Source organism: Herbiconiux ginsengi (assembly GCF_900107435.1).
Classification (GTDB): Bacteria; Actinomycetota; Actinomycetes; order Actinomycetales; family Microbacteriaceae; genus Herbiconiux; species Herbiconiux ginsengi.
Genome location: NZ_FNPZ01000003.1, coordinates 114,360 through 227,334, shown reverse-complemented (window position 1 = coordinate 227,334; position 112,975 = coordinate 114,360). Strand labels below are relative to the sequence as shown.

Below are 112,975 nucleotides of genomic sequence, written 5' to 3'. Positions count from 1 at the left end.
GTGCCCGAACATCACGATCGGCGCGCCCGCATCGATGCCCGCCTGGAACGGCGGCGCATCCTCGGCCTGCCATTGCGCGAACGGCAGGTCGGTGGCCGGCAGCGAGGTATGCGAGTCGCCCGACGCGGCACCGTGCCCCGGGAAGTGCTTGAGGGTGCTGTAGACCTTGCCGTTCTCGGCCTCGACGGCCGCGGCGACCCGTTCGCTCGCCGCGGCTGCATCCGTTCCGAGCACCCGCTCGTAGATGAACGACGACGGATCCGCGGTGACGTCGGCGATCACCCCGAAGTTCACCGTCATCCCGGTCGACTGCAGCAGGTCGGCACGCTGCGTGAAGGCATCCGTCGTCGCCTGCACGGGTTCGCTCTTCAGGGTGTCAGCCGCGGCGAAGGTGTCGGCGCCCAGACGCGCGACGATGCCGCCCTCCTCGTCGATGGCGATCAGGGTGCCGAGCCCGTCGCCGCTCTGCAGCGTGGCCGTGAGGGCGGCGGCCTCCTCCGCGCTGCCGGGCACGTTGTCGCCGAGCAGCAGCAGGCCGCCGGGCGCGTTGCCGGCGAGATAGGACTGCAGCGCCACCGGGTCGGCGCCCGCCACGTGCACCATGAACAACGACGCGATCTTCTGCTCGAGGGTCATCGACGCGAGCCGTTCTTCGGCGAACGAGCGGATGCGCTCCTCGCGCGTCGGGGCCGGGAACGTCGCGCGGTGTCGGGTGAACACGGGCGCAGGTGTGCCCGTGGCAGCGGGCGGCGGCGTGGTGCCGGTGCCGCTGTCGCTGGCGCCCGGCGACGGTGCCCCGGCGCCCGGCGCCGATCCAGCGCCCGACGGCGACTCGGTGGCCACGACGCCGGCGGCCGGCACCTCCGGCACGCATCCGGTGAGGGCGAACAGGCCGAACGCTATCGCGGCGACACGGAACCGGCGCCTCCACCGGACCGGCCCACGCGGTGCCACCGTCGTTTCGGGAGGACGAGACGCGAACCGAGGCCGAATACGGGCGCGCTCGGCTTCTCCTCCTCCCGAAATCGTGCGGCCCACCGATTCCGACGCAGAGACCATCACTCGGGGACGGGCCCGAGCAGCGCGTTGGCGACCGTGTTGTGCGCCGACTCCCCGTCGGAGGGATGGAAGATGCCGGCCACCACGTCACGGTAGAGCCTCCCCAACTCGGCAGAGGAGTAGATGGCCGATCCGCCCGCCACCCGCAGCGCCTGATCCACCACGAAACGCGCGCTCTCGGTGGCGCGCACTTTGAGGCCCACCAGCTTCGGGAACCAGGCCGCCCCGTGGTTCACGAGCCCGTCAACGTCGGCGGCGAGCGCCTCGATCTGCGGCGGGATGGCGTCGTGCGCGATCCCGGCCTCCGCCACCTTCCAGCGGATGTCGGGGTCGTGCGCATACGGCCGTCCGCCGGCCTTCAGCGAGGTGCGGCGGTGGGCGGACGCGACGGCGAGCTCGATCGCCCGTTGACTGATGCCCGTGTAGACCGCGGCGAGCAGGATCTCGAAGTTCGAGAAGATGCCGAAGATCAGCGGATCGGCGCTCGGCCCCTCGGGCAGCTTCCGGAACACGCGATCGGCGGATGCGACGGCACTGTCGAGAACGGTCGTGTTGCTCTGCGAGGCGCGCATCGCCAGAGTGTCCCAGTCCTCCAGGGTGGTGATCCCGGTGGTCGACCGGTCGACGAACGCGTGCACGAGCAGCGGCGCCGACGGATCGGTGGCGTCACGCCCGAAGACGCCGAGCCGTGTCCACACCGGCGAGAGCGAGGTGAAGATCTTGCGGCCGGTGAAACTGTAGGAGCCGTCGGGCAGCGGATGGGCCTCCGTCGTCGATCCGAACAGCACGAGGTCGTTGCCCGCCTCGCTGTTGCCGAACGCGAACACCTCGCCGGCCGCCGCGTCGCGCAGCACCCACTCGAGCGAGGCGTCGCCGCGGTCGAGCAGCACCTTCGCCACGCCGGTCCACACCAGGTGCATGTTGATCGCGAGCGCCGTGGCCGGGGCGGCGGTGGCGAGCCGGGTCTGCTCCCGGGCCACCCGGGCGAGGCCGAAGCCGAGCCCGCCGAGAGCGACCGGGGTGAACATCCGCAGATAGCCCACCTCGTGCAGCTCCCGCAGGTCGTCGTGCGGGAACGAGTTCTCGCGATCGTGCACGGCCGCACGCGAACGGATGCGGTCGAGCAGTTCGTCGTCGATCAGCGAGTCGGAGGGGGTCGTCGTTGCCACCCGCTCAGGGTACTCGCGCATCCTGAACCCGCGCGAGGAGCCGTGCTCCATCGAATCGCCAAAAAACGTCGGTATGGCGTGCGACGTTGCGGCGTGTTTTGGCGATTCGGCGCTCAGCCGATCACGGTCGCCACCGCGTGCCCGGCGCTCAGCCGCAGGTAGGTCTCCGCGTTGCGCCGGATGCGCGCCTGCTCCTCGCCGTCGAGCTCGCGGCGCACCTTGGCCGGCACCCCGGCCACGAGCGAACCGGGCGGCACGATCGTGCCCTCGAGCACCACGGCTCCGGCGGCCACGAGCGAACCGGCGCCGATCACGGCACCGTTCAGCACGGTGGCGTTCATGCCGATCAGGCAGTCGTCGTCGATGGTGCAGCCGTGCAGCACCGCGCCGTGCCCCACACTCACACCGGCGCCGATGGTGGTCGGGATGCCGGCATCCGCGTGCACCACCACGTTGTCCTGTAGGTTCGAGCCCTCGCCGAGCGAGATCGAATCGGTGTCGCCACGCAGCACGGCGCCGTAGAACACGCTCGAGCGGGCAGCCAGGCGGGTGCGGCCGATGATGGTCGCGGTCGGCGCGATCCAAGCGGTCTCGTCGATCTCGGGGGTGGTGCCGTCGAAGGTGATGATCATGGTTCTCCTGAGCTCGGGGCGGATGGAAGAGGATGGCCGGGGTGTCAGAGCCGATTGCCGAGACGAGACACGATCGCCGCCTCCTGGTAGTCGAGCTGCTCGAGGAACTCCCGGGCGGCCTCGTCGTCGAGCGTGTTCGCGTCGCGTTCGGCCACGACGGCCATGCGCTGCGCCTGCAGCACGCGGCGGTAGAGCGCGCCGAACGCCTTCCCGAACTCGCCCTCCGTCGGATCGGGCGCACGCTCGGCATCCTCCGACTGCCGCGCCACCATGGCCTGCACGCGCTCCAGCAGCTCGAGCGGCATGCCCTGCGGCGGCGCCGACACGAAGGCGGCGAACTCCTTCTTCGAGGCGTCCTCCGCAACTTTCCGGGCGAGCTCGGTCTGTTCCCGGTCGTAGGCGTCCTGCTTCGGATCGCTCAGCTTCAGAGCACGGATCAGCGCGGGCAGCGTGAGCCCTTGCACGAGCAGGGTGCCGACGGCCACGATGAAGGCGATGGCCTGGATCTCGGCGCGTCCGGGGAAGGGCTGTCCGTTCGCCAGCAGCATCGGCACACCGGCCGCGGCGGCGAGGGTGACCACTCCGCGCATCCCGGTCCACGACACGACGACGCTCTCCCGCCAATTCAGGAACACCGGATACTGCCGCGGTCGGCGACCGCGCGCGACCCGGACTTCGTTCTCCCGAGCGATCCGTTCGCGGATGCGCACGTCGCTCGCCATCTTGCGCCGCATGATCCGGTCGGTGAAGTAGTTGCGGCCGAAGGAGAGGAACACCCAGGCCGGGCGGATGAGCAGCACCACCAGCAGCACGAGGAGCCCTACCCCGAACACCGCCCAGACCGACTGCCCGGTATCGGTGAGATCCTGGATGACGAAGCGCAGTTGCAGGCCGATGTAGGCGAACACGAAGGCCTCGAGCAGCACATCGAGCGAGCTCCACACCTGGCGCTCCTGCAACCGGGTCTCGTAACCTGCACGGCTGGCATTGGTGCCCACCACGAACCCGGCAGCCACCACCGCGAGCACCCCCGAGGCTTCGAGTTGCTCGGCCAGCAGATAGGCGGCGAACGGCACGATCAGACCCAGCACCGTCTCGAGTGCGGCATCCTTCAGCAGGCGACGGATGAGCATCGACACCCAGGCGAGCGCGATGCCCACCACGATCCCCACCACGGCGCTGTAGAGGAAGAGCAGGATCGGGTTCTCGAAGATCGTGTGGGTGCCGGCAACCGCGGCGACTCCGATCGAGAAGAGGGTGAGCGCGGCGGCGTCGTTGACGAGGCTCTCGCCGGTGAGGATCGACATCACGCGCTTGGGCAGGCCGAGCTTTCGGCCGATCGCCACGGCGGCCACCGCATCCGGGGGCGAGACGATCGCGCCGAGGATGATGGCGGTGCCGAAGGTGAGCGCCGGCACCGCCCAGGCCGCGAACACGCCGACGACGAGCGTGGTCGCGACCACGAGCCCCACTCCGAGACCGATGATCGGGCGGAGGTTGCGCACGAATGAGAAGAACGAGAAGTTCAGCGCCGCCGAGTAGAGCAGCGGCGGGAGCACGAGACCCAGGATGATGTCGGAGTCGAGCTCGATGCCGGTGAAGCCCGGGATGAAGGATGCGGCGAAGCCGACCAGGGTGATGACGAGAGCCGGCTGGAGTCCCCGGCGTTGCGCGAGTCCGGTCAGCGCGATCGCCCCCACGATCACGAGAAGGAGCTGCACACCGTTCACGCTGCCACTCTAGCGGGGGGCTCCGGCTCGGCCCGGGGCTCCGCAGCGGCCCGGGATGCCGACGCGGCGAGCGGCTCCGGCCCAATAGGGTGTTGACCATGGAGGATGCGATCGACGCCGTGTCGTTGATCACGGAGCTGTTCAGCTGGATCGGCCTCGGTGCCGGCGTCGTGCTCCTGGTGATCGGACTCCTCCGCGGCGCCTACTTCCGCGGCTGGAGCGAGACGCTCGGCGTCGTGGTGATCGACACCGGCGGCGATCTCGCCTACCGCTGGCTCGGCGACGACGGCCTGCTCTACGAGGCTCCCTCGATCGACGACGACACCCAGGTGCTCGAACCCGGCGAAGACGTCACGGTCTACGTCAGCCCGCGCGACCCCTCGGTGGGCCGCATCGACGACCCCAAGCACGAGGGCCGGGCGCTGCGCACCACGGGCTGGATCCTGCTCGGCATCGGCGCACTGGCCGTGGTGCTGCAGTTCGTGCTGCTCTTCCTCTGAGCCGCAGGTCGCATCCGCCCCGTCGGCACCGCTCTAAGCTGGAGCGCATGTCGAAGGACGTGCACGCGCTCAGCGGTCTGATTCCAGTGGTGCGGATGCGCGCCCGCAGCATCGACGAACCGGGCCGCGTCTCCAGCCCGCTCGAGCTGCTGTTCGATCTCACCTTCGTGGTGGCCATCGCGTCGATCGTCACCCAGCTGGCCCATTCCGTGGCCGAGGACCACCTCGGCACCGCGTTGCCGAACTACCTGATGGTGTTCTTCGCCATCTGGTGGGCCTGGCTCAACTTCACCTGGTTCGCCTCGGCCTACGACACCGACGACGTGCCCTATCGGCTGCTCACCATGCTGCAGATGGGCGGTGTGCTCGTGTTGGCTGCGGGCGTGCCCACCGCTTTCTCCTCGGGCGACTACACGCTCGTCACGCTCGGCTATTTCATCATGCGCATCGCCCTCGTGGTGCAGTGGCTGCGGGCAGCGACCCAGGACGAGGCGGGGCGCCCCACCGCGCTGCGGTACGCGCTCGGCATCTCGATCGTGCAAGCGCTCTGGATCATCCGTCTGTTCGTCACCCAGGGCTTCTCGCTCGGTCTGCAGATCGCCGTGTTCGCGTTCCTGGCGGTCTGCGAGATGGCGGTGCCGATCTGGGCCGAGCGCCGCGGCATGACGACGTGGCATCCGCATCACGTGGCCGAGCGCTACAGCCTGTTCACCATCATCGTGCTCGGCGAATCGGTGCTCGCGTCGAGCGTCAGCGTGCAGAGCGTCGTGAGCGCCGGATCGTCGTCGGGCGAGTTCGTGCTGCTCGCGGCATCCGGTCTGGCGCTGCTGTTCGGGCTGTGGTGGGTCTACTTCCTCGAGCCGGCGCACGTGGGGCTCGAGCGCAACCGCGACTGGTCGTATTTCTGGGGCTACGGTCACTACTTCGTGTTCGCGTCGTTGGCGGCGCTCGGCGCCGGGCTCGAGGTGAGCGTGGAGGCGATCGGGCACCATCTCGAGGCGCCGGCCGTGGTGGTCGCGTACGCGATCGCGATCCCGGTGGCGGTGTTCCTGGTGGCGATGTGGGCGCTCTACCGCCCGCTCATCCGGCCGACCGTCATCCCACCCGCCCTCTCGCTCGGCGCGGCCGCGGTGGTGCTGCTCCTCCCCCTGCTCACGGGGGTGCTTCCGCTGGCGGGCGTGGTGCTGGCGATCACCATCGTCATCGCCCTGGTGATAGCCGGCACCATCCTCTACCGACGCCCTCCGCAATCGAAGGCTGCTGGGCCCTCCCAGACGACCCAGGGTGAGCGCGAGGCCGCGTGAGCGACCTCACGCGATCATGTCCCCTGCGCCGCAGAAGCGGCGGCGCAGCATCGATTCAGTCCAGCAACTCCCTGAGCTCGCGGCGGAGCACCTTGCCCACGTTCGACTTCGGCAGGTCGGCACGGAAGAGGATGCGTTTGGGCCGTTTGTAGCCGGCCAGTTCACCCTTGAGGTAGCTGCGCAGCTCGTCTTCGGTGAGCGAGTCGTCGGCCTTCACCACGAAGAGCACCACCGCTTCGCCGGAGTGCTCGTCGGGCACCCCGATCACACCGGCGTCTTTGACCTTCGGATACGCCATCGCGACCTCTTCGACCTCGCTCGGGTAGACGTTGAACCCGGAGACCACGATCAGGTCTTTCTTGCGGTCGACGATGGTGATGTAGCCGTCGTCGGACATCGAGGCGATGTCGCCGGTGAGCAGCCACTCCCCCTTCAGCACGTCGGCGGTGGCCTCGGGCTGGTTCCAGTACCCCGACATCACCTGCGGACCGCGCACGCACATCTCGCCGGCCTCGCCGAGCGGAACGACGTTGCCGTCGTCGTCGCGCATCTCGATGTCGGTCGAGGGCAGCGGCAGACCGATGGTGCCGACCCGGGGCGGCATCCAGGTGGGGTTCACGGCGACCACGGGCGAGGCCTCGGTGAGACCGTAGCCCTCGAGCACGTCGTTTCCGGTCGCGTCCTTCCACGCCGCGGCCGTCGACCCGCGCAGGGCCATTCCGCCCGCGACCGTCAGCTTCACGCCCGAGAAGTCGAGCGCCTTGAAGTCGTCGCGATCGAGGAGCGAGGCCGCGAGGGTGCTCACCAGGATGAGCACGCTCGGCTTGGTCGTGGCGATCGTCTTGGTGAGTCCCGCGGTGTCGCGCGGATTCGTGATCAGCACGTTGTGCGCGCCGAAGTTGAAGAAGGCCAGGCAGTTCACCGTGAGGCAGAAGATGTGGTACATCGGCAGGGCCGCGATCACGGTCTCGGCGCCCTCGTCGAGCCGCAGCCGCATCGGGGCGAGCATCTGCGCCTGGTTCGACATCAGGTTGAGGTGGGTCACGATGGCGGCCTTCGTGCCGCCGGTGGTGCCGCCGGTGTACTGCAGCAGCGCCGTGTCGCCCCGGGTCACCTCGGGGAGGGAGACGGAGGCGTGCTTCGCCCCCTTCTCGAGCGCCTCGCGGAACCCGATCGTGCCGGTGAGGCCGTGCTTCGGCACGATCTTCTGCACGTGCTTCACGACGAAGTTCGTGAGGATGCGCTTGGCCGGGGGCAGGAGGTCGCCGACATCCGTCAGCACGATGTGCTCGATCGACGTCTCGCCGAGGATCTTCTCGAGCTTGTCGGCGAAGTTCTGCAGCACGACGATCGCCACGGCGCCCGAGTCGACGAACACCTTCTTCATCTCGTGCGCCGTGTAGAGCGGGTTGGCGTTCACCACGACCAGGCCCGCCTTCAGAGCGCCGAAGACGGCTACCGGATACTGCAGCAGGTTCGGCATCTGCAGCACGATGCGATCGCCCTTGGCGAGCCCGAGTTCGCCGACGAGGAAGGCGGCGAAGCGGTCGGAGAGGGCGTCGATCTGCCGGAAGGAGAGCACCGTGCCGAGGTTCGAGAACGCCGGACGATCGGCGTACTTGTGGCAGACCTCGTGGATCAGTTCGCCGATGGAGCCGTACTCGACGGGATCGATGGTCGGGGAGAGCTCAGGGGAATAACTTTTCAGCCACGGTCGGCTCTCGTATGCGTTCATCGCCTTCTTCGGTGTCGACGGGCTGGGCCGATACTCACGCTACCCGGTATCGTCGTCACATGAGCAACGACGACGACGAGTACGACAACCGCCCGTCCGGCTTCATCGGCCGGCTCGGCCATGCGCGCATGCTCGCCTGGATCGTGATCGCCGGTCTCGTCGCCCTCAGCATCGGCGCCATCTCGGTCGTCATCGTGCTGCAGAACGCCTAGCGTGCCAGGACGCCGGCGCGCCGCCGGGGGCTGCTCGGGCTAGGCCGTCGCGGGAGCCGCGTCGTCGTCAGGGGTCGCGTCGTCGAGGAGCTCCTGGTCCCAGTCCTTCAGAGCCTGCTCGGCCTCGGCCCGTGTGTCGAACGGGCCGAGCGAGGGCGCACCCGGGAAGTCGTCGGGGTTGAGGTCGGTCGTGACGTAGTAGGTGACGGTGTCGTCTTGCTCGTGCTCGACGATGCGCAGGTCTGTCATAACGTCAGACTCTACCGACTCGGCGGCGCATCAGAAGTCGAAGCCGCCGCCGAAATCGCCCCCGCCGAAGTCTCCGCCGCCGAAGTCGCCCGATCCGCCCGACCAATCGCCGCCGCCGCTGTCGGCCGTGACTCCGCCGTCGGACGCCGCGCCGGCGTCGCCGCCGGCATCCGGGCCGCCGCTGTCTCCGGAGTCGTTGGAGCCGTCGCCGCTGCCGTCGGCGCCATCGTTTCCGGCGTCGCCCGCGGCCTGGTCGGCTCCCGGGTTCGGGAGGAAGGCGCTGACGAGCGCCGACCCGATGACGTAGCCGGCGACGGTGCCGAGCAAGGAGCTCGCCACCATGCTGCCGAAGCCCATGCCGCCGTTGCCGCCGCGGTTCGCGCCGTTGAACGAGCGCTCCAGGGTGCCGGGCTGCCGGATCTCGGATCGGGTCGCCGCCTGCGCGAGGGAGCGCGGGTCGTCGCCGCGCGGCTGCTCGCCGGCGGGGGCGTTCTCGCTGAGCTGGGTGAAGAGGATGCGCCGCTGCTCGGGCGTCAACTTGGTGAAGGCCTCCTCGTGCACCTGCTCGATGGTCTCGGGAGGCGCGGTGCGCAGGAGGTAGCGGTAGCGCTCGACGGCGATCTCGTCGTCGGTGCGGGCAGGTGCCGCAGCGGGCGCGGGCGGCGGGTAGCTCTGGCCGGCCGGCGCCTGCGGCGGATAGGGGGCGGACTGCTGCGGTTCTTCTCGGCCCAGGAGGCGGTCGAGGAATCCCATGGTGATCGCTCCGTTCTCAGCGGGCGCCGGATGCGCCGTCGCTGGTATTCAGTCTCCCGCGAGCGACTGAGGAATCACTGTGCTCCCACCACGACGTCGCTGATGGTCTCGGGCCGGAAGCCGCGCCCGATCAGGCGCGGGGCGATGGCCCGGATCGTGGGCACCACGATGTTGAGGGCCGCTCGCTGCGCCGGGGTCGGGGGGTTCGAGAGCAGAGGCTTCGACTGCGGCTTGCCGATGGCGCTGTGCAGACGCAACTGGAGGGCTTGCATGGCTCGCACCGGAGGCAGCCGACGGCGCTCGATGGCCGCCAGATCGCGCTCGCTCACGCCGTCGCCCAGCAGCGGTTCGGCCAGCCGGTTGGCGGTGGCGACCGCATCCTGGATCGCGTAGTTCACGCCCACGCCGAAGGCGGGCGACATGGCGTGCGCGGCGTCGCCGATGCAGAGGAGGCCGGGGCGGTGCCACGACTCGAGGCGGGCGACCTGCACGGTGAGGAGCTTCACCTGGTCCCAGTCGGTGAGGGTGTCGACCACGGGGCGCAGCGGCTTCGCCGTGCTCGCGAGCGACTCCCGGAAGGCCTCCAGCCCGCCGGCCTGCACCTCGACGAAGCGGCCCTTGGGGATGACCGAGCCGGCCTGGAGGTGGTCGCGGCGGTCGATCGTGAGCACCAGGGCGTTGCGGTCGACGTAGGCGAGGGTCGACGGAGGCGAGACGGGAGGCTTCGGCAGTTCGAACCAGAGCACGTCGATGCCCACGCCGAACTCGCGGGGTTCGAGCCCCGTGGCGGCCCGCACGGTCGAGCCACGTCCGTCGGCGGCGACGGTGAGCCGGGCGACCACTTCGAGCTCGCCCTCCGCATCCGTCGCCGTCACGCCGGTCACCGCGGAGCCGGCGCGTCGCACGCCCGTGGCGTTCGTGTTCATCAGCAGACGGAAGGAGGGGAACTCCTGGGCTTTGCCGGCGAGGAAGTTCAGGAAGTCCCACTGCGGCATGAAGGTGAGGAAGTCGTTCGGCGCGGGCAGCTTGCCGAAGTCGACGGCGTGGATGCGCACGCCGTTCACCACGAAGTCGAGCGTGTGCACCTCGCTGTGCGGCAGTTCGAGGAACTCCTCGCGGAGGCCGAGCTGCCCGAGCAGCCCGAGGGTGGAGGGGTGGATGGTGTCGCCCCGGAAGTCGCGGAAGAAGTCGGCGTGCTTCTCGAGCACCACGACGTCGACCCCGATGCGCCCCAGCAGGTAGCCGAGCATGATGCCGGCGGGTCCGCCGCCCACGATGCAGACGTCGGTCTCCACTACGCGATTCGCCATGCCCTCACTCTAAAGTCGCGCCTCGCTCGGCGACATCCCCCACTCCTGTCCTCCACACCCTGCTCCGCCGTTTCGGGAGGAGGAGAGCGCAACCTCCCCCGAAAACGGCGTCGGTCGCGCGCTCCTCCTCCCGAATCGTCGTCATACCGCGAAACGCGTGCGCCGCTGCCGTTCCGACCAGCGATGTTCCCCGCGCGAGACCTTCGCCCTGATCACGCCCAGAGCCTCCGACCAGCCAGAGGAAACCTGTGCGTGACTCAGACGCAGAACCTGATATTGAAGGCTATGGAGGGCCAGATCTTTGCGCCTGTCCCTCTCGAAGTCGACCTTGTCCGAGTGCCATTCCCACCCGTCCAGTTCGAGCACCAGCCGGTCGCCGATGAGGATGTCGACGCGCCCCGCCATCGGGATCTCGACTTGCGTTCGGTACGGGATGTTCACCGCCTTGAGGCTCAATCGCGCCTTGGTCTCGAGGCCGGACTCACAGGTCGGATCGATGAGATCGAGCAACCGTCGACTCGAGGCCGGCAGCGGGTCGAGAAGCTCGGCCACCTGCACGAACGAGAGGTACCCCCTATTCATCGCGGAATCGAGCGAGGCGACGGCGTCCATCCAGGGTTGGCACAGCACGGCATGTGCGAGCGCTACAGGGAGCGGATCGACGGCGCGATCGCCGAGTGGCTGACTCCGGAGAGAGCGGTGCACGACGATCGGCGTCTTCGATCGTCGACCGTCGGCGGCCGACGGGGAGTGCCCGGAGTGCCGGCCCACCCGCACGTGCGGCAACCGGTCGTTGACGCTCCAGATGCGGTGGGCGCGAAGCACGTCGAGGCAGGACACCCGCCCGCCGGCGCGGATCGCCCTGAGCGCGAGCGGCGGTGCCCCGTCGACGGCGACCCAGCCGCGCACCACACGGTGCAGGCTGCCGCGGCTGACGGTGCGCGACACATCGGGCGAGCTGAAACCTGCAGCATGAAGGTGACGGAGACTGACGACGCCGCCGTTGCGCGCCGTGAATTCGAGGATGTCCATGGGGCACCAGCGTGCCCGGTGCCGACGCCCGGTGGGACGACCTCGAGAGATCTGTGGAGAAACGTCTCGATTCGGGAGGACGTGGACGAAACCGAGGCCGAAAACGGGGGAGGTAACACCCAGCTCCTCCCGAAAAGGAGGACGGGACGGATCAGGGGGCGGCGGAGCGGAGGAACACGTCGGCCAGGAGGGCGCGGATGGCCGGGAGGAGGTCGGCGCGGAGCGCCTCCTCCGACACCCCGAGGAGCGAGGCGATCGCCCCGATGATCGCCCCGACCGAGAGATCGCCGTCGCACGCGCCCACGAACGCCGCGAGGCCCGTGTCGAGCGGCACCGAGCGCGCGAAGCCGCCGCCCTGGCGCAGGGTCATCACGACAGGATCGTCGTGCCCGGGCCAGTAGTGCCGTTCCTCGGTGACGTCGGATGCGTAGACGAGCGTCTCGCGCAGCAGCGCCGCGTCGTCGCGGCGCGCCGCCCAGTCGTGACCCGCCAGGCACGCCGCGAGGTGGTCGCCGAGCCCGATCGGGTTCGAGCCGACGGCCGAGTCGACCCGCTCGTAGCGCGCGAGAGTCGGCGCGCCCGTGAGCGCGGGCCGCCGCAGCAGCACGTAGCCGAACCCCACCTCACGCACCCCGCGCTCCTCGAAGTCGTCGAGCCACGCTCCGTACAGCGGGTCGAATCCGGGCGTGCCGGGGCGCGTGCCGCCGTCGCGGATCCAGGTCTCCGCGTAGGTCGGCGCATCCTGCCGCTCCCGCTCGATCACCCAGGCGTCGAGCTGCGGCCCGGCGTCACCCGACACCCACCTCCGCACGCGTTCGAGGCCGTCGAGCATCCCGGAAGCGTCCGGCCCCGCACGGTACTCCCAGTTGCCGAGCAGTTGCGCGATCCCGCCCGGGGTGAGGTGCTCCCCCGCCTGTCGCACCACCTGCTCCACGAGGGCGTCGCCCACCATCCCGCCGTCGCGGTATTCGTACTGCGGCACACCCTCCACCCGTGGAGTGATGACGAACGGCGGATTCGAGACGATCCGGTCGAAGCGTTCGCCCCGCACGGGTTCGAACAGGCTGCCGTGCCGGAACTCGATCGAGTCGATGCAGTTCAGCCGAGCGTTCATGGCCGCCAGCGAGAGGGCGCGCCGTGAGATGTCGGTGGCCACCACGCGCCGGGCGTGGCGGGCAGCGTGCATTGCCTGGATGCCGCATCCGGTGCCGAGGTCGAGCACCGAGTCGGCCGGCGTCGGGATCATCAGCCCGCTCAGCGTGTTCGAGGCGCCGCCGATGCCGAGCACGTGGTCTTCGTCGAGCGCCCGCCCGAGCACCGCCTCGCCGAGGTCGGAGACCACCCACCAGCTGCCCGCCCCGAGCGCGTCGACGAAGCTGTAGGGGCGCAGGTCGAGCAGCGCGCTCCACCCGGATTCACCGGATGCGCGCCCCAGCAACCCGAGTGCGCTCGCCCCCGCCACCCCGAGTCGCGGCAACGCCGCCGCCACCTCCTCGGCCGGCACGGTGTCGCCCAGCACGAACAGCGCCGCGAGCGTCGCGGCCGGCGGCAGCGGGTCGCCGGATGCGCGGAGCCGCTCGAGCGCCCGCTCCGCCGGCAACCGCCGCCCCCGGAACAGAGCGGATCCCGCCTGCTCGCCCCAGATAGCGTCGAGCACGTCGACCCGGTAGCGGGCGGCGGTGAGATCCTCGCGCAGGAGGTCGATCGATTCGTGGTCCACCCGACCATTCAACCCGCTCGGAGAGGCACCCCGGACGCCCGGATCGCTACAGTGGCCTCATGCCCGCACTGCCCGTCGACCTGGACGTCGACCCGCTCGTCGTCGCAACCGCATCCGGAGCCGTGCGCGGCACCCTCCGAGAAGGCCTCCGCAGCTGGCGCGGCATCCCGTATGCGGCACCGCCGGTCGGCTCCCTGCGCCTGCGCAGCCCTCGCCCGCCGGAGCCTTGGACGGGCGTGCGCGACACGATCGACTACGGCCACGCGGCGCCGCAGCACGAGAACAAGGCGATCTCGCTCCCGGAGGGCGTGACCCAGTCGGAGGACTGCCTCACCCTCAACGTGCTGGCCCCGGCCGTCACCGGCGAAGACGACGACGAATCGCTGAAGCCGGTCATGGTGTGGATCCACGGCGGCGCGTACTTCGCCGGCTCCAGCGCCCAGCCGCTCTTCGACGGCACCCACCTCGTGAGCCGTGGCGACGTCGTCTATGTGGGTGTGAACTACCGCCTCGGCGCCCTGGGCTTTCTCGACTTCTCGTCGCTCGGGAGCGCCGAGGTGCCCTTCGACACCAACCTCGGCCTCCGCGACATCCTGGCCGCCCTCCGCTGGGTGCAGCAGAACATCGCGGCCTTCGGCGGCGACCCCGGCAACGTCACCCTCTTCGGCGAGTCGGCGGGCGCCGGATGCGTCACCACACTGCTGACGTCACCCGCGGCCGAAGGTCTCGTGCACCGCGCGATCGCCGAGAGCTCGCCCGCCACCTCGGTCTATTCGGCGGAACGTGCCGCCCACGTCGCCCGGCGATTCCTCGCCCTGGCCGGAGTGCCGGAACACGAACCGGAGCGTCTGCTCGAGCTCCCCGTCGCCACGCTCAACCAGGCCGCGTTCGACCTGGTCGGCGCCGTCTCTGCCGAGACGCCCGGCACGCTCGCCCTCGCGCCGGTGGTCGACGGCGACGTCGTGCCGGTGCACCCGCTCGACGCCTACCGCGCCGGCGCCCAGCTCGCCGTGCCGCTCATCATCGGTACGAACCGCGACGAGGCGTCGCTGTTCAAGCTGATGAAGTCGCCGCTCATGCCGATCACCTCGGCGAGCGTGCAGGCGATGTTCGAGGAGATCGCGGCCGAACGCCCCGACCTCGCGGGCGCCGAGGCCCGCATCGAGAGCGCCTACCCGCACTTCCCGCGCCACCAGACCCCGGCCGATATCTCCCGCGACGCCGGGTTCCGGATGCCGTCGATCTGGCTGGCCGCCGCGCACAGCCGGGTGGCCCCCACCCGCATGTACCGCTTCGACCACTCGCCGCCGCTCCTGAAGCTGCTCGGCATCGGCGCGACGCACGGCGCGGAACTCGCCTACATCTTCGGCAACCTGAAGATCGCGAAGAAGGACTTCAGCTTCGACCTCGGCGGCCTGGCTGAGGCCCGCCGGGTGTCGGCCGCGCTGCAACGGCGCTGGATCGCGTTCGCCACCGCCGGAGATCCGGATGCCGCGGCGGGCACGCCCGAGCCGGATGACGCTCCCGCGTGGCTTCTCTACGACGAGACGACCCGGTCGACCCTCGTGGTCGATCACGGCGAGACGATCGTCGACGATCCGGATGCCGCGATCCGCGACGCCTGGGGCGACGAGGTCGTCGGCTTCGACTGAGCCGCCCGGCCGAACCCGTCCGGCCGAACCGATCCCGGGCCGCACCGATCGCGGGCCGCACCGATCCCGGGCCTCACCGATCTCGGGCCGCACCGATCCGCTGCCGCCCGAATCCCCCTACCGGCCCCCGGGCGACCCGATTCCCGCTCCCCGGCCCGGTCTGAGACAATCGGACGTGCGCCGCACCGTGGCGACTCATCCGTCGACGACGACACCCCCTCATCCACGAACCCTAGGAGACCTTCGCCGTGACGACCCCCGTGCGCCTCGTCGCATTCGACCTCGACGACACGCTCGCCCCTTCGAAGGCGCCGCTCGATCCTCGGATGGCCGACCTGCTCGTGCGGCTGCTCGAACGCGTGGAGGTCTGCGTGATCTCCGGCGGCCAGTTCGGCCAGTTCCAGTCGCAGCTGGTCGCGAACCTCCCGGCCGGGGCCGACGACAAGCTCGCCCGCCTGCATCTCATGCCCACCTGCGGCACGCAGTACTACCGGCACGAGATCGGCGAATGGAAGCAGATCTACGCGGAGAACCTCACCGACGAGCAGAAGACCCGGGCGATGAGCGCGCTGGAGGCCAGCGCCAAGGCACTCGGCCTCTGGGAGACCGAGACCTGGGGCCCCATCATGGAGGATCGCGGTTCGCAGATCACCTACTCGGCCCTCGGCCAGGCCGCGCCCATCGACGCGAAGGCCGCCTGGGACCCGACGGGCGAGAAGAAGGAACGGCTGCGAGCCGCCGTCGCCGCCCAGCTGCCCGACCTCGAGGTGCGCTCGGGCGGATCGACCTCGGTCGACATCACCCGCGAGGGCATCGACAAGGCCTACGGGATGACGAAGCTCGCCGAGCTCACCGGCATCCCGCTCGACGAGATGCTCTTCGTCGGCGACCGTCTCGACGAGGGCGGAAACGACTATCCGGTGAAAGCCCTCGGCGTGCCGACCCACGCTGTGGAGGGGTGGCACGACACCGCCGCCTTCGTCGAGGGGTTCCTGGCAGAGCACTGAGCATGCAGCTCCGAATGTGCAACTCCTTGTTTACAACCGTTGAATAGGGTATGAATTCGAATACCCACCAACACCCGCACCCACCCAGTGCGGCCGAGTAGACAGTGTCGTCATGACGAGTGCTATGCAGTTCGCGACCCGAGTCGCTGAGACAGATTGCGAGCGCACCCGAAGCGCTTGCCGGCGCCATGGTGTGGAACCGCCGGGCTGACCGTTCCGGACAGGGACGTTGATGGAGTTCATCGCACACCGGGATGAGCTCGAGTTCGTCACGCACATCGCCACAGCCCCTGCGGAGAGCGCCGTGGTCTTCGTCGGCGAGCCCGGCATCGGCAAATCGCACCTGCTCGATGCCGCCCGCCGGGAATCGAGCATCCAGGCCGTGCTGCTGCACGCGAATCCGGCCGAGGCGGCTTGGCCGCTCTCCGGGTTCTCCCGCGTCTTCGCCTCGATCGACGACTCCCGCGCCGTGGAGTTCGGCGGCCGCTTCACCCTCCGCTCCACCGAGCCGCAGTTCATGTTCGCCGCCGCCCGCGACCTGCTGTCGCTGCTGCGCGGCCTCACCCTGCCACCGCTGCTCGTGCTCATCGACGACATCGACAAGATGGATCTGGAGAGCCAGACGCTGCTCGGCTTCATGGCGGGGCGGCTCGCCGGCACGGGCCTGCGCTTCGTGGCGAGCGCTGAGCGGCTCGCCGAGGACAGCCCGTTGGCCGGGTTCCAGCAGCGCGAGGTGCACCGGTTGAGCGTCGACGAGTCGGTCCAGCTGGCCCTGGCCGACCTCGGCCCGGGCACCGATCCGGGAACCCTGCAGATCATCGCCCATCAGGCCGACGGCAATCCGCTCGTGATGATGGAGGCCGCCCACTCGCTCAGCCACGAGCAGACCCTGGGCCGCGAGCCGCTCGTGCTCCCCTGCCGGCCGAGCGAGACCATCAAGAGCACCGCGGCCTACCGCCTGGCCGGCATCGCGGAGCCGCAATGGCGCATGCTGGAGAACATCGCGCTCGCGCCGGTGAGCCACATCACGGCGCTCACCCGCACCAGCACCGACGACATCGACGCGTTGGAGGACATCCTCTACTCCGGCCTCGCCATCGCGCACGGGCAGTACGTGCACCTCGTCGAGCCACTGCTGCGTTCCTACCTCTACTGGAACATGAAGCCCCGCGAGCGCCGCGAGCAGCACGCCCGGCTGGCCGAACTGAACGACGGCATCGACGACCGGCTGCAGGTCTGGCACGCGAGCTTCGCGACACCGGATGCCGCGCTGACCGACGAACTGCTCGTGGCCGCGACGCGTTTCGCGAACGAGGGCGACATCAACTCCGCCGTCGAGCTCGCGGAGCGGGCCCTGCTCATCGCGATCGACCTCGAGGAGCACCACGCACTGCTCTTCCGCTTCGCCTCGGCACTGTCGAGCCACGCCGAACTCGACCTCGCCGAACGCTATCTGCTGCACGTGCGCTTCGACCCGAGTTCGGCCGCGCTCAACATGCGGCTGGCCGCCGATCGCATCGCGATCGAGTTCGAGAAGACGCAGATGGTGCCCACTGGCGACGTCGAGGCGGCAGTCAGCCTCTACGGCGACGACGACCCCTCCGGCGCTGTGCACCTGCTCTCGCTCACCTCCGTGCTGCACGCCGTGCGCTGGGAGGTCGACGAGGCCCGCCGCAGCGCCCTGCTGGCCGAGAAGTTCACCGCTCGCGCCAGCGAGACAGCCAGGCAGGCGCACAAAGAGGCGCTCGGCGTGGTCGACGCCACCGACAACGTGCCTGGCAACGAGCCGCCCACGGCGCGCATCAGTTCCGAATCGCTGCAGGCGCTCTCCCAGCAGTCGCTGGTGACCTTCGCCGCCACCCTGACCTACCGCGAGCGCTATGCACAGGCCCGCCGCGTCTACGCCGTGCTGTTCAGCAAGCCCGACGGCGATCCGCTCGCGATCGAATGGGCGCACACCCTGGCCTGCACGAACGAGCTCCGGGCGGGCGACTTCCACCGCGCTCGCCTGGCGGTCGAAGACTGGCTCACCATCTCCTTCCCTGTCACCAACCGCCGGTCGGTGCGTTCGCTGCTGCTGGCCTGGTATTCCTTCTCGAAGGAGCGCGTCGACGAGTCGAAGGCGTTCGCCGAGGAGTGCCTCGAGCTGGCCTCGGCCGAGCGCAACCCGGCCGTGCTGGCACGCCTGTTCACGCATCGCGGGCAGGTGGCCCTGCTCGAGAAGAACTACGACGAGGCGGTGCGGGTGCTGCTGCTGGCGGATGCGACCGCCGCGCACATCGAGAACCCCTCGCTGCTGCGCCACGTCGCCGACCTGGTCGAGGCCTGCGTGGCCACGGGCCGGATGCGGGAGGCCGAGGCGGTGCTCCGGCGCATGATCGAGCAGCAGAAGCTCCGGCCCACGAAGTGGCTCGACCTCGCGATCGCCCGCGCCCGCGCCCTGGTAGCTCCCGACGACGTGTCACCGACGCTCTTCCGCGAAGCGGCGGCGGCCTACGACGGCACGGTCTACAGCTACGACCACGGGCGCACCCTGCTCGCCCAGGCGGAGCGACTCGGCCGGCTCGGTCACGCCCAGGCCGCCGAGCACGCGGCCACGGCGGCCACGGCCGCGTTCGAGCAGGCGGGCGCCACCCTGTGGGCACGCCGCTTCGTCGCTCAGACCGAGACGCCGCCCGCCGTGCCCGCGAGCGCCGTGCTGGCCCTCCTGACGCCCGAGGAGCGCGAGGTGGCCGAGATGGTGCGCAAGGGATTCCGCAACCGCGAGATCGCCGCGGAGCTCTACATCTCGCTGCGCACCGTGGAGCTGCGGCTCACGCACATCTACCGCAAGGTGGGGGCGCGCTCGCGCTCGCACCTGGCGTCGCTGCTCAACTGAGCGCGGGCTGTTCCGTCTCGGTGCGGGCGGGTCGCCGCGAGGGGCTCTTCCAGCTGCCGGTGGAGCGGCTGAACACCGCTTCGAACAGCGCCACCATGCAGAGCAGGGCGTCGACGATCCGGAAGAACGGGAAGACGACGCCGTAGGCGAGGTACACCGGCCGCTTCGACACCACGGCGGCCAGCACGCTCAGCAGGTAGTCGGGGATCACCACGCCGAGCACGAGGGCGAGCGGCGGCAGGAGGCCGGCGACGTCGTCGGCGAAGCCCGATGGGTCGAGACCGAGCTCGTCGAGCGTCGAGGCACCGGTCGAGATGAGCACGCCCGGGATGAGCAGGATCAGCACGACGCTCGAGAGCACGAGCTCCGCGATGAACAGGGTCAACGCGAACCAGAAGGTGCGCATCCGGAAGCCGTGGCGGCCGACCGTCTGCCAGAACCCGAGGTTCCAGCGCTGCACCTGCTTCACGTAGTCGAACAGGGTGTCCGGGTCTTGGGTGAGCGCGATCGCCGCGTGCGGGTGGAAGGCGATCCGGCCGAGGCGTTTGGCGTGCACCTCGAAGGTCATGTTGTAGTCCTCGATCTTGAGGCCCTGCGCGGCGATGTCGATGTCGGCCAGGATGCGCGTGCGATACATGCTCGCGAAGCCCGGCACGATCGGCACCACGTTGGCGTAGCGCGCAGCCATGCCGAACTTGAAGAGGTATTGCATCGCGATGTAGACCCGCTCGCGGTAGGCCACGAGCAGGCGGCCCATGAGGGTGGGCGAGCGCGGCACGAAGAGCGTGGAGGCGCGGCCCGCCACGGCGACCACGGAGGGGTCGGCGAACTCGCCGAGACCGGTCTCGAAGTAGTCGGCGGTGAGGTGGGTGTCGGCGTCGAGCAGCAGCAGCACCTCGAAGCGCTCGGCGATGCCGAACTGCTTGATGGCCTCCACCAGCGCGCCGGCCTTTCCGCGGTTCGGGCTGAGCTCGAGCACCGTGGCGCCGTGCGCGCGGGCGATGACCGCGGTGTCGTCGGTCGATCCGTCGGAGACCACGAAGACGTTGATGTCGTGGCCGAACTCGGCGAGGGAGGCGATGGTGTTGCCGATCACCACTTCTTCGTTGTGCGCGGCGATCAGGATGGCCACCTCGTCGCGGCTCGGGCCGCCGGCTCGGAGACGCTCGGGCACGGCGTTCTTGCGGCGCATGCGGGCGGCGACGACGCGCATCCCGCCCACCGTGGTCCACAGGATCGTGTTGAGCCCGAGCACCAGCACGAGAACGATCAGGAACGAGAACATCGCAGCCTTCCCCCTTTGGTCACGAGGCCAACGCTAGTTCGTCGCGGCACACCCGTCCCCCGCATCCTCGTGCGGGAAACCGCACTTCACTGTCACCGACCGCACTCGGACGCGAACCCCGCGTTGAAAACCGCAGTCCTCCGAAAAGCCGTTGACTCCCCTGCGAGCCGACGGAGACAGTGTGTCCGGGGGCAAGAGGCCGAAAAACTCGAACTTCATCTCTCAACCCGACCCGATTGCGTCGCACGGCGACGAGATGGATGAGCCTCTCACCCGGAGGTACCCACTCATTCCTCTCGTCGTCGTAGACCGCCGTGATCCCACCGCTATTGACACGCGCCAGAAGATCAAGGGAGACCACCGTGACCACGTTCGACAGCATCACCCGCCCACAGCGAACCGAGGAAGCCGAGGGATGGAGCGTACCGGTTCAGCCGGCCGCCGCCGCCAGCGGATTCGAATTCGACGTCGCCATCGTCGGACTCGGCTACGTGGGTCTGCCGACCGCACTCGCCTATCACGGCTCCAACAGCCGGGTGCTCGCGCTCGACGTCTCCGAACGCCGGATCGACGTCATCCGCTCGCAGCAGGCCGACCTGCTGGAGGTCGACCAGGCCCGCCTGTCGATCGCCCTCGACCACCCCGGCTTCACGCTCAGCACGAACCCCGACGACCTCAGCCGGGCCGCCGCCGTCATCGTCTGCGTGCCGACCCCGGTCGACGAGCACCTCATCCCCGACCTCTCCATCCTGAAGGGCGCCACCGCCATGGTGGTCGACCACGCGGTCGCCGGCCAGGTGCTGATGCTCACCTCCACCTCCTACGTCGGCTGCACCGACGACCTGCTGGTGAAACCGCTGATGGAGCGGGGCTTCACCATCGGGTCCGACGTGTTCGTCGCGTTCAGCGCCGAACGGATCGACCCGGGCAACGCCTCCTTCGACCACGACGAGGTTCCCCGCGTGGTCGGCGGAGCCACCGCCGAGTGCGAGGAGGAGGCCACCAAGCTCCTGCTCCGCTACGTCACCAACGTGCACCGCGTGCGCTCGCTCGCGGCGGCGGAGATGACCAAGCTCTTGGAGAATACGTTTCGCGCTGTCAACATCGCCCTGGCCAACGAGTTCGCCGACATCTGCCGCTCCCTCGATCTGAATCCCGCCGACGTGGTCGACGCCGCCGCCACCAAGCCCTACGGGTTCATGCCGTTCCTGGCCGGGCCCGGTGTGGGCGGCCACTGCATCCCGTGCGACCCGCACTACCTGCTCTGGCAACTGCGCAAGCAGCGCGTCGCGGCGCCGATGATCACGCAGGCCATGGTGGAGATCGCCGCCCGGCCGAACCGCGTTGTCGACCGCGTGCAGGAGGTGCTCTCGGGCGCCGGCTCCGGCATGATGGGCACCCGCGTGCTCGTCATCGGCATCTCCTACAAGCCGGATGTCGCCGACCTCCGCGAATCGCCGGCTCTCGAGATCCTCGACGGCCTGATCGAGCGCGGCGCCACGGTCGCGTTCGTCGACGACCACTTCGACGACGTCACGCTGCCGAGCGGTGCTCACCTCACCGCCATCACCGACCCCGGCGCGTTCCAGGCCGAGCTGGTGCTGCTGCACACGCGGCACTCCTCGACCGACCTGACCTGGATCGAGCCGCACCAGCTCGTTCTGGACACCACCTACCGCGGGGTCGACGTGCCCCAGCGGGTGATCCTGTAACACCTCGACCCATCCGACCCGAACTCGAATAGGACAAGCAATGCGCACAGTAATCACCGGCGGAGCCGGCTTCATCGGCAGCCATCTGGTGGAATACCTCCTCGAACTGGGAGACGAGGTCGTCGTGCTCGACGACATGTCGACCGGGGCGCCCCGCAATCTGATCGACTCACTCGTCAACCCCCGACTCTCGATCGTGCACGGCTCCGTGCTCGACCGGGATGCAGTGATGGCGACAGTGCGCGGGGCCGACCGGGTCTTCCACCTGGCCGCCGCAGTGGGGGTGAAGCTCATCGTCGAACAGCCGCTGACCAGCCTCCGCACCAACATCCACGGGACCGAGAACGTGCTCGACGCCTGCGTGGAGCACGGGGCGACCCTGCTGCTCGTGTCGACCAGCGAGATCTACGGCAAGAACACGGCCGACAAGCTGCACGAGGACTCCGACCGCATCCTCGGCTCGCCGCTGAAGTCGCGCTGGACCTACGCGGCCGCCAAGGGCATCGACGAGGCATTCGCCCACGCCTACTGGACCGAGTACGGACTCGACGTCGCGATCGTGCGGCTGTTCAACACCGTGGGCCCCCGGCAGACCGGTCGCTACGGCATGGTGGTGCCGAACCTCGTGGGCCAGGCGCTGCGCGGCGAGCCGCTCACCGTCTACGGCGACGGCAACCAGACCCGCTGCTTCTCCTACGTCGGCGACATCGTGCCGGCGCTCGTCAGCCTCATCGAGGAGCCCACCGCCTATGGCAACGCGTTCAACCTGGGCGGCGCGGAAGAGGTCTCGATCATCGACCTGGCCCGTCGCATCATCGACGTCACCGGCTCGAAGAGCAGCGTCACCTTCGTGTCCTACAGCGACGCCTACGCTGCCGGTTTCGAGGACATGCGCCGCCGGGTGCCCGACAACAGCCGCGCCTACGGCCTCGTCGGCTTCGTGCCGTCGACACCGCTCGACGAGATCATCCGCCGCGTCGCCTCGGAGATGCTCACCTCGCGCTCGCTCGAGCACGAGGTCGCGAGCTCCCCACGCGTCGCCCTCGACACCTGGGGTGCCTGATGTGCGGCATCGTCGCCTGTCGGATGGACGAAGCCGCAGGCCCGTTCCTGATCGACGCGCTGAAGCTGCTGGAGTACCGCGGCTACGACTCCGCCGGGGTCGCCATCCGCACGCTCGACGGCACGATGGCCTCCTCCCGCACCACCAACCGGGTCGAGACGCTCGAACGCCAGCTCGACGAGTGGGCCGGCCCTGCGCTCTCGGGCACCGGCATCGGTCACACCCGCTGGGCGACGCACGGAGCGGTCACCGAGACGAACGCGCATCCGCACGCCGACTGCCGGCAGCGCGTCAGCATCGTGCACAACGGCATCATCGAGAACGCGGATGCCCTGCGCCGCCAGCTCGAGCAGACCGGTCATGTCTTCGCCTCCGAGGTCGACAGCGAGGTGGTCAGCCACCTCATCGAGGAGGAGCTGCTGATCACGGGCGATCTCCGCTCGGCGGTCACGGCGGCCACTCTGCGGCTGCACGGCTCCTGGGCGATCGTGGCCCTCGACGCCGAGACCGGCCGGATGGTCGCCGCCGCGCACCGCTCGCCCCTGCTCGTGGCGCACTCGGCCAAGGGCGTCTTCGCCGCCAGCGACATCAACGCGATCGCCGAGTTCGTCGACGAGTTCCAGGCGATGGGCGACGGAGACGTCGTCGAGCTCGCCGAGGAGTTCGTGTGGACCCGGAGCGGCGCGCACTCCGCGGCGCCCGCCTACGCGGCCTCGAACTGGTCGGGCGTGACGCACGGCCTCGCCGGGCACACCGACTACATGAGCAAGGAGATCGCCGAGCAGCCCGAGACCGCAGCCCGCATCATCGATCGCCTCGCGCCGATGATCGCCGACGGCTCGCTCTGGGCGGGTCTGAACCTCCCGCCCTTCGAACGGGTGGCCGTGCTCGGCTGCGGCACCTCGCTGAACGCCGGGCGGGTCATCGCCAACGCGTTCGGCGCCCTCGGCGATGTGCCGAACAGCTCGCTCATCGCGAGCGAGGCGTCGTCGGCGATCGTCGACCCGCGCACCCTCGTCATCGCTCTCAGCCAGTCCGGCGAGACCGCCGACGTGCTGCGGGCGATCGACGACCTCGACCTCGGCACCTCGTCGCTCATGGCGCTCACCAACAGCGAGCACTCCACGCTCGCGCGCCGCGCCGACTCCATGCTCAACTGCAACGCGGGCCCGGAGATCGGCGTCGCCGCCACCAAGACCTTCGTCGCCCAGGTGATCACCGGGGTGGCGATGGCGCTGTCGGCCCTCGCGGCGACACGGAGGATCGATCGGGACTACGCGCGGCGTCAGACCGACGACCTCCGGCGCATCCCGGACCTCCTCGCTCATGCGATCGCGGCGTCGCAGAAGGCGATCCCGCCGCTCATCGAGGAGATCCGGGATGCCCAGGGCTATCTCTTCCTCGGCCGCGGCGCGGGCGTCGTCTACGCCGCCGAGGGGGCGCTGAAGCTCAAGGAGCTGAGCTACCGCTGGGCCGAGCACTACCCGGCCGGCGAGCTGAAGCATGGCCCGCTGGCGCTGGTCGAAGCGGGCACGCCCGTCGTCGTGATCGACTCCGGCGATCGTCGGATCGAGAGCAACATCGCCGAGGTCGAGGCCCGTGGTGGTCGCGTCATCAGGATCGGCGGCGCCGGCAGCACCATTCCCGCGCTCGGCCTCAGCCTCGGCACCCCGATGCCCGGCGGCATCGACCGCTGGGGGCCGCTGGAGTCGGTCGTCCCCCTGCAGATCCTGGCTCGCGACCTGGCGCTCGCGCTGGGCCGCGACGTCGACAAGCCCCGCAATCTGGCCAAATCGGTCACCGTCGAATAAGGCCACTCGAAGAAACTAAGGAGCACATCGTGCAACGAGGCACCACCGAACCCACGAAAGCGCGTTGGCGCCCGTTCGCGACCCTGCTCGCCGTATCGGCACTGGTGGCCGCTGTCGCCCTGCCCAGCGCGGCAGCGGCGGCGGCCACCCCGTCGATCACCCTCCCGCTGGTGAAGCCGCAGACGGTGATCAGCCTCACCTTCGACGACGGCAACGCGAACCAGCTCGCCGCCGCGTCGGCGATGAACACGCTCAAGATGAAGGGCACCTTCTACATCGTGTCCGGATTCGTCGGCGCAGCCGGGTACTTCACCCGCGCGAACCTCGACTCCCTCAAGGCAGCGGGCCACGAGATCGGCGGCCACACGGTGAACCATCCCGACCTCGCGGTGCTCCCCGCCGACGAGGTGGCCCGGCAGATCTGCAACGACCGCAGCACGCTGATGAGCTGGGGCTACACGGTGAAGAGCTTCGCGTATCCGTTCGCCTCGAGCATCCCGGCCAACGAGACGGCCGCGAAGAACTGCGGCTACAACAGCGCGCGCATGCTCGGCGACCTGCAGAGCCGCTTCGGCTGCACCGGCTGCGGTTACACCGAGAAGATCCCGCCGGCCAACCCCTACTACCTCAAGGCGCTCGACCAGGTCGACAACACCTGGACCCTCGCCGACCTCAAGGCCTCCGTCACCAACGCCGAGAAGACCGGCGGCTGGGTGCCCTTCACCTTCCACAACATCTGCGCGAGCGGATGCGACCTCAACGTCACCCCGACGGTGTTCACGCAGTTCGTGCAGTGGCTCGCCCCGCGCGCGCTCACCAACAACACCGTCGTGAAGACGGTCGACCAGGTGATCGGCGGCACGCTGAAGCCGGCCAAGGCCGGACCCGTCGTGCCGGCGGCCGGCCCAGGCGTCAACGCCGTGGTGAACCCGAGCATGGAGACCATGGGCTCGTTCGGGCTGCCGAGCTGCTGGATGACCGGTGGCTACGGCAACAACACCCCCACCATCACCTGGACCTCGCCGGCCCGCACCGGAACGGTGGCCGGCTACGTGTCGGTGGCCAACTACGTCGACGGCGATGCGAAACTGCTGCCCACCTTCGACCTCGGCGCCTGCAGTCCGACGGTCGTGCCCGGCCATACCTATTCGATGAGGGCGTTCTACCATTCGACCACGGTCACCCAGTTCGCCATCTACCTGCGCACCACCTCGGGCATCTGGCAGTACTGGACCTCGAGCCCCTGGTTCGCGTCGAGCCTCACCTTCACCGAGGCGGTCTTCACGACCCCCGCGGTGCCGACCGGGTTCACCGGCATCAGTTTCGGACTCAACGTCTTCAGCAACGGCACCCTGGTGACCGACGACTACGCGCTCTACGACAGCGTCGGGGCACCGACGCCGTCGATCGCCCCGGCGCCCGCCCCCACGGCGGCGCCGAAGGTCGAAGGCCCGGTCGAGGTGCACATGAACCCGGCCCCCGACCCGGCCGCGACGGCGACGCCGCCCGCCGAGACGCCGCCGGCCACGACGGCACCGCCGGCGAGCCCCGCACCGGGCACGCCACCCGCCACGACTCCGGCCAGCCCAGCGCCCAGCAGCCCTGCACCGACGACGCCCCCGTCGACCGGTGCGAGCGGTGGAAGCCGATGACCCGGTCCGGCCGGAACGGAGCCCCCGTGACGATGCGCCTCGTGCGTGTCGCCGCGGGGGTTCTGCTCGTCGGCCTGGCCGGGGCGTCCCTCACCGGCTGTTCCTTGTTCAGGTCGTGCCTCGGCTTGGCCGGATGCGGAGGAACCGTGGAGACACCCACCTCGACGGCCGCGCCGGGCGGCGGGAACTACCCCCTGCACACCGGCATCGTGGGAACCACCTTCTGGGTGGGTGAGATCTTCGACCCGAATGCCGCCGACGGCAGTCAGGTGCTCTCCACCTACGACAGCAACTGGCTCGCGAGCTACGGCGGCTGCGACGGCACGACGGCCGGCGGCAGTTGCGAGACCGAGGCCCGCACGGCCGCGAACGACTTCTTCCCCACCCAGCTGACCCCGAAGGAGAACCCGTTCTACCTCGACCTCCCCTTCGACGACGTAAACGACCCCGCAGCCTTCGCCCGGCGCGACCAGGTGGTGCCCTGGGCGGGGCAGGAGCCTTACGCCTCGCACTCCGGCGACTCGAACTTCAGCTACATGAAGAACCGCTGGGTGGCCCTCAGCTACAACGGCGCCACCTGCTACGCCCAGATCGAAGACGCCGGCCCCGGTGAGTACAACGACGCCGAGTACGTCTTCGGCACCGACGACGCCCGGCCGCTGAACGCCCGCTACGGCGGTGCGGGCATGGATGTCTCGCCCGCGGTCGTCGGCTGCCTCGCCTTCGACGAGCTCAACGGCGAGCAGGGCGGCATCTCCTGGCGGTTCGTCGACGACGCCGCCGTGCCGCCCGGGCCGTGGACGAAGGTGGTGACTACCAGCCAGGTGCAGTGACGCGCGGCGCCGGGCTCGGCGACCACCCGCAAAGGTAGGATCACTGCATGGCCGTGACCGACGAGGCGATCCTCAAGATCAAAGACATGATCCTGCGCGGCGAGCTCGCCCCCGGCGATCGCCTGCCGCCCGAGAAGGAGCTCAGCGAGCGCCTCGGCCTCTCCCGCAGCTCCCTGCGCGAGGCCGTCAAGGCCCTCGAGGTCATCCGGGTGCTGGATGTGCGCCGCGGCGACGGCACCTACGTCACGAGCCTCGAACCCCGGCTGCTGCTGGAGGCCATGAGCTTCGTGGTCGACCTGCACGACGACGACTCGATCCTCGAGCTCTTCGCCGTGCGGCGCATCCTGGAACCCGCGGCAGCCGCCATCGCCGCCGCCCACATCGACGCCGAGCGGATCTCGCTGCTGCGCGACCAGATCGCCGAGGTCGACGAGTCGAGGCCGGTCGAGGAGCTGGTGGCGCACGACATCGAGTTCCACGCCACCATCGTCGAGGCGGCGGGCAACTCCTACCTCACGACGCTGATCGAATCGCTCTCGGGCCACACCATCCGCGCCCGGGTCTGGCGGGGGCTGACGCAGGAGAACGCGACCGCGCGCACGCTCTCCGAGCACTCGGCCATCGTCGACGCCCTGGAGGCCGGTGACGGCAAGCTCGCCGAGGCCTTGATGATCGCGCACATCTCGGGCATCGAGCACTGGCTCCGGCGCTGGAGCACCTCGGGGCCGCAGGCGGGTCATCCAGACGTCTGATCTCTAGGCCACTGGCCCTTCGGTCGCGAGGCCGTACACCCGCACGGCCGTGCCGCCCAGCACGGCGTCGCGCTCGGCCGGAGCGAGTTCGTGCATCAACTCCGCCAGCACCGCATAGGTCGGCTGGTAGCCTCCGTCGGGCACGGTGATCGGCCAGTCGCTCCCCCAGAGCAGGCGGTCGGGCCCGAACGCGGTGAGCGCGACATCCCACACCTCGCGCAGGGCGTCGACCGAGTATTCGGTGCCCGGCATCCGGAGGCCGGAGACCTTGCCGACGGTGTTCGGATGCGTGGCCGATCGCTCGATCTCGGCACGCCAGTCGGCGAAGTCGGCGGCTCCGCGCGGCGGCTTGGCCAGGTGGTCGATCACGATGGTGAGTTCGGGCAGCGCTCCGGCGAGCGCCGTCACCTGGGCGAGGTGGCGGGGCCAGGCGTTCGGCACGTCGTAGGCGAGGCCGTGGCCGGCGAGCAGGCGGAGGGAGCGCCGCACCGACGGCAGCTCGAGGAACTCGTCGCGCGGGTCGCCGTGCACGAGGTGGCGCACGCCGCAGAAGGCCGGATGCGCCACCCGGCGTTCGAGTTGCGCCGCCGCCCGCTCGAGGTCGTCGAGCTGCACCCAGCCGACCACGCCGGAGACCCAGGCGTGGGTGTCGGCGACCTGCAGCATCGCATCCGTGTCGGCGTCGGTGTCGTCGGCCTGCACCAGCACGGCACGGTCGACGCCCGCCGCCGCGAGTTCGGCGCCGGCCTGATCGGCTTCGAAGTCGGCGTAGAGTTCGCCGGCCGCCGGCGTCAGCCAGGGGTAGGCGCCGTCGCCGAGCGTCCAGAGATGCAGGTGGCCGTCGACGATCATCGGCGCACCAGCTCCTCGGCGAGCAGCTGCTCCCAGAATGCCTCGGGGATCGGGGCACGCATCCGTTCGACGTTCTCCCGCAGCTGCGCCGGCTTGCTGCTGCCCACCACCACGGTGCGCACGAGCGGGTCGCGCAGCGTGTACTGCAGCGCCGCCGCCGGTAGCTCGACGCCGTGCTCGCGGGCGACGGCGGCGATGGCCCGCACCCGGGCGAGGGTGTCTGCCGGCACACCGCCGTATTCGTAGCGGGAGTCGACCCCGGGCTCGTTCGTGGCCAGCAGGCCGGAGTTGAAGACGGAGGCGTTCGCGATGCCTACGCCGTTCTCGGTGCAGGCATCGAGCACCTCGGGGACCACGGGCTGCTCGGCCAGGGTGTAGCGGCCGGCCACCATGAGCAGGTCGATGGCTCCGGTGCGCGCGCTGCCGAGCAGCGCCTCCGTCGACATCGAGCCCACACCCACGGCGCTCACGAGGCCCTCGTCGCGGAGCGCGGCCAGTGCCGGCACGGCTTCGTTCAGGCCGCTCGCCAGATCGTTGCGCTCGGGGTCGTGCAGGAAGAGCACGTCGACGCGGTCGAGGCCGAGGCGTTCGAGCGATTCGTCGAGGCTGCGGCGGATGCCGTCGGCCGTGAAGTCCCAGACCCGTTTCTGGTCGGCGGGCACGGCGAAGTCGGCGTCGAGGTCGAGCGTGCCGGCGCCCTCCGGATTCGGGCGGATGAGCCGTCCCACCTTGGTGGAGAGCACGTATTCGTCGCGCGGCTTCGTGCGGAGGAAGGCGCCGAGCCGACGCTCGGAGAGGCCGAGACCGTAGTGCGGAGCGGTGTCGAAGTAGCGGATGCCCGACTCCCACGAGGTCTCCAGGATCTCCTGGGCCAGCTCGTCGGAGAGTTCACGATAGAGGTTGCCGAGGTTCGCTGCGCCGTAGCCGAGAGAACCGAATTCGATGTGCGGCATCCGTGTGCAGCCCTCCTCTGTGAGTGTCGGAGTCGAGCATAAAGATCGGATGTCTATACTGTCAAACACGACGAAGTTGCAGTTTCGGGCTGAATTCCACCGGAATCCACCGCTATAGTTCTGATGTTAGCGACCCACAGGAGAAGAGGAAAGCAGCTCCATGAAATTCCTGCGACTCGGAGAACTCGGCCAGGAGCGACCCGTGCTCCTCGACGGCGGCACCTACCTCGACCTCTCCGCGATCACGGCCGACATCGACGGCGGGTTCCTCGCGGGCGGCGGCGTCGACCGGGCGCGGGCGGCCCTGGACGCCGGTGAGCTGCCGGTGCTGCCCGACGCCGCCGAGCTGCGGATCGGGGCGCCGATCGCCCGCCCCTCCGCCGTCGTCTGCGTGGGCATGAATTACGCCGCGCACGCCGCCGAGTCGGGTTCCGCCCCTCCCGAGGTGCCGATCATCTTCCTGAAGACGCCGAACACCGTCGTCGGACCGAACGACGTCGCCCGCATCCCGCGCGGCAGCACCAAGACCGACTGGGAGGTCGAGCTCGGTGTCGTCATCGGGCAGCACACCTCCTACCTCGACTCCCCCGCCGACAGCCTCGCGCACATCGCCGGCTTCGTGGTGGCGAACGACCTCTCCGAGCGCGAGTGGCAGCTCGAGATCTCGGGTGGCCAGTGGTCGAAGGGCAAGAGCGCCCCCGGCTTCAGCCCCGTCGGCCCCTGGCTCGTCACCCCCGACGAGGTCGACCACACGAACCTGCGGCTGCGCTCCTTCGTGAACGGCGAACCGCGGCAGGATTCGAGCACGGCCGACCTGATCTTCAGCGTCGAGCAGATCGTCTACCAGCTCAGCCAGTACCTGGCCTTCGAACCGGGCGACCTCATCCTCACCGGCACGCCGCAAGGCGTGGCACTCTCGGGCCGCTTCCCCTACCTGAAGGCCGGCGACGTCATCGACATCGAGATCGAGGGCCTCGGCAACCAGCGGCAAGGGTTCATCGACGCCTGACCCGCCGCGCGCCCGCACGCCCGCACGCCCGCACGTTCGAAGGAGAACATCATGACCGAATTCAACGGTCTCGTCGCCGTCGTCACCGGCGGCGCCTCGGGCATCGGCGCCGCCATCGCCGACCGCCTGCGCGAGCGCGGCGCCCAGGTCGCCGTGCTCGACATCGACCCTGCCGGGGCGAACCCGGAGCACTTCGCGGTCACCGCGAACGTCGCCGACGACGCCTCGGTGCGCGCTGCGATCGCGGTGGTCGCGGCCGAGTTCGGTCGCATCGACATCGTGGTCAACAACGCCGGTATCGGCGCCGTCGGCACGGTCGCCGACAACGACGACGAGGAATGGCACCGCGTCTTCGACATCAACGTGGTCGGCATGGCGCGCGTCGCTCGTGCAGCCCTCCCCTACCTCCGCGAATCCCCTGCCGCCGCGATCGTGAACACCTCCTCGATCGCTGCGACGGCCGGTCTGCCTCAGCGCGCGCTCTACTCGGCGACGAAAGGCGCGGTGCTCTCGCTCACCCGCGCCATGGCCGCGGACCACCTGCGTGAGGGCATCCGGGTCAATTGCGTCAACCCCGGCACGGCCGATACCCCCTGGGTGGCCCGCTTGCTCGACCAGGCCGACGACCCGGTCGCGGAGCGCGCGGCACTCAACGCCCGCCAGCCCCACGGGCGGCTGGTCGCGGCATCCGAAGTCGCCGACGCCGTGGCCTACCTGGCCAGCCCGCGCTCCGGCTCCACCACCGGCACGTCGATCGCGGTCGACGGTGGCATGCAGAACCTGCGCCTGCGCCCCGAGTAGCGTTCGGCCCGCACTTCTCCGAACGAGACGGCGGCTCCGCGCGCAGGCGAGCCCGGTCGCTGCGACGTCGGGAGAAGTCCGCGCTCAGTCGCTCTTCTTCGGCCGGCCGATGTTGAGCTCGGTCTCCTCGACGTCGATCTTGGCGAGCACCGACTTGATCGCCCGCTCCTGGTAGCGGCCCTCCGAGCGGGCATCGAGCACGGCCTGCCGCTCGGCCGCGATCATGATCCTCCGCAGCCGGTTGTAGGCCTTGGCAGGTGGCTCGACGCCTTCTGCCGCCGGGTTCTCGAGGGCGTCGGTGAGGAAGGTGGCATTCAGGCGCAGGCGCTGCAGCACCCGCTCCTCGTCGGTGTCGCTCACCTCCTCTTCCAGCCGGGCGAGTCCCACGCCCTGGGCTTCGGCCATCAGCATGTGCGCCTCGGTCTGCTCCTGTGAGTAGTCGGGGGGCGGGAGCCGTAGCGCGCGGATGATGAGAGGGAGGGTCAGCCCTTCGACAAGCGTGCCCACCACCACCACGAAGGCCAGGAACTGCAGGAACGCCCGCCCGGGCGTCTCCTCCGGCAAGAGGAACACCGCGGCGAGCGTCACGACGCCCCGGATGCCCGCGAACGACACCGCGATCCCGTTGCGCCAACTCCAGCCCCTCGAGCGCAGACGCCGAGGGCCATAACGGTAGAGCGTGGTGGTGAACACCATCCACACCAGCCGCGAGAGGAAGAGCACGAGGAGCAGGATCACCGAGATGAGCACCGTCTCCCAGAAACCGGGCCCGGAGACCACTGCCGCCTGGAAGATCGAGAACAGGCTCAGCCCGATGAACAGGAACACCGCGTTCTCGAGCAGGAACTGGATGGTGCGCCAGTTGAGCGACTCGGCGATGCGCGCTTCGGCGGTCTGGATGACCGGCGCCCGGTAGCCGAGGTAGAGGCCGGCCACCACGACGGCCAGCACGCCCGACCCGTGGATGAACTGGGCGGGGATGAAGGCGATGTAGGGCGTGATCAGCGACAGACTGGTGTCGAGCACGGGCGACTTCAGCTGCTTGCGGATGAACGCCATCACGAAGCCGATGGCGAGCCCGACGCCCACCCCGCCGATCACGGCGAGGCCGAACTCGAGCACCACCGTGCCCGGGTTCAAGGTGGCCACGATCGCGGCGACGGCGGCGTTCAACGCCACCAGCGCGGTGGCGTCGTTGAGCAGGCTCTCGCCTTCGAGCACCGTCACGAGCCGGCGGGGAAGGTTGAGGCGGCCGGCGACGGCGGTCACGGCCACCGCATCCGTCGGGGCGACGACGGCGCCGAACGCGAAGGCGGCGGCGAGGGTGATGGCGGGGATGACGAGCCAGGCGGTGAGTCCGACGGTCACCACCGTGAAGGTGACGAGACCCACCGAGAGCAGCAGGATGCTGTCGCGCCGGGCCCGCACGTCGGCGAAGGAGGTGCGGATGGCCGCCGCGAACAGCAGCGGCGGCAGCAGGCCGTAGAGGATGAGGTCGGGCTCGACCTCGATGTTCGGCACGCCCGGGATGAACGACACCACGGCGCCCACGAGCACCAGCACGACGGGCGCCGACCACCCCACGCGGCGGGAGAGCCCGGTGACCGCGACGGTCACCACGACGAACGACACGACCCACACGATCGTCCCCACGGTTTCGCCGTCCATAGAACGCAATTATGGCTGATTTGCTGCCGTGGGCGCCGTGCTTCGCGCGGCGTCCACGGGTCGTCTCGGAGCGGCCCGTCGCGTTCGTTGCCGTTGGAAGCACCCCGGCCGGGCCTGTTCGAAAACGCAAACGTGGCGGCAACCCGCCCTGTATAGGGCGCGGTCACCGCCACGTTTGCGTTTCTGAACGCCCGGGCTACGCCGCGACGGCCTCGCGGGCTGGCGTCACGTCGACCAGGTAGTGCGCGTAGGCCGGAATCGTGAGGAAGGTCGGGAAGTCCTCCTCCAGGGCCACCTGCCGCAGGATGTTCTCGGCGTCGTCGTAGCGGTCGGCGAGCGAGCGGTCGAGCCCCCGGATCACGTCGTGCAGCACGGTCTCGACGGAGGCCCGGGTGATCCGCGTGCCCTCCTCGGTCACGATGCCCTGGTGGATCCACTGCCACAGCTGCGAGCGCGAGATCTCGGCGGTGGCGGCATCCTCCATCAGGTTGTCGATCGCCGCGGCGCCGATCCCCCGCAGCCAGCTCTCGATGTAGCGGAGGGCGACCGACACGTTCGACCGCACGCCCGCATCCGTCACCCGCGGTTCGAGCGCGCTCAGATCGACGAGCTCGGCGGCCGTGACGTGCACCTCGGGGCGCTGCCGGTCGACCTGGTTGGGCGCTTCGCCGAGCACGGCGTCGAACTCGGCCCGTGCGGTGGCGATGAGATCCGGATGCGCCACCCAGGTGCCGTCGAACCCGTCGCCGGCCTCGCGCCGCTTGTCGTCGGCGACCTTCGCGAGTGCTCGCTCGGTGACCTCGGGATCGCGGCGGTTCGGGATGAAGGCACTCATGCCGCCGATGGCATGTGCTCCCCGCTTGTGGCAGGTCTGCACGAGCAGCTCGGTGTAGGCGCGCATGAACGGCACGGTCATGGTGATCTGGTCGCGGTCGGGGAAGACGTAGCTGCGGCCGCGGTCGCGGAAGGTCTTGATCATCGAGAAGATGTAGTCCCAGCGACCGGCGTTGAGGCCCGCGCAGTGGTCGCGCAGCTCGTAGAGGATCTCGTCCATCTCGTAGGCCGCCGTGATGGTCTCGATGAGCACCGTCGCGCGGATGGTGCCGCGTGCGATGCCGAGGGCATTCTCGGAGAAGGTGAAGATGTCGTCCCACAACCGGGCCTCGAGGTGGTTCTCGAGCTTCGGCAGGTAGAAGTACGGGCCGCGGCCGGCGGCGATCAGGGCCTTCGCGTTGTGGAAGAAGTACAGCCCGAAGTCCACGAGAGAGGCCGCCGCCGGCCGGGTGTGCCCGGCACGGTCGCGGTAGCCGAGGTGCTTCTCCACCAGGTGCCAGCCCCGGGGGCGCAGGATGATCGTGGGCGTCTGCGCCCCGACGCGGTACTCCTTGCCCTCGTCGCTCGTGAAGTCGACCTGCCCACGGATCGCGTCGAACAGGTTGACCTGGCCGCCGATCACGTTGTCCCAGGTGGGGCTCGTGGCGTCTTCGAGGTCGGCGAGCCAGGCCTTGGCGCCGGAGTTGAGGGCGTTGACGGTCATCTTGCGATCGGTGGGTCCGGTGATCTCGACCCGGCGGTCTTCGAGACCCGGCCCAGCGCCGGCGACACGCCACTCGGTGTTCTCGCGGATGGCGGATGTCTCGGGCAGGAAGCGCAGGTTGCGGCCGTTCTCGATGGCCTTGCGCTGGAGCATCCGGTCGTTCAGGCGCTCCTGGCGGCGACCCGCGAACTGGTCGTGCAGCCGGGCGACGAAGGCGAGCGCCTCGGGCGTGAGGATCTCGTCGAAGCGGTCGCCGTGCTCGGCGTGCACCGTGATGGTGGTCTGTGCAGACATGAGGATGTCCCTTTCGGTCGATTTAGTGGAACTGCTCGGATTCGGTCGACCCCACGAGCGCGAGCGTTGCGCTGTCGGGGTTCAGGGCCGTGGCGATTCGATCGAAATAGCCGGTGCCGACTTCGCGCTGGTGGCGCGTCGCCGTGTAGCCGTCGGCCTCGGAGGCGAATTCGGCCTCCTGCAGCTCGACGTAGGCGCTCATGTGCCGCTCGCCATAGCCGCGGGCGAGCGTGTACATGGAGTGGTTGAGGGCGTGGAAGCCCGCGAGGGTGATGAACTGGAACGCGTAGCCCATCGCCGCGAGCTCGCGCTGGAAGCTCGCGATCTGCTCGTCGTCGAGCTTCGACTTCCAGTTGAAGGAGGGCGAGCAGTTGTAGGCGAGGAGCTTGCCGGGGAACTGTTCGTGGATGACCTCCGCGAAGCGGCGGGCCAACTCGATGTCGGGCTCGGACGACTCGACCCAGAGCAGGTCGGCGTACGGCGCGTAGGCGAGTCCGCGGGCCAGCACCGTCTCGATGCCGGGCGTCGTGCCGTAGAAGCCCTCGGGGGTGCGGGTTCCGTCGAGGAAGGGACGGTCGCGCTCGTCGACGTCACTCGTGATGAGGTTGGCGGCGAGCGAATCGGTGCGGGCGATGATGACGGTGGGCACCCCGGCGACGTCGGCGGCGAGGCGGGCGGCGTTGAGCGTGCGGATGTGCTGCGACGTCGGGATGAGCACCTTGCCTCCCATGTGCCCGCACTTCTTCTCGCTGGCCAGCTGGTCTTCCCAGTGCACGCCCGCGGCGCCGGCCTGGATCATCGACTTCATGAGCTCGTAGGCGTTGAGGGGTCCGCCGAAGCCGGCCTCTGCATCCGCGACGATGGGGGCGAGCCAGTCGATGTCGCTCTCGGCGTCGCCCGTCTCGGCGAACTCGATCTGGTCGGCGCGCAACAGCGCGTTGTTGATGCGGCGTACGACGGCCGGCACGGAGTTGGCCGGGTAGAGGCTCTGGTCGGGGTAGGTCTGTCCGCTCAGGTTGGCGTCGGCGGCGACCTGCCAGCCCGAGAGGTAGATGGCCTTGAGGCCGGCGCGCACCTGCTGAACGGCCTGGTTGCCGGTGAGCGCGCCGAGGGCGGCGACCCAGCTGTCTTCTTGGTGGATGAGGTTCCACAGGTTCTCGGCCCCGCGGGCGGCGAGGGTGTTGTCTTCGGCCACTCGTCCGCGCAGGGCCACGACGTCTTCGGCGCTGTAGTCGCGCTGAATGCCGTTCCAGCGGGCGTCGGTCTTCCACGACGTCTCGAGCTCGGCGGCGGTCTGGATCTGGTCTCCGGGGCGGGTGGTCATCTCTCGACTCCAATGTCTTCGACTGCGGTCGCAGCGGGAAAAGCTGCTTGGGTTCGACTCTGCGGCCTCCACAACCTTTCCGTTCGGGATTCGTCGCCAGAATTAGGCGCGTTCTTCTGCTTTCTCGAAGAAGTGGGGGTCGGTGTGGTGAGAGGACCCCTGCGCACCCCTGTACGGTGAGCGGGCGGGAGCAACGACAGACGTCGGCGCTACGCGGATCTACGGGGGTAGTCCATGCGCGCACGCACCGGAACACGATCAGCGGCGTCGATCGCCGCATTCGCGCTGCTCGGGGGCGGCGCGCTGCTGGTCGCCGCGCCGGCGCACGCGGCCGAGCCGGGAGACGCGGCCTCGATCGGCGGTGTGGCCTCCGCCCAGATCGCCCTCGGGCCGTTCCAGCTCGTGACGGATGACATCATCGGCGAGTTGGCCCAGAAGGAGCCCGGGTCGAACTCTGCGACGTTCGTCGACCAGACGCTGCTCACCTCGGGTCAGAACCCCGACTTCGCCGAGATCGTGATCGGCACGGTCGACACCGCCGTGAACAGCGACGAGAGCGGCTCCGACGCCTCCGCGATCATCGGCGACTCGACCTTCTCCCTCTTCGGCGTCACCATGGTGAGCGTCGAGATCGCGAGCGCCGCCGTGTCCTGCCCGGTTGACGGAGCTCCCGAGTTGTTCGCCGAGACCGACGATCTGACCGTGCTCGGCAGCCCCGTCACGCTCTCCGATGGGGCGCCCACCGCTACGCGCTCCGTGCAACTCCCCTCCGACGTTCCCACGCCCGATCCCACCGACGGGGACGCCACGGTGGATCTGAGTACTCTCGCGGCGACCGTCGTGATCGGTCAGGTGAAGGAGGTGGACGGCCAGGCGATCTCCGTCGCGCTCTCTGCCGCGGTGCTCATCGATGGAACCTACGGCAGCCAGGTGTTCGACCGCCAGAACATCGCCAGCTTGACGCTCGCCGAGACCGGTTGCCGGGAGCCCGCTGCGGCACTGTCGATCGCCGGGGTCTCGCCCGCCAGCGGCAGCACTGTCGGCGGTGAGACCGCCACGATCACCGGCAGCGGCTTCGTCGAGGGCACGACGGTGAGCTTCGGCAGCAACGCCGCCACCGGCGTCGTGATCGACCCGAGCGGCGACTCGCTCACCGCGATCGTTCCCGCCGGCACCGCCGGCGTAGCGAGCATCACGGTGACGAACCCGGATGGCGCGACCGCGACGCTCGCCTCGGCCTATGACTACGCGGCCCCCGCCATATCGATGCCGGCCGCGGTCGAGCCCGGCTCGCCCACGCTTGCCGACACCGGTTCGGATGTCACGCCGCTCGTGACGGGCGCCGCGGGAGCACTGCTGCTGGGCGCGCTGCTCGCCACACTCGCACGGGCTCGCCGCCGCCGCGCGTGATCGCCCACCCTGTGGGTCGCCCGAATTGCCACCTGAATTCGGCTTTTCAGCGGCATTCCTCCCCCTTCACACCAGATCGCGGCGAAAATTCACAGCTTCTTCTGTTTTTCTGAAGAACTGGGGGTGAGAAGCTGTCTCCATGTCCCCACAGCTCCCCGAGCGCGTCGATGATGATGACATGCTCGATTCGCTCACCATCGGCCGCCGCATCCGCCAACTCCGCTCCGATCGCGGACTCACGCTCGACGATCTCGGCGCCGCTATCGGCCGCGCCCCCTCACAGGTCTCGGTGATCGAGAACGGCAAGCGCGAGCTGAAGCTCGGTGAACTGCAGCGCTTCGCGCGGATCTTCGACATCAGCGTCGACCAGCTGCTCTCGGCGGAGCCGCCATCGCGGCGGGCGGCGCTGGAGATCGCGCTGGAGCGGGCGCAGCGCGGTCCGTTGTTCGCATCGCTGAACCTGCCGGCGCTGCCGGTGCGCAAATCGCTCAGCGACGATGCGATCGAGACGATCCTGGGCCTGCACCGCGAGCTGGAGCGGGTGCACAACGAGCGCGCGGCCACGCCCGAGGAGGCGCGGCGGGCGAACACGTCGCTGCGCAAAGCGATGCGCCAGCGCCACAACTACTTCGCCGAACTCGAGCAGACGGCGGCGTCGCTCCACGCGGCGGTCGGGCACGCGGGTGGGCCGTTGTCGCAGCGCCTGGTCTCCGACCTGGCATCCCACCTCGGCTTCACCCTGCACTACGTGGGCGACCTCCCCGGCTCCACCCGGTCGGTGACCGATCTGCGCAACGGCCGCATCTACGTGCCGCTCGGCCAGTCAGCCGACGCCGATCCGCGCTCCGTGGTGCTGCAGGCCCTGTCGTCGCACGTGCTGAAGCACGGCGAGCCGGCCGACTACGCCGAGTTCCTCGAGCAGCGCGTCGAGACCAACTACCTCGCGGCAGCCCTGCTCGTGCCCGAGAAGGGTGCGGTCGACATCCTGTTGCAGGCGAAGGAGGCACGGGAGCTCTCGGTAGAAGACCTACGCGACGCCTTCGGCGTGAGCTACGAGACGGCAGCGCACCGCTTCACGAACCTGGCCACGCACCACCTCGACATCCCCGTGCACTTCCTGAAGGTGCACGAGAACGGCACCCTGTCGAAGGCGTACGAGAACGACAACGTCGCCTTCCCGACGGATGCGTTGGGCTCGGTCGAGGGGCAGACGGTGTGCCGTTTCTGGAGCGCCCGTCGCGTGTTCGACGTGGAGGACCGTTTCAGCCCGTACCACCAGTACACCGACAAGCCGACGGGCACCTACTGGTGCACCTCGCGCATCCAGCCGGGTGCGACCGGCCAGTTCTCGGTGTCGGTGGGAACGGCCTTCGCCCACGCGAAGTGGTTCCGCGGTCGCGACACCGCGAACCGCTTCACCTCCACCTGCCCCGACGAGTCCTGCTGCCGGCGACCGCCCGCAGCGCTCACCGCCGCCTGGGCCGGCCAGTCGCATCCGTCGGCGCGCCTGAACTCATCCCTGCTCGCCGCGATGCCCACGACCGGATTCACCGGCGTCGACACCACGGAGGTCTTCGAGTTCCTCGAGCGCCACGCGCCGGCGGAGTCGTAGTCCGGCAGACGATCCGAGCAGCAACGCAGCTCGAGCCGCTTTACGCCGGCCGCCGACTCACTGGGCAGGTTGGGCGAGGCGGAGCTCGAGCCCGAGATCGTTGAGCGACGCGCGCGCATCGAGGCGCAGGTCTGCATCGGTGACGACGCTGTCGAGGGCGTCGAGAGGCGCCACCTTGAACCGTTCGAAGGTGCCGAACTTCGTGCTGTCCGCGAGGAGCACACACGACGACGCCGCCGCCATGGCCGCCTTCTTCAGCACCACCTTGTCGGTGGCCGGAGTGGTGACGCCGTGCGCCAGATCCCACGTGCCGGTGCTCAGGAAGGCGAGGTCGAGGCTGATGGATCCGAGCGTGGCCGCAGCGAGGCTGCCGCTCGACGATCCGCTCGAGACGTCGACGACGCCTCCCGTGTGGATCGTCTCGATGCTGGGGTAGTCGAGCAGAGTGGTGACCACGAAGAAGTCGTTGGTCACCACGGTGAGGCCGCGGCGGGTGGCCAGAAAGGGCACGACCGCCTCGCAGGTGGTGCCGGCATCCAGGAAGACGACCATGTCATCCTGCACGAGTGTGGCGGCGAGTTCGGCGATCGCCCGTTTGCGAGGGAGTTCCAGCCCGGCCCGGGAGGCGCGCTCCCGTGGTGGCTCGGAGCCCTTCCATTCGCTGAGCCGCACGCCGCCTTGAACGGAGACCACCTGACCGCCCTCCTCGAGCGCGGCGATGTCGCGTCGCACGGTCATGTGCGAGACACCGAGGAGGTCGACGATGTGCCGGATGCTCAGCACGCCCGCGCTCCGGAGCAACCGCAGGATCTCCTGGTGGCGCTGCTCGGGGATGAGAGGCGGGGCGGTACTCACGAGCTAGAGCCTAACGCCCGGCGAGACCAATTCGGGAGAATGTGTGAATGTTTGTGAATCCATGAGCTATTGTGATCCTCAATGTTAAGCAAATTCGACGTGCTGCGCACGATCCACGACACCGGTGCCGTCCTGATCATCCGTCTCGACAGCGCCGACGAAGCCCTCCACGTCGCGAGGGCCGCCATTGCGGGCGGCTTCCGCGCGCTCGAGATCACCCTCTCGGTGCCGGATGCGCTGGGCGTCATCCGCACGCTCTCCACCGAATACGCCGACCAGGGTGTCGCCATCGGTGCGGGCACGGTGCTCGATGCCGAAGCCGCGTTCGCCTGCGTACAAGCCGGAGCGCGCATCCTCGTGAGCCCGAATCTCGACCCGGGCATGATCCGCACGGCGGCGCGCTACCAGGCCGTGTCGATCAGCGGCGCGTTCACGCCCACCGAGATCGTCGACACCCTGTCGGCGGGCGCTGACATCGTGAAGCTCTTCCCCACCGAGATCGTCGGGCCCGAGTACCTCAAGACGGTCAGAGCCCCCCTCGCACAGGCTCCGATCCTGCCTGCCGGCGGAGCGACGCCGGAGAACGTGGGCGCCTGGTTCGCCGCCGGGGCCGTGGCCGTCGGCGTCGGCAGCGCCGTCACGAAGGCCGCCCGACCCGACGGCGACTACTCGAAGGTCACGCGCGCCGCCGAGGCCTTCCTCGCAGCCATCGCGGCCGCCCGAGCCTGACCGAACATCCCGACCCACCACGAACCACACACAAAGGAGTGAATGGCATGAGCCAGACGACCACGGAGGCACCCGTCCTCAGCAAGGCCGAGAAGAAGACCGTCAGGATCCGTTGGTTCCTCGTCGGCTTCCTCATCCTGGGCGGGGTGGTGAACTACCTCGATCGCTCGACGCTCAGCGTGGCGAACACGACGATCGCCCAGGAGTTCCATCTCGATGCCCTCCAGATGGGACTCCTGCTCTCGGCGTTCTCCTGGCCGTACGCGATCGCCAACCTGCCCGCCGGTTACCTCGTCGACAAGTTCGGGCCCAAGAAGATGTTCGCGTTCGCCGCGGGCGCGTGGTCGCTCGTGTCGATCGTCACCGCTGCCGCCAACTCCTTCGGTTTCCTCTACGCGGCCCGGGTGGCGCTCGGAATCGCCGAGTCGCCCTTCTTCACCTCGGCGCTCAAGGTCAATGAGCGCTGGTTCAACAAGAAGGAGCGCGCCCTCCCGGTGTCGCTCGTGAACACCGGTTCGCAGATCGCCAACGCGATCGCGCCGCCACTGCTCACCTTCCTGCTGCTCACGATGAGCTGGAGAGGCATGTTCATCATCGTCGGCGTGCTGGGCGTCGTGATCGCACTCGTCTGGCTGCGCATCTACCGCGACCCCACGCTCAAGGAGCAGGCGCTCATCAAGGGCGCGGAAGCCGAAGCGAGGATCGTGGCGACCAAGGAGAAGGTCGGCTGGGGGCAGCTGTTCAAGTACCGCAACACCTGGTTCATGATCCTGGGCGCCTTCGGCATCTTCTACACCGTCTGGGTCTACCTCACCTGGCTGCCGAGTTACCTGCAGACCGCCCGCGGATTCAGCCTCGCCGAGAGCGGCTGGCTCGCCTCGCTGCCCTTCCTCTGCGGCATCATCGGCGTGATCTTCGGAGGCTGGCTCTCCGGTCGCCTCGTGGGCCGGGGTGTCAACACCGTGCGCGCCCGCAAGATCCCCATCGTCGGCGGCGCCCTGCTGGCCGCCGCAGCCGTGCTCCCCGTGGCCTACGTCGACAACACCGCGTTGGCGATCGTGCTGCTCTCGGTCGGCTACTTCGCGTCGCAGGTGCCGATCGGATGCCTGTGGACGCTCGCCTCCGACGTCGCGCCCTCCAATCAGGTGGCCTCGCTCGGCGCCATCCAGAACTTCGGCGGATTCATCGGCGCCGCAGTCGCGCCCGTGGTCACCGGTGCGATCCTCGCCTCCACCGGCGGCAACTACACTCTCGTGTTCCTCATCGGGGGCGTGCTGCTGCTCGTCGGTGCGCTCTCGTACGGGCTGTTCGTCAAGGAGCGCCCTGTCGCGCCGAACGAGCCCGTGGCGACGGCGTAGCCTGACGTCATGGGCAGCACCCTGTACTTCGTGATCGGGCCGGCGGGCTCCGGCAAGTCGACGGTGAGCACGCTGATCGCCCAGCGGATGCACGCGGCCTACCTCGACAAGGACTCGGTGGCGACCTTCTTCACCGAGGCCTTGCTCGAGGCGGCCGGCACCGACAAGCACGAACGCGACAACAACGAGTACTACCAGCGCGTGGTGATGGATCTGGAGTACCGCACGCTGTTGCGGCTCGCCGGCGACAACCTCCGCCTCGGCAACGCAGTCGTGCTCGATGCCCCGTTCGTGCGCTACTTCCCGCGCGACGACTTCCTGGAGAAGGCGGCCGCGGAGCACGACTGGCCGAACGATGTCGAGATCGTGGTGGTGCACGTGACGGTCGAAGGTTCCCGGGTGAAGAACCGGGTGGATGCCCGCGGCTACGAACGCGACGCGTGGAAGCTCGCCCACTGGGACGAGTTCTGGGCGGCGGCGCAGGCCTCGGAGTGCCGCTGGCGGGGTGCCCACCACATCCTCTTCGACAACAGCGCCGATGGGGCGGCCGGCAACCTCGAGCAGACCCTGGCAGCCTTCACCGCCACACCCTGAGCCCCACCGAACGCCTTGTCGCCGAATCTCTCGTCGACAGCGATTCGACACGATGGTTTCAACGCCAGCCGACGTCAGTCACGCGGCGATCCGGTCAGGCGTGCTCGACCGGCAGCCACAGCTCGCACGTCGCCGTGCTGAAGTCCTCCGCGCGCTCGATCACCGCGACGATCGAGGGGCCGGGCCGCAGACGCCAGGGATTCGACGGAAACCACTCCGTCGCCGTGGCCGCCCACACGGTCTGCAGCGCCGCGGGGTACTCTCCTTCGCTGCGGAAGACCGCCCACATCCCAGCCGGCACGTCGATGCGGTCGAGGTCTTCTGGCACGGGCGTCACCTCCGAGACGGCGACCCCGTGCAGATACGTCAGGTCGCTCCCCTCCCGGTAGTCCGGGTCGACATCCGCGCTCACCTGCAGCAGCCCCGCGGGTTCGGTGTCGCTGAGGTGCTTGAGCCGCGCGTGCTCCGACATCGGCAGCGAGGCGATGTGAGCTTGGATGCGCGGATTGACCCCTTTGTGGATGAGCGGCACGCGGGCGGCATGCCCGACGAAGCGGAATGCGGGTCGTTCGAGGAGGCGAGTTTCCATGATGATGTTCCCTTCGACGGTCAGGCGGAACCTGATCTGCGGTTGCATGCGAAGGGGGCCGCCGTCTCGCCGCGCGTCGCCGGGGCTGACACCGTGCACGGAGCGGAACGCCCTCCCGAACGCCTCGGTCGACCCGTACCCGAATCGCACCGCGAGACCGAGCAGTTCGTCGCCGTGCAGAACCTCCGTTGCGGCGACCGTCATGCGACGCCGGCGGATGTACTCCGACAGCGGCATCCCGGCCAGCGACGAGAACATCCGCCGCAGGTGGTACTCGGTCGTGCCGAGCCCGCGCGCCAGCTCCCCTACGTCGATCTCGCTCGTGAGGCGCTCCTCGACCAGCTCGACCAGCCTGTTCAGCTCAGCGATCACAGCTCCCCTTTCGCCCTCAACACTCCCAGCCGGCCTCACTCGGCACCCTACTATCGCGGTCCGATCCGATCGCGGGGCGCAGCTGATCGTCACGAGCACGCTCTGGCGGCCCAAAGCCCGGATCAGTCGCAGATGTCGAAGACCACGTCCCAGGTCGAGGTCTGGAGGAGACGCACCGTGCGCGGACCGTCGGGAGACGGCGCGACCTGGAACACGAGGTAGCGGCCGTCGACCGGCCCGGAGACGTAGGTGGTGAACCCCATCGTGTCGTCGTACTTGGAAAAAGTCTGCCGGAGGTCGGGGTAGGCGGCGATGAGGTCATCTTCCGACGAGCCGAGGCGGATGCCCGCCGGAGTCGACGGCGAGTCGGGCAGCGGTGAGCTGGCGACGCCTCGTGTGTGGAACTCCGCGTAGGTGAGCACCGGGTCGTCCACCGGGGTCGCGCGCGCGTCGGCCTGTGTCAGGGCCACGCTCACGTCCACCGAGTTCTCATCCTGGTCCCTGAACAGATAGAAGCCGGAGGGGCAGTCGATCGGCGACGGGTTCGGCTGCAGACCCGCGGCCTCGGCGAACGGTGCTATCGGGTCACCCACCAGGAGACTGCCCGCCTGGCTGTAGTCGATGATCCAGGTTCCGGGATCAAGGGGATCAACTACGGGCTCCGGTGGCGTGACAGGTGCAGAGGCCTCCGGAGACGGCGTCGCAGTCGGTGTGCTGGGTGGCGCCTGGGTGGGCGTGACGGTAGCGACGGGTGCGGGTGGCCCATCGAACGGATTCGGGATGAGGCCCGTCGCCAGGGCTGCTCCGCCTCCTCCGATCACCAGGAGGCTCAGCAGAGCGATGGTGATGCCCAGAGTGCGGCGGCGCACTGTCGCCCATTGCTGCCGGGCGACGGCCGACTCGGGCGCATCCTGGAGCGCAGCGGTCATCACGGAGCTGCGCATGGTCACGAGCAGGCGGGCGAGCTCGTCGCCGGCCGGAGGATCAGTTCTCATCGTCGGTCACCACCTTCCTGAGTCGCGTTCTGGATCTCAGTACGCGCTGCTTCACAGCACCCACCGTCAGACCCAGCTGTTCGGCCGCTTCGGCGTAGGAGCGGCCTTCGATCAAGCACAGCTCGCACACCCTGCGGTCGATCGCGGGGAGCTTCTCGATCTCCGCCATCACCCACCGCAGCTGATCGCGCGCGTCGTCGCCATCCCCGCCTTCGACTCCGCTTCCGGATGTCGCGAGCAGGTCATCACGCAATTCGTCTGCCCGGTGCTTGGCCCGGAGCCGCTGAAGATTGAGAGCGTGATTGCGGCAGGTCACCAGGAGCCAGGGCAGCAGCGACTCCTGCGGGATCGAGGCGCCCCGACGCCAGGCCGTGAGGAACGTGTCCTGCACGAGCTCCTCCACGTCGCGGCGATCGGATGCCAGCGCCCAGGCGTACCGGGTCACAGCCGACGCGTGTCGGTCGAAGACGGCACCCAGCGCTTCGGGCTCGCCGCGAGCCAGTCGCTCGAGCAGCGCGGCATCGGTCATTCCGCTGTCATCCACAGGCACCCCCATACCCTAGAGATGTCGCGGAACGCGGAAAAGTCACACGACCGGGAAAGCCTATGTGGGCTATGTCAATTCACAGTGGATGATCAGAGGCACCAGGTTACGCAATACGGATGTGTGCTCATGTTTTCCCTCGGTAGCCCAACGTCGCACGACAGAGCCGCCCCATGAGCAGTCTGTTCATCGATGAGAGCAAGAGACAACGGCGCACCGCTTCACGGACCTGGCCACGGAGCACCTGGGCATCCCGGTGCACTCCTGGACGGTGCACGAGTCGGGCACCATCTCGAAGGCCTACGAGAACGACAGCGCGCAGTTCCCCACGGATGCGCCCGGTCTCCGCGCGAGGCTCGGAGGGCTAAGCCGGTCGGATCTCGCCCGAACCCCGTTTGATCAGACGGGTCGGGACGATGAAATCCCGGGCGGGCTCCGACTCACCATCGAGGCGCTCGAAGATGCGGCGAGCGGCGATGGCGCCGATGGCCGATGGGTCCTGGGCGACGACGGTCACTGCCGGCGAGAGCAGCGAGGCCATCGGGACATCGTCGAAACCCACGAGCGCCACCCGCTCCGACGCCCCCTGCGCGCGCAGGGCGATGATGGCGCCGATGGTGATGAGGTTCTGAGCGCTGAAGATCGCTGTGGGAGGGTCGTCGAGCGCCAGCAGCTCGTTCACGGCGAGCTCGGCCTGCGCCTCCTCTCCCAGGTTCTCGATCACGAGCCGCGGATCGGGTGCGACCCCCTCGAGCCTCAGGGCGTCGAGGTATCCGCGCTTGCGCTCCTTGGCGGTGTAGATCTCCTCGCTGTCACCGAGGAAGGCGATGCGGCGATGGCCGGCTGCGAGCAGGTGTCGGGTCCCGCGCGCGGCGCCTTCGAGATTGTCTGTCAGCACCGTGTCGGCGATCAGCCCGTTCGGCTTCCGGTCGACGAACACCACCGGCATGCCCTGCTCGAGTTGAGGGCCGAGATAGGCCTGGCTGCGCTGGATCGTGGTGAGGATGAGTCCATCGACGCGTCGGCGCAGGAACGCCTCGACGGAAGCCCGCTCGCGCTCGGGGTCGTCGTCGAGGCTCGAGGCGAACACGGCGACATGCCGCTGGATCGCCGCGTCCTCGACCGCGCGGTGCACTGCTGCGGAGAACGGGTTGGCGACACTGCCGACGAGAAGGCCGAGGGTGTCGGTGCGGCGGTCGGCGCGGCGGAGGTTCCCGGCTTGCACGTCGGGCTGGTACTGCAGCTGCTCGGCGGCCCGCATGACCCTCGCGATGGTGTCGGCCGAGACGTAACGCTCTTGGTTGATCACTCGCGACACGGTCTTCACGCCGACGCCGGCGAGATCGGCGACATTCTTCATGGTCGGACGCTTTCGAGGCATGCCACTTTCTGATAACGATGTCATAAACGCGCTTTCTGATTGCTTCTCAGGGTTGACTCTACTAGGCGAACCCGTCTATACCTAGATCTGACATCGTTGTCGGAGACGACAGGTCTCCCGATTGCAGAAGAGGACTTCAATGAAGAATCGCACATCGACGACCGCCCGGCTGGGAAGCCTGGCCTCCATCGCACTCGTGGCCTCTGTCGGTCTCGCCGCCTGTTCCAGCGGCAGTGGAGGCGGCGGTAGCACCGACTCCACCTCGGCCGGCGACGTCGGCGTGACGCTGATCGTCAAGACCACCACCAACCCCTTCTTCGTCGCCATGGAAGACGGGGCGAAAGCCGCCGCCGAGAAGGCGGGGGTGAACCTCACCCTGGCAGCCGGCAAGGAGGACGGCGACGAGGACACCCAGATCCAGGCCATCGAGAACGCCATCTCCAAGGGCGACAAGGGCATCCTGATCACGCCGAACGGTCCCTCCGTCGTCGACGCGATCCAGAAGGCCCGGGATGCCGGGCTCTACGTCATCGCTCTGGACACGCCACCCGACCCCGCGGACGCCGTCGACATCACCTTCGCCACCAACAACTTCGCCGCCGGCGAGTCGATCGGCACCTGGACGGCGGCTCAGCTGAACGGCAAGAAGGCCACCATCGCCCTGCTCGACCTCTTCGACGACAAGGTCGTCTCGGTCGACTACAACCGCGACCAGGGCTTCCTCACCGGAATGGGCATCGACACGGCGGATGACCAGAAGAACGGCGACGAGGCAGCCACCGGCTCCTACAGCGGCGGTGAGTACGAGATCGTCGGCAATGAGGCCACCAATGGCGCCGAAGACGGCGGCCGCACCGCGATGGAGACCCTGCTGTCGAAGAACTCCGACATCAACGTGGTCTACACGATCAACGAGCCGGCCGCCTACGGCGCCTACCAGGCCCTGCAGGCCGCCGGCAAGGAGAAGGACGTGCTGCTGGTCTCGATCGACGGCGGCTGCGCCGGCGTGAAGAACGTCGAAGAGGGCATCATCGGCGCCACCGCCCAGCAATACCCGGTCAAGATGGCCGAACTCGGCGTCGAGGCCATTGCGAAGCTGGCGACCGACGGCACCGCCCCCGAGACCACGAAGGGTCTCGACTTCTTCGACACCGGCTCGGCCCTCGTGACCGACACCCCCGTCGACGGCCTGGACAGCATCACCTCCGCCGACGCGAGCAAGATCTGCTGGGGCGAGTGACCGATTGATCTGGGGCGCGCCACGGCGCGCCCCAGATCCCGCCCCCCTTCATCTCCACCAGAAAGGCTCTCGTGAGCACTCCAACTCCGGCGTCGAATCCGCCGACCTCCTCGCTCGACCTGGCGACCGAGTTCCTCGATCGCCGCACACCCCTCGACCGCATCCGCGGTGTGCTGCACCGCTACCCCGCTGTCAGCCCGGCCGTGGTGCTCGTCATCGCCGTGATCGTCTTCGGCATCCTGAACGACCGCTTCCTCGCCCCGGCCAACCTCTCGCTGATCACTCAGCAGGTCGCCGTGGTCGGCACTCTCGCGGTCGCCCAGACCCTGATCATCCTGACCGCGGGCATCGACCTGTCGGTGGGGGCCGTGATGGTTCTCGCATCGATGGTGATGGCGCAGACGGCCACGCAGAACGGAGTTCCCGCTCTGCTCGCGCTGCTCCTGGGCCTGCTCGTCGGCATCGCCGCCGGCCTGTTCAACGGCCTGCTCGTCACCCGGCTCAAGCTGCCGCCCTTCATCGTCACCCTCGGCACGCTCAACATCTTCGTGGCGCTCACCCTGCTCTACTCCGCGGGTTCCACGGTGCGCGGCGGCGACATGCCCGCCCTGCTCACCTGGACGGGGCAGACCTTCGACATCCTCGGCGTGCGCTTCAGCTTCGGCGTGGTGATCATGCTGCTGCTCTACGTGATCGTGGCGCTCATCCTGGGCAAGACCGCCTGGGGCCGCCACGTCTACGCCGTCGGCGATGACAAGGAAGCCGCCCGCCTGGCCGGAATCAGCGTCAACCGGGTGCTGCTCAGCGTGTACCTCGCCGCTGGCGCCATCCTGGCCATCGGCGCGTGGATCCAGATCGGCCGCACCAACGCCGCCAGTCCCAACGCGGGCGCCGACCTCAACCTCGACTCCATCACCGCCGTCGTGATCGGCGGCACGAGTCTCTTCGGCGGTCGCGGCACCGTGTGGGGCACGCTGCTCGGCGCGCTCATCGTGGGCGTGTTCCGCAACGGGCTCTCCCTCGCCGGCCTCGACGTGCTCTACCAGACGCTCGCCGTGGGTGTGCTCATCATCGTGGCCGTAGCCGTCGACCAGTGGATCAGAAAGGTACGCAAGTGACCATCACCGAGAACACTGCTCCCGAATCGGCCACGCGCACGCCGGTGTTGCAAGCCCGCCGCCTCGTGAAGACCTTCGGCCGCGTGGTCGGTCTCGACGGCGTGAGCCTCGAACTCTACCCCGGCGAGGTTCTCGCCATCATCGGCGACAACGGAGCCGGCAAGTCGACGCTCATCAAGTGCCTCACCGGCGCCGAGATCCCGGATGAGGGCGAGCTCTTCCTCGACGGCAAGAAGGTCACCTTCAAGCGGCCCCAGGACGCCCGCGCAGCGGGGATCGAGACGGTCTACCAGAACCTCGCCGTCTCCCCCGCTCTCGATGTCGCCTCGAATCTCTACCTCGGTCGGGAGATGCGGAGATCCGGCATCCTGGGCTCGGTGTTTCGAGTGCTCGACACCGCGGGAATGCGGAAGGCTGCGAAGGAAGAGCTCACGAACCTCGGAATCTCGACGCTGCAAGACGTGACCGTGCCCGTCGAGAACCTCTCCGGAGGTCAGCGTCAGGCCGTGGCGGTGGCGCGGGCCGCAGCATTCGGGTCGAAGGTCGTGGTGCTCGACGAGCCCACCGCAGCGCTCGGGGTGCGGGAGTCGAACCAGGTGCTCGAGCTCATCCGCAACCTGCGCGATCGAGGGGTGCCGGTCATCCTGATCAGCCACAACATGCCGCACGTCTTCGACGTTGCCGACCGCATCCACATCCAGCGGCTCGGCAAGCGCGCGGCGACGATCACCCCGCAGTCGCACTCGATGACCGACGCGGTGGCGATCATGACGGGCGCGGCCACGGCGTGAGCGGGCGGAGGGTGCTCTTCGCCGAGTTCACCGCACTGCCGGGCGAGGAGGAAACCGTGGCTGCGCTGCTGGCCGGCTTCGCCGTGCAGGTGCGAGCGGAACGCGGGTGCGTCGAGTTCGCCCCGTTCCGGCTGGCCGAACAGCCGACGCGCTTCTTCGTCTACGAGGTCTATCGCGACGACGACGCCTTTGCAGCACACATCGGCACTCGCCACGGACTCGAATTCAACGCCCGGCTCGGGCCGCTGATCGTCGAGGACGGATCGCAGCTCACCTGGCTCCAGCCCCTCGGGAGCTGACCACGACAGACGGCTCTGCTCGCGAACGACGGCTCCGGCCGCGGTCCTGCTCGCGGGCAGAGCCGTCACCACGCCTGAAAGGCCCGACCCGTGTCCCACTTCCCCACCTCCGTCGTCGCGATCGGGCTCGCCCGCCTCGGCCGGCGCGTGACGCTGATCACCCGCATCGGGGTGACACGCCGACGCGGGTTCCGGATCAGTCGCAGATGTCGGAGCCGGTCGAGATCTGACGGGGGCGCACGGTCGCAATCGTCATCGCGTGTCACCGATGCTGCAAGGCTGCAACGACGAGTTCGACACGCTGCCGCACCACCTCGTCAGCGAACTCGTCAACTCCGCGACCGCTTCGCCGGAGCCGTCGCCGCAGTCGAACGCGAGGCGCGGCGGGCCAGCGGGGCTGCGATGAGGTGCTCGACCGTGGGCGGGGACTGGGAGAGGGCGCGTGCGGCGTCAACGATTTCTGCGTCGTAGCCGGTGGTGCGGCTGTGGTGCTGGCTGAGGTGCTCCTGCCAGCTGCCCACCTCGAAGGCCTCGATCAGGTAACCGGGATGCTCGCGGTCGTCATAGACATTCCAGCTGCGGGCACCGGTGCGTCGCCGGCTCTGCTCCACCGCGCGCATCGTCGCGAGGAACGAGTCCCGGTCGCCGGGAGCGATCTCGTAGCGCACGATCACGAGCGTGGACCCTTTGGGGTCGGGACTCCGATCATCCGCTTCGACGCCGTCGTCAGTGTCGTCTCCCGGCAGTGGCGTGGCGACCGGCGGCACGTCGGTGAGGGGCATCGGGAACGATGCGCGGTTCTTGTTCGCGGTGGGATGCAGCGGCAGGAGGAGCAGTAGCGCCGCGCCGAGCACCACCACGGCGCCCGCCCCGGCCATCGTCTGAGCCGTGCCGAACACGCTTCCGAGGGCGCCGATCACGGCCGCACCGAGTGCCGTGCCCCCGAAGAGCACCAGCTGGTACACCGAGAGCCCTCGGGTGCGCACCCATCCCGGCAAGAACGCCTGCACCGTGCCGTTGAGCGTCGCGATCACCCCGATCCACGAGAGGCCGACGAGCACGAGCACGGGGAGGGTGACCCAGAGCGATGTCGACAGCGCGGTGGCGGCGATCCCCACCCCGTACGCGGCGCTGGTGAGCATCACGAGCCGGTTCGTTCCGAGAACGGCCCGTGCGCGGGGAATGATGAAGGCGCCGCCGATCGAGCCGACCCCGAGAGCGGCTAGGAGGATGCCGTACCCGTTGGAGTCGAGGCCGAGCCGGCCGCTCGCGAGCACGGGCAGGAGCGCCCAGAGCGCATTGGCCGGGATGATGAAGATCAGGAGCTGCACGTACATGCGCCGCACCACCCCGGCGTGGAACACGTAGCGGAGGCCCGCCCGGGTGGCCGCCATGAACGGCTCACGTTCGGTGACGGGCGCCTTGTATCCGCGGTACAGCGCGAGCACGAGCAGCAACCCGGCGAAGCTCAGGGCGTTGAGGGCGAACACGAACGGGATGCCCCACGACCCGATGACGATCCCGGCCACGGCGGGCCCGATCGCCCTGGCGACATTGACCCCGATCGACGACAACGATGCGGCATCGGCGATGAGCGCCTTCGGCACCACCCCGGGCACGAAGGCCTGATAGGCGGGCAGCTGGATGGCCGAGGCGACCCCGAGCGCGAAGGTGAAGGCGAGCAGGAGGGCTGGGGTCATGGAGCCGGTCGCCGTGAGCACGGCGAGCGCGGCGGCCACGAGGGCTTGCGCCGATTGCACGCCGATGAGCAGGACGCGCTTGTTCGCGAACTCCCCGAGGACGCCGGCCGGAATACCGAACAGCAGCACCGGGGCGGCCGCGGCGGTCGACACGAGCGCGATGATCGCGGGCGAGGCGTTCTGTTCGACCAGGAACCATTGAGCGCCGACGGTCTGCATCCAGCCGCCGATGTTGCTCACGACGTCGGCGATCCACAGCCACCGGAAGATGGTGACCGCGAGCGGAGCCAAGGGGCCGGAGGGTCTTGCCGCAGACGGGGCGGCGGTCGCACTGCTCACGCGGGCGCCGACGGTGCTCGGAGGTCGAGAGCCTCGGCCAGGAAGGCGAGCGAGCCAGGCAGCGCGTCGGCCAGGTAGCCCTCCGCATGCCGCGTGCTCGGGATGAGCTGGAGCGTGCTCGCCACACCGACCGCCGCCAACGCGTGCTGCAGGGCGGCCGGGTCGGTCACCGGCACGAACTCGGCAAGGGAGTTGGCGAGGTAGACCGGTCCGGTGCTCGCCGTCACCCGGGTCGTCGTGGTCGCATCGGGCAACCGCAGGCGGTCTCCGCCCACCTCCTGCAGGATGACCCAGCGCAGGAACGCGTCATCCCGGCCCGTCTGGTTGATGTCGGCACTCCGCATCGCGTCGAGATCCTGCGCCGTGGGCGCCGCCGCGGTGGCGTCGGTCGAGCGGATGATGCCCTCGAGGTCGAAGATGCCCGACCAGCTCACGGCGGGGCATCCTGTGGCGATGGCCGCCTCGACCACGAGGTTTCCTCCGGCCGACCCGCCGACGAAGGCCATGCGGTCGCGATCGAACGCGTACTCGGAGTCCTTCGCCCAGTGCGCCGCGGAGAGCACGTCGTCGCGGCCCGCCGGAAAGACGTGGTCGGGAGCGAGGCGGTAGTTCGGCACGAACACGAGGTAGCCGGCGTCGACGAGCAGCGAGGCGAGTGTCGTCTCCTTGGCCTTGTCACCGCGGAACCACCCGCCGCCGTGCACGAGCACGATGGCGGGCCGGCCGGAGTCCTGGGTGCTCTGCGGGCTCTGGTAGACGTCGAGCAGCAGGGTGGCGGATGCAGCCGTGCCGTAGGGCACGTCCAGCCGGATGTCGGGTTGGCTCATTGCGCGCTTTCTCGGGTAGATGCCGGCACGGGCGGTTGACCGTTCTGGCTTCGAAGACTAGCCGCTGGAGAAGCCGTCGACCACGTCGAGGCCCCGAGCGGGCACGGTCGGATGACGCGTCGCGGTGGGCAGGCGCCCGGGCCCAGGAGCGTCAGTCGCCGATGTCGAAGACGATCTCCCAGGTGGATGTCTGAAGGAGGCGGACAGTGCGGGTGCGGTCCCATCGTGTCGTCATAACGGGAAGTGGTCTGCCGGAGGTCGGGGGAGGCGGCGATCAGGCCGTCTTCCGACGACCCGAGACGGATGCCAGCTGGGGTCGACGGCGAGCCGGCTAGCGGCGAGCTGGCGACGCCTCGTGTGCTGAACTCCGCGTAGGTGAGCACGGGGCCGTCGACCGGGGCTCAGCGGTGCGGATGCTCGCTCCCGCTTGCAAGGATTCCGTTGACGATCGCGGTGGTCGCCCATCGGGTCCGCTCGTCCGGTGTCCCTGACGTGAAGACCGTCGATCCCGCCCGGTGCAGCGACGGGTGCCGTTCGGCGGTCGCCGCGTCCAGCGTCTCCGTGAGGTCGGCGAGGTCCTGCCCCGTCGGGGTCGCATGGGCGGCCCATTCGGCTGCGGAAGCCGTTGCGTGCTGGAGCAGGAGGTCGACCCCCCGGGCCGCGGTCTCGATGTCGACTCCGGCCTCATCGAGCAGCCGCATCAGCAACTCGAGGAGGTCGAGGTAGTGGGGACCGTCTGGCCAGGTGGTCAGCGCTGCTGACGCGAGGCCGGGCTGGCTCGCAAGCAGGCCTGCGTAGTCGTCGACCACCCGCTGCAGCCGCTCCCGCCAAGGCTCTCGCCCGTCCCAGGAGAGATCGAGCTCGGACAGGTACCGGTCGATGAGCAGCGCATTCAGCTCCGTCGTGTTGCGCACGTAGACGTAGAGCGATGCTGGCCCGGTGTCGAGCTCGGAGGCGAGTCGACGCATGGTCAAGGCGGCGGCGCCGTCCCGATGGACGACCTCGACGGCGGCGTCGAGGATCGCCGCTCTCGACAGCGGGGGCTTCGCGGGCCGATCCCGGCGACTGATCGGTTCAGGTCGTGCCATGTCCACAGCGTACTCGGCTTGCATCGTAACGAACATGTTCGTTACGATGCTGTTCGTAATCATCTCCGCGGGAAAGGAACCCCATGACCAGCACAGCAACGACAGCCACCGCCCCGTCGTTATCCACCAAGGGCGTGTGGCTGACGCTGATCGTGGTGCTCCTCGCCGACGCGATGGACCTGATCGATTCGACGATCACCAACGTCGCGGCGCCGTCGATCGTCGCCGACCTCGGAGCAGACGAGAGCGTCATCAAGTGGCTCGGTGCCGCATACGCTCTCGCGCTCGGCTCGCTCCTCGTGCTGGGCGGCCGCATCGGCGACAAGTTCGGCCAGCGCGGCACGTTCCTCATCGGGATGGCGGGTTTCGTCGCCGCCTCGGCGGCGGCCGGCGTCGCCGTGTCGCCCGAGATGCTGATCGGAGCACGGGTCGCGCAGGGCGTCTTCGGGGCCTTCCTCATCCCACAGGGCATGGCGATCATGACCGCCACCTTCCCGAAGCCCGCCCTGCAGAAGGCATTCGGCGTGTTCGCTCCGATGCTCGGCGTGTTCACGGTGGCCGGCCCCCTCCTCGGTGGCCTCCTGATCGACGCGAACCTGTTCGGCCTCGAGTGGCGCCCGGTGTTCCTCATCAACCTCTTGCTCGGCGGGTTCGCCCTGGTGATGGCGGTGAAGTTCCTGCCTCATGTTCCGCCGCGGCCGGCGACGCGCATCGACGTGTTCGGGAGCGTCCTGCTCGTCGTGGCGCTCTTCGGGGTGCTGTTCGGGCTCATCCAGGGTTCGAGCGACGGGTGGGGTGCCCTCGCGATCGCCTCCCTCGCCGTCGGCGCGATCGTGTTCGCCGGTTTCGTCTGGCGGCAGGCGCGCACGCCCGACCCGCTGCTGCCGCGCACCCTGCTCGCGAACCGCGGGTTCACGGCGGGCCTCATTGTCGGGCTCCTGGTGTTCGCCGGCTTCAGCGGCCTGATGTATGTCATCTCGCTGTTCCTGCAGCTCGGGCTCGACTACTCCCCCACCCAGACGTCGCTGAGCCTCATCCCGCTCACCCTCGGCATCATGGGCGGCTCCGGCATCGCCGCCGCCCTGATCGTGAAGCTCGCCCGTCGCCTGGTCGTGCTCGGCCTCGGCGCAATGCTCGCCGGTGTCGGGCTGATGCTCGTGTTCGTCACCGTCGCCGGATCCGACCTCACCTGGTGGCAGCTCGCCATCGCCACCCTGTTCATGGGCCTTGGTGCGGGCATCTGCTTCAGCTCCATCTTCAACACCGCGCTCGGCGACGTCGACGCCCACGAGGCAGGTTCGGCCAGCGGATCACTGAGCGCCGTTCAGCAGGTCGCCAACGGCATCGGCTCAGCACTGGTCACGAGCATCTTCCTCACGCTGCTGCCCGGCGGCGATGTGGGCGCGGTCTCCGTGACACTCGTCATGCTGCTCGCGCTCCTCGTCGCGTGCCTCCTGGTCGTGCCACTGCTGCCCCGCACCGCGGTCGCCGAGGTGGAGTGACCGCGCCTCCCCCGCGTGCCCGACTCCGACAACAACACCGTGGCGGCCGCGTACTCACCCCCGGTGGCGATGCCCTGGAGCAGGCTCACGACCACGAGGATCACGGCCGCCACGCCCCGACCGCGCGCTCGGTCGGGGCAAGCGCGAGAGCGACGGATCCGGCCGACATCATCGTGACCGCCGCAACCAGTGCCCGTTGCCTGCCTCGCGTGTCGGCGAGTCTGCCGAAGAGCCAGGAGCCAAGCGGGCGAACCACGAACGTCAGGGCGAAGAGCCCGTAGACGTAGATCAGCGAATCGGGCGAGTCGGGATCGAAGAACTCGGTCCGGAAGTACGGAGCGAAGGTCGCGTAGAGTTAGAAGTTGAACCACCGCACGAGATTCGGTACCGACCCCGCCAGGATGACCCCCACCTGAGCGCGACGATCCTGATGCGACCCGCCTGCGGCCGACTGGGTGGGAATCACTCGACGACCTTACCGAATGTGCTCCCCGGGCTGCCCTTCTCCGCACAGCGACAGACCATCAGCGATCGGGCGCAGGATGCTCTGGGCGTTAGCGACCACGATCGATGCAGCCGTAAACTCGCTCTTGGACTCCGCCGCCCTAACAGGCGGCGTCACTGAGGGCGTTGTCGCGAGTGAACTCGCGAAGCAGCAAACGTGGTGGTTCGATGGCGATCCGGATGCTCCAGAACCGCAAAGACGACGGCCCAGAGTCGACATCACTCTTAAAGACCGCCTCCACGTTATCGTCGGGTACTCCTCACGCTTAGACGGAAAAAGTTGACTGATCAGGAGCTGCGCTGACCTGCGCGCGGCGCGAGCGCGCGAACGTCGGTCGCGATGACGCCCTCTCCTACATCGACACTCATTTGCGCCGCACGGAGGGACCGGCCCTCATTGCCTAATCAGCGCTAGCGCGCTCCGCGTCGTAGCGACGACCCGGCCTGCCTCGCCAGCCAGCGTTCGCGAATCTTCGGACCTCCAGAGACCTTCATTCGCCAGGAGGCCATCTCCTCACTGACCTTGTACCTCGAGGCGAGGGTGTCGGCAGGGCGCCCGTAGATGGCATGTGTCTTAGCTTCGCCCGCGGGGACGAGCAGGGCCCCTCCCAACTCGGCCGCCTCTCTCTCGTGGGACGGCGAGGCGCCACACTTCTTTCCGCTGGCATCCATCCAAGCAACATCGAGCCGGTGCTCGGCGATGAGGTGACCGATCTCGTGGGCGAGGTCAGACAGTATGCGGGCTTCGGAGTGAGCGTGGTTGTAGATAATGAAGTGACCCGTCTGGTCCTTCACAAGGGCCGCGGACCACAGCTCGGGCGCCTCCACAGTGAGACGACGCAATGTCGCCTTGTCGTCGGTCGCTTGCGCCAGAGACAGAATCTTGACACCCCATTCGTCAGACCAGCGGTCGGGATCGAATGGCTGCCTGGTCGTCAGCCCTAGTTCTGCACGGACCTCATCAGCGAGGCGGCCAAGTTCTGCTTTGTTCATGCTCAGCTCTCGTTTCGGGTGCTCCGCACGACCTGCAAACCCGATTTGAAAACACTTTCCAGGATGGCTTTGTCACCCTCGGTGAGGTCGCGCCGCGCGCGTAGCAGGGCGGCGACTTCGCTGGTGAGTTCGGGCTGTCGGTCTTGCGGTCCGGTGCGTTCGATGAAGTCCTCAGTGGACATGCTGAGCCAGCGCACGATTCGTACGTAGGCGTCGAGGTCTGGGCGCTGCCTGTTCCTCAGTCTCGACAGCAGTGATGGACTGACCCCGATCTGCGCGGCTGCCTGACGCCATGAAAGGCCGTCCGCTTCGATTCGAGTGTCGAGGACCGAGACCAGTCGATCGACGTCGATGTTGGTGTGCGCCATGGAGAGCTCCCTTGAATCGTATCCCTTCATGGTACGCAACCACACAAGTGTCTCGGTACCGACACACTCTGCTACAGTGGATGGTGTTCCAGTTCCGCAACACCGTGTTGCATTCGACAGAAGGGCACTCTCATGGCTGAGGCCAATGTCAACGACCACTCTCAGGGTGGGGGCGCAAAGCGCCCGAAGATCCAGATCACGATCGACGGCGCGGCTTTCACGACCCGCGACGACGACCAGGAGGCCGCGAGCCTGCTGCGCCTGGCTGGTCGCGATCCGAAGCTGTACAACCTGGCTCGGCTCGTTCCCGGCGGGGAGCCGACGGTGATTAAGGACGGAAAGGTCATCGATCTGGCAGACGGCGATGCGTTCGTCTCCGTCAGGGAGCGCATGCCTCTGACGTTCACTATCGACGGAGTCAGCTACACGACCCGCGATGACGACCAGGAATCCGCTTCCCTGCTTCGCCTCGCTGGCCTCGACCCGGCCGAGTACGACCTCGCCCGCATTGTCGCAGGCAAGGACCCCAAGGTCTTCAAGGATGAGAAGGTCCTCGACCTGCACGAAGGAGACATCTTCATCTCGGTGAAGCAGAACAGCCCGGTAGCTTGATGTCGGCCGAAACCCCTGCCTTTGTCCAGGCATTCATCAACGACCTTGCCAGCCAAGGCGTCGAGGCCCACTTGCAGGGGCCGGCCGTCATCTACTCGATCCCCGCCGTCTCCGGCGGTCTGGTGAACCAGAAGGTCCCCACCGGGGTCAGCGTCAACGAACTTACCGGGTGGCCGGCCGTACCGCCGCACTGGGTCCACTTCCCCACGACGATCATCTTCGAGCAGGCAAACACCGACACCGCCGACTGCCTTGACGGTTGGCAGCGGCACTCCCGCGACATCGGCACCTGGTCGACCAACCGGCCCCCCATCTTGAACTGGCTCGCGCACGTTCGCGGCATCGTGGCAGGAGCGCAATCATGATCTTCTCGGTAGCAATGACCAAGACCCTCTCTGCCGAGCTATCCGCACACTTGACTCGAGCAGACGGAGACGAAGACGTGTGCATCGCGACCTACGCGTGGTCGACAGGTAGGGGTCGGCGCACCGCACTGCTGCGTGAGGCGGTGCTCCCCCAGGAAGGTGATCGCCTGGTTCATGGGAACGCCTCGTTCAATGGCGGGTACGTGTTGCGTGCAGCGTCCGAAGCTGCACGCCGAGGCGAGGGGATCGTGCTCCTTCACTCTCACCCGGGAGCCGTGTCCTGGCAGGGTCTGAGCGGTCCGGACCGAGACACGGAATCGGAGTATCAGCGCGTTGCTCAGGCCATCACCGGGCTTCCTCTCGTCGGCATGACGCTGGGAACCGGGGCCGCAGCATGGTCTGCGCGACTCTGGCCGACTGCCGCAGCGCCGGACTACGCGGAAGCCGTCCGCGTCGTCGGAGACACCCTGGCGACCACCTGGTTCGACGTCGCCCGACCCGTCCCAATCGCGACGCGCTACCAAAAGCGCACAGTCGCCGCCTGGGGAGCCAAGCGCCAAGCCGACATCGCACGCTTTCGGGTCCTCGTCGTCGGCGTCGGAAGCGTCGGCCTGGACATCGCCGCCCGACTCGCCGCAACGGGCATCGAACATCTCGGAGTCATGGACATCGACGTTGTCGAAGACCTCAACCTAGACCGCATGGTTGGCGCGACCCGAGACGACGCCGCACAAAGACGGCGCAAGACAGAGGTCGCAGCTCGCATCGCAACAGCCGCTTCCACCGCCAACAGCTTCACCGTCGACGTGCACAACCTCAGCATCACCGACCCCGCAGGCCTAGAGGTCGCCCTAGACTACGACGTCATCTTCTCTTGCGTCGATCGCCCCTGGCCTCGGTCCGTTCTCAACGGACTCGCGTACTCCGATCTCATCCCCGTGATCGATGGCGGCATCGCACTCGAGACACTGCCCAATGGCGAGATGCGGGGCGGGACGTGGCGCGCCCATGCCATCGTGCCCGGACGCCCGTGCATGCAGTGCAACGGGCAGCTCCGTGTTAATGAACTCACACTCGACCGCGACGGGCGTCTGGATGACCCGGAATACATCCGCAACGCTGGTCTCGCCGTGCAGGCCGGCAGCCCTAACGTTGCCGCTCTCGCAGCCTCCGTCAGCGCCGCCCAACTCGCCCAATTCGTCAGCCTGGTCGCCGCCCCCGCCGGAATAGGCGTTGCAGCCCCACTCCGTTACTGGCTCGCACCACATCACCTCGAACATCTCGACGCGGCCAGTGGCGCCTACTGCGCCTACGAGAACGGACTCGCTCACGGCGACGGCCGCATCGTTCTCACCGGTGGCCCGACAGTCATCGACGACGAGCCAAAGACGGCGGTGCTGGCGACCGAACGCCCCGCCACCCGACTCTGGCGTCAAATCGTCGACTGGTGGGCAGCGCTGCGGGCTCGACGGCTTCGATGAAAGTGGGCTGGAACCGGTACGGTTCCGGCCCATTCCGAATCGCCGGGCAAGGCTGGAGAGGAAGCATAATATGCGCCGCGTTAGGCGGTTTCTGACACATGCCCCCGCGGTTCTCGGACTTGAACTGGCGCCCCCGGCCATCCGATGGCGATCAGGGTGTCCCGTTTGAGGATCGTTCACCGAAGTGCTCTGCCTTCGGGAGCTGCCGCGACATTCCAAGGCACACTTCCTCTCGTATGACCCTCCCGATGACTATTCCGGTGACGGGGGGCTAATCGACATGCCTAGGGAGCGGCGAGCCATGTCATGAGCTACAGCGTGCTCTTGACGTCCTTTGAGCCATCTCGGGAATACCACATGCGATCTTTGACCCTGTTAGAGCTGGCCCCTGTGATCAGCTGCATCTGGCGAAGGAATCGGCCTGCGGTGCAGCTGGCGCTGTAGGCACAGCTGTCCAACTCGCGGAGCGTCGTACCGCGTTCGCGAACTCCTTAGACGCTGGCCTGCTGGAGAGGCGCGACCAGCTTCGGTCCCTTGAGTTTGAAGGTCTCGGTTTCAACCTGCTTGATAGTGTCGCCGACGAGTCGATTCAAGACGTATGTGTGAGCCGAATCGACATTGAACGTGGGGCGCCCTCGTCCGCCGTTCGCGACGCGCGAGTAGTCGCCTCCCAGTGCTCGCAGCAGCAACTTGAGCTGGTCGACCGGAAGACGGTCTCCTCGAGCGGCGATGAGCGCGACAACTTGACCGGTAGTCGCGCCAGCGGTTCTCAACGCCTCAATGCTCTCGTATGGCAAGCCCCATCCGTTCTCAGCCAGGGCGCTGGCAAGTGGTCGGACCTGCAGTTGGCTCGCACCAGCAAGGTAAGCGGTAATGCTTGAGACGACCGCGAGTCGGGTCGCTGCGGGGATGGACGAACTACGTAGTAGAGGCGGGATCTTAGCGACGTCGAGCACTTCGGGTGATACGAACGTCTCGAACTTCTTAGATGCAGCGATCGTTGTCTCCAGGGTCACCCAATCGACCATGAGGTCCGCGGAGAACGCGGTCGCGTCGTCTGCGAGTAGACGACGCTTCAGTAGCCGCGCGACCAAGTCGCCCGTCTCTGGGGTAATCCTGGTTGCTTCGATGGTCCCGGGCTCGATGCTTGCGGCGATGCGGACACGCGTGTTGGTCGAAGTGATCGCGCTACTTGCAGCGAGCACATCGATGGCCACTTCGATCCGCTTCTCAGTGGGGAAGCGTTGCCAGTCAGTGATCTTCTTGTGCTTGTTAAGCAGCGAACCAATGTGCTCGTCGATTCCGAACTGATCGATGTACTCAGACACGTTCTCGAACGTGGGATCGGTTCGGTTGCTCCTGGCAAGGAACGGCCATGCCTGGACGCCCGTGTCACTGAGCGCAGGTACTTGGCAGTCAGCGCCGGACATGTCGACGAGCCGGCCGAGCAAGTCAGCGCTCGAACGCTTTGCTGCTTCGGTCAAGACGGTCGCGAACATCTTCGGATCGGCGACGGTCTGGACGTTCAGCGGTGAGGTGCTTGCGATGTCGAGGTAGTCCTCGAGCTCGTCGAGCGCGTAGGCGTAGACGTTTTGGTTGGGTCTCAGAGTGTCAAGCGAGATCGGACCAGTGGGCAGGAGGGCGCGTAGGTTCGCTTCGATTAGGGGGAAGATCCGGAGTTGTACTGCGATATCCTTTGCGGCGTCGTCTAGGTCGGCGAGGGACTCAAGTGATCCGCCGTTTGCTTTCACGATCCGCAGGACGATCTCGGCGTGATCCGCCGAGACTGGCTGGCAAATGGCATCCATGTCTTTATAGTTGGCTTGGATGACTAGCCCGACTTCTCGGTCAGTCTCGAATTCGTCGTTGGGTGCGACCTGGAGCACAGCGTTGAGAAGCGCGGGGCGGACAGCGGCGTCCACAGGCGCGGTCACTGCCGCATATCGGAGTACGCCGGGCCAGTAGGGTGCCAGCGCGGCGAGCAGACGGGCGGGGTGCTCTCCCTGGGCTATGTAGGTGTCTAGGAACTCGTGTTCTTGTTCGCCGAGGAGAGACAGGTGTCGGGCGACCGTGGCCGCTGCTGCGGGCCGTTTCGAGAGCAGATAGTCCATGATCGCGATGTTGAAGACGCTCGCGTCACCGAAGAAGTCGGCGGTGTCGCTGTTCTCAGCGTCCTGTTCGCGTAGGAGTTGGACAACATCTGTGTCGCTCATCGGGAACGATGCGTCGGGTATCCCGGGCTCGACGCAACGGCGGATGTACTCCATCGCGTCGGGACCTAGATGGTTGCCGTAGTAGCTCGAGGAGTAGAGCGCAAAGTGGGATGTGAGAAAGCCGTGGCGGACCAGGTCGCGTGCCAGGTCTGACTCGAGTGCCGCTTGGACCACAGCATCGAACGAGATCACACCGTCGAGGGGCTCACCAGACGAGTCCGTGAGTGCGAGTTCAGATGTGTCGACTCTGAACTCGGGATGGGCGCACAGCTCTTCCCAGGTGTGGTGTCGCAGGAAATCGATCGCTTGCTCTTCCTTCACGATTGCTGCGTTTACTTCGGCGAGGTCGGCAGCTTCCCATCCGTCCGCGCTGACGGTGATGCCGAACATTTCAGTGAGCTGATCGGCGGTGAATGACAGATTGATCGTCGGAGCGCGGTAGGTGCCCGGATCGCGGAGTTGAAGCTGTTGGGGTTCACCGGCAGCGATCCGAGCCCAGGTTTCGGCGTCGTCGAGGTTGCCCTCTGTAGCAGGGCCTGTCAGTTCGACAGTTGCCTGGGACGCTGTTGCCTGAGCCGCCGCTAGCAGCCCATCGCGAAGTTGGAGGAGAGCATGTCCGAGGCGAGTAGCACGCGCGTTCTTTGTGGCCTCGAGGTGGCGGCTGTTTCTGTAACTCGTTAGTTGCTGGGCGCGTGTCGCGAGATTCTGACGTACAAGAGCGCGCCACACGTTGTAGACGAGGTCGAGGGTGCTGTCTCGGTGACGGATCCTTTCGAAGTCCGTGAGATGCGTGTTCTTGAACAGCACGATCGCGAATACGAGATCGTCGTCGATACCCGGAATGCGGCTCGCCGGAACGACAAGACGGTTTCGGTACACCTCGAACTCGTTGCGAACGTTGTGAATCATCCGCATGTCGGCGACGTGGCGGGCGGCAAGACGTATGAGTGCGGGGTTGATCTTGAAGTCATCGCTCGCCATTGCGTCCGACATCAAGTCACGGGCGTTGTCGGCGCTGACAAACGGCACTACCGGGACGATCACGTCGAAGAATTTCGTGCGGCTCGCGCGCTTCAACGTCGCTTTCGCGCGGTCAGAGTCCTCGATCACGGCAGGGAGGTCTTTACCGTCTCGCCGCGGCGCGCCGATCTGCTCGAACACGCTGTCGCGTATGGCGTAGATGAAGATGATGCGTTGGCCGACTTGATCCGAACTGTTTAACAGGCCGTTCAACGCGCGGAGTGTGTCGAAGACCTGCACGTCTTCGAACCGGTCGATGTCCTCTAAAACGACGATGTTTCGGCGGCTCACTTGGAAGAAGTACACGATCTCGTCCAAGTACTCGTCGAAGTATGTGTCCGATTGCTTCGAAAGGGTGACCGTTGCGGCGCCGGCCTGAACGGACGCACTTATCGTCGGCCGTGAGCGGAGCACGCTGATGATCGCCCAAGTAGCGCCCACCGCCAGCCCCAGAATAAGGACGTATGCGACGATCTGCCGCCACAGAACCGGTAAGAGGGCCTCTACTAGCGGTTGGACGAGTCCTAACCCAAGGAGAACTATGAAGACGGCGGCGCCGATGGCGCCGGCGACCACCCAGTCACGACGCCTGTTCGATGCACTCGCCCGACGGAATCTCGATCGCGGCACGGCTTCGGGAGGCAGCCGATACAGCAGCTGTTTGACGATCTCCTTCTGGATCTGGTTCGTGCGCGACGCCGGCCCATTCTCGGCAGAGTTCTGGCTGGCGGCGTCTGTGTCGTGGTCGCCGGGCGCGATTGTCGAGAGCGAGAGCTGTACCGTTCGGACCCCGTGAGTCTCGCTGAGACGCTGGAGGATGCTGCTCTTGCCAGTGCCGTATGCGCCAGTGAGCGCGATGTTGCGTGTACCTTCGGCGTCGATCGCGCGGACGAGCAAGTCGTAGTACAGCTGATGCTGCTTGTCGTCGAACGCCGGTGCCAGGCTCGTCAGACGCAGTTCCTCTCCCGGTCGGAGGTTGTCTCCATCTGGATGCGCAATTGCGTTCTCGGACATGTGCTCATCGTATTGAGCCGCCCGGACACTACATGCAGTCGACAACCATGGAAAGGCATCATCCAACAACCTGTCGACGTTTACGTGGGTCGTATAGAACGGAAGCGGGTGTCCATCGCTTTGAGTTTGGTGGCGAAGGTGTCTGGTTCGCGTCCGATCGCCCAGGGGGTGGTGTCGCCTGATTTCAGGAAGTCTTCGGTGGGCTGCAGATGCTCTTGGTCGTCGTCGCGGTAGGGCCACGCTCCGAGGAAGTCACCGCCGTATGGCGGGTAGTAGAGCGTGCTGCTGTCGGTGAAGGTAGTCAGCGAGCGCGATGCGATATTCCATGCGGTCGAGGAGCCGGCTTGGCTGTGAGGTCAGTTCGCGGGCGATGGGTTCGAGCTGTTTTCGCAATAGCCGGCTGATGGCGAAGTAGGGCTTGGATTTGCCCCATCGCGGCAGCTGCTCGACGACCTCGCGATCGAGGACCACAAGGGGGTGCAGGACGCCGTGGGCTTGAACCTCGGCGCCCTGCATGACCATGGGGCTGCTCCAGGTGGGTTGCGTCGCGAGGGCGATGATGACGTCTTCGTGCTTGGCCGTCAGGGCTGCCATGGTGCCGGCTCGGTAGAGGAGCAAGGCCGGGTAGTGTGCAAGGTTCTCCCACCACTCGAGGTAGCTTCCGCCCAGCATTGCCTGGCGGGCATCGAGCGACTGTTGCAGCACCCAGCACCAGAGATCGGTGTGTTGCCGGTCTCGGTCCAGCAGGATGCCCTGGGTGAAGAGGTCGAGGAGCGGGCGAATGCGCGCGAAGATCTCGTCAGATTCCGCGTCTACCGCCTCGAAGGTGGATTCGGCGGGAGCGTGCGCGCGTTCGGTGGCCCATCGTCGGAGCTCATCGAGTTCGGTGTCGAAGAGATCTCGCAGCTCGAGGTGACGGACCGGGTCGGGCAGGGTACGGCGCAGACGCGCGAGCTTCATCGCGAGCGAGACCGGCGATTCGGTCAGCTGCTCGACGGCTCCAACTCGGGCGAGGATGTCCGTGAAGAAGTCATCGGCGGTGACGCTGAGAACGGCGTGCGCGCCCGGCCGAGCGGTGAGTCGCTTCCCGATCGCGCCGAGCTCTGTTCGGGCGGTCCAGTAGAGCGGGTAGCGGCGGTTGATGGTGCGTTCAATCTCGGCGAGTAGGGCGAGATCCCAGTCTCCGGACCAGCCTGAGACGAGGAGTCCGTATTCGTCGAAGATCCGAGCCAGCCACTTGGTAGTGGATTCGGGATAGCTGCTGAGCTCTTCGACGGTGTTGCGCTGATCCAGGCTCGCGTAGTCGCCGTTCAGCTTGATGACCGTAGCCGGCATGTGTTGCGGGGGCACCATGCCCTGGAAGCTGGCATCCGAGGTGATGACTTGCGGCATGATGCCTTCGGCCTCGAGTGCTTGCTCGATGAGCCGATCGAAGTTCGTGGTCACGATGACGCGGATCGTGCCGCGCGCGACCAACTTCGCGATCGCCTTATGCGCCGGGCCCGGCACCTTCCGGCCCAACTCTCGGTCCTCCTCGGACGGTTCGAAGAACTCGGCGAGAAGGGCACGCCGCTCGGGCGGGGTAGACGCGAGGCCTTCGAGCAGGGTCGAGTATCCGAGCGGCGCTCCGTCGGCGTGATCGTGCCACCACTGCTCCCAGCTCTGCCCTTCGGTAATGCCGTCGAGAGACGCGGCTGCGAGTTTGCGCACAAGGGCCTCGACCACACCCCACCCGGTGGGTATCCCCGCCCCGGTCGACGCGCCGGAGCCGACCAGAAGGGCGTAGACGCCGGGTTGGCTTGCAAGCGAGGTCGCTAGTGTCACCCGTGGGTCGAAGATCGACCGAGGAGACACGATCGGGTCAGTCATGAGCCCACGCTATCGGCTGACTCCAGGGATGTCTGTGGGCGCTCTTGCCTCGGGTTGTGCGCTTCATCGCAGCGGGGCGCTGACGATATTCTTCGAGGAGTCTGAGGGGACGGGGGCAAAGATGACCGCAGAGGTTCAGCGGGAGAGGGCGCCACTCCTGACTGCAAAGCCAGCGCTAGTCCCGGGGATGATCGGCGCCCTGTTCCTCCTGCTCGCCCTGTTTCCGCTGCCGGGCTGGTACTACGTCGCGCTCCGGTGGGAAAACAGCTTCATCGCGATCGTGGTCGGAGTTCTGGCGCTTCGCTCGAGTGCGCGGCTCTGGGTAGCAGGAGCGATCGCTCTGCTGATCGTCTGGAACTTCACGATCCCGATCTATCTCGATCGCTCGGTCTGGTTCTTCCTCGACATCGCCGGCGCCGCGCTGTTCCTAGTCATCGGTTGGAATGTCCCGGCCGCGAAACCTCAGGATGCGCAGAACAAGGATGGCGAGTGGGTGAAAAAGCAGCCGTGGCCCTGGTGGAGAGTTGCTGGTGTAACCCTCGCAGTCCTGGCCGGCTACTGGATCGCAGCATCCCTACTCACCGGGGGCGGGGGCGGGCCAAGCGATTGCCCGGCCTACTCCAACGACGGCAGGGGCGCCTACTGCGATCTTTAATCTGACACTCCGAGCGTCCATACCGGGATAGGCCGGCCGCTCGGAGTGCCAGGATGCGACGTCAGACGCCGACGTCTGCCGGAATCGGCTCGAGGCGCCAGTCGCGCGTGGCTCGCCCGTCGACGAACTGCCATTCGGCGCTGCACTTCCCGCACATGAGCCTCACGTCGTGCTCACGAAAGCCAGGGATGTTGTCGTGCTCCTCGAGGATCGTGCCCTCACCGCACGGGCACAGGTACTCGTACCGCTCGACTGTTCCGCCGCCGGCGCCCCAGCCCTGGTGGCCGTGCTTGTCTCCGTAGATCCGTTCGGTACGGATGCTCACCGGCCGTGACGAAGTCCTCGCCCACTCCGCAATGGCGCTGCGGGCCGCGTCGAAGACCTCGTCGGCGGCACCGACGTTGTGGAGGATCGTCAGCAGCTCCTCCGGTACGCGCGCGACGCCATGGTCGCTGTCGGCGATGCCGGCGATGTAGTCGAAGGCGAGAGTCTCCCGACTGCCGATCGCGCCCCGCTCCCCCGCGGAGTCCACCTGGGCGATCAGCCACTCGTGGAACGGGCTCGTCAGCGGCTCGGCCGCGTCGTCGACACCGTTCCAACGTTCGGTGGTCTCGCCCGTCTTCGCGTAGTGCTCGAGCGCTGCGAGCAGGTGCCGGTAGCCCGGCGGGCGGTGGTGATGGGCGCGCGGCTGCGTGCCGAGGCGATTCATCCCACGCGCGTACTGTACCTGCTGGGGGTTGAGGCCGAGGTTGGCGTTCAGCGACCGCTCTCCCGGGCTACTCTCCGCGAGCGGGAGCCCCAGGGCCGCCGCCGCCCAGATGAGCTTGCCGTTCGACACGTAAGAATGATCCCTGAGCACGCTTCCGAGGAAGTTCTCCGCGACGTGCTTGAGGGAGTAGCTGTGCGCCCCGTCGTTCGGCGCGGGGGTCACCGTGAACATCCGCAGCACTTCGATGGTGAGCACCAGGTCGAGGAAGTCGCGCTCCTCGGCGCAGATGAGCGGTTGCTCGAACGCGGACCACAAACCGTTCTCACCCAGGTTGGTGATCGTCTGGCCATCATCGAGGTCCACGAGCACCTGGTGCTCGGTGAGAACTCGGATCAGCTCGCGGGCGCTGATCCTGTCCCCGAGGATGCCCTGTGCGAGGGGATGCTGCATGAGGCGAAGCGCCTCGGTGTACTTCATGCCGGCGAACCGCTGCCACGCGCGGGCATCCCGCTGGAGCTCACGGTTCTGCAAGCGCAGGGTGATGTCGTTGTCGGTCGTCATGTCAATCTCTGTTCCGGGCCTTCGCTCAGCACCCCACGCCCGCCGCGCATGCCCTCAAGAGAGACGATGAACTGACAGGAACTGCTCTTCTGGATCGGCCGCCGTTGTCCTCAGCGCCGAGACCGCGTGGGGGTCTCAGCTCGGAGAGAGGCGGTCCAGAACCGCCTGCACTCAAGCATAGGGAAGACCCGCCCGGTTGTCAGCTGTCCTCCCGACTTAGCATCGAAGACATGACTCAAGACGCACTCGCGCTGTGGATTCAGGTAATAGCCGTGCTGGCAGCCATCGGCGCCGTTGTGGCCGCTGTGCTGGCCGCGGTTACGGCGTCGGTGGTCGCCGTGGTGCTCGGCGCGTTAGATCGAAGGAACGCGCAGCGGATCTCGGTACGGGACCACGAGTTTCAGCGGCTGTTCCGAGAGCAGGAGCTCCTGCAGCGCCTGCTCGAGAACTACAACCGCGGCGGGTCAACCGACTCCGCGGAAGCATCCCGAATGGGCAGTGAAGCGTTGACGCTGATCGGTGCGATCGGACCGCAGCGGCTCCCCGAGCTGTGGGCGAATCACGTCGACTCGGACGCCGCGCTGCATGCTCTCCTGGACGATCCGGAGATGCCGGACTACAAGAAGGAGGCGATCAAAGTGCAGTTGGCGCTGAACGCGAACCACCGGGACCTCCGAGGGCTCGATCTTCGCTAGTCCTCGTCGATGACGCCGGGTGCTCCTTTCGACTTGGCGTAGACGTCCCATTCCCGGATGCGGCCGTCGAGCTTCTTGCTGAGCTCGTAGGCGGTCGTGGAGTGCAGATAATGCCGCACTCCATGGATTGTGACGGCGATGCACTCGCTATCGTCGTCACCAGTCAGCTCCACGTCAGCGTGGCCTTCTGGCCAGTTCGCAAGGGGGGCGTCCGGTTCGTGCGTCACCGCAGGCACGTTGGCACGTCCACGCTTGTTCCGGCTGGCTTTCCCCATGCTGTCTCCCCTGTTATGTGAATGTGATGGCGGCGCCGGCGCCGGCGATTAGGGCGTGTTGCTAAAGCTGTGACGTGTCGGGGCTGACCCCACGGAGCCATCCGGCTGCGTGAAGGATCTCGGCGGCTATGTCGGTGATCGGGCGGCCATCGGTGGTCACTCTGTATGCCGTGCTGGAAGCGTCGAGTCTCGCTGCGGCTAGCTTGCTGCGTTCGATGTGCTCCTGCAGTGCTGTCCCAATCTCGCGTCTAGCTAGACGATCCGCGGTCGCTGTGTCGCTCGCGGTCAGCAGGACGCCGAACGAGTGGACTTGCTCGCCGAGGGCAGCCGTGAGCGAAGGGATCTCCAGCACGCTAACGGTGTTGGTGAAGATCAGCCGGGAGTAGCCGATCGCGCGGTAGTTGCGCCAGATTGCGGCAAGGTTTTGCTCGGCGAGGTCTATACCTTCGCGCCACGGCTGGGGGAACGCCTGATCGAGATTGTCGCCCTCGATGACGGCATGTCGGATGTCGGCGCGTTCCAGGAGATGTGATGCCTCGGCGGCGACCGAGGACTTCCCCACGCCGGAGCGGCCGCCGATGAAAATGACCTCTGTGGGAAGCTCGGCGCGCATCCCCCTATTCTGCTACGAGGTAAGCCAGTGGAGCGTTGCGGCGAGGCAGAGGCCAGCGTGGTAGTTCTTGGCGAGTTTGTCTGAGCGCATCGCGATGCCGCGCCATTGCTTGAGCTTGTTGAAGCATCTCTCGACGACGTTGCGGCCGCGGTAACGGCGTCGCTGCTGGTCGCCGAAGTCGATGGGACGGCCGCGCCGTTTGCGCCGATGGGTGATCTGGTCGTCACGTTCGGGGATCGTCGTGGCGATGCCGTGCTCGCGCAGCCACGCCCGGTTCGCGCGGGATGGGTAGCCCTTGTCGGCCATCAGCCGGTCGGGGCGAGTGCGTGGCCGGCCTCTCCCGACCGGAACACGAATCTGCTCCAGCGTCGCAGCAAGCATGGTCGTATCCGCAGCCTGCCCCGGCGTCAGGACGAACGCCAGCGCCCGGCCCTTCCCATCGCAGACCAGGTGGTTCTTCGTCGTCAACCCGCCCCGAGAGCGACCGATCGCGTGATCGGACGGCTCTTCACCGAACTTCTTGTAATTCTGAAGAGCCCCCCGTGACCCGCGGAAGGGTTGCGCCGTGCTGATGCACGCGCACGATCGTGGAGTCGATCGAGGCGACCCAATCCAGTTCCTCGGCCTGCTGGGCGAGGGACTGCACGCGCTCGAGCACCCGAGCCCAGACCCCCTGTTCGGCCCACCTATTGAAGTTCTTGTAGATCGTGTTCCAGTTCCCGAACCGCTCCGGCACGTCGCGCCATGGTGCGCCCGTCCGGAACCGCCACGCCGTGGCCTCAACAACTGTTCGACGATCCACCGGCGGTCGCCCAGTCGCGTACACTACTGGAAACAGCGGACCAATCACAGCCCAGGCCTCATCAGAAATCACATCACGCGACACGATTCAAGCCTCGCTAGCGAATCATCGGAACGGGTTTAGCAACACGCCCTAGAACCGTCGGCAAGACTAGGCCGTCCCGCTTCGGCGCGTCACCGCTAAACATTGACGGCGGCCTCGAGTGGAGACCCGCTCGACCAGAGACCATTACGGTCAAATAGCGGCACGCACGCCCGCGTGAGCTCGTCGAGACCACCGTTCTGTAGAACTTCCGCAGAATGACGACCTGCGCCCGCTACGACATCCGCGAGTTGAATTCGCGGGTCAGCTTTGGAGTCTGCCGTCCGGACCTCAGTGATAGCGGAACCAACAATCGGTGCCGCTCCGCGGACCAGGTCGAGGGCCTCGGCCGTGAGTGCCGAGTGTTCGTCCGCCACGAGCTCGAGCTCTTCTCCGGGGTAACGAGCCGTCCAGGTTGCAGTGACTGAAAGCAGGACAGGCACCATGGGCTCAAGGTAGCGAACGATGGGGGCCGCGGAGTCGTTCCCGTATTCGTTGGCTTGAAGGCGCGCTTCCCATAGCATCCGAAATGAGTCCGCATTGAGTGCCGACGACGCCGAGCGCCGCACTCGGTTCAGCGCCTTCATGAAGTCATAAGGTGTCGCAGCCTTGCCGGCTGGCAGCTTATAAAAGCGCACGAGACGGTTGAAAGTGTCTAAGAGGACGGACCACGCGACAGGGTCGACATGCGGTGCGACTTCGTCATGGAGCTCGTTGGCCAGGTCACGCTCAATTGGGGCTAGGTTCACGTTGCGTTCGTGCGCTTCCTCTTCCACCAGGAGCGAGATGAGCTTGCTCGTAATGAAGTACGACTTGTCAGTAACGTGGATGCTCGCGCGCTGGCCAAGTGCGCCTTTAGGGGACAGGAACGCTGCCAGTACCTTCGGATGCTTGTTCACCAGGCCGCTGGACTTCAACTCCCCTGCCGAAGCAATTTCATTCTCGGTTGAGCCAATAGCTTTCCGAAGGTCCCGAATGATCGATGATGCCTCGACCTCCGACAAGTCCACCGTCCCGTAGGTGAAGAACCTATGGGTCGGAGCGGTCAGGTTTTCACCCTCCGACCCGGACTCATCACCCGCAATCTGAATCATGCGTCTAGTATCTGGCACACCAACGCCGCAAGGCGTCGGTCAGCCCTTGCCGGCAGGCAGCTCATTCCGGGCGCGCGCACTTTGTCTCATCCCAAGCCGAGATCGTGTCTCGAGAAGCTAAAGATTCTCGAGACACCCATCGCGCGCCCCACTGGTCGATCCCTCCCTGGGACGCCTTCACAAACCGATGTCTCACAATGTCGTCTGGGCCGTCCAAATGTCATACCTGTGATCGGTCGGCTTTACGAGACATGATTGGGATTACTCCTGCGGATTGGCTCAAAGACATTTTGACCAAATTGGCAATGCAACATTGTCTGCTTAGGGGTTGGGTCGAGTTCTTGCGTCTCAGGCAACCTGTCCGAACCTAATCCGGAGCTGCTGGCACATCCGAGATACCTCCCGACGTCGACAGCGTCCGCCCGCCTTAGACTGACCGCTGCTGGAGCGCACGAACCTACCGATATTCAGTAGCTCGGGCCATCCCACGCTGATTGGCCAGCTGCGGCCGCTGGCCAATCCCCTAGCGACACGGTTCGTTAGCAACGCGCATTTCCGGTGCGCGAGCGATGCGCGCCTTCTCTCATGGCAACCGCTCCGGCCTTAGTCCCGTCTCTTCCTTTACGTATCGGGCCAGCGCATGCCGAACGACGTCTGTGACAGTCCGCCCCTCGCTCGCAGCCTTGGCCTGCGCTGCCTTGTAAAGATCGGTGGGGATTCTGAACCCTCGCATAGGGGTCTTCGGCTGATTTGGCACGCGATCAGTGTGCCACGCGGCAATCTGACAATGCATCACTTTCCTCTGGCGCGGGTGCTATAGCACCCCGTAAAATAGCCCTATGACAGCCAACAAAATGGAGCTGATCGTCGAGGTTCCCGACCAGCTCGAACGGACGGCTCGTCTTATTGCCGCGGCACGAGGCGAGGACATCAATGCAGTGGTCTGCGCGGCCCTGCGCGAGTACGTCGGGGCGGTGCCACTGTGAGCGCGCACGAGCGGTTCGGCGGCCGGCTTCGGCGGTGCCGGCAATGCGGCATCCGGGTGCCCCGCAGCGAGATGGTCTACGGCCACCGCGCCTGCTCCGAAGACTGCGCCAACAACCTCTGGTTCAAGGAGACGTTCGACGCTTTCGTGGACTAGGCGAAGGACTCGGCGGCACCATCTGGCTCGATAGCATGAGCGGATGATCGCTCTCGCCTCATCAGCGCGAGCGCTCAGAGTGTTCCAAGTCGTGTGGGTGCTCGGCTTCCTCGTGGGAACAACCACTCACACGGCGGATCTCATCATCGGCGGAGTGAACGCCTACAGCGCCTTCCCTCTCGGCGTCCGGCTGTTCTGGGTGACACTGACGATCCTGGATCCGGCCACCGCTGCGCTGATCATCTTTCGACGGCGCTCCGGCATCGTGCTCGGCATCGCCGTGATCGTCGCCGACATTGCAGTGAACTGGACCGTTTTCTTGATGGTCGGCGGGCTCTCGTTGTTCGGCGTCATCAGTCAGAGCCTGTTTGCGGCGCTCATCCTCGTCACGGCTCGCCCCCTGTGGAGATGGTTCGGGCGCATCGGGGCTTGATTCAGAACCGTGTTCATTCATGGATGTCAGAACCGGCAGGATCGAATTTATGAGTAACTGAGTTAGTCATAAAGTAGACTGATGAGCATTATGGGTAACCGCGACTCTGAGCCAACCCCGAAGCAGTGGCCGAGCCTTGCGTGGGAGCGCCAGGTGTGGCTGCCCACATCCGGCTGGAGCGTGAACGCTGAGTTCGAGGGCGGCGGTCAGCCCTACAAGTCCTCGATTCCGCCGACCATCGCCGCACTGACTCCCGAACCCGACAAAGATGCACGCGAAGCCGCCGAGGCTGCGGTGCAGGAGCTGAGCCGGTTCGATGCCGAGTTGGGCGGTCGGGTTGCGGGGTTCGCTCCGGTGCTTCTACGCTCCGAGGCCGCATCCTCGTCTCAGATCGAAAACCTCACAGCCAGTGCTCGCGCCATCTTCAGCGCCGAACTCGGGTCGAAGAGCAGTCGCAACGCCGAGCTGATCGCCGCGAACACACGCGCCATGCAGGCCGCGATCGACCTGTCGGATGCCCTGTCACCAGCCGCCCTGGCAGAGATGCACCGCGTGCTCATGGGCGATCAGATGCGTCACACCCCGGGTGAGTGGCGCCGCGAAGCCGTGTGGATCGGGACGAAGTCGAACAGCCCCATCGGTGCCGAATTCGTTGCGCCGCACTTCGAACGAGTACCGGCGCTCGTCGACGATGTCATCGACTTCTCGGCTAGGCGCGACGTACCCGCCCTTATCTCGACCGCGATCGCGCATGCACAATTCGAGACCATTCACCCGTTCACCGATGGAAACGGTCGAACCGGACGGGCGTTCGCCCAGGCGCTGTTGAGGCACCGCGGGGTGACCCGCAATGTCGCTGTGCCGGTGTCGGCGGGGTTGCTCGCCGATGTCGAGGGGTATCACCATGCCCTCACCGCCTTTCGTGAGGGCGACGTCTCGCCCATCGTTCTGGCGTTCGCGGAAGCGTCGCTCCGAGCAGTCGCCAATTCGCGAGAACTCGTCGCCGATATCGACGCCATCAAGGAGAGCTGGCAGGGGCGGCTGACGGCACGACGATCCAGCAACGCCTGGGCGTTGCTCGACGTGATCGCTCAACGGCCGGTCATCGATTCCGCCACCGCCGCCGCCGCGCTCGGGGTGAAGCAGCCGAACGTCTACCCGGCACTGCAGGCACTCACGGAAGCCGGCATCCTGAAGTCGAAGGCCGAGCACCGGGCGGGGCCGTTCTGGCGCACCGACGAGATCCTCGGCGCCATCGACCGCTTCGCCGAACGCGCCGGGCGACGCGAACGCAGTTGAAGACGGTCGCGTGCCCGGCGGCTTCAGGTGGTTGCGAGCACTGCATGAGTCACGTGCTCTGCGACGTGACCGCGAGCGGCCAGCATGCGGGCAAGCGCCGGCGGCAGTTGGGCGTCGACGAGGAAACGCACTGGCTACGAAGCGAGGACGATTGCGTGGTCGGCCTACGCAGCAGCGTACTCGAGGCACGCGCGAATATCGTCGGCCGTGAGGTACGGGTAGTTCTCGAGGATCTCTGCTTCCGATGCCCCAGCAGCTAGCAGCGAGAGCACATCTGCCACGCGCACCCGCGTGCCACGAACGGCAGGACGGCCGTGCACGACCTCCGGGTTGATGACAATGCGATCCAACAGCGACATGCCGCCAGGGTAGCGGTGATACGTGCCCTTTGTGCGTTGAGCCTTCGGAACACACGAGCGGCGTTCTGACCAACAAGGCCGTGTTGTGAGCCGCAACGATCAGCATCCTCTACGCGCCATCAGCGACATCCACTTCACTTATTGCATTTACCTCGCGATACCGGCCGCATGTCGATCGCCGCAAGCCAGCTCCCGGGTGACCCGGAGCACGTCGCAAAGCGCGCCCTTGACTGTGTCCGTCGTGCAACCGAGGCAGCACCGGGCTCGAACTCTCCATCGTGGGCGAGAAGTCCCCGGTTGAGATCCCTGCAGAGGTGGCCGACGTCGTGATCGAGGCTCTGGAGAACGTCGCCGCCGGCCACCACGTGAGTGCGCTGTCGCGTGATGAGGAGTTGACGACAGTGCAGGCCGCGGAGGTCCTGAACGTGTCGCGCCCCTCCGTGATCAAACTCTTGGAGAACGGCGAGATCGCGTACCGCCCCGTGAGCTACTGGCTCTTCTCTTGGGCCGATCGATGTATCGCGGACGCCGGAGGGAGAGCCCCGCGCCGGCACATCCGGCAGCGCGACACAGGGCCGCGCCCGAGCACCCCAGCGTCATCCCCTGCTGACGCGGGGACCCACCGGCGCGGTCATCGTGGCCACGATCATGTCGCCCGCCAGTCGGCGGTAGCGCTCGTTGCGGTCGACGTCGAGCAGGTCGCGCTCGAACAGCACCCGGAAGGTGTAGCGGTTCGCCACGTGGAAGACGGAGTACGCGCTGATCATCATGTGCACGTCGAGCGCGTCGATGTCGGAGCGGAACACCCCGGCAGCGACCCCGCGCCCGAGCACACGCTCGAGCGTCTGCACCGCCGTGGAGTTGAGATCGCGGATGACGCCCGAGTGCCGGATGTGCTCGGCCCGGTGCACGTTCTCGATGGCCACCAGCCGCACGAAGTCGCGATGGCTGGTGTGGTGGTCGTAGGTGGACTCGGCGAGCGAGCGGAGGGCGTCGACCGGGTCGAGCCCGTCGACGTCGAGATCCTGCTCGAGCCGGCGGATGACGGCGTACGCCGACTCCATCACCGCGAGGTAGAGCCCCTCCTTCGAGCGGAAGTAGTAATAGATCATCCGCTTCGTGGTGGCCGTCTGCGCTGCGATCTCGTCGACACGGCCGCCCGCGAAGCCGTTGTCGGCGAACTCGGCGGTGGCCGCGCGCAGGATGCTCTCCCGGGTGCGCTGCGCATCCCGCCGCTTCACCGCCGGTTGCTCCTCGACGGAATCAGCCATGGATGACCCGCCCCTTTCGCCGCGATCGGTTCCTCAGCGGCCAGTTTAGGACGCTCGGGCCGGTGGCCCGTGAGAGCGGCTCAGTCGACCACGAGACGGAAGCCGGCGGCTGACGCTTCGGCGCGCACCACCCAGCTCCCCGGGGCGAGCGCCGCCAGCGGCAGTGGGAGCGGCTCGACACCGGGCCGGGCGTCGAGCACACCGTGCGCGCTGCGCCAGGGCATGTCGAGCGAGGCTGTGGCGACCGCCCGGATGCGCCGCGACGGGTTCGCGGCCACGAGGGCGTCGACGATGCCGTCATCGATCGGTGATTCGGACCAGAGGGTGAGTTCGTGCACACTGATCCGCAGCAGCGCACGGGCAGGCAACTCGGCGTCCCGGGCGGCCGCGAGCAACACCACACGGCCGCCGAGCGTCGTCTCACCACGGGATCTCAGCACGGCTCGGGCACGCAGCAGCTCGGCCACGGCATCGTCGATCTGAGGCTCGTCGATCCGGCCGGACTGGTGCTCCACGGCAGACGTCATCCTCTCGCTCCTGGCGATCAATGATCCGAATAGTACATTGCCCGCCCCTTGACGCGGGGTGAATGTCCGTCCATTATTAACCGCACGGTACATTACGGAGACCACTCAATGACGAATCCTCCCGGATCCACCCCGACAGGGCCCAGCCCTTCGGGGGCCCCGCTCCCCCGCATCCTGGTTCTGAACGGCCCCAACCTCAACCTGCTCGGCACCCGCGAGCCCGCGCTCTACGGCCACGACACACTGGCCGATGCCGAGAGGCTCGCCGTCGAGGCGGGTGCGCGCGCCGGATTCGCGGTGGAGTGCCTGCAGAGCAACCACGAAGGCGTGCTGATCGACCGCATCCAGGCCGCGCGCGGCACTGCGGGAGAGGCAGACGGCGGGATCGCGGGTATCGTGCTGAACGCCGGCGGTCTCACCCACACCTCGGTCGCGCTGCGCGACGCGCTGGCCGCCGTGGCCATCCCCTTCGTGGAGGTGCACGTGAGCAACGTGCACGCTCGCGAGCCGTTCCGGCACCACTCCTTCCTCTCGGCGATCGCCTCGGCGGTCATCGTGGGGGCGGGCATCGCCGGGTACGGCTGGGCCGTCGAGCTGCTCGCGCGCCGAACGGCGACGGCATCATGACCCGCCGCTACCTGGTGGGCCTGATCGGCGCCGGCATCACCGAGTCGCTCACACCGCCCATGCACGAACGCGAGGGCCGGGCGCTCGGGTTCGACTACGAGTACCGCGTGCTCGACATCCTCGAACTCGGCCGCCGGCCGGAGGAGATCGGGGCGATGCTCGCCGAGGCCTGGGCCGAGGGCTTCGACGCCGTGAACGTGACGCATCCCTGCAAGCAGCTCATCATCCCCGAGCTCGACGCCCTCACCCCCGACGCCGAGCGGCTCGGCGCCGTGAACCTCGTCACCCGCGGCGCCGAGGGCACACTGGGGCACAACACCGACTGGACCGGATTCCGCCGCTCCTTCGCCGATGGTCTGCCCGGTGTCGCCGTCGATCTCGTGGCGCAAATCGGCGCCGGCGGGGCGGGAGCCGCCACCGGCTACGCCCTGCTCGACGCCGGCACCCGGCACCTGCTGCTCGTCGACGACGAGCTCGAGCGCGCCGAGGCCCTCGCTCGGTCGCTGGGCGAGCTCTTCCCCGACCGCCGCGTCGACGCCCGCAACGCCCTGAACACCGCCGAGTTCGGCGGACTCGACGGCGTGGTGCACGCCACCCCCACCGGCATGAAGGAGCACCCGGGCACCGCCTTCGACGTGGCAGCCCTCGCCCCCACCGCCTGGCTCGCCGAGGTGGTGTACCGCCCGCTCGACACCGAGCTGCTACTGGCGGCACGCGCTCGGGGCCTTCGCACTCTCGACGGCGGGCGGATGGCGGTGGGCCAGGCCGTCGACGCGCTGCATCTGATCACCGGCGTCGAGCCCGACGCCGAACGGATGCGCGCCCACTTCCTCGACCTGGTCGACGCCGACGAGCGCACCGCGAAGGCGGCGGTCTAGATGCGCACCTCCATCGCCACCGTCTGCGTCAGCGGCACCCTGGCCGAGAAGCTCGACGCCATCGCCGCCGCCGGCTTCGACGGCATCGAGCTGTTCGAAACCGACCTGGTGACCAGCCCGCTCTCCCCCGAGGAGGTGGCCGGTCGCTGCGCCGACCTGGGCCTCACCATCGACCTCTACCAGCCGTTCCGCGACTTCGAGGGCGTGGAACCAAGCGTGCTCGCCGCCAACCTGCGGCGAGCCGACCGCAAGTTCGAGCTGATGCACCGCCTCGGCACCGACCGCATCCTGGTCTGCTCGAATGTGGGAACCGCCACCGTTCCCTACGACGAGACCGCGGTCGACCAGCTCGGGCGACTGGCGGAGCTGGCTGCCGAGCACGAGGTGGTCATGGCCTACGAGGCACTGGCCTGGGGCAAGTACGTCTCCACCTACGACCACGCGTGGCGCATCGTGGAGCAGGTGGCGCATCCCGCGCTCGGCGTCTGCCTCGACAGCTTCCACATCCTCTCCCGCGGCAGCTCGCTCGACACCATCGCCGACATCCCCGGCGAGAAGATCGCCTACGCGCAGCTGGCCGACGCACCCCGGATGAACCTCGACGCGCTCAGCTGGAGCCGGCACTACCGCCTCTTCCCGGGCGAGGGCTCGTGGGACCTGGCCGATTTCGTGGCGCGGATGCTCGCCGCCGGCTACACCGGCCCGCTCTCGCTCGAGGTGTTCAACGACGTGTTCCGCGAGAGCGATCCCCGGGTCACCGCCGTCGATGCGCGGCGATCGCTCGTGGCGCTCGAGGACGAGGTGGCGAGGCGGAACGGCGACAGTGCGCTCGAGGTGCTTCCCGCGCCGATCGAGCTCGGCGGGTTCAGCTTCGTCGAGCTCGCGCCGGGAGTCTCCGATCCGCGCGGTAGCGACGGGTCGGCCTCGGAGACGCTCTCCGAGCCAAGCTCCTCGTCGGACGTCGAGCGGATGCTGCAGGCCCTCGGTTTCACCGAGACCGGCTCGCATCGGCGCAAGAACGTGGCGCTCTGGCAGCAGGGCGACGCGCGCATCGTGGTGAACCACGGACTCGAGGCCTCCTCGGCGGGCATCGCCGCGCTCGGCTTCGACGTGCGCGTGGTGCGCGAGGCGGCGGCCCGGGCGGACGCGCTGCAGAACGACGTGCTGCACCGCGACCATCGCGCCGGCGAGGACGAATTGCTCGCCGTGCGGGCGCCCGACGGCACCGAGGTGTACTTCAGCGAGTTGTCCTCCGGCACCGGCGGGGGCGCGGGGCGCCGGTGGACCGCGGAGTTCGGCGACGGCGACGCGTCGGTCCCCTCCGCGCATCCGTTGCGCATCGACCACGTCGCCCTCGTGCAGCCCTGGGACCGCGTGGAGGAGGCCGTGCTGTTCTACCGCAGCCTGCTCGACCTCACCGCCACCGAGTTCGTCGACGTGCCGGGGGCCAGCGGTCTCGTGCGCTCGCGCAGCCTCGTGTCGCCGGCCGGCGGCATCCGGCTGGCCCTGAACGCCCTGCCCGATCACGCTCGCGACGACTCCGACTACCCCAACCACATCGCTCTCGTCACCGACGACCTGCTCGGCCTGCTGCGGCGGCTCGACGGGTTGCCTCTGCTCGAGGTGCCGGGCAACTACTACGACGACCTCGACGCGCGGTACGGGCTGGCGCCCGGACTGCTCGACGAGCTGCGGGCGGCGAATGTGCTGCTCGACCGGGCCGGCGACGGCGAGTTCTTGCACGCGTACACGCGGCCGGTCGGTCGGGTGTTCTTCGAGCTGATCGAGCGTCGCGGTGGCTACGACGGCTACGGAGCGGCCAACGCCCCGGTGCGCCTGGCTGCACAACGACGCCTCACCGGCGCCCTCCCGTCGGGCACGAGCCCGGCGGCCCTCCTCCCTTCCCGCACCACCTGACCGCACCAGCCGGCCTTCCGGCTACCCTTCGAAAGGATCAATGATGACCTCTCTCTCCCCTCCTCCCCGGCTGCCACCGGCGCGCCGCACGCCGGCAATCCCCGGCGTGCCGCCACCGCCGCCTGGATCGGCAGCGCGCTGGAGTACTACGACTTCTTCATCTACGGCACCGCCGCCGCGCTGGTGTTCGGCCGCATCTTCTTCGCCGGCAACGACCCCATCATCGCCACCTTGCTTGCCGTGGCCACCTTCGGCGTCGGCTACCTGGCCCGTCCGCTCGGAGCGCTCGTACTCGGGCACATGGGCGACCGCCTCGGCCGCAAGCGCGTGCTGGTGTTCACCGTGCTGCTGATGGGAGTGGCCACGTTCCTGGTGGGCTGCCTTCCCACCTACGACCAGATCGGCGCCTGGGCTCCCGTGTTCCTCGTCGTGCTGAGACTGTGCCAGGGATTCTCGGCCGGCGGCGAGCAGGCCGGGGCCAACTCGATGTCGCTCGAGCACGCGGGCGAAGGTCGGCGTGCCTTCGTCACGAGCTTCACGATGAGCGGAACGCAGGCCGGGCAGATCCTCGCGACGGGCATCTTCATCCCCGTGGCGCTGCTGCCCGAGGACCAGCTGCTGAGCTGGGGCTGGCGGCTGCCGTTCTGGCTGAGCGCGATCGTGGTGGTGGTGGCGTTCCTCATCCGCCGCACACTCGAAGAGACGCCCGTGTTCGAGCAGGAGAAGGCGAGCGGGCAGGTCTCCGAGGCGCCGCTGAAGGTGCTGTTCCGCGACCACTGGCGCACGGTGCTGCGGGTCGTCGCGGCCGCCCTGATCGCCTCGGTCAGCACGATCTTCACCGTCTATGCCCTCACCTACGCCGTGAACACCGTGGGGCTGGATCGCACCTCGATGCTCTGGGTGGGAGTGCTCGCCAACGTCGTCGCGCTCGGCGCCATCCCGTTCTGGGCCCGGATCTCCGACCGCGTCGGCCGCAAGCCCGTGTTCATCGGCGGCTCGATCGGCTGCGCGGTGCTGATGTTCGGCTACCTCTGGTCGATCTCGGTGGGCAACTACGCGCTCATCTTCCTCATCGGAATCGTGATGTTCGGCTTCGTGCACAGCGCCACCGGCGGGGTATGGCCGGCCACGTACGGCGAGTGGTTCCCCACCAAGGTGCGCCTCTCGGGCACCGCGCTGGGCACCCAGATCGGCTTCGCCATCGCGGGCTTCGCCCCCACCATCGCGGTGGCGATCTCGGGCGACGGGCCGGACTCCTGGCTGATCGTCGCGGTCTTCCTGTCGGTGCTGGTCGCCATCAACGTCGTCGCCGTCGCCACCGCGAAGGAGACCTTCCGGGTGCCGATGGAGAAGCTGGGGCTCCGGGAGCCCCGGACCGCCGATCGGGTACGCGCCGGCGCCGTGGCAGAGTAGCGAACAGCCATGAGCAACCCGCAGCAGCCTCCCTCGTCGTCGGTGTCGTCGCCGATCCGGCGGCCGGATTCGCCGAGCGAGTTCCGCGTGTACGCGGTGCGGTACGCGACGCGCTCGGGGCTGCGCGGGCAGCACTTCCACTGCCTCACGAGCGACTGGGATGCGCCGCACGAGACCGCCTACTTCGTCTGGGTGGCGGTCTCGGCGACGCGCACCGTGGTGGTGGATGCGGGCATCCACCCGGAGCGGGCGGCCTCGGTGCCCGAGATCGCGTACCGAGGTTCGCCGCCCGAGCTGCTCGCCGCGCTCGGCGTCGCGCCCGAGCAGGTCGACACCCTCGTGCTGACGCACCTGCACTACGACCACACCGGAACCGTCGCGCTCTTTCCGAACGCACGCATCGTGGTGCAGCAGGCGGAGCTCGAGTACTGGACCGGGCCACTCGCCGCCCGCATCGTGCGTGAGCGCTGGCTGATGGAGCCCGCCGACGTGGCGCACGTGCAGGCGGCTCTCGCTCCGACGACGGATGCGCATCCGGGCGGGGCGATCGCGGTCATCGGTGACGCCGAGCTGGCCCCCGGCTTCTCGGTGCACCTCGTCGGCGGCCACACGGTCGGCATGCAGGTGGTGCGCTTCGCCACCGCGGCGGGCCCCTTCGTCGTCGCCTCCGACGCGGCCCACTACTACGAGAACATCGAAGACGACCGCCCCTTCGAGATCCTCCACGACGTGCCCGGCATGTACCTCGGCTTCGACCGTATCAACGAGCTCGCCGGCAGCCCGACCCGCGTCGCCCCCGGCCACGACCCCGAGGTCTTCACCCGCCATCCGCCCCTCCCCGGCCACCCCCACGTGACGCGCCTGGCCTGACGCCATCGGCCGTTTAGCCGTCACCGGCGCTATGAGATGGCGAGGGTGTCCCCCTGGCCTACCTCGAACACCTCGAGTCCGGGAGCTCTCAACAGTGCATCGATGCACGCCCGGCTTCCGGCCACGATCGTGCGGTCGGAGTCGATCTCGGACACGACGAACCAGGCGCGATCCGCCGGCCACCAGAGGTTCGCGAGCTGGGAGCCGGGCCACGCGCTGAACGAGTGAGTCGCATCCTGGAGCGGGCCTTCGAACAAGCCCATGACTCGCGTGTTCGACTTGAAGAGCTGGATGTCGGGAGGGAGCTCGCTGCCGCCGAATCCCTCCCAGACACCGAAGAAGCACGTCGCGGGAGTGATGGTGAAGGCGGCGAGCACCTCGGAGAGCGAGTGTGCGACGGAGGGGGTGAGCGTGCCGACTCGCGGCCGGTCGTGCCACTCCTGGCCGTCGGGGTCGACGTTGATCCGCGTCCACTGGGCGAGCGGGCCGAACGGGCGGCCGTTGGCAGCCGCGACGGATACCCACGTGGCGTGCTCGCCGCCCTGCTCGATCTCATGGAGGACTCGGGCGTACGCCTCGTACTCGGCCGGGACGAAGCCTTCGATCGTCAACTTCCAGTGATCGGTGCCGGCCGCGACCCACTCGGCGGCGGATGACTTCGTTAGCGGACGCATCCGGACCTCACAATCAGAGCGAGTCGATGAGCTCGCGCATCAATTGAGAGGGCGTGGTGTGGCGCTCTTGAGCCACTTCATCGAGTTTGGCTCGGCGCGCAGCATCGAGTCGGAGCGTGAACGGGCGTGCCTGGGCTCCTACGCTGATAGGGCGTCCGGGCACCGAAGGGCCGAGGTGCTTACCCGTGTAGCCCTGCTCGGATTCGGTCTCGGCGGCCCATTGTTCAATGTCTGCATCTGTGAACGGAGTGCCGTTCACGTCGGTGTACTTGCTCATCTGCCTACCTCGGCTTCATGCGGCGGTGCGGTAGAGCAGGGCCATAGCCCCTGAGCGGAAGTCCTGGCGCTCGACGAGCTCGAGCTCGACCCGCTCGCGCAGTCCGGCGAGCAAGGTCGGGCCGCGGCCGGCGATCACCGGATGCACGACGAACGCGTACTCGTCGATCAGGCCCAGGTCAGCGAGCGCCAGGGGCAAGGTCACGCCCCCGACAGACAGGGGCCCTCCCGGCTCCTCCTTGAGCCGCCTGACAGCGTCGCCGAGGCCGCCCCGCACGAGTTCGGCATTCCAGTCGACGTCGTCGAGGGCGCTCGACACGACGTGCTTCTTCTTGCCGTCGATGCTCTCGGCGAACGGGATGTCCCACTCCCCCATCCAGTTCGGCCACGTGCCCGAGGCGGGCCGCCGCCAGGCCGACTCCATCATCTCGTAGGTGACCCGGCCGTAGATCAGGGCGTCCGCCCGGTCCATCTCGGCGGTCCAGAAGCGCATCGAGTCCTCGTCGGGGGCTACGCCTGCCTCGTGGTGGACGCAGCCGTCGAGGGTGACGTTGATTCCGTAGCGCAGTGGTCGCATCCGTTGCTCTCCCTTGATGCAGGCGGCTCATTTCGCTGGTTCGCAACCAGGCTACTGTCGGGCGGCCATCCCCCGAAGGTTTGGTCGCAACTCGCTTCGTCGGTGCACTGGCCTCCTCGGTGCAACCCCGATCACGAACTTCCCCAGAGGGCGAGCTCCGACCAGTTCGGCGGAGCGCCTAGGTGAGTGATGTTGACAGTGGGCATCGTGGGGAAGCCCTTCAAAACGGCGGGCAAGACAGCGAGTCTGCCGATGCCCCGTTGCTCGAGCAGGAATTGAATCATCGAGAGGTGCCCGAAGGCTCTCGTGAAGGGGCCGCATTCATCCAGCCCGGGGAAGCGGCCAGGAGACGGGAGCTTTGGTGCGATAGCGAAGACACGGTTGAAGAATCGACCATGATGGGCGCACACATTGCGCACGACGTTGAGAGATTTGAGCCAGGAGCCGAGTTGTGGAGCTGAGAGTCCGAATTCTCCGGCTATCTGATCTTGAGTTGCACGGGGAGCGAAGTTGTAGAGCCTCGTGAGGCTACCCCAATCGAGCAATTCGACCGCCACCCAGACGGGAAGGGTTCCGCCGTACTTTCGTGCATGATGGTCGACGAAGTCTTCTCGCGACTCGTTCTGGGACTTCTCGAGCTTCGCCGCCCACTCGTCGTAAGCATCCCCTTGGGCAATCGGGCCAAGACGGTCTCTGCGCAAGTGAGCGCACTCATCGAGAGCGCCTAACGCGTGGCCCAGCGAAGCCCGAACAGCCAACTCGATACTGCCCAGGGCTGCGAAGGTCATCGATCGCAAACCTTGGTCGAACCGGTATAGATCCAAGACAGCTGTCAGGGTGGTGCCTGGATAGAAGTCGTCCTGTCGGGCGGCATTCTCTAGCTTTCGGAAGGGATACCAATAGCCACTGAGGCGGTAATAGCTGACCCGCTGGAGTTCCTGCGTCGCCTGTAGGCGATCGCCGACGTCCATGCCGCGGTGGATCAGCAGATCTATCAGGTCGTCGTAGTCCCGGTATTGCTTCACCGCGGTCACGATCGCGCACTCCGGGTAAAGCGAAGACCGGCCCTGGACCTAACATGTAGGCGGAACCGGTCGTGATGCGAATACTTTACCATTTGAGGTCGTCTCGCGTGAAGCTTTGCTGACATATTGTCAATTATTGCACTGGCGCGTCACCTCTTAGTCCTCGAGTCGGGGCCATGACTGGCGCTTACGCCGGACAACTCGGTGCTGCTGCGTCACGAAATCGATCATCCAACCGCAGATCGCGATGCCGCGCTCTGCGGGGCGATCACACTCTTACTGGGCAGCGCGACCAGGGACACGAGCGCAGTGAGGGCCGACGCACCGAGCACGATCCACGTCACCACGGACGTGCCGGCGGCACCGACCACCACGCCCGCCACGAGAGTGCCCGCGCCGATTCCGAGGGTCATCGCGCTGACGATCCAGCCGTTCGCCTCGGTGAGGGCGGCCGCGGGGCTGAGTTGCGAGATCCGCTCGAAGACCTGGCCCAGGGTCGGCGGGAGCATCAAGCCGGAGATGCCGGCGGCGACGACGAACGCCCACGTGGGGAGCGCGGTCGCGGAGAGCGGGAGGTATCCGATGGCGAGCAGCATGCCGCAGAGCGTGAGGAGGCGTGCCGGGGTGGAGCCGAGAGGGCGGATGCCGACGACGGTCGCTCCGACGAGGGCGCCGAGCGCGTTCACGGCGAGGAGCCAGCCGGCGAGGCCGTCGGTGGAGCGGGCCGCCTCGGAGGCCGTCGCGACGATGGTCAGCGCGCCGACGGGCACGCCGATGCCGAACGTGAACACGGCGACCCGCGCGACAGCGGGGATGAGGATGGGTGAACGGATGCCCAGATGGGCGGTCACATGGCTGCGACGACGAGCCGACGCGGCGCGCGGCGCCGGGTTGAGGATGAACGCGAGCGCACCGACCAGGCCGAGCCCTCCCGCGCACAGCAGGTTGCCGACCGGGCCGAAGACCGCGATACCGACGACGGTGAGCAGCGGGCCGAGGATGAAGATGATCTCCTGAGCGCCGGCATCCAAGCTGAAAGCAGCCTTCAGCTGCGGGCCCGGGGTCACGAGGCGCGGCCACAACGCCCGAAGCGCCGGCTCGAGCGGCGGCGTGAAGACCCCAGCGGCCGCGGCTAGCACCACCGCCACACCCGGCAGCGGGTCGAGCATCAGCGCCATCCCGGTGAACGCGAGAAAGCTCAGGATGCCGCTGACCGCCAGAATGGCGACCTGCCCGAAGCGGTCGATCAACCGTCCGAGAAGCGGCTGCCCGACCGCCCCGGCGACGACGTAGACCGCGGTGATGAGCCCGGCGAAGCCGAAGTCGCCGTTCGTGGAACGCACGAGCTGCACGATCGCCAGCGCCGCCATCGCGCCCGGGAGGCGACCGAGCAACGAGGTGAAGAGCAGATACCCGGTATGCCGGGTGCGCAGAACGTCGACGACGGGGTAGGAAGAGCTTCTTGTCACAGAAGCCAGTCTGACGGAGATCGGCCGTTCGCCAGGCGACGAGCCAGCCGGACGCTTAAATTGCTTAACCGCTTGATCATCTCAATTTCATCCCTTATGGTCATGATCAAGCGTTTAACCAAAGGACTCGACGACGATGCCCGATCACACTTTCTTCCAGCCGCGCGGCGCGTGGGTGGGAGACATCATCCCCTTCCAGCACGACGGCGACCTCGCGCTCTTCTACCTCTACGAAGAGCGGTCCGACCCGAAGCCGGGCACCCCGTGGCACCTCGTCACCACGCGCGATCTCGTCCACTTCGACGACGAAGGGCTCGCCTTCGAACACGGCACGACCGACGATCCCGACTTCAACGTCTACACCGGAAGCATCGTGCAGCAGGGGAACACCTTCCACCTCTTCTACACCGGCCAGAACCCGCGCCACCTGGGCTCCGACGGACTTCCGCTGCAGCTGGTGATGCACGCCACCAGTTCAGACGGGATGACCAGCTGGACCCGGCATCCGGAGCACACCTTCGGCGCATCCGCCGGCTACGAATCCGCCGACTGGCGCGATCCCTTCGTGTTCCGCGACGAGGCCGCCGGAGTCTGGCGGATGCTCATCGCCGCCCGGCACACCGACGGCCCCGAGCGGCGGCGCGGCGTGATCGCCCAGTGCATCTCGACCGACCTCGTCACGTGGGAGCCCGTGGAGCCGTTCTGGGATCCTCGCCGCTACATCGCTCACGAATGCCCCGAGGTGTTCCAGTGGGGCGACTGGTGGTACCTCGTCTACTCGGAGTTCTCCGAAGGCTTCACGACGCGCTATCGGATGGCCCGCTCCCTCGACGGCCCGTGGCAGGTTCCCGAGTTCGACAGCATCGACGGCCGCGCCTTCTACGCCTCGAAGACCGCCGAGCTGAACGGCCGCCGCTTCTTCTTCGGCTGGATCGCGAGCAAGGAGGATTCCCGCGACGACGGGGCCTGGCAGTGGGCCGGCACCCTGTCGGTGCTCGAAGCACGACAGAACGCGGACGGCACGCTCGCCTTCGGCTTCGCCGCCGAAACGCGAGAGAGCTTCAGTGAGGCCGTGACCACCACCTTTGCCGGCCGCCCGAGCGGCGACCCCCTCGTGCTCGCCGCCCCGGACGGCTACACCGCGCTGCTCTCCGACCAGGAAACACCGGCCGCCTTCCGCGCCTCGGTCACGCTCGACATCGAGCACGGAACCACGGAATGCGGCCTTCTCCTCCGCTCCAGCGGCGACGGCGATGCCTCCTACATCGTGCGTCTCGAACCCAAGCGCAACCGGATGGTCTTCGATCGCTGGCCCCGGCGGCGCACGGGCGACGGGCAGTGGGAGATCTCCGGCGACGTGCCGTTCCTCATCGAGCTGGAGCGCCCGTGCGATCTCGCGCCCGGCCGGCACCGGCTCGACGTGATCGTGGAGAACGACCTGTGCGTCGTGAACCTCGACGACCGCACCACCCTCAGCACCCGGATCTACGACCACACCGGCGGCCGCATCGGCGTGTTCGTCGGCGAGGGATCGGTGACCGCGCACCACTTCGAGGTGTCGGCGCGGCCCGACCGATCCCCCGCCTCCGACGCGGATTCCGCGATGACCCGTTCCGACCGGCAGTACGCCTGACCTTCACGCTTCGCCACCAGCACCAATCCTCACCTACCCTTCGATCAATGGAGATGGAACACATGAACAAGACCCGCACACGACTCGCCCTCGCAGCCACGGTGGCCACCATCGGATTGCTGCTCAGCGGCTGCTCCGGTGGCAGCTCCGGCAGCAGCGACCCGACCGATGTGAGCCCTGAAGGCGAGATCGTTCCCCGCGAGATCTCCTGGCTGCTCTCCCGGCCGTCCGACGGCGGCGTGATCACCGCGATGGAGCAGATCGCCGACGAGTACGCGAAAGACCACCCCGGCTTCGCCCTCAACCTGATCACCACGCCCGACCGACCGTCGTACATCCAGAAGTACGAGACTCTGGCCGCCGCGAACAAGCTGCCCGAACTGTTCGACACGGATGCGACCCCGTTCGCCCAGAAGCTCGCCTCGCAAGGCACGATGATGGACGCCGAGGCGTTGCTGAAAGATCTCGGCGTCTACGACGACTACCGGCCGGCCGCTCTGAACTACCAGCGGTTCGACGACGGCTCCCTCTACATGGTGCCGTTCGAGTTCCAGCTGGAGTTCTTCTGGTACAACAAGGCCCTGTTCGAGCAGGCCGGGGTCGAGGTGCCGAAGACCCTCGACGACTTCCCCGCGATGTGCACGAAGCTCCGCGCTGCCGGCATCACCCCCATCGCACTCGACGGCCAAGACCAGTGGCCGCTCGAGCGGTACATGGCCTACTACCCCTTCCGCACCGCGGGTCCCGACTACGTGCAGCAGCTCAAGAAGGGCGACGCGAAGCTCAGCGACGCGACCGGTGAGCAGGCCGTGCAGTGGCTGAGCGACCTCGGATCGGCCGGATGCTTCCAAGACGGCTTCTCGTCGACCGGATACTCCGACGCCCAGGCCTCCTTCACCTCGGGCAAGGCCGCCGTGTACAACATCGGCACCTGGGAGCTGAACAGCCTCGCCACCGACGCACTCGACCCCTCGGTGCGCGACGACATCGACTACTTCACGCTTCCGGTCACCGCCGACTCGGTGACGGCCGCCAACGAGTACGTCTCGCCGTCGGGCATCGGCATGGCCGTGAACGCGAAGACCTACGACCCGCTGGTGCGCGACTTCCTCTCCTTCGCCCTCAAGCGCTACCCCGAGGTGTACGCGGCCACCGGCGCGCTCTCCCCCACCACGAACGTGCAGACCACCATCCCAGACAACGCCACTCCTCTCTATCAGCGCGCGGTCGACCAGGCCAACGACGTCGGCGAGAAGACGGCGATGCCGTGGGACACCCAGCTCGACCCGACCTCGAACACCCGTCTCCAGCAGGAACTCACCCTGTTGCTGCAGGGCGAGGTCGACCCCGACGAGTTCATCAGCACCATGGACGGCGTGATCGCCGACAACGGGCCGAAAGCCTTCCAGTAACCGCCCACCCATCCACGCCTGATGTGGGGCCTCCGGGCCCCACAGGAAGGGGACGCCGATGCTTCCCCAGCGGTCACGCCTCTCCGTGCTGGTCTTCCTGCTACCGCCGCTCGCCCTGTACGGCATCGCCGTGCTGCTGCCCATCTTCCAGTCGCTGTTCCTCAGCTTCTTCGACTGGGACGGCATCAGCCCGATGCTCTTCGTGGGGTTCGAGAACTACATCCGGATGTTCACGGGTGACACCGTGTTCTGGATCGCGTTCCGCAACACCCTCGGCTACGTGGTGATCTGCCTGGTTCTCCAGCTCGGAGGGGCGCTGATCGTGGCGAGCCTGCTCACCCTGCTCCGCCGGGGACGCGAAGTCGTCAAGACGCTCTACATCCTGCCTGCGGTGATCTCCACCGTGGCGATCGCGTTCCTGTTCCAGCGCATCTACTCCCTCGACCCCGAGGGACTCATCAACCAGGTGCTGGAGTTCATCGGCCTCGGCAACCTGCAGAACGCCTGGCTCTCCGACGTCGGCACGGTGCTGGCCGCCGTCTCCGTGCCGGAGGGATGGCGCTTCACCGGGCTCTACATGCTCATCATCTACGCCGCTCTGCTCGCCGTGCCGGCCGAGCTCGAGGAGGCGGCGAAGCTCGACGGGGCGTCGTGGTGGCAGACGTTCTGGCGCATCCGGTTCCCCTACATCCGCCCCGTGTGGATCACGACGACCATCATCGCCACCACGAACGCCCTCCGCGGGTTCGACATCCCCTACCTCCTCACCAACGGCGGCCCCGGCCAGTCGTCCGAGCTCCTCACGACCTACATGTACAAGACGGCGTTCACGAGCACGAACTACGGCTACGCGAGCACGATCTCGGTCTTCGTGGTGGTGGAGTGCCTCGTCGCGGTCGGCCTCATCTTCCTGCTCCTCCGACGTAAGGCCGACGCATGACGCTCACGGCGACCCGCCCCATCCGCCCCTCCGAGCAGGAGAGCCTGCCGCGGCCGCGCCGCCGACAGTTGCATCTGCAGCGCAAGCTCACCGGCGTCATCGTCGCGCTGATCGTCATCGTGCAGGTCTACCCCCTCGCGTGGCTCTTCATCACGAGCGTGCGCACCGAGCAGGACTTCGCCGGAGGCAATCCCTTCGCCCTCCCCACCGAGATCACCTTCGACAACTACACGCGAGCCTTCGCCACGGGGAACCTGGGCCTCAACATCCTGAACTCCCTCATCGTCACGGTCGGCGCGATCGTGGTGATCGTCTTCCTCGGGATGATGGGGGCCTATGCCCTGCAGGTGCTGGGCTTCCGCTTCAGCAAGTTCGTGCGGGCGCTGTTCCTCATCGGCATCATCGTGCCGGTGCAGGTGGCCCTGGTGCCGCTCTTCGTCGACTACGCCGCGGTCAACCTGCTCGACACGTACCAGTCGATCATCATCCCGCTCGCCGGGTTCGCGCTTCCGACGTCGATCTACCTCTTCTCGTCGTTCTACGAGTACATCCCCGGCGAGATCTACGAGGCGGCGTCACTCGACGGCGCGGGGCCCTACCGCATCTTCGGGCAGATCACCCTGCCGTTGTCGGTGAACACGATGGTGACGGTGGCGATGGTCAACAGCATCTTCATCTGGAACGACTTCATCTTCGCCAACACCTTCGTGCTGACCGACGACCTCAAGACGATCCCGCTCGGGCTGCAGAACTACATCGGCGCGATGGGCAAGGTCGACTGGACCGCGACCTTCGCCGCGGTGTGCGTGAGCATCACCCCGTTGCTCCTGGTGTTCCTGGTCTTGAACAAAGCCATGACCTACAGCCTCGCGAGCGGCGCGACTAAGGGATGATCGTCACGTGTCCGAAACGAGTGAACCGATGAGCGCCGACCGGGCGGGCCAGCCCATCACGATGCGCCAGGTGGCCGAGGCGGCCGGAGTGTCGATCGCGACCGTGTCGTACGTGGTCAACGACAAGAAGGGGGCGAGGATCGGGCCCGAGGCACGGCAGCGCGTGCTCGACGCCGTCAAGGAGCTGGGATTCCGTCCGAACGCTCTCGCGAAGACGCTCTCCAGCGGGAGCTCGAACTTCATCGGCCTCGTCGCCGACGCGATCGCCACCACCCCGTTCGCCGGTCAGATCATCCACGGCGCCCAGGACGAGGCCTGGAAGCACGGCTATGTGCTGCTCGTCGCCAACACCGAGGGCGATCTCGCCGCGGAGGAGGCCGCCATCTCGATGATGCTCGAGCACAAAGTGCGGGGCATCCTCTACTCCACGTGGTACCACCGCGCCGTCACCGCTCCGCCGGCGCTGCACGAGACCGAGTACGTGCTCGTCGACTGCTTCGACACCGCGACGCCCGCCCCCGCGGTCGTGCCCGACGAGCGGGAAGGGGGAAACGTGGCCACCCGGTTGCTGCTGAACGCGGGCCACACCCGCATCGCGTTCGTGAACACCACCACCCCGTCGCCCGCGCGATCAGGCCGTCTGGCCGGCTACCGCGACGCCTTGCAGGGTGCCGGTATCGCCTTCGACCCCACTCTGGTGTTGGATGCCGCGCCCGAACAGGAGGGCGGATACGCCGTCGCCGGCCGCATCCGCGACCTCGGCGTGACCGGCGTCTTCTGTCACAACGACCGGGTGGCGATGGGTCTCTACGACGGCCTGCGCGAACTCGGCCTGACCATCCCGAACGACATCGCGGTCGTGGGCTTCGACAACCAGGAGGTCATCGCCGCTCACCTTCGGCCGCCGCTGTCGACGGTCGCGCTCCCCCACTACGAACTCGGCGCAGCGGGGGTGCGGGTGCTCCTCGGACTGCAAGAGGCCCCGACGGGAGCGCCGCTCGCGATCTCCTGCCCGCCGGTTCCGCGGGCATCCGTCTGAGGCGAACCGCGGCCGTCACTCGGCCGTCTGGCCCCGGGCGTCCGTCAGGCCGACCGCGACCGCCCGCTCGGCCGTCAGGCCCCTGGACATCCGCCTGAGGGCGACCGCGACCGTCACTCGACCGTCGGACCCCCGGACATCCGTCTGAGGCCGACCGCGGCCATCCACTCGGGCGCCGGGCATCCGTCTGAGGCCGACCGCGACCATCCGCTCGGCCGGCGACTCCGTCAGGCGCTGGGGGCGCCGATCGTGGGGGTGGCCCTCACCGCGTTGGCGCGCCGATCGGCGACGATCTGGGCCTCGGTCCCCGAGTCGAGGATCGTGTTGCCCGTCGATTCCGGGTCGGCCACGACGGTCAGCACGTCGAGGGAGTTCGACACCGCCGTGCTCAGCAGGGCGTCGACCTGGGCCTCGAACGCGGAGCCGCTCGACGACGCGCTCACGTCGCTCGCCACGACATGGTTGGTCGCCACGTAGTTGCCCGTGCCCGCCACCAGTCTGATGATCGTCGGCGGGGTGCCGGCAGACCGGAGGCTCCGGGAGTCGACGACCTCGGAGATGTGGTTGCCGATGACGGAGTTGCCGTTGCCGCTGATCCGCACCAGTCCGTAGCCGTCGTCGAGACCGTTGTCGACTCCGAGGAACGGGGTCCAGGGCTCGTGGTCGCGCAGCAGATGGTTGGAGGCCACGAGGTTCTCGGAGCTGTCGGCGTCGAGAACGACCATGCCCGGGTAGAAGGAGTGCAACCGATTGGCCGTGATGCTCGAGCGCGTGACGCCGCTGAAGTACACGCTGCTCGCACCGCGCGGAAAGACGTTGTTCGCCGTGACGAGGAGGCCGCCGTGGTTCTCGGCGTAGATCGAGTAGCCGCTCGGGCCGGCTCCGATGAGGTTGTCGGTGATCTTCGACGCCTGACCCCACCCGCGCAGCTCGATGCAGCTCCCGCACTCGGCGACGAAGTTGTCGTGGATCGACAGCGCATCCGCGTTGTGGATGGTGAGAGCGTGCTCGAGGTAGACGAACCCCATGCCGTTCACCCGGAACGAATCGTTGGCGCCGGCGACGTGGATGCCGGTCTTCCCGTTCGCGTAGGTGTTCTCCGGATGCCGGTCGGAGCCGTCGGCGGTGAAGTGCAGACCGTCGATGCAGAAGTTCGAGAACTCCACCGAGCTGATCCGCGGACTCCCCTGCCGTTCGACGAGGAAGGCGGCGCCGTCGGATCGCTGCGCGCGCCTCTCCGGAGGGATGTCGACGAGGATTCGGCTGCCGCCCGGCCAGAGTTCGTGCAGATCGGGCCACTCGTCTTCGGGCACGTTGAAACGGATGCTCGACGAGGTGAATCCGTGACCGGAGCCTTCGATCCGGAGGAAGCTGGCGTCGATCACGACCTGGGTGCGCAGACGGAAGTCCCCCGGCGGGATGTAAATGACGGCGCCCGGCTTGCCGCCGTCGTTCTCGTCGGTGGCGGACTGTCGTCGCTTGATGTCGGCGAGGATGCTCATCATCACCTCGCCGACGTCGTCGAACGGGTCTCCGACGGGCCACTCGGTCACGTCATACCGGTTGGCGGCGCTCATGGGGTCTCGCTTTCGGAACGGAGTGTTGAGAGAGAGGCGACCTCGTCGAGCCGCGGCAGGTCGGCGCCCGGCCGGCTCACCGTGACGGCCGCGCAGGCCGCCGCGAACGAGGCCGCGTCCACAGCCTCGGCCAACGAAGCCGACCCGCTCACGACCGGATCGATGCCGACCGTCGTGGTGAGGAAGTAGAGCAGCCCCGCCATGTAGGAGTCGCCGGCCCCGATGGTGTCGGCCACCTCGGTGGTCACGGCCGGGACGAACGCCGTCTCCGCGCCGAGCCGGAGAAGGCTCCCGGATGCACCCTGGGTGACGATCACGATCGTGGCCCCGAGTCGCGCGTAGTGCGCCGTCGCCTCGGCCGCATCGAGCCCCGGGTGCAGCCAGGCCGCATCCTCGTCGCTCAGCTTGATGACGGTGCTCCGGCGCGCGAGACGCTCGACGGCGGGGAGCACGGTCTCCCGCGGTCCCAGCACCGACGGGCGGATGTTCGGGTCGAACGAGCGGAGGACGCCGGGCCCGGCGGCCTCGAAACAGGCCGCGACGACCTCGCCTCCCGGCGACAGCAGGGCCCCGATCGACCCCGAATGGATCGCCCCGAACCCGGCGACCGGAGGAGCGGCGATGTCCCAGGTGATGTCGAAGTCGTACCGCGCCGATCCGTCGGATTGGATGGTCGCCGTCGCCGACGAGGTGCGGAAGGCGGGATCGACCGACCCGCGCGTCAGCTCCACGCCCGAGCGAGCGAGATGATCCGAGAGAAGACGCCCGTTCTCGTCGGTGCCGATCCGTGTCGCCAGGGTCACGGATGCCCCCAACCGGGCCAGACCGACCGCGACGTTCATGGGGCTTCCGCCGGCGTGGGCCTCGCGACCGTCCGCGGTCGACACCACGTCGACGAGCGCCTCACCGATGACGAGCAGCTCACTCATCGACGCTCTCCTTCGAGCGCGCCGGTGCCGCGACCGACTGCCGCCGCACGAGCGGGCAGGGCAGCACGGCCACCTCGTAGACGGTCTCCTGATCGGAATCGTCTCCGGCCTCCATCAGCGTGGTGAGGGCGCCGAGCGCCCACTCCCCCATTTCGAAGTGCGGGAGCGCCACGGTCGTGAGGGCGGGATAGAGGCCCTCGGCGATGAGCTCCTGGTTGTCGAAGCCGACGAGGGAGAGGTCGTCGGGAATGCGGAGACCGAGTTCGGCCGCCGCGCGGTAGGCGCCCATCGCCATCCGGTCGTTGTAGCAGAACAGGCCCGTCGGCCGATCGGGCCGCCCGAGCACCTCGACCGCGGCCTTGTAGCCGCCCGGAGTCTCGGAGGGCTCGGCGACGACGAGGGTCGGATCGAAGTCCAGTCCGGCGTCGGCGAGCGCCTTGCGGTACCCCGCCAGCCGCCCTCGGGTGGCGGGCACGTCGTCGGAGTTGGTGATGAAGCCGATGCGTCGGTGTCCGTGCCGGATGAGTTCGTCGACTGCGACGTACGCCCCGCCCTCCTCGTCGGGCACGACCGAGGGCACGCGTCCGTCCTCCGACGTCGAGTCGATCAGCACCGTCGGCACGGCCCGGAGGGACTCCGGGAGCGCGATCTCGCGGTGATACATGGTGGCGTAGAGAACGCCGTCGACCTGCTGGCGGAGCAGCGCATCCGTGTCGCGCTGGATGTCGAGCGCGTCGCGCGTGGTGTTGATCAAGACCAGCGTCAAGCCTCGCTCCCGCGCCGCCTGCTGGGCGCCGAGGATGATGCGACCCGCGTGCGGTGTGGTGGCGATCTCCTCGCTCAGCAGACCGATCATCTCGGACTGCTGCCGCCGGAGACTCCTCGCGATGCGGTTGGCCCCGTAGCCGAGCCGCTGCGCCGTGGCCCGCACCCGTTCGCGCGTCTCGTCGCTCGCCCTCGCCGATTCGACGTCGTTGAGGATGTGGGAGACGGTGGTGACCGAGACCCCGGCTTCACGAGCGACGTCCCGGATGCCCACTGTGTTGCGTGCCATTGCTCTCGTCCTCTGCGTGCGTTCGGTTCGAACCTGGTTGGCGACCATTCTCGTCGAGCCCGTCAGCCTTTGACCGCACCGGCGGTGAGTCCGGCGACGATGTGACGCTGCAGCACAAGGGCGAGAAGGATGACGGGAACCGAATAGAGCACCGCCAGAGCGGTCATCGCTCCCCAGTCGAGGCCGAACTGGGTCTGGAAGTTCGCGATGACGATCGGGGTGGTCTGCGACCTCGTGGCCGTGAGGAGGAGGGCGAAGAGGAACTCGTTCCAGGAGGCGAGGAAGGCGAAGATCGCCGTGACCGCCACTCCGCCCGCGGTCACCGGGAGCACGACGCGCCAGAGCGCACCGAGCCGGCTCGCGCCGTCGATCTTCGCCGCCTCTTCGAGCTCTTCGGGCACCGCCTCGAAGAAGCTCGACATGAGCCAGATCGACAACGGCAGCGAGATGGTGGCGTGCGCGATGGCCAGCGCGAACGAGGTGTCGGAGATGCCGAGGTTGCGGAAGATCGCGATCATCGGAACGCCGATGACGATCGGCGGCACCATCCGCATCACGAGGGCGCCGACGATGAAGAACTGTCCGAACTTGGTGCGGAACCGTGTCACGCCATAGGCCGCGGGCACCGCCAGCACGAGCGAGATGAGCGTGCTGAGCACCGCCGTGACGATGCTGTTGATGAACGAGGCCACCACACCGTCGCGGCCGATCGCCGTCGCGTAGTTCTCGACGGTCCAGGTCGACGGAAGAACCGTCGGCGGCACCGCGATGGTCTCCAGCGGCGTCTTGAACGAGGTGAAGAGCATGTAGAGGAACGGGAAGCCGTAGAGCACGACGAGAAGAACCAGCGCGATCCAGAGGATGACGCGGGAACTGATCCGGGTGGTTTCGAGGCCGTTCATCGATCGTTCTCACTTCCGGGTCGCCAGATGAGCAGGATGGCGGCGACCGACACCGCGAGCATCGCGATCAGGTAGATGGTGCCCATGGCGCTCGCCAGGCCGGGGTCGCCGAAGCGCACCATGGTGCGGTAGACGAGCAGCGACATGGTCTCCGTGCTCTGCTGCGGTCCGCCGTTGGTCTGGATGAGGATGACGTCGAAGGCCCTCGCGGCGTCGATGCCGCGGAGGATGAGGGCGACCGCGATCACGGGCCGGAGCAGCGGGATGATGATGCGGAACAGGATGGTCGGGTAGCGGGCGCCGTCGAGCCGGGCCGCCTCGATGACGTCGCCGGGGATGTTCTGCAGGCCGGCGAAGAGGATGAGCGAGATGAACGAAGTGGTCAGCCAGATGTCGGGGATGGCCACCGAGAACAGGGCGATGTTCGGGTCGCTGAGCCACTGGATCTGACCCGGGTCTTGCAGGATGTGGGCGTCGGTGAGCAGCTGGTTGACGATGCCGAAGTTGTCGATCAGCAGGAACCGCCAGAGCAGTCCGGCCACGATCGGGGCGATCATCAGGGGGTAGAGGAAGATCGTGCGGAACACCCGGGAGCTGTTGCCGAGGGCCGTGAAGATCAACGCGACCGTGAGACCGAGCACGAATTCGAAGACGACCACGATGACCGTGTACACGAGCGTGCGCCACGCGGCATTGCCGAAATCGCCGGAGGTGAAGGCCTCGATGTAATTGTCGAGGCCCACGAAGGTGCGCGGGCCGCCGGCGAACTTGCTGATCTCGAAGAACGAGTCCGAGATGAACTGCACCAGGGGCCACGCCACGAACACGGCGAGGAAGAGGGTGGCCGGCAGCATCAAGAAGAAGGCGAACCGGCGGTCGGTGAGACGCACGATGAGACTTTCGGTGAGGTGGTGGGCAGGAGAGGCCGGTGGGTTTCCGCGAGCGGGCGGAAACCCACCGGCCGGCGGTCAGCCGCCGATGATGTCTTCGACTTGCGCCTTGGCGTCGTCGAGCAGCTTCTGGTTGTCCGCCCCCGGCACGACAGCCTTCTGGATCATCGGGATGAGCGCCGAGTCCACGATCTCCTGCCACTTCGGGTTGGCCGGCCGCGGGATGGTGGCCTCCGCGTTCAGGGTGTCGACGAGCGGCTTGTAGTTCTCGAAGCCCGGCTCGCTCTCGTACTTCTCGAGCACCGAGATCCGTGACGCCAGACCCAGGTCGGTGTCGACCGACAGATCGTTGTGGTCATAGGCGTACTGCACGAACTCGAGCGCCTTCTCCTGCTTCGGGGTGCCTGAGGGCACGGAGAGGTACCACGCGCCGGGGACTCCGGCGACTCCGCCCGGGCCGCCGATCATCGTGGTGACGCCCACGTTGCCGGAGACCGCCGAGTCAGCGGGGATCTGCTTGTACGCGTGCGCCCAGAAACGCATCATCGCCAGCTGACCCTGGTTGAAGAGGTTCTGCGAGCCCGCCCAGTCCAGCTGCGCGGCGCCGCTCGGCGCGTAGGGCAGAAGGCTGGTGTAGAAGTCGAGCGCCTTGAGGCTGTCGGCATCGCCGAGCGACACGGTGCCGTCGTCACCCACCACCATGTTCGTCTCGCCGGTCTGCGACAGGGTGGCGAGCCACTCGGTCTCCACGGCGCCCTTGACGTCGGTGCCGTAGAGGTCGACCTGGCCGTCTCCGTTCGTGTCCTGCGTGAAGAACTTCGCGATGTCGGCGTACTGCTCCCAGGTCGTGGGCGGAGCAAGATCGTACCCGTACTGGGCCTTGAAGTTCGCCTGCTGCGTCGGGTCTTCGAAGAGGTCGGTGCGGTAGTAGAGGATCTCGGAGTTGGTCCAGGCGGGCATGCCGACGAACGATCCGTCGACCTGTGCCTCGCTGACCAGCGACGGGAAGAGATCGGATTTCACGTCGTCGGTGAACATGTCGTCGAGCGGGGTGAGCGCCTCGGCGAAGGTCGGCAGCCAGATGGCGTCGAGCGCTGCGACGTCGAACGACAGCGAGCCCGAGCCGAACTCGCTGTTGAGGCGGTTGTAGAGACCGTCGTAGGGCAGCTCGACGAACTCCACCGACGTGCCGGTGTCCTTCTCGAACTGGTCGGCGATCGGCTGCAGCTCCCCGTGGCCGCCGGCCTCGACGAGCACGGTGATCGAATCGTCTCCGGAGGCGGAGGTGCCCCCTCCGGCGCCGCACCCGGTGAGGGTGACGGCGGTGAGTGCGGCAAGGGCTCCTGCGGCTCCGACGAGAACGCGTCGGGACAAGTGCCGGTGTGTGCGAAGCATCATTACTTCGGCTCCAATTCTGTGCGGCGGTGCGTGATTGCGAGGGTACGCGCCGGGTGGTCCGGCGTCGGTCGCCCGAAGCGACTGTGATGACAATACGTTTTGCCAAAACGTCTTGTCAACTCCATAATTGTCACAGCACGGCCACCACCGACGGAGGCCGCAGAAGGAGCCGCCCCCATGACGGACGCGCAGCGACCACGCCCCCGCCTGCATTTCACCCCGCGATCGGGCTGGATCAACGACCCCCTGGCGTTGACCTGGCACAACGGTCAGTACCACCTCTTCTTCCAGTTCGTTCCCGACCGCATCACCTGGGCACCGGACTGCCGTTGGGGCCACGCGACCTCGCCCGATCTGGTCACCTGGACGGAGCATCCGCCCGCCCTCGAGCCGGGTGACGGAGACGGCGGCATCTGGTCGGGGTCGATGGCGATCGACGACGACGGCCGACCGACGATCTTCTACACCTCGGTGCAGGTTCCCGATTTCGGCGTGGGGAGCATCCGCACGGCCACCCCCGTCGACGACGACTGGCTGGTCTGGGCCAAGGGCGAGGTGGTCGTGGAGGCTCCACCCCTCGACCCCGTGGCCTTCCGCGACCCCTTCGTCGTGCGTGACGGCGATCGTTGGCGGATGCTCGTCGGCACCGCCCTCGTCGGCGGAGAAGCCGCGGCGAGCTCGTTCGTCTCCGGCGACCTCTCGGCGTGGTCGTACGAGGGCTTGGCCGCCTCGCGCAACACCCGGGAGACCGAGCCCGTGTGGACCGGATCGCTCTGGGAGTGCCCGCAGATCTTCACCATCGACGGGCGCGACGTGATGGTGACGTCGGTCTGGCAGGACGACGAGCTGTACTACGTCGTCTACGCGATCGGCGAGTTCAGAGACGGCCGCTTCGAGCCGGAGCATTGGGGGCGTCTCACCTACGGCGAGAGCTACTACGCGCCGTCGTTCTTCCGCGATGAAGCGGGGCAGCCGTGCCTCATCTTCTGGATGCGCGGCGTTCTCGACGAGGTCGCCGGCCGTGCCAGCGCGCTGAGCGTGCCGCACGTTCTGCGCCTCGACGGCGACACCCTCGTATCGGCACCTCATCCGTCGGTCATGGCATCTCTCGCGGTGCACGCGGACGGAACGGATGAGCACCGCCCCACGCTGCACACGCTCGACAGCGACGAGGAATGGACGACGACGAATGACGCCGGCACCCTCCGGGTTCGCCGAACCGCGACGAGTGTCGTGTGCACGTGGATGGACACGACCACCGTCGTTCCTGCGTCGGCCGGCGTCGTGACGATCCTCGTCGACGAGGAGACCGTGGAGGTCTTCACCGGCGCAGCCGTCTTCGGCATCGGGGCGACCTCGCGATTCGGCACAGGCCCGCAGCGCGAACTCGAGGATTCGCGCCCGGCCCAGCTCGCCGTCGAGTGACCATCCCCGCTCGGCATCGTCCTCCGGCACACCCGCGACGCGAACACCTACTTCCGCCGACAGCGGTGCGAACGGACGCCGGATGACGGCTTCGGATGTCGGCTACCATTCGGGCATGACGAACCCGGATGCGATCGACGACGTCTCGATCGGCGGTGAGAGCATCCGCCTCGGGCAGTTCGTGAAGTTCGCCGGGCTTCTCGACAGCGGTGGAACGGGGAAAGAGGCCATCGTCGACGGCCTCGTGAGCGTGAACGGCGAGGTCGATCGACGTCGCGGACGACAGCTCCAGCTCGGCGACATCGTCGGATTCGACGGGCGCAGCGCCCGCGTCTGCCCATGAGGTGCTGCCGATCCCCACAGGGAGGCCGGCGAAGCGGCCGAAGCTCCCCCTACGACGACCTTGGCCTGCGACACGCGGCTCGTCGGCCTCGGACGTGAACGTGGTCGCCGACGGCCGGTTCAGCCGAGTTCGTCGACGGCGGCGATGATGAACGTCGCCACGTCGACCGGATTGGTCTGCATCACCAGGTGCGGCGCGTCGAGTTCGATCACCTTACGGGCGCCGGCGCGCTTGTAGCCGAAGCGCTCGACATCCGGGTTGATGGTGTGGTCGGCGCTCGAGACGATCCCCCAGCTGGGCTTGGTCTTCCAGGCCGCGACGGGCGCGGTCTCGGAGAACGCCACGGCGGCGAGCGGACGCTGACCCACGGCCAGCACGCGAGCGGTGTCGGTGGGTACGCCGGCGGCGAAGACCTCGGGGAAGGCCTCGATCTTCACCGAGACATCCGTTCCGGGGTCGGCGCCCTCGATGGGGTAGGGCGAGTAGACCAGGTTCGCGGCGAGCGGCGAGTCGGGGAAGCCGCCCTGCAGCTGGCCGAGGCTCTCGCCCTCGTCGAGCGCATAGCCGGAGACGTAGACGAGTCCGATGACGTTCTCGGCGACGCCGGCGACGGTGATGACCGCTCCGCCGTACGAGTGACCCGCGAGAACGACCGGCCCGTCGATCTGCTCGACGAACGATTTGATGTAGGCCGAGTCGCCGATCAGGCTGCGGTTGAACACCGGTGGAACCAGCACGGTGTAGCCCTGATTCAGCAGCTCGAGGGTGACAGGCGCCCAGCTGGCGGCATCGGCGAAGGCCCCGTGGATCAGAACGATGGTGGGCTTTGCGGACATGATGATCTTCTTTCGGGTTGGCACGCTATGTGCGCGCGAGAGCTGCTCGGACAGAGAAGTTCACGACGTGGTCGCCCCGTATCCGGGCGGCGCGGATTCACTGTGCCTCACGCTGGCGAGCACGCATCGCGATGTGCGCGTGCCGGCGTGATCGGCGCAGAAAAAGCCGATTCCCGACGGAGCGGATGACAGCAGCGACAGGCTCCGCCGATGAGTGTGGAATCATCGATTCACCTGCGTTCGGACGTGAACAGGAGCGTGAACCGTGCAGCTACCCTCGAACTCCGCGTGCGTGCTCGTGCAGATGAGCGCGAAGACCCTCGTCGATGCGCCCGCCTACCGACGGATGTCGCGGCACGAGTTCGGCGGACTCGCGATGGCGCGCATCGCCTCCGTGCCGCAGAAGGTGACGGCGATCCTCGGCGAGGTGCCCGCCCGTTCCCCGGAGAGCATTCAGGTGCAACTGGTGCACTCCGGCGAACTGATCCTCGATCAGGGTGGTCGTCAGACCTCCGTGGCCGCGGGTGGCGTGGTGGTCTACGACGTGAGCCGACCGTTCGAGTTCGTCTACCCGCAGGAGTTCCGCACCACCATCGTGCAGATGCCGACCGCATCGACGGGTGTGTCGAACGGCGTGCTGAAGACACTCTCCGAGCGCGGCTCCACTCATCGCTCCCCCGCCGGCGCCGTGCTCTCAAGGCTCCTTCGCGCGGCCGGCGCCCACGGCCAGCAGCTGGGTGAGAACAGCCGAGACGCCCTCTCGCGAGCCATCGTCGACGCGGTGCGGATGGTGACGCGCGAACACGCGGGAGGCGGCACGCTCGACTCCGGGCGTGCCGGTCTCGCCGAGGCTGCCCGCGATGTCGCGCGCGTGCACCTCAGCGATCCCGGCCTGTCTGCGACGGTGATCGCGAACCGGCTGCATGTATCGGTGCGGACGCTCCATGCCGCCTTCGAAGACGAGCGGGAGACGCTGGGACAGCTGATCCGGCGCTTGCGGCTCGAGCGTGCCCGACAGCAGCTGGAAGGCACCACGGCGCCGGTTCGTCAGATCGCTGAGAGCATCGGATATCTCGACGTCACCCATTTCATCCGTACCTTCAAGACCACCGAGAACCTCACGCCGGCCCAATGGCGGCGCCGGCGACTCGGCGGCACCGGGGAGGGCCCGCGGCCGTGATGCACCGCGCGCCCGTGCCGGCGACCGTGCGAGTGACGGGCCACGAAGACGGCTCGCAGCGCAAGCATCCGGATGTCTGGATCGGCGTCATCGGTACGACCATCCGCCTGACGCCGATGCGCCCGACGTCTCCCACGACGGGTGACACGAACAATTCGGAAAGACTCATCACCGAGGTCGAGCTCCTCTGGCTGACCCGGGCCGAGCGAGCCGTGATCGAGCAGCACCCGATCGACGGCTCGACAGGGCTCGGCGCCGCGATCGCCGCTCTCCTGCTGAGCATGCCGCAGGAAGCAGGCGCGCCGGAGGGCCTGCTGCGGCGGCAGATCTTGGTGACGGTGCGGAACCTGATCTCAGCGGTGGGGAGTGAGCGCGTCGAGGCGGGCACCGTGCGGGTCACCCCGCATCAGCACCTGGTCGTCCGCGCGATGCAACTCGTGAACGCCGGGCTCGACGACCCCCTCCTCACCAGCGCCACGATCGCCGACCGACTGGGGGTGTCACGTCGCACGCTCCAGGCCGCGTTCCGCGACTCGGGCGCGGCCCCCACCGCGTACATCTGGGCGCTGCGCCTTGAACGCGCACACCTGGAGGTCGCTCTGGCCGAGCGGCTCTCCCGATCCGACGTCGTCGCCCTCGGCACCCAGTGGGGTTTCCACAGCTCCACGCACTTCAGCCGAGCATACGAGCGCCGCTACGGGGTTCGGCTGAGGCGCTCGGGCGAGTGAATCGGCGCGCCACGCCAAGGCGCCGCAGCGACGTTCAGTGCTCGAGGCGCGGAGTGGGGATGCCGAGACGAAGAGCTGCCCGCCGCGTGTCCTCGAGCACGGCGCGCGGTTCGGGAGCGTGCGGATCGGTGTGCGCTGCGAGGCTCCTTCGAGCGATGGGGATCAGCACGGTCGCCCATCCGAACACCGTTGCGACCGAGCGGGGAAACCGGTACGGCAGCATGGCACTGCGGTGCTGACGAAGATCGACGCCCCGAGCCTCGACAACGGGCAACAGCTCGCGGGTCGTCAGGAACGCCTCGCGCAAGGCTCGCCGGTCTCCGATCATGGCCGCCAGCGATCCGCTCCGCTCCGCCTGGGCGAACATGCCGGCGTCGGCGATGAAGTGCAGCCACAGCCACCCTCGCATGTCCCGTTCCTGGCGAACCGTGAGACCGGCCTGCCGGAAGACGGTGAGAACGTCCTGCTCTCGCCGATTCGGCGACGCGCCCGTCATGCCGATGATGACGGATGCGAGCATGGCGCCCTGCAGCACGCCGTCGTCATCGAATCCGCCGCCCGCCTGCGGGAAGCCGAACACGAGTCGTTCGGCCGGAAGAGGCGCGACCGCGGCGAGCGGCTCATCCCAGAGGTTGCCCAGCACCAGCACCGTGGCCTCGCCGATTCGGGGAGCCAGGAACGCAGCCGCCTCCACGAGCCGATGATGCCCGACGCTCAGCACGATCAGGTCGAACCCGTCGTCCGGGGCGAGGGATTCACGCAACGTCGTACGGAACGACTCGCGCACCTGCCGGCCGAAGGGCCTTCGGCGCCCGTCGATCCAGTCCATCTGCACCTCGTCGCCGTACTCCGCGGCGCGACCGGGGCGCACGTAGAACTCGACGTCGTGCCCGGCGGCCTGAAACACACGCCCGTAGACCGTCGCGATCACTCCACGACCGAACATCAGAATCCGCATGATGGGCCCTTCGCATAAGATGGAGCTTGTCTCCACTTAGGAGAATATGGAGACAATCTCCACTTGTCAATGAGAGGTTGCACGATGGCCGAGCCCCGAGCGCTGCGAGCCGACGCCCGCCGCAACCGCGAGGCGATCGTGGCCGCCGCGCGCACGGCGTTCGATCACGACGAGCAGTTGCGGTTCGATGACTTCGCGGCGCTCGCCGGCGTGGGCGTGGGCACGCTCTACCGGCATTTCCCGACGCGGGAAGCGCTGGCGGCTGCGGTGTATGAAGGAGAGGTGGCCGCGCTCTGCGATCAGGCCCGCGACTCGACGCGGTCGGCCGGCGAGAACCTCGACGCCTTTCTGCGCGGCTTCGTGGAGTATGTGGTGGCACACACCGGCCTCGCCCGCACGCTCGCGGCCGTCGTGGACCCGGCGGTGCAGGCCGAGGGCGGGAGCGAGCTCGAGCGCACGCTCGCCGACCTCCTGGTTCGGGCAGCCGCCGACGGCGCCATTCGCGACGACGTCGCCGTAGGGGCGGTGCTGATCGTGCTGCATGGCGTCGGATCAGCGACCGACCGGCCGAACTGGGCAGCGGAGTCTCGAGCCGCCGTGGAGCTCCTGATCGCGGGACTCAGGGCCGCCTGAACGGCATCGTCGGCACAGCGACGAGATCGTTGTCGCTCGACATCCGCAGCGGCCATGTTCCTTGCATCTGCGACGCGTCATCGTTCCAGACGTCGGTGCCGACCGGATACAACGTGACGGTGTACCCGGCCGCTCAGTCGCCGAGGAGGTCGAGCACGAGTCTGTCACCCGTGGACTGGGCCACGATCCACGACACCGATCCGTGCAGTTGGATCGAGTCGCCGGTGGCGGGCTCGGTGAGGGTCAGCTGGCGACTGAGGCCGAACTTCTCGACCCTCACCTCGGTCGTGGCGCGCGGGAACGAGGCCACCTCCGCGCGGAGCCGGCCGCCGGTGTCGCGATTGAGCACGTGGATGGTGTCGTCGTTGACGGCGACGATCAGCTGCACGGTCACGCCCTGCGCCTCGGCCGCCGCCTTGGTGGCCACGAAGGCGCCGAGTCCGCCGCCGACGTCCGCACCGACGGCGACGTCGACACCGGATGCCGCAGACCCCGCCGCCAGACCGACGGCCTGGGCTACCACCAGATTCGCCAGCCCGAAGATCCCGGCGACCCTGATCTCCTCCGACTCCCCGAGCGCCGCCCGGGCCTCCTCGATGAGGTCGCTCTCACTGGTGCCGCTCACGGATTCTCCCCCGGGTCGTCGCCGCCGGTGTTCGCGGCTCTGGCACAGAGAATAGCGAAACAGCGCCGATCGGGGCGGAGCGTGCCCGGAAGAGACTCTGCCAGACCTCGAACGTGTCGTCGGTGGTGCCAACGGGTTCATGAAATGTGTTGTTATTTCACCAGATATGTTGGAAAATCAGTACAACTAATGAAATAGTGTGAGGTTGCCATGCAACTCCAATCCCCATTCCTGGCGATCACGAGATCACTCGACGGCGCCGTGCTCAACTCTCTGGTGCGCTCCCACGCACCCATGAGCATCGCCGAGATCGCGCGGTCGACCGAGAACTCCTACGCGGGCGTGCGCAGCTGCGTGCTCCGGTTGACCGCTCAGGGAACAGTCCTCCCCAGCCCGGCCGGCAAGCTCACGCTCTATTCGTTCAATGCCGAGCACATCCTCGCCCCCGCCATCCGCGAGATCGTCGGCGCGAAGAGCACGCTGTGGGAGCGCATCACGACGCTGATCACGGAGACGTTCGCAGATCCGCCAGTGTATGCAGCCGTGTTCGGCTCGGCCGCAACCGGAACGATGCGCGACGACAGCGACATCGACATCTTCCTCGAGCGACCAAAGCGAGCCGACGTCGACCGGTTCGATGTCGACGCTGAATCACTCGCCTGGCAGGTATCGCGTCTCACGGGCAACGAGGTGCGCCCGCTGATCTACGGCGAAGAAGAAGTGTCGGGCACCATGGCCGGCCAACGCGTGCTCGCCGACATCGCGAGAGACGGCGTCACAGTGGCCGGTGACCCCGAGGGCTTCCGAAGCCGGTTGCGCCGTGGCGCCCGGGCGAAGTCCGAGCATGCCGCGCGTTGATCGCGACCCCGGCGTGCTCGAGGGGCGCGCCACGAAGATGCTCCAGTTCATCGAAGCCGCAGAGATCATCCTCGCTCTCGCCGACGACGACGAACTGCGCGACGCCGTCGTGACCCTCGCCGTGCACGCGGGAATCGCCGCATCCGACGTGATCTGCCTGCGCCGCCTGGGCTATTACTGGCAGAGCGGCAACCACCACGAAGCCATCGAACACCTGCGCCGGGCTGACGCGCGATCGGCGGGGCACCTGTCGACGCTCCTTTCACTCAAGACCCGCGCTGCGTACGGCCACGACTCGATGTCGTCGAGCAATGTGTCGCGATCGGTGCGCGCCATGCACAAGCTCGCTGCTGCGGCGCGCGCCGCGTGAACGAGCCGATCAATCATCGAACGGCTCGTGATGCTCTTCTACGCGCTCGCGATCGGCTCCGACCGGGTGACGCACACAGGAACGCCCGAGCGAATTCAGCAGCCCGGGTCACGCGTCGTCGACGACCGACAGGAAGAAGGCGAAGGCGCCCAGCTCGGCGTTCACGCCGATCGACCGAGCGCTTCCATCACCTCGAGCACCAGCTCGTCGATGCCGCGGTCTGCGCCGGTTCGGCCGAGCACCGCGGGGGCCGGTTTCGCTCCGGGCACGGTGTGGCCACCACCGAGCACCGAATACAGAGTGACGGGTGGGTGGCCCGGCTCGCGGTACGCCGTCTCCTCCATCCGCGCGCCCTTCCGTCCCGCGGGTCGCTCGGGGAGCATCTCGACCGCGGGTGCCGCGGTGATGCCGTTGCGGCGAGCGAAGTACGCCGCCGTGGCCGGCGCGGAGAGCGCGGCTCCCCCGACCTTGAACATCGCCCGCGCCCACCACGCCATGCGGCCTCCGCGGAAGGGGACGATCCGGTCGGCCGTGCCGCTCACGAGCACGACCGGGACGGGCCGATCGGCCGCGGAATCCGAGAATCCGCCGAGGAACCCGGCGCGATCGGGCATCGTCGCGGCCACGACGACCGCACCCGTGAGGAGGTCCGGCGCCTCGTGGATCAGGCGGAAGACCATCTGACCACCGTTGGAGTAGCCGACGCCGACGACAGCGCGGGCCTCGACACGGTGGGATCGACTGACCGAAGCGACGACGGCGCGAGCGAAGGCGACGTCATCCACGTCCTCCAACCGGGCGGGGAAGGAGCTCGTTGCCCGGGCGTCGTTCCAGTTGCCTCGATATCCGTCCAGGTAGACGACCACGGCCCGGCCTTCGCGGGCGAGCCGATCGAGAGCATTACCCGTGAAGCGGCGATGCACCTCGCCGTCTTGCTTCGAGCCGTGGAAGACCAGCACGATCGCACGATCACCGGGACCGTCGATCTCGCCGACCGCCGTGAACGAGCGGGTGCGACCCGCGACAGAGACAGTTGACTTCATCACACATCCTTCGTGCGCGCGAACGGACTTCGCCCGAGCACACCCGTGACGCTATACTCTGACATCATGTCAAGGTCAACCGCATCATGAGGATCGGCGAAGTCAGCCGTCGGAGCGGCGTCAGCGCCCGGTCGCTGCGCTACTACGAGCAGCACGGCCTCATCTCTGCTCGCCGCGAGTCCAACGGCTATCGCGAATACGACGACTCGACGGTGGCGCGCGCCGAGATCGTCCACATGCTCTTCGGCATGGACTTTCCGCGCGAGGTGGTGCAGTCGGTGCTGACCTGCACCGGCGATGCGCCCGCCGCCGCTCACGACGCCCTGGCAGACCAACTCGTGCAGGTGCGGTCGGAGTTGGCCGAGCGCATCGAGCGCCTCGCCTACACGCACGGTCGGGTGAACGCCTTCTTGGAGGAGCGCGGCCGCTAAGAGGTCGAGCTCGGCTTCGTTCCGCCGAGACGGTCAGCGACGCACTCGATAGCGCACGTGGAGCACGCGGTCGCCGTGGATGACGACATCGGGATCTTCGAGAAGGTGCTGCGCTTCGACCGCACCGAAGTAGCGCTTGCCGGAGCCGAACACGACGGGCACGACATCCATCCGAACCTCATCGATCAGACCCGCGGCGAGCACTTGCCCACCGACGTCACCGGCCGCGACCTCGACCGTGCGGTCGCCCACGAGCTCCTGGGCCCTGGCCACGGCCGCCTCGACGCTGTCGACGAAGTGAAACGGAGCCTCCGCGCCCCAACCGTCAGGCTCAGGCCGGTGCGTCACCACGACCACGTGATCGACGCCGCTCGGCGGCACCCCACCCCACCCATCCGTCAGATCGAAGACGTGGCGGCCGACGATCGTCGCCCCGATCTCGTTCCAATACGGCCGGATGTAGTCATACGAGGCCTGCGACACCGCCAGCACGCCGCTCTCGTCCAACGCGACATCACCGCTCGTCAACCAGTCGAAGAGCGGCCCGGGTTCGTCGTCCTCATCCGCGATGAAGCCGTCCACCGAAACCGACCCGTACATGACCACCTTGCCCATGAGACCCTCCTCCTGGTCGATCAAAAGTGTACAGTGTCCACATGATGACGACGCCGATCACGGTGACGCCGGTGCGCGTCGCCACCCTCCTCGCCGGAGACGAGCGGATGCCGGTCTTCGTGCATCTGATCGATCATCCGGCCGGCCGGGTGCTCGTCGACACCGGAATGACCGAGCTCCATCCCGCGGTCGCCGACATGGATCCTCAGCTGGAGCCGCTGACCGAGAAGGGCATCGATCTCGACGGCATCACCGCGGTCGTCAACACGCATCTGCACTTCGACCACTGCGGTGGCAACCACCTGTTCGCCGGAACGCCGGTGTACGTGCAACGCCGGGAACTCGAGGATGCGCGAACGCTGGACGAATACACGATCCGCGAATGGGTGGATGCGCCAGGCATGACATACATCGAAGTCGATGGCGAGTTCGAGCTGCTTCCCGGCGTTCGGCTGCTGCCCGCGCCCGGCCACACGCCCGGCTCGCAGATCGTCGTCGTCGAGACGGATGCCGGCCCCGTCGTGATCGCCGGCGACTCTGCCGTGTGGTTCGGCGAGCTCGACGAACCGACCACGGAGGGCCAGCGACTCATCCGCTCGCTCGATCCACACCAGGTGTGGCTCGCTCACGCGGACGAGCCCTGGCCCGCCGGTTCCTAGCTTCCGCCCGGTCGCCCGGCCGCTACTTGCGCGAGGGCACCCGCGCATCCGGCCCGTGCACGATGCTCGCGATGGCGCCGGTGGAGACGCGCTCGGGGTCTCCACCGCGCGAGGCCTCGGCCGCCTCCTCCTCGAGCGCCGCGAGGTCGCGGGCGTGGTGGCTCTTCTCGTCGGCGCTGAGGTGGTCGTCGGCGCTCATGGTCTGCTCGTCGAAGGGCAGTGTGCCGTCGAGCACCTGCCCCACCTGGGTGGTGTCGATCTGCTTCGTCCACTTCCCGATGAGGATGGTGGCGACCGCGTTGCCGGTGAAGTTCGTGAGTGCCCGCGCCTCCGACATGAAGCGGTCGATGCCCACGATGAGTCCGACGCCGTTCACGAGGTCGGGGCGGTGGGCCTGCAGCCCTCCGGCGAGGGTGGCGAGGCCGGCGCCCGTGACTCCGGCGGCGCCCTTCGACGCGATCATCATGAACAGCAGCAACGAGAGCTGCTCCGGCAGGCTCAGCGGGGTTCCGAGGGCGTTCGCGATGAAGATCGACGACATCGTGAGGTAGATCGCCGTGCCGTCGAGATTGAACGAGTAGCCGGTGGGAACCGTGATGCCGACGACCGGCTTGGAGATGCCGAGGTGCTCCATCTTGGCGATCAACCGGGGCAGCGCGACCTCGCTCGACGACGTGGAGACGATGAGCAGGTACTCCCGGGCCAGGTACTTCATGACCCGGAAGATGTTGATGCCCGTGACCAGCTTGAGCAGTCCGCCGAGCACGACCACCACGAACACGATGCAGGTGATGTAGAACGCCACCATGAGCGCCCCGAGCGCCACCAGCGCGGCCACTCCGGTGGTGCCCACGACGGCGGCGATCGCCCCGAAGGCGCCGAGCGGCGCGACCCACATGATCATGGCGAGGATACGGAACACCAGCACCTGGAGCTGCCGGATGGCCCCGAGAATGGGCTCGCCCTTGGCGCCCATCCGCTGCAGGGCGAAGCCCACGAGCAGCGCCACGAACAGGGCCTGCAGGATGCTGCCCGACGTCAGCGACGAGAAGAAGGAGGTGGGGATGATTCCCATGACGAACTCCGTGGTGCTCGCCGGAGCCAGCGCAGAGGTGTCGTAGGTGGTCGAAGCGATGTTGAGGCCGTCGCCCGGATGGATCAGGTTGCCCACCACGAGGCCGATGCCGAGCGCGAAGGTCGACATGATCACGAAGTAGCCGAGCGCGAGCCCGCCCACCTTGCCCACGGTGGCGGCCTTCGCCACCGAGCCCACGCCGAGGGCGATGGTGCAGAAGATGATCGGCGCGATCATCATCTTGATGAGCGCCACGAACCCGTCGCCGAGCGGCTTCAGGCCCTTGGCGAACTCGGGGAAGATCAGCCCTACCGCGATGCCGCCTGCCACGGCCACGATCACGGCGATGTAGAGGTAGTGGGAGCGGTCGAGCCGGCGTCTCTTCGTGGGCTGAACCGTGTGCGTCGTTGCCATGGGTCTTCCTAACGGTCAAGGCCGCCGCGTCTGCGTCGACGGCTCGATGGTGATGAGGAGATCAGCATGGGCGTGGTGCGGCATCCGCTCGGGCTTGTGTTCATATTGTTCAGACCGGACGGCCGTGCCCGCGGGCTATCGTGAACAGATCGAACACAGGCAGCGACGCCGAAGGAGACAGCGATGAAGGCGTGGATCGCCGGTCTGAGCATCTCGGCTCGGCTCTTCGCGCTCCAGGTGTCGTTCATCGCCCTGCTCACCGCGGTGGCCGTGGCCTGGCTCTGGTCCGACGCGCAAGCCGACGTCGACACGGATGCCGCACAGAAGACCATGGCGGTCGCCACCTCCATCGCCGACAACCCCTTCGTGGTCGATGCCCTCGCCTCCCCCGACCCGAGCGCCGCCCTCCAGCCCTACGCGCTGACGCTGATGGCCGACACCTCGATCGACTTCATCACCATCATGAATCCCGATCGAACCCGCTACACGCATCCCGACCCCACGCAGATCGGCAAGCCCTTCCAGGGCACCATCGCCCCCGCCCTCGCCGGGCGGAGCTTCACCGAGACCTACACCGGAACGCTCGGCCCCTCGGTGCGATCGGTCGTGCCGGTGACGGATGCGCAGGGCACGGTGATCGGTCTGGTCTCGGCCGGCGTCACCGTGAGCAACCTCTCGGCTGTGCTGCTGCAGCGGCTGCCGCTCGTGATCGGGGCGGCTCTCGCCACCCTCCTGGTGGGCGCGCTCGCATCCTGGCTGCTGAGCCGGTATCTGCGCCGGGTCACCTGGGGGCGGGGGCCCGAGGCGATGAGCCGCATGTTCGCCTACTACGAGGGCGTGCTGCACTCGGTGCGCGAGGGGCTCGTGCTCGTCGACACCAAGGGCCGGCTCGTGCTCTACAACGACCAAGCGGCCGAGTTGCTGGGCCTGCCTTCACAGCCTTCGGATGCGCATCCGCTCGCTCTCGACGCCGTGCCGATCGCCGAGCCGCTGCGGGCGCTGCTCGGCAGCGGCGCCGTGGCCGTCGACGAGGTGTATCTCACCGACGACCGGGTGCTCGTGGTGAACCAGTCGGTCGCCGTCTCCGCAGTGTCGAGCGGACCGGCGCGGCGGCTCGGCACCGTCACGACCCTCCGCGACCACACCGAGCTGCAGCAGCTCAGCGGGGAGCTTCGGTCGATGCGCACCCTCTCCGACGCGCTGCGGTCGCAGACCCACGAGTTCTCGAACCGGCTGCACACCATCGTGGCGTTGATCGAGCTGGGGCGATCCGACGAGGCGCTGGAGTTCGCGGCGCACCAGCTGAACCTGGGTCAGCACCTGGTCGACCAGGTGGTGACGGCCGCGGTCGACGAGCCGGTGCTGACCGCGCTGCTCCTCGGCAAGTCGGCGCAGGCGGGCGAGCGCGGCATCGCTCTCGTGCTCGACATCGCGCCCGAGCTCGGATCGACGGGGGTCGCGGCCGACGAGCTCGTGACCGTGATCGGCAACCTGATCGACAACGCACTCGATGCGGTGGCCGAGCCGTCGCCGGTGGGGGCCGTGCCCGGCGCCGCTGGTGCGGCGGGAGAAGACGCGATGGATCGGCGGGGCGACCCGGGCGA

105 protein-coding genes and 2 pseudogenes (2 of these 107 only partly in view) are annotated in these 112,975 nt (G+C 67.8%); 53 read left to right on the top strand and 54 right to left on the bottom strand.

What is annotated here, in order from left to right; genetic code table 11:
* The 4 genes from BLW00_RS13810 to BLW00_RS13795 all read right to left on the bottom strand — a co-directional run.
* Positions 1 to 870: the 5' portion of a glycoside hydrolase family 3 N-terminal domain-containing protein gene (locus tag BLW00_RS13810; RefSeq protein ID WP_175494278.1), read on the bottom strand. It extends 378 nt beyond the left edge of the window; 870 of the gene's 1,248 nt are visible here — the first part of the coding sequence; the start codon lies at positions 868 to 870; its stop codon lies off the left edge, out of view.
* 188 nt (positions 871 to 1,058) lie between these two features.
* On the bottom strand, positions 1,059 to 2,228 hold the full coding sequence (locus BLW00_RS13805; protein WP_245741590.1) for an acyl-CoA dehydrogenase family protein: 1,170 nt from the start codon (positions 2,226 to 2,228) through the stop codon (positions 1,059 to 1,061).
* Positions 2,229 to 2,341: 113 nt separating this feature from the next.
* Positions 2,342 to 2,860 carry a gamma carbonic anhydrase family protein gene (locus tag BLW00_RS13800; protein ID WP_092555127.1) on the bottom strand — a complete coding sequence of 173 codons (519 nt, stop codon included), beginning with the start codon at positions 2,858 to 2,860 and terminating at the stop codon, positions 2,342 to 2,344.
* A 44-nt stretch (positions 2,861 to 2,904) separates the two neighbouring features.
* Positions 2,905 to 4,590 carry a cation:proton antiporter gene (locus tag BLW00_RS13795; RefSeq protein ID WP_217634383.1) on the bottom strand — a complete coding sequence of 562 codons (1,686 nt, stop codon included), beginning with the start codon at positions 4,588 to 4,590 and terminating at the stop codon, positions 2,905 to 2,907.
* A 98-nt stretch (positions 4,591 to 4,688) separates the two neighbouring features.
* Here BLW00_RS13795 and BLW00_RS13790 point away from each other — a divergent pair, with 98 nt between their 5' ends.
* Positions 4,689 to 5,090: a DUF3592 domain-containing protein gene (locus BLW00_RS13790; protein ID WP_092555125.1), complete on the top strand. Its 402-nt coding sequence runs from the start codon at positions 4,689 to 4,691 to the stop codon at positions 5,088 to 5,090.
* Positions 5,091 to 5,137: 47 nt separating this feature from the next.
* A complete protein-coding gene (locus BLW00_RS13785) occupies positions 5,138 to 6,394 on the top strand; it encodes a low temperature requirement protein A (RefSeq protein WP_217634382.1) in 1,257 nt (418 codons plus the stop codon).
* 55 nt (positions 6,395 to 6,449) lie between these two features.
* On the opposite strand, the gene BLW00_RS13780 is transcribed toward BLW00_RS13785, so the two are convergent.
* Positions 6,450 to 8,129, bottom strand: a complete 1,680-nt coding sequence (locus BLW00_RS13780; RefSeq protein ID WP_092555123.1) for an AMP-binding protein — start codon at positions 8,127 to 8,129, stop codon at positions 6,450 to 6,452.
* Positions 8,130 to 8,188: 59 nt separating this feature from the next.
* Here BLW00_RS13780 and BLW00_RS23485 point away from each other — a divergent pair, with 59 nt between their 5' ends.
* Entirely contained in the window at positions 8,189 to 8,341 is a 153-nt protein-coding gene (locus tag BLW00_RS23485; protein WP_175494277.1) for a hypothetical protein, read from the top strand.
* 39 nt (positions 8,342 to 8,380) lie between these two features.
* Here the strand turns inward: BLW00_RS23485 and BLW00_RS13775 are convergent, their stop codons facing one another.
* The 5 genes from BLW00_RS13775 to BLW00_RS13755 form a co-directional block, all read right to left on the bottom strand.
* The gene (locus BLW00_RS13775; protein ID WP_092555121.1) at positions 8,381 to 8,590 is read right to left on the bottom strand and encodes a hypothetical protein; all 210 of its coding nucleotides are present in this window, start codon (positions 8,588 to 8,590) and stop codon (positions 8,381 to 8,383) included.
* 30 nt (positions 8,591 to 8,620) lie between these two features.
* Entirely contained in the window at positions 8,621 to 9,343 is a 723-nt protein-coding gene (locus BLW00_RS13770) for a hypothetical protein (protein WP_092555119.1), read from the bottom strand.
* Between the two features lie 74 nt (positions 9,344 to 9,417).
* Entirely contained in the window at positions 9,418 to 10,653 is a 1,236-nt protein-coding gene (locus tag BLW00_RS13765) for an FAD-dependent oxidoreductase (RefSeq protein WP_092555117.1), read from the bottom strand.
* A 141-nt stretch (positions 10,654 to 10,794) separates the two neighbouring features.
* Positions 10,795 to 11,685: a type IV toxin-antitoxin system AbiEi family antitoxin domain-containing protein gene (locus BLW00_RS13760; protein WP_092555115.1), complete on the bottom strand. Its 891-nt coding sequence runs from the start codon at positions 11,683 to 11,685 to the stop codon at positions 10,795 to 10,797.
* A 151-nt stretch (positions 11,686 to 11,836) separates the two neighbouring features.
* Complete coding sequence (locus BLW00_RS13755) at positions 11,837 to 13,405, bottom strand: DUF7059 domain-containing protein (protein ID WP_245741589.1); 1,569 nt, start codon at positions 13,403 to 13,405, stop codon at positions 11,837 to 11,839.
* A 59-nt stretch (positions 13,406 to 13,464) separates the two neighbouring features.
* Between BLW00_RS13755 and BLW00_RS13750 the strand changes: the two genes are divergently transcribed.
* The 3 genes from BLW00_RS13750 (at position 13,465) to BLW00_RS24265 (ending at position 18,942) form a co-directional block, all read left to right on the top strand.
* Positions 13,465 to 15,057, top strand: a complete 1,593-nt coding sequence (locus BLW00_RS13750; protein ID WP_092555111.1) for a carboxylesterase/lipase family protein — start codon at positions 13,465 to 13,467, stop codon at positions 15,055 to 15,057.
* A gap of 248 nt (positions 15,058 to 15,305) precedes the next feature.
* Positions 15,306 to 16,064: an HAD-IIB family hydrolase gene (locus tag BLW00_RS13745; protein ID WP_092555109.1), complete on the top strand. Its 759-nt coding sequence runs from the start codon at positions 15,306 to 15,308 to the stop codon at positions 16,062 to 16,064.
* Positions 16,065 to 16,296: 232 nt separating this feature from the next.
* Positions 16,297 to 18,942 (top strand): helix-turn-helix transcriptional regulator, encoded by a 2,646-nt coding sequence (locus BLW00_RS24265; protein WP_092555107.1) that lies wholly within the window; start codon positions 16,297 to 16,299, stop codon positions 18,940 to 18,942.
* Here the strand turns inward: BLW00_RS24265 and BLW00_RS13735 are convergent.
* Positions 18,935 to 20,227 carry a glycosyltransferase family 2 protein gene (locus tag BLW00_RS13735; protein WP_092555105.1) on the bottom strand — a complete coding sequence of 431 codons (1,293 nt, stop codon included), beginning with the start codon at positions 20,225 to 20,227 and terminating at the stop codon, positions 18,935 to 18,937. The two genes, BLW00_RS24265 and BLW00_RS13735, sit on opposite strands and share 8 nt — an antisense overlap.
* A 362-nt stretch (positions 20,228 to 20,589) precedes the next feature.
* On the opposite strand from BLW00_RS13735, the gene BLW00_RS13730 reads away from it, so the two are divergent.
* Genes BLW00_RS13730 through BLW00_RS13705 form a run of 6 tightly spaced genes read left to right on the top strand, consistent with a single transcriptional unit; the run spans position 20,590 to position 28,050 of the window.
* Positions 20,590 to 21,939 (top strand): nucleotide sugar dehydrogenase, encoded by a 1,350-nt coding sequence (locus BLW00_RS13730; RefSeq protein WP_245741588.1) that lies wholly within the window; start codon positions 20,590 to 20,592, stop codon positions 21,937 to 21,939.
* A gap of 40 nt (positions 21,940 to 21,979) precedes the next feature.
* Positions 21,980 to 23,002 (top strand): NAD-dependent epimerase/dehydratase family protein, encoded by a 1,023-nt coding sequence (locus tag BLW00_RS13725; RefSeq protein ID WP_092555102.1) that lies wholly within the window; start codon positions 21,980 to 21,982, stop codon positions 23,000 to 23,002.
* A complete protein-coding gene (glmS, locus tag BLW00_RS13720; protein WP_092555100.1) occupies positions 23,002 to 24,813 on the top strand; it encodes a glutamine--fructose-6-phosphate transaminase (isomerizing) in 1,812 nt (603 codons plus the stop codon). The genes BLW00_RS13725 and glmS overlap by 1 nt, the downstream gene beginning before the upstream one ends.
* 29 nt (positions 24,814 to 24,842) lie before the next feature.
* Positions 24,843 to 26,465: a polysaccharide deacetylase family protein gene (locus BLW00_RS23480; RefSeq protein ID WP_175494276.1), complete on the top strand. Its 1,623-nt coding sequence runs from the start codon at positions 24,843 to 24,845 to the stop codon at positions 26,463 to 26,465.
* 32 nt (positions 26,466 to 26,497) lie between these two features.
* Positions 26,498 to 27,298 (top strand): hypothetical protein, encoded by an 801-nt coding sequence (locus BLW00_RS23475; protein WP_245741634.1) that lies wholly within the window; start codon positions 26,498 to 26,500, stop codon positions 27,296 to 27,298.
* A 47-nt stretch (positions 27,299 to 27,345) separates the two neighbouring features.
* Positions 27,346 to 28,050: a FadR/GntR family transcriptional regulator gene (locus BLW00_RS13705; protein ID WP_092555096.1), complete on the top strand. Its 705-nt coding sequence runs from the start codon at positions 27,346 to 27,348 to the stop codon at positions 28,048 to 28,050.
* A gap of 3 nt (positions 28,051 to 28,053) precedes the next feature.
* Here BLW00_RS13705 and BLW00_RS13700 read toward each other — a convergent pair whose 3' ends face one another.
* The gene (locus BLW00_RS13700; protein WP_092555094.1) at positions 28,054 to 28,902 is read right to left on the bottom strand and encodes an amidohydrolase family protein; all 849 of its coding nucleotides are present in this window, start codon (positions 28,900 to 28,902) and stop codon (positions 28,054 to 28,056) included.
* Entirely contained in the window at positions 28,899 to 29,855 is a 957-nt protein-coding gene (locus BLW00_RS13695) for an aldo/keto reductase (RefSeq protein ID WP_092555092.1), read from the bottom strand. Before BLW00_RS13695 ends, BLW00_RS13700 begins: the two co-directional genes overlap by 4 nt.
* 160 nt (positions 29,856 to 30,015) lie before the next feature.
* Between BLW00_RS13695 and BLW00_RS13690 the strand changes: the two genes are divergently transcribed.
* On the top strand, positions 30,016 to 30,864 hold the full coding sequence (locus BLW00_RS13690) for a fumarylacetoacetate hydrolase family protein (protein WP_092555090.1): 849 nt from the start codon (positions 30,016 to 30,018) through the stop codon (positions 30,862 to 30,864).
* A gap of 51 nt (positions 30,865 to 30,915) precedes the next feature.
* On the top strand, positions 30,916 to 31,665 hold the full coding sequence (locus BLW00_RS13685; protein WP_092555088.1) for an SDR family NAD(P)-dependent oxidoreductase: 750 nt from the start codon (positions 30,916 to 30,918) through the stop codon (positions 31,663 to 31,665).
* Between the two features lie 84 nt (positions 31,666 to 31,749).
* Here the strand turns inward: BLW00_RS13685 and BLW00_RS13680 are convergent, their stop codons facing one another.
* The 3 genes from BLW00_RS13680 to aceA all read right to left on the bottom strand — a co-directional run bounded on the left by BLW00_RS13680 (position 31,750) and on the right by aceA (position 36,488).
* Positions 31,750 to 33,333 carry a Na+/H+ antiporter gene (locus tag BLW00_RS13680; protein ID WP_245741586.1) on the bottom strand — a complete coding sequence of 528 codons (1,584 nt, stop codon included), beginning with the start codon at positions 33,331 to 33,333 and terminating at the stop codon, positions 31,750 to 31,752.
* A gap of 196 nt (positions 33,334 to 33,529) precedes the next feature.
* Positions 33,530 to 35,164 (bottom strand): malate synthase A, encoded by a 1,635-nt coding sequence (aceB, locus tag BLW00_RS13675; protein ID WP_092555084.1) that lies wholly within the window; start codon positions 35,162 to 35,164, stop codon positions 33,530 to 33,532.
* 22 nt (positions 35,165 to 35,186) lie between these two features.
* On the bottom strand, positions 35,187 to 36,488 hold the full coding sequence (gene aceA, locus BLW00_RS13670) for an isocitrate lyase (RefSeq protein ID WP_092555082.1): 1,302 nt from the start codon (positions 36,486 to 36,488) through the stop codon (positions 35,187 to 35,189).
* 234 nt (positions 36,489 to 36,722) lie between these two features.
* On the opposite strand from aceA, the gene BLW00_RS13665 reads away from it, so the two are divergent.
* Both BLW00_RS13665 and BLW00_RS13660 read left to right on the top strand, forming a co-directional pair.
* On the top strand, positions 36,723 to 37,898 hold the full coding sequence (locus BLW00_RS13665) for an IPT/TIG domain-containing protein (RefSeq protein WP_092555080.1): 1,176 nt from the start codon (positions 36,723 to 36,725) through the stop codon (positions 37,896 to 37,898).
* Positions 37,899 to 38,037: 139 nt separating this feature from the next.
* A complete protein-coding gene (locus BLW00_RS13660) occupies positions 38,038 to 39,510 on the top strand; it encodes a helix-turn-helix transcriptional regulator (protein WP_092555078.1) in 1,473 nt (490 codons plus the stop codon).
* Positions 39,511 to 39,567: 57 nt separating this feature from the next.
* Here BLW00_RS13660 and BLW00_RS13655 read toward each other — a convergent pair whose 3' ends face one another.
* Positions 39,568 to 40,365: a DeoR/GlpR family DNA-binding transcription regulator gene (locus BLW00_RS13655; protein ID WP_092555076.1), complete on the bottom strand. Its 798-nt coding sequence runs from the start codon at positions 40,363 to 40,365 to the stop codon at positions 39,568 to 39,570.
* Positions 40,366 to 40,446: 81 nt separating this feature from the next.
* Here BLW00_RS13655 and BLW00_RS13650 point away from each other — a divergent pair, with 81 nt between their 5' ends.
* Genes BLW00_RS13650 through BLW00_RS13640 form a run of 3 tightly spaced genes read left to right on the top strand, consistent with a single transcriptional unit; the run spans position 40,447 to position 43,046 of the window.
* Positions 40,447 to 41,094: a bifunctional 4-hydroxy-2-oxoglutarate aldolase/2-dehydro-3-deoxy-phosphogluconate aldolase gene (locus tag BLW00_RS13650; RefSeq protein ID WP_092555074.1), complete on the top strand. Its 648-nt coding sequence runs from the start codon at positions 40,447 to 40,449 to the stop codon at positions 41,092 to 41,094.
* A gap of 47 nt (positions 41,095 to 41,141) precedes the next feature.
* Positions 41,142 to 42,452 (top strand): MFS transporter, encoded by a 1,311-nt coding sequence (locus BLW00_RS13645; RefSeq protein WP_092555072.1) that lies wholly within the window; start codon positions 41,142 to 41,144, stop codon positions 42,450 to 42,452.
* 9 nt (positions 42,453 to 42,461) lie between these two features.
* Positions 42,462 to 43,046, top strand: a complete 585-nt coding sequence (locus BLW00_RS13640) for an AAA family ATPase (protein WP_092555071.1) — start codon at positions 42,462 to 42,464, stop codon at positions 43,044 to 43,046.
* Positions 43,047 to 43,140: 94 nt separating this feature from the next.
* On the opposite strand, the gene BLW00_RS13635 is transcribed toward BLW00_RS13640, so the two are convergent.
* From BLW00_RS13635 to BLW00_RS13625, 3 genes are all read right to left on the bottom strand, one after another.
* Positions 43,141 to 44,007: an AraC family transcriptional regulator gene (locus BLW00_RS13635; RefSeq protein WP_092555069.1), complete on the bottom strand. Its 867-nt coding sequence runs from the start codon at positions 44,005 to 44,007 to the stop codon at positions 43,141 to 43,143.
* A gap of 122 nt (positions 44,008 to 44,129) precedes the next feature.
* Positions 44,130 to 45,002, bottom strand: a complete 873-nt coding sequence (locus tag BLW00_RS13630) for a hypothetical protein (RefSeq protein ID WP_092555067.1) — start codon at positions 45,000 to 45,002, stop codon at positions 44,130 to 44,132.
* Positions 44,992 to 45,552 (bottom strand): RNA polymerase sigma factor, encoded by a 561-nt coding sequence (locus BLW00_RS13625; protein ID WP_245741585.1) that lies wholly within the window; start codon positions 45,550 to 45,552, stop codon positions 44,992 to 44,994. Before BLW00_RS13625 ends, BLW00_RS13630 begins: the two co-directional genes overlap by 11 nt.
* A gap of 196 nt (positions 45,553 to 45,748) precedes the next feature.
* On the opposite strand from BLW00_RS13625, the pseudogene BLW00_RS24440 reads away from it, so the two are divergent.
* A pseudogene (locus tag BLW00_RS24440) lies at positions 45,749 to 45,889 on the top strand (XRE family transcriptional regulator); the annotation flags it as partial.
* A gap of 21 nt (positions 45,890 to 45,910) precedes the next feature.
* On the opposite strand, the gene BLW00_RS13620 reads toward BLW00_RS24440, so the two are convergent.
* Positions 45,911 to 46,906 (bottom strand): LacI family DNA-binding transcriptional regulator, encoded by a 996-nt coding sequence (locus BLW00_RS13620; RefSeq protein WP_092555063.1) that lies wholly within the window; start codon positions 46,904 to 46,906, stop codon positions 45,911 to 45,913.
* Between the two features lie 160 nt (positions 46,907 to 47,066).
* Here BLW00_RS13620 and BLW00_RS13615 point away from each other — a divergent pair, with 160 nt between their 5' ends.
* The 4 genes from BLW00_RS13615 (at position 47,067) to BLW00_RS13600 (ending at position 50,375) form a co-directional block, all read left to right on the top strand.
* Positions 47,067 to 48,167 carry a substrate-binding domain-containing protein gene (locus tag BLW00_RS13615; RefSeq protein ID WP_092555061.1) on the top strand — a complete coding sequence of 367 codons (1,101 nt, stop codon included), beginning with the start codon at positions 47,067 to 47,069 and terminating at the stop codon, positions 48,165 to 48,167.
* 71 nt (positions 48,168 to 48,238) lie between these two features.
* Positions 48,239 to 49,285, top strand: coding sequence for an ABC transporter permease (locus BLW00_RS13610; RefSeq protein WP_092555059.1), 1,047 nt, complete (start codon positions 48,239 to 48,241; stop codon positions 49,283 to 49,285).
* On the top strand, positions 49,282 to 50,076 hold the full coding sequence (locus BLW00_RS13605) for an ATP-binding cassette domain-containing protein (RefSeq protein ID WP_092555057.1): 795 nt from the start codon (positions 49,282 to 49,284) through the stop codon (positions 50,074 to 50,076). The genes BLW00_RS13610 and BLW00_RS13605 overlap by 4 nt, the downstream gene beginning before the upstream one ends.
* Positions 50,073 to 50,375, top strand: a complete 303-nt coding sequence (locus tag BLW00_RS13600) for a putative quinol monooxygenase (protein WP_175494274.1) — start codon at positions 50,073 to 50,075, stop codon at positions 50,373 to 50,375. Before BLW00_RS13605 ends, BLW00_RS13600 begins: the two co-directional genes overlap by 4 nt.
* A 329-nt stretch (positions 50,376 to 50,704) precedes the next feature.
* Here the strand turns inward: BLW00_RS13600 and BLW00_RS13595 are convergent, their stop codons facing one another.
* From BLW00_RS13595 to BLW00_RS13585, 3 genes are all read right to left on the bottom strand, one after another.
* Positions 50,705 to 52,414 carry an MFS transporter gene (locus BLW00_RS13595; protein ID WP_092555053.1) on the bottom strand — a complete coding sequence of 570 codons (1,710 nt, stop codon included), beginning with the start codon at positions 52,412 to 52,414 and terminating at the stop codon, positions 50,705 to 50,707.
* Positions 52,411 to 53,241: an alpha/beta hydrolase gene (locus BLW00_RS13590; protein WP_092555051.1), complete on the bottom strand. Its 831-nt coding sequence runs from the start codon at positions 53,239 to 53,241 to the stop codon at positions 52,411 to 52,413. Before BLW00_RS13590 ends, BLW00_RS13595 begins: the two co-directional genes overlap by 4 nt.
* Positions 53,242 to 53,642: 401 nt before the next feature.
* Positions 53,643 to 54,329, bottom strand: a complete 687-nt coding sequence (locus tag BLW00_RS13585) for a TetR/AcrR family transcriptional regulator (protein ID WP_217634381.1) — start codon at positions 54,327 to 54,329, stop codon at positions 53,643 to 53,645.
* An 83-nt stretch (positions 54,330 to 54,412) separates the two neighbouring features.
* Between BLW00_RS13585 and BLW00_RS13580 the strand changes: the two genes are divergently transcribed.
* Positions 54,413 to 55,831, top strand: coding sequence for an MFS transporter (locus tag BLW00_RS13580; protein WP_092555049.1), 1,419 nt, complete (start codon positions 54,413 to 54,415; stop codon positions 55,829 to 55,831).
* A gap of 100 nt (positions 55,832 to 55,931) precedes the next feature.
* Here the strand turns inward: BLW00_RS13580 and BLW00_RS24435 are convergent, their stop codons facing one another.
* The 3 genes from BLW00_RS24435 to BLW00_RS13570 all read right to left on the bottom strand — a co-directional run bounded on the left by BLW00_RS24435 (position 55,932) and on the right by BLW00_RS13570 (position 57,696).
* A complete protein-coding gene (locus BLW00_RS24435) occupies positions 55,932 to 56,120 on the bottom strand; it encodes an MFS transporter (protein WP_407650973.1) in 189 nt (62 codons plus the stop codon).
* A 626-nt stretch (positions 56,121 to 56,746) separates the two neighbouring features.
* Positions 56,747 to 57,328, bottom strand: a complete 582-nt coding sequence (locus BLW00_RS13575) for an ImmA/IrrE family metallo-endopeptidase (protein WP_092555047.1) — start codon at positions 57,326 to 57,328, stop codon at positions 56,747 to 56,749.
* Positions 57,329 to 57,330: 2 nt separating this feature from the next.
* On the bottom strand, positions 57,331 to 57,696 hold the full coding sequence (locus tag BLW00_RS13570; RefSeq protein WP_092555045.1) for a helix-turn-helix domain-containing protein: 366 nt from the start codon (positions 57,694 to 57,696) through the stop codon (positions 57,331 to 57,333).
* 132 nt (positions 57,697 to 57,828) lie between these two features.
* Here BLW00_RS13570 and BLW00_RS13565 point away from each other — a divergent pair, with 132 nt between their 5' ends.
* The 3 genes from BLW00_RS13565 to BLW00_RS13555 are packed head-to-tail and all read left to right on the top strand — an operon-like array spanning position 57,829 to position 60,154.
* Positions 57,829 to 58,308 (top strand): hypothetical protein, encoded by a 480-nt coding sequence (locus tag BLW00_RS13565; RefSeq protein WP_092555043.1) that lies wholly within the window; start codon positions 57,829 to 57,831, stop codon positions 58,306 to 58,308.
* A complete protein-coding gene (locus BLW00_RS13560) occupies positions 58,308 to 58,673 on the top strand; it encodes a hypothetical protein (protein ID WP_092555041.1) in 366 nt (121 codons plus the stop codon). Before BLW00_RS13565 ends, BLW00_RS13560 begins: the two co-directional genes overlap by 1 nt.
* Entirely contained in the window at positions 58,670 to 60,154 is a 1,485-nt protein-coding gene (locus BLW00_RS13555; RefSeq protein WP_092555039.1) for a ThiF family adenylyltransferase, read from the top strand. Before BLW00_RS13560 ends, BLW00_RS13555 begins: the two co-directional genes overlap by 4 nt.
* A gap of 491 nt (positions 60,155 to 60,645) precedes the next feature.
* Here BLW00_RS13555 and BLW00_RS13550 read toward each other — a convergent pair whose 3' ends face one another.
* Positions 60,646 to 64,401, bottom strand: a complete 3,756-nt coding sequence (locus tag BLW00_RS13550) for a YobI family P-loop NTPase (protein ID WP_092555037.1) — start codon at positions 64,399 to 64,401, stop codon at positions 60,646 to 60,648.
* A gap of 252 nt (positions 64,402 to 64,653) precedes the next feature.
* Positions 64,654 to 65,922, bottom strand: coding sequence for an SIR2 family protein (locus tag BLW00_RS13545; protein WP_175494272.1), 1,269 nt, complete (start codon positions 65,920 to 65,922; stop codon positions 64,654 to 64,656).
* Positions 65,923 to 66,457: 535 nt separating this feature from the next.
* Here BLW00_RS13545 and BLW00_RS13540 point away from each other — a divergent pair.
* Positions 66,458 to 66,925, top strand: coding sequence for a DUF6804 family protein (locus tag BLW00_RS13540; protein WP_139256719.1), 468 nt, complete (start codon positions 66,458 to 66,460; stop codon positions 66,923 to 66,925).
* Positions 66,926 to 66,986: 61 nt separating this feature from the next.
* Here the strand turns inward: BLW00_RS13540 and BLW00_RS23470 are convergent, their stop codons facing one another.
* Positions 66,987 to 68,195, bottom strand: coding sequence for a hypothetical protein (locus tag BLW00_RS23470; protein WP_175494271.1), 1,209 nt, complete (start codon positions 68,193 to 68,195; stop codon positions 66,987 to 66,989).
* 230 nt (positions 68,196 to 68,425) lie between these two features.
* On the opposite strand from BLW00_RS23470, the gene BLW00_RS13530 reads away from it, so the two are divergent.
* On the top strand, positions 68,426 to 68,890 hold the full coding sequence (locus BLW00_RS13530) for a hypothetical protein (protein WP_092555031.1): 465 nt from the start codon (positions 68,426 to 68,428) through the stop codon (positions 68,888 to 68,890).
* Here BLW00_RS13530 and BLW00_RS24260 read toward each other — a convergent pair.
* From BLW00_RS24260 to BLW00_RS13515, 4 genes and pseudogenes are all read right to left on the bottom strand, one after another.
* On the bottom strand, positions 68,887 to 69,009 hold the full coding sequence (locus tag BLW00_RS24260) for a hypothetical protein (protein WP_281242413.1): 123 nt from the start codon (positions 69,007 to 69,009) through the stop codon (positions 68,887 to 68,889). The genes BLW00_RS13530 and BLW00_RS24260 overlap by 4 nt on opposite strands.
* Before the next feature lie 217 nt (positions 69,010 to 69,226).
* On the bottom strand, positions 69,227 to 69,778 hold the full coding sequence (locus tag BLW00_RS13525; RefSeq protein ID WP_092555029.1) for a DEAD/DEAH box helicase family protein: 552 nt from the start codon (positions 69,776 to 69,778) through the stop codon (positions 69,227 to 69,229).
* A 12-nt stretch (positions 69,779 to 69,790) separates the two neighbouring features.
* Positions 69,791 to 70,667 (bottom strand): annotated as a pseudogene (locus BLW00_RS13520) (IS5 family transposase).
* Between the two features lie 92 nt (positions 70,668 to 70,759).
* On the bottom strand, positions 70,760 to 71,755 hold the full coding sequence (locus BLW00_RS13515; RefSeq protein ID WP_092555027.1) for a DUF3800 domain-containing protein: 996 nt from the start codon (positions 71,753 to 71,755) through the stop codon (positions 70,760 to 70,762).
* Between the two features lie 839 nt (positions 71,756 to 72,594).
* On the opposite strand from BLW00_RS13515, the gene BLW00_RS23465 reads away from it, so the two are divergent.
* The 3 genes from BLW00_RS23465 (at position 72,595) to BLW00_RS13505 (ending at position 74,628) form a co-directional block, all read left to right on the top strand.
* Positions 72,595 to 72,741, top strand: a complete 147-nt coding sequence (locus tag BLW00_RS23465; protein ID WP_175494270.1) for a hypothetical protein — start codon at positions 72,595 to 72,597, stop codon at positions 72,739 to 72,741.
* A 198-nt stretch (positions 72,742 to 72,939) separates the two neighbouring features.
* The gene (locus BLW00_RS13510; RefSeq protein WP_092555025.1) at positions 72,940 to 73,329 is read left to right on the top strand and encodes a hypothetical protein; all 390 of its coding nucleotides are present in this window, start codon (positions 72,940 to 72,942) and stop codon (positions 73,327 to 73,329) included.
* An 81-nt stretch (positions 73,330 to 73,410) separates the two neighbouring features.
* Positions 73,411 to 74,628, top strand: a complete 1,218-nt coding sequence (locus BLW00_RS13505; protein WP_245741584.1) for a Fic family protein — start codon at positions 73,411 to 73,413, stop codon at positions 74,626 to 74,628.
* Between the two features lie 164 nt (positions 74,629 to 74,792).
* Here BLW00_RS13505 and BLW00_RS13500 read toward each other — a convergent pair whose 3' ends face one another.
* The 3 genes from BLW00_RS13500 to BLW00_RS13490 form a co-directional block, all read right to left on the bottom strand.
* Entirely contained in the window at positions 74,793 to 74,987 is a 195-nt protein-coding gene (locus tag BLW00_RS13500; protein ID WP_092555021.1) for a DUF433 domain-containing protein, read from the bottom strand.
* A gap of 596 nt (positions 74,988 to 75,583) precedes the next feature.
* A complete protein-coding gene (locus tag BLW00_RS13495) occupies positions 75,584 to 76,258 on the bottom strand; it encodes a TetR/AcrR family transcriptional regulator (protein ID WP_092555019.1) in 675 nt (224 codons plus the stop codon).
* Positions 76,259 to 76,338: 80 nt separating this feature from the next.
* Positions 76,339 to 76,785, bottom strand: coding sequence for a hypothetical protein (locus BLW00_RS13490; protein ID WP_139256717.1), 447 nt, complete (start codon positions 76,783 to 76,785; stop codon positions 76,339 to 76,341).
* 108 nt (positions 76,786 to 76,893) lie between these two features.
* Here BLW00_RS13490 and aroQ point away from each other — a divergent pair, with 108 nt between their 5' ends.
* Genes aroQ through BLW00_RS13465 form a run of 5 tightly spaced genes read left to right on the top strand, consistent with a single transcriptional unit; the run spans position 76,894 to position 82,490 of the window.
* A complete protein-coding gene (aroQ, locus tag BLW00_RS13485) occupies positions 76,894 to 77,412 on the top strand; it encodes a type II 3-dehydroquinate dehydratase (protein WP_092555015.1) in 519 nt (172 codons plus the stop codon).
* Complete coding sequence (locus BLW00_RS13480) at positions 77,409 to 78,290, top strand: shikimate dehydrogenase (protein ID WP_092555013.1); 882 nt, start codon at positions 77,409 to 77,411, stop codon at positions 78,288 to 78,290. The genes aroQ and BLW00_RS13480 overlap by 4 nt, the downstream gene beginning before the upstream one ends.
* Positions 78,291 to 80,207 (top strand): bifunctional sugar phosphate isomerase/epimerase/4-hydroxyphenylpyruvate dioxygenase family protein, encoded by a 1,917-nt coding sequence (locus BLW00_RS13475; RefSeq protein ID WP_092555012.1) that lies wholly within the window; start codon positions 78,291 to 78,293, stop codon positions 80,205 to 80,207.
* Positions 80,208 to 80,243: 36 nt separating this feature from the next.
* A complete protein-coding gene (locus BLW00_RS13470) occupies positions 80,244 to 81,620 on the top strand; it encodes an MFS transporter (protein ID WP_092555010.1) in 1,377 nt (458 codons plus the stop codon).
* 9 nt (positions 81,621 to 81,629) lie between these two features.
* A complete protein-coding gene (locus BLW00_RS13465; protein WP_092555008.1) occupies positions 81,630 to 82,490 on the top strand; it encodes an N-acyl homoserine lactonase family protein in 861 nt (286 codons plus the stop codon).
* A 29-nt stretch (positions 82,491 to 82,519) separates the two neighbouring features.
* Here BLW00_RS13465 and BLW00_RS13460 read toward each other — a convergent pair whose 3' ends face one another.
* The 5 genes from BLW00_RS13460 to BLW00_RS13440 all read right to left on the bottom strand — a co-directional run bounded on the left by BLW00_RS13460 (position 82,520) and on the right by BLW00_RS13440 (position 86,511).
* Positions 82,520 to 83,164: a hypothetical protein gene (locus tag BLW00_RS13460; protein ID WP_092555006.1), complete on the bottom strand. Its 645-nt coding sequence runs from the start codon at positions 83,162 to 83,164 to the stop codon at positions 82,520 to 82,522.
* A 13-nt stretch (positions 83,165 to 83,177) separates the two neighbouring features.
* On the bottom strand, positions 83,178 to 83,441 hold the full coding sequence (locus tag BLW00_RS13455) for a ribbon-helix-helix domain-containing protein (protein ID WP_092555005.1): 264 nt from the start codon (positions 83,439 to 83,441) through the stop codon (positions 83,178 to 83,180).
* Between the two features lie 15 nt (positions 83,442 to 83,456).
* Complete coding sequence (locus BLW00_RS13450) at positions 83,457 to 84,017, bottom strand: dihydrofolate reductase family protein (protein WP_092555003.1); 561 nt, start codon at positions 84,015 to 84,017, stop codon at positions 83,457 to 83,459.
* Positions 84,018 to 84,148: 131 nt separating this feature from the next.
* Positions 84,149 to 85,051 (bottom strand): Abi family protein, encoded by a 903-nt coding sequence (locus BLW00_RS13445; protein ID WP_245741583.1) that lies wholly within the window; start codon positions 85,049 to 85,051, stop codon positions 84,149 to 84,151.
* A gap of 218 nt (positions 85,052 to 85,269) precedes the next feature.
* Positions 85,270 to 86,511, bottom strand: coding sequence for an MFS transporter (locus tag BLW00_RS13440; protein WP_092555001.1), 1,242 nt, complete (start codon positions 86,509 to 86,511; stop codon positions 85,270 to 85,272).
* A gap of 136 nt (positions 86,512 to 86,647) precedes the next feature.
* Here BLW00_RS13440 and BLW00_RS13435 point away from each other — a divergent pair, with 136 nt between their 5' ends.
* The 5 genes from BLW00_RS13435 (at position 86,648) to BLW00_RS13415 (ending at position 92,428) form a co-directional block, all read left to right on the top strand.
* Positions 86,648 to 88,144 (top strand): glycoside hydrolase family 32 protein, encoded by a 1,497-nt coding sequence (locus BLW00_RS13435; RefSeq protein WP_092554999.1) that lies wholly within the window; start codon positions 86,648 to 86,650, stop codon positions 88,142 to 88,144.
* Positions 88,145 to 88,206: 62 nt separating this feature from the next.
* The gene (locus BLW00_RS13430; RefSeq protein ID WP_092554998.1) at positions 88,207 to 89,556 is read left to right on the top strand and encodes an ABC transporter substrate-binding protein; all 1,350 of its coding nucleotides are present in this window, start codon (positions 88,207 to 88,209) and stop codon (positions 89,554 to 89,556) included.
* A 58-nt stretch (positions 89,557 to 89,614) separates the two neighbouring features.
* Positions 89,615 to 90,496, top strand: a complete 882-nt coding sequence (locus tag BLW00_RS13425) for a carbohydrate ABC transporter permease (protein WP_092554996.1) — start codon at positions 89,615 to 89,617, stop codon at positions 90,494 to 90,496.
* A complete protein-coding gene (locus BLW00_RS13420; RefSeq protein ID WP_092554994.1) occupies positions 90,493 to 91,389 on the top strand; it encodes a carbohydrate ABC transporter permease in 897 nt (298 codons plus the stop codon). The genes BLW00_RS13425 and BLW00_RS13420 overlap by 4 nt, the downstream gene beginning before the upstream one ends.
* Before the next feature lie 28 nt (positions 91,390 to 91,417).
* Positions 91,418 to 92,428: a LacI family DNA-binding transcriptional regulator gene (locus tag BLW00_RS13415; RefSeq protein ID WP_092554992.1), complete on the top strand. Its 1,011-nt coding sequence runs from the start codon at positions 91,418 to 91,420 to the stop codon at positions 92,426 to 92,428.
* A 227-nt stretch (positions 92,429 to 92,655) separates the two neighbouring features.
* On the opposite strand, the gene BLW00_RS13405 is transcribed toward BLW00_RS13415, so the two are convergent.
* From BLW00_RS13405 to BLW00_RS13380, 6 genes are all read right to left on the bottom strand, one after another.
* The gene (locus BLW00_RS13405) at positions 92,656 to 94,005 is read right to left on the bottom strand and encodes a NosD domain-containing protein (RefSeq protein ID WP_092554988.1); all 1,350 of its coding nucleotides are present in this window, start codon (positions 94,003 to 94,005) and stop codon (positions 92,656 to 92,658) included.
* A complete protein-coding gene (locus BLW00_RS13400) occupies positions 94,002 to 94,934 on the bottom strand; it encodes a PfkB family carbohydrate kinase (protein WP_092554986.1) in 933 nt (310 codons plus the stop codon). The genes BLW00_RS13405 and BLW00_RS13400 overlap by 4 nt, the downstream gene beginning before the upstream one ends.
* The gene (locus BLW00_RS13395) at positions 94,927 to 95,988 is read right to left on the bottom strand and encodes a LacI family DNA-binding transcriptional regulator (RefSeq protein WP_092554984.1); all 1,062 of its coding nucleotides are present in this window, start codon (positions 95,986 to 95,988) and stop codon (positions 94,927 to 94,929) included. Before BLW00_RS13395 ends, BLW00_RS13400 begins: the two co-directional genes overlap by 8 nt.
* A gap of 62 nt (positions 95,989 to 96,050) precedes the next feature.
* Positions 96,051 to 96,890 (bottom strand): carbohydrate ABC transporter permease, encoded by an 840-nt coding sequence (locus BLW00_RS13390; protein ID WP_092554982.1) that lies wholly within the window; start codon positions 96,888 to 96,890, stop codon positions 96,051 to 96,053.
* Positions 96,887 to 97,780: a carbohydrate ABC transporter permease gene (locus tag BLW00_RS13385; protein WP_092554980.1), complete on the bottom strand. Its 894-nt coding sequence runs from the start codon at positions 97,778 to 97,780 to the stop codon at positions 96,887 to 96,889. The genes BLW00_RS13390 and BLW00_RS13385 overlap by 4 nt, the downstream gene beginning before the upstream one ends.
* Positions 97,781 to 97,858: 78 nt before the next feature.
* Positions 97,859 to 99,154 carry an ABC transporter substrate-binding protein gene (locus tag BLW00_RS13380; protein WP_245741582.1) on the bottom strand — a complete coding sequence of 432 codons (1,296 nt, stop codon included), beginning with the start codon at positions 99,152 to 99,154 and terminating at the stop codon, positions 97,859 to 97,861.
* 201 nt (positions 99,155 to 99,355) lie between these two features.
* On the opposite strand from BLW00_RS13380, the gene BLW00_RS13375 reads away from it, so the two are divergent.
* Complete coding sequence (locus tag BLW00_RS13375) at positions 99,356 to 100,603, top strand: glycoside hydrolase family 32 protein (RefSeq protein WP_092554978.1); 1,248 nt, start codon at positions 99,356 to 99,358, stop codon at positions 100,601 to 100,603.
* A gap of 115 nt (positions 100,604 to 100,718) precedes the next feature.
* Positions 100,719 to 100,946, top strand: coding sequence for an RNA-binding S4 domain-containing protein (locus BLW00_RS13370; protein WP_092556087.1), 228 nt, complete (start codon positions 100,719 to 100,721; stop codon positions 100,944 to 100,946).
* Between the two features lie 119 nt (positions 100,947 to 101,065).
* Here the strand turns inward: BLW00_RS13370 and BLW00_RS13365 are convergent, their stop codons facing one another.
* Positions 101,066 to 101,782, bottom strand: coding sequence for an alpha/beta fold hydrolase (locus BLW00_RS13365; RefSeq protein WP_092554976.1), 717 nt, complete (start codon positions 101,780 to 101,782; stop codon positions 101,066 to 101,068).
* Between the two features lie 265 nt (positions 101,783 to 102,047).
* On the opposite strand from BLW00_RS13365, the gene BLW00_RS13360 reads away from it, so the two are divergent.
* Positions 102,048 to 102,962: an AraC family transcriptional regulator gene (locus tag BLW00_RS13360; protein WP_139256716.1), complete on the top strand. Its 915-nt coding sequence runs from the start codon at positions 102,048 to 102,050 to the stop codon at positions 102,960 to 102,962.
* Positions 102,962 to 103,690 carry a helix-turn-helix transcriptional regulator gene (locus BLW00_RS13355; RefSeq protein WP_217634380.1) on the top strand — a complete coding sequence of 243 codons (729 nt, stop codon included), beginning with the start codon at positions 102,962 to 102,964 and terminating at the stop codon, positions 103,688 to 103,690. The genes BLW00_RS13360 and BLW00_RS13355 overlap by 1 nt, the downstream gene beginning before the upstream one ends.
* 34 nt (positions 103,691 to 103,724) lie before the next feature.
* Here BLW00_RS13355 and BLW00_RS13350 read toward each other — a convergent pair whose 3' ends face one another.
* Positions 103,725 to 104,648: a ketopantoate reductase family protein gene (locus BLW00_RS13350; RefSeq protein WP_092554970.1), complete on the bottom strand. Its 924-nt coding sequence runs from the start codon at positions 104,646 to 104,648 to the stop codon at positions 103,725 to 103,727.
* An 84-nt stretch (positions 104,649 to 104,732) separates the two neighbouring features.
* Between BLW00_RS13350 and BLW00_RS13345 the strand changes: the two genes are divergently transcribed.
* Positions 104,733 to 105,281: a TetR/AcrR family transcriptional regulator gene (locus tag BLW00_RS13345; protein WP_092554968.1), complete on the top strand. Its 549-nt coding sequence runs from the start codon at positions 104,733 to 104,735 to the stop codon at positions 105,279 to 105,281.
* Positions 105,282 to 105,414: 133 nt separating this feature from the next.
* Here BLW00_RS13345 and BLW00_RS13340 read toward each other — a convergent pair whose 3' ends face one another.
* Positions 105,415 to 105,906: a hypothetical protein gene (locus BLW00_RS13340; protein ID WP_092554966.1), complete on the bottom strand. Its 492-nt coding sequence runs from the start codon at positions 105,904 to 105,906 to the stop codon at positions 105,415 to 105,417.
* Between the two features lie 210 nt (positions 105,907 to 106,116).
* Here BLW00_RS13340 and BLW00_RS13335 point away from each other — a divergent pair, with 210 nt between their 5' ends.
* A complete protein-coding gene (locus tag BLW00_RS13335; RefSeq protein ID WP_092554964.1) occupies positions 106,117 to 106,764 on the top strand; it encodes a nucleotidyltransferase domain-containing protein in 648 nt (215 codons plus the stop codon).
* A complete protein-coding gene (locus BLW00_RS13330; RefSeq protein ID WP_092554962.1) occupies positions 106,751 to 107,134 on the top strand; it encodes a hypothetical protein in 384 nt (127 codons plus the stop codon). Before BLW00_RS13335 ends, BLW00_RS13330 begins: the two co-directional genes overlap by 14 nt.
* Before the next feature lie 161 nt (positions 107,135 to 107,295).
* Here the strand turns inward: BLW00_RS13330 and BLW00_RS13325 are convergent, their stop codons facing one another.
* On the bottom strand, positions 107,296 to 108,177 hold the full coding sequence (locus BLW00_RS13325; RefSeq protein WP_175494268.1) for an alpha/beta hydrolase family esterase: 882 nt from the start codon (positions 108,175 to 108,177) through the stop codon (positions 107,296 to 107,298).
* An 86-nt stretch (positions 108,178 to 108,263) separates the two neighbouring features.
* On the opposite strand from BLW00_RS13325, the gene BLW00_RS13320 reads away from it, so the two are divergent.
* Positions 108,264 to 108,608: a MerR family transcriptional regulator gene (locus BLW00_RS13320; protein WP_092554960.1), complete on the top strand. Its 345-nt coding sequence runs from the start codon at positions 108,264 to 108,266 to the stop codon at positions 108,606 to 108,608.
* A gap of 33 nt (positions 108,609 to 108,641) precedes the next feature.
* Here the strand turns inward: BLW00_RS13320 and BLW00_RS13315 are convergent, their stop codons facing one another.
* The gene (locus BLW00_RS13315; RefSeq protein ID WP_092554958.1) at positions 108,642 to 109,223 is read right to left on the bottom strand and encodes a dihydrofolate reductase family protein; all 582 of its coding nucleotides are present in this window, start codon (positions 109,221 to 109,223) and stop codon (positions 108,642 to 108,644) included.
* 41 nt (positions 109,224 to 109,264) lie between these two features.
* Here BLW00_RS13315 and BLW00_RS13310 point away from each other — a divergent pair, with 41 nt between their 5' ends.
* A complete protein-coding gene (locus tag BLW00_RS13310; protein ID WP_245741581.1) occupies positions 109,265 to 109,882 on the top strand; it encodes an N-acyl homoserine lactonase family protein in 618 nt (205 codons plus the stop codon).
* A gap of 22 nt (positions 109,883 to 109,904) precedes the next feature.
* On the opposite strand, the gene BLW00_RS13305 is transcribed toward BLW00_RS13310, so the two are convergent.
* Positions 109,905 to 111,371, bottom strand: a complete 1,467-nt coding sequence (locus BLW00_RS13305; protein ID WP_092554956.1) for a cation:dicarboxylate symporter family transporter — start codon at positions 111,369 to 111,371, stop codon at positions 109,905 to 109,907.
* Between the two features lie 183 nt (positions 111,372 to 111,554).
* Here BLW00_RS13305 and BLW00_RS13300 point away from each other — a divergent pair, with 183 nt between their 5' ends.
* On the top strand, positions 111,555 to 112,975 hold the 5' portion of the coding sequence (locus BLW00_RS13300) for an ATP-binding protein (RefSeq protein ID WP_092554954.1). It continues 316 nt past the right edge of the window; 1,421 of the gene's 1,737 nt are visible here — the first part of the coding sequence; it begins with the start codon at positions 111,555 to 111,557; its stop codon lies off the right edge, out of view.

Bases quoted from the DNA above. Each gene is read 5' to 3' on its own strand.
- BLW00_RS13800 (WP_092555127.1), bottom strand. From the start codon at position 2,860: ATGATCATCACCTTCGACGGCACCACCCCCGAGATCGACGAGACCGCT.
- BLW00_RS13790 (WP_092555125.1), top strand. From the start codon at position 4,689: ATGGAGGATGCGATCGACGCCGTGTCGTTGATCACGGAGCTGTTCAGC.
- BLW00_RS13785 (WP_217634382.1), top strand. From the start codon at position 5,138: ATGTCGAAGGACGTGCACGCGCTCAGCGGTCTGATTCCAGTGGTGCGG.
- BLW00_RS13780 (WP_092555123.1), bottom strand. From the start codon at position 8,129: ATGAACGCATACGAGAGCCGACCGTGGCTGAAAAGTTATTCCCCTGAG.
- BLW00_RS23485 (WP_175494277.1), top strand. From the start codon at position 8,189: ATGAGCAACGACGACGACGAGTACGACAACCGCCCGTCCGGCTTCATC.
- BLW00_RS13775 (WP_092555121.1), bottom strand. From the start codon at position 8,590: ATGACAGACCTGCGCATCGTCGAGCACGAGCAAGACGACACCGTCACC.
- BLW00_RS13770 (WP_092555119.1), bottom strand. From the start codon at position 9,343: ATGGGATTCCTCGACCGCCTCCTGGGCCGAGAAGAACCGCAGCAGTCC.
- BLW00_RS13765 (WP_092555117.1), bottom strand. From the start codon at position 10,653: ATGGCGAATCGCGTAGTGGAGACCGACGTCTGCATCGTGGGCGGCGGA.
- BLW00_RS13760 (WP_092555115.1), bottom strand. From the start codon at position 11,685: ATGGACATCCTCGAATTCACGGCGCGCAACGGCGGCGTCGTCAGTCTC.
- BLW00_RS13750 (WP_092555111.1), top strand. From the start codon at position 13,465: ATGCCCGCACTGCCCGTCGACCTGGACGTCGACCCGCTCGTCGTCGCA.
- BLW00_RS24265 (WP_092555107.1), top strand. From the start codon at position 16,297: ATGGAGTTCATCGCACACCGGGATGAGCTCGAGTTCGTCACGCACATC.
- BLW00_RS13735 (WP_092555105.1), bottom strand. From the start codon at position 20,227: ATGTTCTCGTTCCTGATCGTTCTCGTGCTGGTGCTCGGGCTCAACACG.
- BLW00_RS13725 (WP_092555102.1), top strand. From the start codon at position 21,980: ATGCGCACAGTAATCACCGGCGGAGCCGGCTTCATCGGCAGCCATCTG.
- glmS (WP_092555100.1), top strand. From the start codon at position 23,002: ATGTGCGGCATCGTCGCCTGTCGGATGGACGAAGCCGCAGGCCCGTTC.
- BLW00_RS23475 (WP_245741634.1), top strand. From the start codon at position 26,498: ATGCGCCTCGTGCGTGTCGCCGCGGGGGTTCTGCTCGTCGGCCTGGCC.
- BLW00_RS13705 (WP_092555096.1), top strand. From the start codon at position 27,346: ATGGCCGTGACCGACGAGGCGATCCTCAAGATCAAAGACATGATCCTG.
- BLW00_RS13700 (WP_092555094.1), bottom strand. From the start codon at position 28,902: ATGATCGTCGACGGCCACCTGCATCTCTGGACGCTCGGCGACGGCGCC.
- BLW00_RS13695 (WP_092555092.1), bottom strand. From the start codon at position 29,855: ATGCCGCACATCGAATTCGGTTCTCTCGGCTACGGCGCAGCGAACCTC.
- BLW00_RS13690 (WP_092555090.1), top strand. From the start codon at position 30,016: ATGAAATTCCTGCGACTCGGAGAACTCGGCCAGGAGCGACCCGTGCTC.
- BLW00_RS13685 (WP_092555088.1), top strand. From the start codon at position 30,916: ATGACCGAATTCAACGGTCTCGTCGCCGTCGTCACCGGCGGCGCCTCG.
- BLW00_RS13680 (WP_245741586.1), bottom strand. From the start codon at position 33,333: ATGGACGGCGAAACCGTGGGGACGATCGTGTGGGTCGTGTCGTTCGTC.
- aceB (WP_092555084.1), bottom strand. From the start codon at position 35,164: ATGTCTGCACAGACCACCATCACGGTGCACGCCGAGCACGGCGACCGC.
- aceA (WP_092555082.1), bottom strand. From the start codon at position 36,488: ATGACCACCCGCCCCGGAGACCAGATCCAGACCGCCGCCGAGCTCGAG.
- BLW00_RS13665 (WP_092555080.1), top strand. From the start codon at position 36,723: ATGCGCGCACGCACCGGAACACGATCAGCGGCGTCGATCGCCGCATTC.
- BLW00_RS13660 (WP_092555078.1), top strand. From the start codon at position 38,038: ATGTCCCCACAGCTCCCCGAGCGCGTCGATGATGATGACATGCTCGAT.
- BLW00_RS13650 (WP_092555074.1), top strand. From the start codon at position 40,447: ATGTTAAGCAAATTCGACGTGCTGCGCACGATCCACGACACCGGTGCC.
- BLW00_RS13645 (WP_092555072.1), top strand. From the start codon at position 41,142: ATGAGCCAGACGACCACGGAGGCACCCGTCCTCAGCAAGGCCGAGAAG.
- BLW00_RS13640 (WP_092555071.1), top strand. From the start codon at position 42,462: ATGGGCAGCACCCTGTACTTCGTGATCGGGCCGGCGGGCTCCGGCAAG.
- BLW00_RS13630 (WP_092555067.1), bottom strand. From the start codon at position 45,002: ATGAGAACTGATCCTCCGGCCGGCGACGAGCTCGCCCGCCTGCTCGTG.
- BLW00_RS13620 (WP_092555063.1), bottom strand. From the start codon at position 46,906: ATGAAGAATGTCGCCGATCTCGCCGGCGTCGGCGTGAAGACCGTGTCG.
- BLW00_RS13615 (WP_092555061.1), top strand. From the start codon at position 47,067: ATGAAGAATCGCACATCGACGACCGCCCGGCTGGGAAGCCTGGCCTCC.
- BLW00_RS13590 (WP_092555051.1), bottom strand. From the start codon at position 53,241: ATGAGCCAACCCGACATCCGGCTGGACGTGCCCTACGGCACGGCTGCA.
- BLW00_RS13585 (WP_217634381.1), bottom strand. From the start codon at position 54,329: ATGGCACGACCTGAACCGATCAGTCGCCGGGATCGGCCCGCGAAGCCC.
- BLW00_RS13580 (WP_092555049.1), top strand. From the start codon at position 54,413: ATGACCAGCACAGCAACGACAGCCACCGCCCCGTCGTTATCCACCAAG.
- BLW00_RS13575 (WP_092555047.1), bottom strand. From the start codon at position 57,328: ATGAACAAAGCAGAACTTGGCCGCCTCGCTGATGAGGTCCGTGCAGAA.
- BLW00_RS13570 (WP_092555045.1), bottom strand. From the start codon at position 57,696: ATGGCGCACACCAACATCGACGTCGATCGACTGGTCTCGGTCCTCGAC.
- BLW00_RS13565 (WP_092555043.1), top strand. From the start codon at position 57,829: ATGGCTGAGGCCAATGTCAACGACCACTCTCAGGGTGGGGGCGCAAAG.
- BLW00_RS13560 (WP_092555041.1), top strand. From the start codon at position 58,308: ATGTCGGCCGAAACCCCTGCCTTTGTCCAGGCATTCATCAACGACCTT.
- BLW00_RS13555 (WP_092555039.1), top strand. From the start codon at position 58,670: ATGATCTTCTCGGTAGCAATGACCAAGACCCTCTCTGCCGAGCTATCC.
- BLW00_RS13550 (WP_092555037.1), bottom strand. From the start codon at position 64,401: ATGTCCGAGAACGCAATTGCGCATCCAGATGGAGACAACCTCCGACCG.
- BLW00_RS13540 (WP_139256719.1), top strand. From the start codon at position 66,458: ATGATCGGCGCCCTGTTCCTCCTGCTCGCCCTGTTTCCGCTGCCGGGC.
- BLW00_RS23470 (WP_175494271.1), bottom strand. From the start codon at position 68,195: ATGACGACCGACAACGACATCACCCTGCGCTTGCAGAACCGTGAGCTC.
- BLW00_RS13530 (WP_092555031.1), top strand. From the start codon at position 68,426: ATGACTCAAGACGCACTCGCGCTGTGGATTCAGGTAATAGCCGTGCTG.
- BLW00_RS13525 (WP_092555029.1), bottom strand. From the start codon at position 69,778: ATGCGCGCCGAGCTTCCCACAGAGGTCATTTTCATCGGCGGCCGCTCC.
- BLW00_RS13515 (WP_092555027.1), bottom strand. From the start codon at position 71,755: ATGATTCAGATTGCGGGTGATGAGTCCGGGTCGGAGGGTGAAAACCTG.
- BLW00_RS23465 (WP_175494270.1), top strand. From the start codon at position 72,595: ATGACAGCCAACAAAATGGAGCTGATCGTCGAGGTTCCCGACCAGCTC.
- BLW00_RS13510 (WP_092555025.1), top strand. From the start codon at position 72,940: ATGATCGCTCTCGCCTCATCAGCGCGAGCGCTCAGAGTGTTCCAAGTC.
- BLW00_RS13505 (WP_245741584.1), top strand. From the start codon at position 73,411: ATGAGCATTATGGGTAACCGCGACTCTGAGCCAACCCCGAAGCAGTGG.
- BLW00_RS13500 (WP_092555021.1), bottom strand. From the start codon at position 74,987: ATGTCGCTGTTGGATCGCATTGTCATCAACCCGGAGGTCGTGCACGGC.
- BLW00_RS13495 (WP_092555019.1), bottom strand. From the start codon at position 76,258: ATGGCTGATTCCGTCGAGGAGCAACCGGCGGTGAAGCGGCGGGATGCG.
- BLW00_RS13490 (WP_139256717.1), bottom strand. From the start codon at position 76,785: ATGACGTCTGCCGTGGAGCACCAGTCCGGCCGGATCGACGAGCCTCAG.
- aroQ (WP_092555015.1), top strand. From the start codon at position 76,894: ATGACGAATCCTCCCGGATCCACCCCGACAGGGCCCAGCCCTTCGGGG.
- BLW00_RS13480 (WP_092555013.1), top strand. From the start codon at position 77,409: ATGACCCGCCGCTACCTGGTGGGCCTGATCGGCGCCGGCATCACCGAG.
- BLW00_RS13475 (WP_092555012.1), top strand. From the start codon at position 78,291: ATGCGCACCTCCATCGCCACCGTCTGCGTCAGCGGCACCCTGGCCGAG.
- BLW00_RS13465 (WP_092555008.1), top strand. From the start codon at position 81,630: ATGAGCAACCCGCAGCAGCCTCCCTCGTCGTCGGTGTCGTCGCCGATC.
- BLW00_RS13460 (WP_092555006.1), bottom strand. From the start codon at position 83,164: ATGCGTCCGCTAACGAAGTCATCCGCCGCCGAGTGGGTCGCGGCCGGC.
- BLW00_RS13455 (WP_092555005.1), bottom strand. From the start codon at position 83,441: ATGAGCAAGTACACCGACGTGAACGGCACTCCGTTCACAGATGCAGAC.
- BLW00_RS13450 (WP_092555003.1), bottom strand. From the start codon at position 84,017: ATGCGACCACTGCGCTACGGAATCAACGTCACCCTCGACGGCTGCGTC.
- BLW00_RS13435 (WP_092554999.1), top strand. From the start codon at position 86,648: ATGCCCGATCACACTTTCTTCCAGCCGCGCGGCGCGTGGGTGGGAGAC.
- BLW00_RS13430 (WP_092554998.1), top strand. From the start codon at position 88,207: ATGAACAAGACCCGCACACGACTCGCCCTCGCAGCCACGGTGGCCACC.
- BLW00_RS13425 (WP_092554996.1), top strand. From the start codon at position 89,615: ATGCTTCCCCAGCGGTCACGCCTCTCCGTGCTGGTCTTCCTGCTACCG.
- BLW00_RS13420 (WP_092554994.1), top strand. From the start codon at position 90,493: ATGACGCTCACGGCGACCCGCCCCATCCGCCCCTCCGAGCAGGAGAGC.
- BLW00_RS13415 (WP_092554992.1), top strand. From the start codon at position 91,418: ATGAGCGCCGACCGGGCGGGCCAGCCCATCACGATGCGCCAGGTGGCC.
- BLW00_RS13405 (WP_092554988.1), bottom strand. From the start codon at position 94,005: ATGAGCGCCGCCAACCGGTATGACGTGACCGAGTGGCCCGTCGGAGAC.
- BLW00_RS13400 (WP_092554986.1), bottom strand. From the start codon at position 94,934: ATGAGTGAGCTGCTCGTCATCGGTGAGGCGCTCGTCGACGTGGTGTCG.
- BLW00_RS13395 (WP_092554984.1), bottom strand. From the start codon at position 95,988: ATGGCACGCAACACAGTGGGCATCCGGGACGTCGCTCGTGAAGCCGGG.
- BLW00_RS13390 (WP_092554982.1), bottom strand. From the start codon at position 96,890: ATGAACGGCCTCGAAACCACCCGGATCAGTTCCCGCGTCATCCTCTGG.
- BLW00_RS13375 (WP_092554978.1), top strand. From the start codon at position 99,356: ATGACGGACGCGCAGCGACCACGCCCCCGCCTGCATTTCACCCCGCGA.
- BLW00_RS13370 (WP_092556087.1), top strand. From the start codon at position 100,719: ATGACGAACCCGGATGCGATCGACGACGTCTCGATCGGCGGTGAGAGC.
- BLW00_RS13365 (WP_092554976.1), bottom strand. From the start codon at position 101,782: ATGTCCGCAAAGCCCACCATCGTTCTGATCCACGGGGCCTTCGCCGAT.
- BLW00_RS13355 (WP_217634380.1), top strand. From the start codon at position 102,962: ATGCACCGCGCGCCCGTGCCGGCGACCGTGCGAGTGACGGGCCACGAA.
- BLW00_RS13350 (WP_092554970.1), bottom strand. From the start codon at position 104,648: ATGCGGATTCTGATGTTCGGTCGTGGAGTGATCGCGACGGTCTACGGG.
- BLW00_RS13345 (WP_092554968.1), top strand. From the start codon at position 104,733: ATGGCCGAGCCCCGAGCGCTGCGAGCCGACGCCCGCCGCAACCGCGAG.
- BLW00_RS13335 (WP_092554964.1), top strand. From the start codon at position 106,117: ATGCAACTCCAATCCCCATTCCTGGCGATCACGAGATCACTCGACGGC.
- BLW00_RS13330 (WP_092554962.1), top strand. From the start codon at position 106,751: ATGCCGCGCGTTGATCGCGACCCCGGCGTGCTCGAGGGGCGCGCCACG.
- BLW00_RS13325 (WP_175494268.1), bottom strand. From the start codon at position 108,177: ATGAAGTCAACTGTCTCTGTCGCGGGTCGCACCCGCTCGTTCACGGCG.
- BLW00_RS13320 (WP_092554960.1), top strand. From the start codon at position 108,264: ATGAGGATCGGCGAAGTCAGCCGTCGGAGCGGCGTCAGCGCCCGGTCG.
- BLW00_RS13315 (WP_092554958.1), bottom strand. From the start codon at position 109,223: ATGGGCAAGGTGGTCATGTACGGGTCGGTTTCGGTGGACGGCTTCATC.
- BLW00_RS13310 (WP_245741581.1), top strand. From the start codon at position 109,265: ATGATGACGACGCCGATCACGGTGACGCCGGTGCGCGTCGCCACCCTC.
- BLW00_RS13305 (WP_092554956.1), bottom strand. From the start codon at position 111,371: ATGGCAACGACGCACACGGTTCAGCCCACGAAGAGACGCCGGCTCGAC.